Below are 113,334 nucleotides of genomic sequence, written 5' to 3'. Positions count from 1 at the left end.
GCCACAGAAACAGCGTGCCGAACAACAGTGAGACATAGAGTGTGCCATTGCCGACCAGCGCGAAGACCATTGCGAGGTAGGATGGAGCCTGCGCCGCTTGGACATGTGGCGGTGCACTTTGGTTGCGGCCGATGGGAAGCAGATCGGTATCGTGTTTCAACCCGGACGTTCGCGTCCATACCATAAACAGCGCAAGCACCAGTGCCAGCGGCACAAGAGAGACCCAGTAGAGTTTGAACAGGAGACAGAGCACAAAACCGCCGGTGGCCAAGGCCGTTAGCAGCGGCAGATAGCTTGGTTGGGGCAGGATAATGACCTGATCAGGCTTGCCGGTGGTCATATCTACGCCCAGCGATTCCATCCAGTTGTTTCGCGCCAAGCCGAGATAGCCGTCACCGGCGGCCAGCCGGGGGCCGAGCGTTTCCGGGTCCACCAGATCGGCGCGCTCGGAAATGTGCGGCAGGGAGGCAAAGGCATAAGACGGGGGAGGCGTGGGGGTTGCCCATTCGAGAGATGCAGCTTTCCACGGATTGCGGCGGAATGGCTTGCCGAACTTGATGTGCAGAACAACATCCAGCACGAACAGTGCGAAGCCCATGGTCAGCACAAAGCCTCCGACGGAGGACAGGAGGTTGAGCCAATCCCAACCGACGCCACCGGGATAAGTGGATACCCGCCGCGGCATGCCTTTCAGACCTGTGAGGTGCATAAGAGAGAACGTCATGTTGAAACCGATAAGCAGCAGCCAGAAGGCTGGCACCGACAGGCCGCGAACGCTCAAGCGTCCCGTCATGTGCGGCAGCCAGTAATAGGCCGCTGCCAGCATGGGAAACACGAAACCGCCCACCAGCACGTAATGCAGGTGCGCCACGACGAAATGCGTATCATGGGCCTGCCAGTCGAATGGAACCATGGCGAGCATAACCCCCGTCAGCCCGCCCATGACAAAAATCAGGAAAAAGCCGCTGAGGTACAGCATGGGAATATCCATGCGCGGGCGTCCCTTTGCGAGCGTCGCCAGCCATGCGAAGATCTGTACGGCCGTGGGAATGGCGACGAGCGCGCTGGCCGCCGAGAAAAACGCCAGTGCCAGATGTGGAATGCCAACTGCAAACATGTGGTGCACCCACAGTCCAAACGACAAGAACCCGACCGCAATGGCGGACACGACAATGCCGCGATAGCCAATCAGCCGGTGCCGCGCAAACACCGGTAAAACGGTGGAGATCGCCCCCGCTGCCGGAAGAAAGATGATGTAGACTTCCGGGTGACCGAACAGCCAGAACAGGTGCTGCCACAACAGCGAGTCCCCGCCGCGCGTTGGATCGAAGAAGGGCAGGTCGAAGGCGCGTTCCAGTTCCAGAAGGATGGAGCCAAGGATCATGGGCGGGAAGCCCAGCAGCATCATGGCCGCCACCACCAGCAAATACCAGGCAAAGATCGGCATTTTATCGAGCGACATGCCGGGCGCGCGCATTTTCAGGATCGAAACCAGCGTTTCCACCGCCGCCGACATGGCGGAAATCTCGACAAAGGTAATGCCCAGCAGCCAGACATCAGCATTGATGCCCGGCGTATGTGCCGATGACGACAATGGCGTATACATGAACCAGCCACTATCGGGCGCCACGCCCAAAAAGCAGCGCAATAATGAGGATGGAGCCGCCGAAAATGTAGCACCAGAAGCCGTAGGCGGTCAGGCGTGGAAACGCCATGTCGCGTGCGCCGAGCATTTTGGGCAGCAGGTAGATGGCGAAGCCTTCAAACATCGGAATGGCAAACAGAAACATCATCACCGTGCCATGCATGGTGAAAATCTGGTTGTAGACCGCCGGTCCCAGAAAGGCACTGTTGGGTGTCGCCAACTGAACCCGGATCAGCATCGACAACAGGCCTCCAATGGCGAAAAACACGAAAGCCGCGATGATGAAACGACGGCCGAGCACCGTATGGTTGACGGCGGATAGACAACCCCAGCCACCGGGCGTATCCCAGATGCGAGACAGTTGTTTATGCAGCGCGATGGGCGATGGTTTGGCGGGGGCGTCCGTCATTGCGTCCTGTCCATCTGGCGAAGTTCACTTTCATAGTCTTGCGGAGCATGGGCCTCTACGGTGAATTCCATGATCGTATGGCCTTCGCCGCAGAACTCGGCGCAGACACCACGATAAATGCCGGGACGGTCTGCTTGCAGGCGCACAATGTTTTCATGGCCGGGAATGGCATCAAGCTTGCCACCAAGGCGCGGCACCCAGAACGAATGAATGACATCCGCGCTGGTGATGACAATATCGACCGGCTCGCCGGATGGAATGTGAAGCCGGTCCATGGTCGGAGCGACGCCATCAACGGCGGGATACCGGAACGTCCAGTTCCATTGTGCCGCATGGGCCTCCACCCGCAAGGGCGCTTCGCGTTGCGGGGAGGCAATCAGGCGCTCACCCATAAACAGTGCAAAAATCACCAGCGCCGTCAGGATGACCGAGGGCATGACCAGTCCGCCGCCAAACACCAGCCAGCGGCTGGACAGGCGGCTGGCAAAACCTGGGGCGATGAAACAGAGTGCAAGAATGCCTGTCACCAGCGCAAACAGCGCAACCGACCCCCAGAACATGACATGGAACAGCGTGGCAATGGACCCAGCCGATGGTCCCGCAGGGTCCAGTGTCGAAAGCGGTCCGCCGCAACTCGACAATATCAACGGCAGCCCAATATAGAGCGAAACGCGAGTGATTGGCAGAGGAGTGCAGGCATGAACGAGACGCGCAACGAAGGAAATCCGGTGATCGAAACGGTCAAGGAAGAGTCCGTCGAATCCGCAATTGCGGTTGCGGGCCATCCCCTCCATGCCATGACCGTGCATTTCCCGATTGCGCTGGTCATCGCCACACTCGGCTGCGACATCTTCTACTGGTGGACCGGCGATCTCTTCTGGGTGCGGGTCAGCCTCTGGTCGTCCGGCTTTGCCTTTGCCAGCGGGGTTGTCGCGGGCCTGATCGGCACGGCGGAACTGCTCTTCGTTCAAGGCATCCGCATTCGCGTGGCAAGCTGGACCCATGCGGTTGCCGCCATGACACTGATTGCGATTGCCGGAGCCAATTGGGGCGTGCGCTTGCAGGACGAGGCGGCTGTGTTGCCCTACGGCCTGATGCTCTCGGTTCTGGCCAGCATCTTTACCGGGCTTGCCGGATGGCATGGGGGAAAGCTGGTGTTCGATCATGGCGTCGGGCTCATTGTTGGACCCGACGAGTGAACATCAGGAACTGTCCCTGGAACGAGCGATGGTGCTATCTCTTCCGCCAGACGACGCAAGCCTCCCGGCTCTGACAGCACGTGCGGCAGCAAGGATGCAAGATCAAGGTCCGGCTTCCACAGCACCACGCCGAGAATGGCTGTGATGATGACGCTGGTTGCTGCCGTTACGCCGACCCAGCGCCAGCGCGGATACTGCTCGCCATCGTCATATAGGCGAATGATCACCAGTCCGCTGAGAACGTGGACCACCACCAGCGCGCCGACAAAAACCAGCTTGACATGAAACCATTGCCCGAATGCGTCTCGCAGAAAGATTAAAGCGACACCGCTGCCAATGGCGATAAAGGCGGCTGGAGAAATGAGCGCTACGTAGCAAAAGCGGGTCAACTCCTGCAGACGATAGAGATCTTCCTTAACAACCGCCTTGTTGCGAATGATGTAGAGACCGGGCAGGGCCAGCAGCCCCGCGCTCCAGAGACAGATGGCAGCGATGTGAAGGGTTTTGATCCAGATCATTCGCGGTTGCCGACACCGGCAAGCGGCTCCTTGTCCGATAGCAGGCGAAACACGGTGATCAGCGCCGCCAGCAGGTAGGGTAGGGCGGCAGGCACCCACATCAGCAGGCCAGCCAGTTGCTGATCTTCCATGGCGGTCAGGCCATAGGCATCTGTGGTCAGGAAGTGTTCGATGAACATTGGACGCTCGGTGAAGGTCAGAAGTGCGCCAAGCATGCCCATCTGGATGACCGTTGCCAGCAGGCCAGCCAGTGCCAGACCCGGATTGACCGCCGCACAGAAGATGGCCCGCCATAAAAAGAATGCCGAAAGAAGCAGAGACAGTTCCATCACCCAGAACAGGGATGTGCTGGCCAGCGCCATGCTGTAGAAAACAGGGGCATGCCACATCCACACGATGATGGTGTGAACGAGGAAGAACAGCGGCAGCAGGTTGGCGCTGTTTTCGTCGGTCTCCCGGCGCAGCGCAACCGCCAGCAGTGGCGCGACAAAGCCGATCAGCACGACATGGTGCAAAACGCGAATGGAAAACAGCGCAGAACTCAACGCGCACAGCGGTGAAATCAGAAACAGTGCAAGCAGACCGTAAGCCACCCAGAACGCACTGTGTTGCGCTTGTGTGCCCCCACGCGACCGCATCAGATATAACGGGATGGCGAGAACGAACGCGCCCAGCAACACCGGATCAAGATTCCAGCTGGACCAAAGGGCATCAGGTGAAGGGGCTGCTCCGCAGTAGGGCGTATAAATCTGTTTCATGTTTGCCCCCTGCCATGCCGTGCGAGACGCGCCGCGTTTCGATTGGTCACAAGTCGCGAGAGCTAAAAAAGTTCCATCTTTCGAGAAGAGCCTTGATTAGCCGAGGATAGAACAGTGGAATTGTTTGACTAATGAATCATTTCCCGGCCATTTCGGGCTTGCACCTTCTGAATCTCAGGCGTTTAACGCGTTCGAGACATGGAGGAGAGCCACAAATGGCATCGGTAACGTCTTCGGGCAGCGATCAGGCAAACAAAACAGCATTTGCAATCATCGTCGCGGTGAGTTTCTGTCACCTTCTGAACGATATCATGCAGTCGCTTCTGACGGCCATCTATCCCGTTATCAAGGACAACTACCAGCTTGATTACACGCAGATCGGTATTTTGACCTTTACCTTTCAAGTCACCGCGTCTCTGTTGCAGCCCCTCATTGGGATTATCACCGACCGCTGGCCCATGCCGTACTCACTGCCCGTTGGAATGCTCAGCACCTGCACGGGGCTGATCACGCTGGCTTTTGCACATGATTTCTCCATGTTGCTGATTGGTGCGAGCCTTATCGGGCTTGGCTCGGCCATTTTCCATCCCGAGTCCTCGCGCGTTGCACGGCTGGCGTCGGGTGGGCGTCATGGTTTGGCGCAGTCCTTGTTTCAGGTTGGCGGAAATGCGGGATCGGCCATGGGGCCGCTGCTTGCCGCGTTTATCGTGCTGCCATACGGACAGGGCAGCGTTGCGTGGTTCTCGTTGGCAGCGCTGATCGGCTTTTTCGTGCTGATCCGCGTCGGCAAATGGTACTCGGAAAGCTACCGCAGTGCCATGCACCGCACGGCACCCAGCCGCGCACTGCCGCTGCCACGCCGGCAGGTGATCTGGGCGCTCTTGGTGCTGGTGCTGCTGACGACCACCAAAAACGTCTATATGGCGAGCTTTTCCAGCTACTTCACATTTTACACCATTGAACGGTTCGGCGTGAGCGTTCAAAACTCGCAATTGCTGCTGTTCCTGTTTCTGGGTGCATCCGCCGCTGGCGTGTTTCTCGGCGGGCCGATCGGGGACCGGTTCGGCACGCGGTTCGTCATCTGGTTTTCCATTCTGGGTGTCATTCCCTTCGCGCTGCTCCTGCCTTATGCCTCGCTTTTCTGGACCGCAGTGCTGACCGTCATCATCGGCCTGATCTTTTCCTCGGCATTCTCAAATATCGTGGTGTTTGCGCAGGAACTTGTGCCGGGTCGTGTGGGCATGATTGCAGGGGTGTTTTTCGGCTTCGCCTTCGGTGCGGGTGGCGTGGGTGCGGCCCTGCTTGGCGGGTATGTCGATCTCTACGGCATTGAATTTGTCTACAAGCTCTGCTCATATTTTCCGCTTCTGGGTGTGCTGACAATCTTTCTGCCGCGTCTGTCCGAGTCGAGAGGAGCAAAAAAAGCCGCATAGTGAGAACGGCCTGTTCATCGTTCTGCCCCTTCTGGCATGTGCCGAAAGCGCGATATGAAGGGGCAACACAAGATGGAGGTTTATATCATGCAACTCACGGGCATTCATCACCTGACGGCCATTACCGCCAGGCCAGCCGATAATCTCAACTTTTACACACAGACACTCGGTCTGCGACTGGTGAAGAAAACCGTCAATCAGGACGACACCAGCGCCTATCACCTGTTCTATGCCGATGGCAAAGCCAGCCCCGGCACGGATTTGACGTTCTTCGATTTTCCGGTGCAACGCGAACGGCGCGGCACCCACAGCGTAATCGCAACCGGGCTGCGGGTCGGCTCGCAAACCAGTCTGGAGTTTTGGAAGCGTCGTCTGGACGAGGCCAGGGTCAAGGCGGGTGATATTATCGAGATCGGCGGCGCGGCGTCTATCGAGTTCGAAGATTTTGAAGGCCAGCGCTTTCGGCTGGTGGCGGATGATACGAATGCCCCGTCACATCCCTGGGATCGCAGTCCGGTGGATGCTGTCCATCAGATCAAGGGCCTCGGGCCCATCGTGATGAGCGTGCCGGTCATCGACAATACGGAACTGGTACTGACGGAAATCATGAATATGACCAGGGTTCGTGACTACCCATCGCCAGATGGAATCGGACATGTTCATGTGTTTTCCATGGGCGAGGGCGGTCCCTCGGCGGAGCTGCATGTGGCCGTGCAGCCTACGCTGCCGGTCGCCCATCAGGGTGCGGGCGCTGTCCACCATGTCGCGTTTCGCGTGCCGGACAGCCGAGCGCTCACCGAGTGGACAAAGCGCGTGCGCGGCTTCCGTCTGCCATCCAGCGGGGAGGTGGAGCGCTATTATTTCCGCTCGCTCTACTTCCGTGAGCCGAATGGCGTTCTGTTTGAACTGGCGACCGATGGCCCTGGCTTTGCCGTGGACGAACCCTTGGAAACGCTGGGTGAAAGCCTGTCGCTTCCGCCATTTCTGGAAGACAAGCGGGCCTCCATCGAAGCCCGCCTGAAGCCTCTGGCTTAACGATCAAAGCCCACGCTCGTCCAGCCACGAGCGGCAAAGGCGAGCGTCTTCCAATATCAGATCATGTCCCACCGGCAGCATGTGGCTGGCGACGGATGCTCCGGCGCGTTCCAAATGCTCTATCAAGGGCGGCGCGTAGGGCCCGAATGGGTCTTGCGCGCCGTTCGTCACGAGAACCTGAACGCCTGTCAGGTTTACGGGATCAACGGCGTTCAGCACCTGCATGGGCCGCAGCAAAATAGCGTTGCGGATGGTGTCGGGACAGGATTCCAGCATGGCTCCGATCATATTGGCACCATTGGAAAAGCCCAGAAAAACGCAGGTTTCCGGCTCAATATCATAGCGTTTCATGGCTGCTTTCAAAAAACGGTCGAGCGCTTCTGCCTCTGCCCGGATATGGGCTTGATCGAACGTCACTGCGGTCTGGCGGCGAAACCAGCGGGCAAAGCCTTCGTCCAGACTGCGTCCGCGCATGGCAAGGGTGGCAGAACCGGGGGCGATATGTCGCATCAAGGGCAAAAGGCTGGTTTCATCACCTCCGGTGCCATGAAGCAGCACGAATGTCGTTGATGAGTCATAAGTTGAGCCATGGGTTGAGGCATGAAAGCTATGGATGAAATCAGCGTCGGTTGCAGACATGTTTACCTCCGGCTACAGAAGCCACGTAAAGACTCTGTTTACAATCCGTTCCATTTGAGGGTAACGGATGCCTATAATTTCCGCATTGGTTTGGACGGCGTACGCCACCACGAGAGATGAATGTCCCTAGTCAATCTGAAAGTCATCCGCAAGACGCCCTGCGAGCTCTGTCCTTTGCGGCCTCTGCCGCATTTCCGCGAATTTACCCCGGATGAGCTTGAGTTCGTCTCGCATTTCAAGAAAAGCGAAGTGTCGGTCGAGGCCGGGCAGATTATTCTGATGGAGGGGGCGCAGAGCGCGCACCTGTTCACGGTTCTGGCCGGTTGGGGGTTTCGCTATAAAATGCTGGAGGACGGACGCCGTCAGATTCTCAACTACGTTATGCCCGGCGATCTCATTGGCTTGCAGGGCAGCTTGACGGGCGAGATGCAGCATTCCATCGAGGCCCTGTCTCCGGTCACACTCTGCGTGTTCGAGAAGAAAGAGCTCTCGACACTCTATCGTGGCTACCCCGATCTTGCTTTCGATCTTACCTGGATTGCCGCGCGCGAGGAGCGGATGCTGGACGAAAACCTGCTGAGCATTGGCCGCCGCTCGGCATTGGAAAGAGCAGCCTATCTGTTGGCGATGCTGGCGCAGCGTGCCAGCGTGCTGGACCTGTTTCGGTCAGGCCGCTGCGTTATTCCCATCACGCAGCAGCATCTGGCCGATACGCTCGGCCTGTCCATTGTCCACACCAACAAGACTTTGCGCAAGCTCTCTGACAAAGGCATGATCCGCTGGGCAGAGCGATCCTGCGAAATCCTGGATCAGCGAGGGCTTGAGGATATTGCTGGATGGAAAGGTGTCGGCGAAGGCAAGAGGCCGTTCATTTAAGCCCGGTGTACCTACCGCAGACCAAGCCGCCCCAGCCACTCGGCGATGACGTGCTGACACATTTGCCAGAAGCCGAGCGGTGCGATTTCCACGTTATCATCGAAGCCGAAGACCACGCGGGCAGCATGTTCCATTCTCTCAATGTCGGTGATTGCCATCGTCGGTCCTCCCAAACCAAAACTCTCTCTTTGTATAAGCGATTTCGGTTTCTTTGACGAGATCAACAAGCGAGCCATCAAAAATATTCATGTCCCTCTTTCGGAAATCAAATGACGCACTAAGTTCGCGTCAGCTTATCGTACTACAGTAATGTGAAAACCATATTTCAAGCTGGCTATGTCTTATTTAAATGAAGCCAGCGGACGCGGAGGGTAAAAGGCCGTGTCGAACGATTCGTTTTCATGCATACCATTTTGAGTTCTCTGCAAGGTTTGATCGCGCCGATTATCGATGATCCTCTGCAGCCCTATTTAAAGTATCTGGCGTGAACCGTGTTCACGCGAAATGAACTGAGAGGACTGTTCTGCCTGTGACCGATTTGAGCACTTGCGATCGTGAGCCGATTCATATTCCCGGCCGTTTGCAAACCTTTGGCGTTCTGATTGCCGTTTCTCAGGACTGGATTGTCTCTTACGCATCCACCAATGTGGACCGGCTCATCGGCTTCTCGGCAGAGGATATCGTCGGTCATCCATTGACCAATTTCATCCAGTCCGATGTTATTCACACCATTCGCAACCGGCTGCAAAACCTGCGTGGTCGGGATGGGGTGGAGCGCTTGCGTGGCATTCACGTAACCGAAAACGCGCCAGCCTGCGATGTGTCGCTGCATATTTCCACCAGCAATGTCGTTCTGGAGTTCGAGGCCGCTGCCAAACAGGTGGAAACGGACGATATCCAGTCCGCTGTACGCTCTGCGATCAACCGCCTGTCGTCCACCAAGGGCTTGAGCCGACTGTGTTCGGACGCGGCGCGCTACATGCGCGCCATTACCGGGTTTGACCGGGTGATGATCTATCAATTCATGCAGGACGATAGCGGCGAAGTGATTGCCGAGGCAAAGACGTCGAGCTTAACGCCCTATCTGCACCTGCGTTACCCCGCCAGCGATATTCCGAAGCAGGCGCGGGCTTTGTATTTGCGCCAGAGCATCCGGTTGATTGCCGATGTCAACGACCCCTGCGTGCGGCTTTATCCTGAAAAAAATCCGGATGGACAGCCGCTGGACCTGTCGCAATCGGCGCTTCGGGCTGTGTCTCCCATCCATATCGAATATTTGAAGAATATGGGCGTCAGCGCCTCCATGTCGGTGTCCATCATCGTGCGGGGAAAGCTGTGGGGACTCATTGCCTGTCATCACACCCATCCGTTGACACTGAACCAGTCCAAGCGGGGGGCGGCGGAACTGTTCGGACAGATGTTCTCGTTGATCCTCGATAGCCAGCAGCGGGAGGAAGAGCAGGAGCACGACCGGACCGTGCAGGATCTGGCATCCAGCATGCCCAATGTCGTTGCCGCAGCGGAGTCGACCATTGACGCCATGCTGGAAATCAGCAGCGAATTCATGTCTGTCTTCAAGGGCGATGGCGTTGCCGTTTACTTTGACGGAAAATCCGCGACTGTGGGGATTACGCCCGGCGAGGCGCATATCGATGATCTCGTGCGGTTTCTCAATCGCACGGCGGCCAATCAGATCTACGCCACGTCCGACATCGGCTCGGTGTACGAACCGGGTCGTGCTTTCGCCGGTCTGGCCGCAGGCGTGCTGGCGCTACCGATTTCAAAATCTCCCCGTGACTTCATCCTGATTTTCCGTCGGGAACTTGCCCGCACCGTGTTGTGGGCAGGAAACCCGGACAAGCCGGTCTCATCGACGGCGGGTGTGCGCGTTTCCCCGCGCAAAAGCTTCGAAGCTTGGCGCGAGGTGGTCGAGGGTCAGTCCAGCCCGTGGACAGCGCTCGATATCCGCGCAGCTGCTCAGTTGCGCATCACCATCCTCGAAACCGTGTTGCGGTTGACGGACCAGGCGGTGAAAGAGCGCAAGAGCGCGCAGGAAAAGCAGGAAATCCTGATTGCCGAACTCAATCATCGGGTTCGCAATATTCTGGGACTGGTGCGGGGGCTGATTTCGCAGGGCCAGTCGCAACCCCAGTCACAACAGATGTCGACAGCCGATTATGTACAGGTTCTGGACAGTCGCATTCAGTCACTGGCCCGTGCGCACGACCAGATTACTCAGGTCAATTGGTCGGCAGCACCGTTTTCAGGAATTCTGGAAACCGAAGCCGAAAGCTATATGGGCGGCATTATCAGCCGCGTAACGGTCAGGGGCCCCGACCATCTGCTGGAACCGGCGGCCTTTTCCACCGTGGCGCTGGTGATCCACGAACTGGTTACGAATTCCGCCAAATACGGCGCTTTGTCCGTACCACAGGGCAGGGTAACGGTGACACTGTCTCGCAACGAGATGGATGACATGCTGTTTTGCTGGGAGGAGAGCGGCGGGCCGGTCGTGCACGCGCCCAATCGTCGCGGTTTTGGCTCAACGATTATTGAACGCTCAATCCCCTTTGATTTGCAGGGCGAGGCCAAGATTACCTACGCGCCGACCGGTCTGGTGGCGCATTTCAGAATTCCGGCGATCTACGCAACCGAGATATTGGGGCTTAACGCCCGAGAACAGGCGCTGATACACGTGAACACCATGTCCATTCCTTCGTCTATCCGCCGCGTTCTGGTGCTGGAGGACAATTTCATCATCGCGATGGAGGCAGAAGACATTTTGCTGGCGCTGGATGTGGACGAAGTGCTGATGGCTTCTTCCGTCAAGGAGGCGCGCTCCTTTGTCGACTCTATCGGTCTTGATGGTCACCGCGTGGATTTCGCCCTTCTGGATGTCAGTCTGGGTACGGAAACGAGCTTTGCATTTGCGCAGGATTTGCAGGCACGCGGCATTCCGTTTGGTTTTGCCAGCGGCTACGGCGAGTCGGCGGCATTTCCGGGGACGCTGGCAAGTGTGCCCCGTATCGCCAAACCGTTCGACAAGCAGTCGATCAGCCGCTTGCTTACAACCGCGACGGGGCAGTTATAACTTACTGTTTTGACGCGTAGTCCAGATGTGAAAGCGGTTGCGCTTACCGTTTATCGTATCTTAGGAATGTCTGCGATAAATGGATTGCGCCGCCGCACGGTCAGTATGCGCTATGGCTTTTTTCGCCATCAGAGAATACAGCTTTAGCCACTTGTTAAATCGGCTCACCCGATATAATGAGGAACCATATTAAATGGTGCCTTGTCTTGCTGGAAGCATCTATGAAGATTAATGGACTTATGAGCGGGCGATGGCTGATTGTTGGGCTGGCAGGTGCCTTACTGGTTGCCTGCAAGCCGGAGACGCCGGCCGCCAAGCCGGAAACATTGGTCAAAACGGAGATCGCACGCTTTGTGGAGCGCGACCAGACGGTGACGCTGACCGGTGAGATCGTCGCTCACACACAAACCAATCTTGCGTTTCGGGTTGGCGGACGTATCACCGAGCGGCTGGTGGATGTTGGCAGCCGCGTAAAGGCCGGGCAGCGCCTTGCCCGTCTTGACAGGCAGGAACAGGAAGCCGACGTCGAAGCTTCGCGAGCAACTGTACGGTCGGCGCAAGCACAGGTTCGCCAGTTGCAATCGGCGCTGGATCGCCAGAAAACGCTTCTGGGCCGAGGTTTTACCACAAGGCGCGACTTCGATCAGGCCGATACGGCACTGCGCACGGCTGAAGGCTCGCTGAACGCCGCGATTGCGCAACTGTCCACGGCTGAGGCATCCTTGTCCTATACGGATCTTGTGGCTGATGCCGATGGCGTTGTGACCGCGCGCACCGCCGAAGTCGGGCAGGTGGCGCAGGCGGGCCAGACCATGTTTACCGTCGCACTCGATGGTGAGCGGGACGCGGTCTTCGATCTCTACGAATCCTTGTTCTTCGAAAAATATCTCGATAAGCCCGTGACGATAGCATTGCTGGCTGACCCTGCGGTCACTGCGCAGGGCACCGTCAGCGAGATTTCACCAACCATGGACACGGCCAGTGGCACCGTGCGGGTGAAGGTGGCGATACGCCCGACGCCGGAGGCCATGACGCTCGGCTCTTCGGTGTCCGGCACCGCCTATTTCATGCCGCGCCGGGTGATCGTGTTGCCGTGGACAGCCCTTTCGGCCAACGACGGAACGCCTGCCGTTTGGGTGGTCGATCCTCAGTCCAAAGCGGTCTCGCTGAAATCCGTAACGATAGCGTCCTATGAAACCGGCAGCGTGCTCATCAGCGGTGGATTGGCTGGCGGCGAGACCGTGGTGACGGACGGCACAAAGTTTCTGCGTCCCAATCAGGTCGTGAGCGTCGCGGAACCGGATCCAGCATATGAAGGTGACAAGTCATGAGGGCTGGATATCGCTGGATTGTGTTGTCGCTTTGCGCAGCCGTGATGACAGGGGTGGTATCGTCTTGCAGCGGGCAAGAGGATGAAGCGCCGGAGCCGGTGCGTCCTGTCCTGTCGCAGGTGGTCAAACCCGTTCCGCTTGCCGGAAACAGTTTCGCCGGAACCGTCAACGCGCGTGTGCAGACCGATCTGGCCTTCCGGGTCGCCGGTCGACTGGTGGCACGAGATGTGGATGTGGGGGACCTCGTGAAAAAGGGTCAGTTGTTGGCAACGCTGGATGCTACGACGTTTGATCTGGCGATCCGCGCCTCCAGAGCCGATCTCAGCAGCGCCGAAGCCACGCTGACCAATGCAACCGCTGCCGAAGAGCGGATGAAGGCCTTGCTGCAGTCCAACACCACGGCACAGGCGACCGTGGAAAGTGCGGAGCAGACCCGTGAAGCCGCACAGGCGTCGCTGGCGCGCGCGCAGGCTTCCCTCAGGAAAGTCGAGGAGCAACTGTCCTATACGCAAATCCGCGCCGAATTCGACGGTGTCGTCACCGCAACGGGCGCAGAGGTTGGTCAGGTTGTTGCAGCGGGAACCACCATCGTCAGCGTCGCCAGACCGGATGAGCGGGATGCCGTGGTGGATGTGCCAAACGTGATCGGCGGTTTCCGTGGCGATGAACTGTTTGATGTCGCCTTGCAGATCAACCCCGCTATTCACGTCAACGGCAAGGTTCGTGAAATTGCGCCGACTGCGGATGAGAGCACTCGTACGCGGCGGATCAAGATTGCGCTGGACAACCCGCCCGATACGTTCCGCCTGGGAACGACCATTACCGCGACCCTGAAAACCGCCGTGCATGAGGCGATCATCGTGCCGCCTACGGCAGTTTTTGAGCGGGACCGGGCCAGTTTTGTCTGGGTGGTGGATGAGGCAGCCAACACCGTTTCCGCCGTTCCGGTTACGGTGGGCAGCACGGTCAATGGCGGTATCATTATCCGTGATGGATTGACGGCGGGACGCCGCGTGGTGACAGCCGGTGCCAACAGTTTGAAAGACGGGCAGCCTGTGAAAATCACAGGCGGAGACAGCATATGAAAAAGTTCAATCTCTCTGACTGGGCGCTCGATCACGCATCGCTCGTCTGGTACTTCATGATTGCGTTTACGCTGCTGGGGTTCACCTCCTATCTCAGCCTGGGACGCGAGGAAGACCCGTCTTTTACGATCAAAACGATGACGATTTCGGCGTCCTGGCCCGGTGCTTCGGTTGAGGAAACCACACGGCAGGTGACGGAGCGTATTGAGCGCAAACTCGAAGAACTGGATTCGCTGGATTATACCCGCAGCATGACGACGGCGGGACAGACGCTGATTTTCGTCAATCTGAAACCCACCACCAAGGGTCGCGACGTCGCGGGCATCTGGTTGAACGTCCGCAACATGATTGGCGATATCCGGGGAGAGTTTCCCTCCGGCGTCGTCGGACCGAGCTTCAATGACCGCTTCGGCGATGTATTCGGCAACATCTACGCTTTCACATCCGATGGCCTGACGCAGCGCCAGTTGCGCGACTATGTGGAGGATGCCCGCCGGCATATTCTGACCGTGCCGAATGTCGGCAAAGTTGACATCATCGGTGCGCAGAACGAGGTGATCTACCTCGAATTCTCCACACGCCAGATGGCGGCGCTGGGGATCAACCAGTCTCAGGTTATGAGCACGCTGCAGGCGCAGAATGCTATTACCCCTTCCGGCGTTATACAGGCCGGTGGCGAACGGGTAGCAATTCGCGTCAACGGGCAATTTGCTTCTGAAGACAGCCTGCGGGCCGTCAATCTACAGGTCAACAACCGTTTCTTCCGCCTGACCGATGTAGCCACCATCACGCGCGGCTACACGGACCCGCCATCAGCTCTGTTCCGTTATAATGGCGAAGCCGCCGTGGCGCTCGCCATCGGCATGAAGCAGGGTGCCAACCTTCTGGAGTTCGGTGCGGCAGTTGAAGATCGCATGAAGTCGATTGAGGAAGCGCTTCCGGTCGGTGTCGGTGTGCATCTTGTGTCGGACCAGCCGCTGGTGGTCGAGGAGGCGGTGTCGGGCTTCACCCGTGCCTTGTTCGAAGCGGTGATCATCGTTCTTGTGGTTAGTTTCATCAGCCTTGGGGTACGCGCCGGGCTGGTTGTGGCGCTCTCCATTCCGCTGACGCTCGCCATCACCTTCCTGTTCATGTCGTATTTCGGCATTTCCTTGCAGCGTATTTCGCTGGGTGCGCTCATTATCGCGCTTGGTCTGCTGGTCGATGACGCTATGATTGCCGTAGAAATGATGGTGGCACGGCTGGAAGTGGGCGATTCGCTGCGCAAGGCCGCGACCCATGTGTATACCTCCACGGCATTTCCCATGCTGACGGGCACACTGGTGACGGTGGTTGGTTTCGTGCCGATTGGTTTGAACAGCAGCAACGCAGGCGAGTTCACGTTCACCCTGTTCGTGGTCATTGCCGTGTCTCTGCTCGTGTCCTGGGTCGTGGCTGTGATTTTCGCGCCGCTGCTGGGTGTAACCATCCTGCCCAAGACCATGAAACAGCACCACGGTGGCAAGGGTCGTTTTGCCCGGCTGTTTGCGCGGGTGCTGGATATTTGCATGCGCTGGCGGTTTACCACCATTGCGTTGACCGTCGCGGCCTTTGCTCTGTCCGTCTTCGGCATGGGCCATGTGCAGCAGCAGTTCTTTCCCTCGTCGGATCGCACGGAAATCATCGTGGACTGGTCGCTGCCGCAGAATGCGTCGATTGCTGAAACCAACGCGCAGATTGCCAAGTTTGAGCAGGAAAAACTCGTTGGCAATGGCGATATCGAGCGGTGGTCGAGCTATATCGGTCAGGGCGCGCCCCGTTTCGTGCTGTCGTTTGACGTGCAGCCGCCATCGCCGTCGTTCGGGCAGACGATCATCGTGACCAAAAGTCTCGAGGTGCGCGATGCCGTGCGGGCCGACCTTCAGGCTTACTTGAAAAAGACACTGGTCGGCACTGATGCCTTCGTCAAGCTGATGGATATTGGCCCGCCGGTCGGTCGTCCCGTACAGTACCGCATCAGCGGTCCTGATATTCCAACGGTGCGCAAACATGCGTTGGAGTTCGGCGAAATGCTCGCCAAAAACCCGCATCTGGGTGATGTCGTCTATGACTGGAACGAACCCGCCCGCGTGATCAAGGTGGATGTACTGCAGGACAAGGCGCGCCAGCTCGGCATCACATCGCAGGATATTGCCTCCTCGCTGAATGGCATTGTTGGCGGTGAAACCATTACGCAGGTGCGTGACGATATCTACCTTGTGCCTGTCATGGCGCGCGCCAATGCAGCCGAGCGGGAATCCATTGAAACCCTGCGGACCCTGCAATTGCCGGGCAACAACGGCCGCGCCGTTCCGCTCGGTGCTGTGGCAAACTTCCGCTATGAAATGGAACAGCCAGTGGTTTGGCGTCGCTCGCGCCTGCCAACCGTGACCGTCAAAGCCGGTGTGATCGACACGACCCAACCGGCGACTGTCGCCGTGCAACTGACGCAAGAGGTCAAAACCTTCGCTGATGCGCTGCCAAATGGTTACTCGGTCGCTATCGGCGGTGCCGTCGAGGCCAGTGCCGAGAGTGAGGGACCGATTGCCGCCGTGGTGCCGCTCATGCTGTTCCTGATGGCCACCATTTTGATGGTGCAGTTGCAAAGTTTCTCGCGTCTGTTCCTGGTCTTCGCGGTGGCACCGCTGGCCCTGATCGGCGTGGTGGCGGCGCTGTTGCCGACCGGAACGCCGCTCGGTTTTGTGGCTATTCTCGGCGTGTTGGCTCTTATCGGAATCCTGATCCGCAACTCGGTGATTCTGGTGGTGCAAATCGAGGATTTGCGCAAGGCAGGCCTGCCGGCATGGGATGCGGTGCGGGAAGCCACGGAACATCGTATGCGACCCATTCTGCTGACAGCAGCGGCGGCAAGTCTTGCGCTGATCCCGATTGCGCGTGAAATCTTTTGGGGACCGATGGCCTATGCCATGATCGGTGGCATCATCGTCGGTACGGTGTTGACGCTGCTGTTTCTTCCCGCATTGTACGTGGCATGGTTCCGCATTCACCCGGCGGAGGTTGACCCGAAGACCGGCGAGGACAAGCCCGCCGATCCCGCTGATGCTATTCCGGTATAGTGGTTAAAGCAGAACAAGGGTCAATTCGGTTCGACTATCACTGAAATCGACTTTTGCGGTTCCTGTGTGGTCGAGGCTGATCCGGTCCCCCTCATTGAGATAGGCAACGGTCAATGCCGTTCCGCTGCCTTTTCGCCCGACGATACGGGACGTACCGTCGATCATCACACCGACGGTAAACGCGGAGGACGCCGTGGCTTCAACGCTGAGGCTGATCAGGTAAGGCCCCGAGGTTGGCACAAGCAGTTGCTTACCTTTGCCATTGACCACAACTGCGCCCAGGGCAAAGCCGCCCTGTGCAAACAGGGGATCGTCGAACCCGGTCTGCTGAACGCTAGCCGAGGTCAGCAGGTCGGACGCAGGGCGTACACGGGCAACCGGTCTGTTCGGGCTTAAAACCGCGCCATTCGGCATGACCGTAAGGGCGCTCGCCCAAGCGCTTCCGTCTGCGCTCACCTTGATCTCAAAACGATCGCCTGCCGTTACCCCCATCTCTGCGCGTCCCGACCATCCGGTCTGAAACAGAACCGATGCCGTATCGCCTGCGCCGTTCTTGTTGACCTTGATCTGGTGGCCTGCGCCAATATTGTTGAACAGGCTGGCGTCAGAACGCACCGTCAGGCGGTTGTAATCGTCTGCCTGAGCATTGATGCCCAGACTCGTGATGTCTTTCAGCGGGTCAAACGATGCCCACGTTTTTCCATCATGTATGCGCAGACTTTGATCTCTCAGAAACCATCCATGCCAGCCAGCTTGCGGGGTCAAAAAAATCCAGTCGCCATCCTGATAAAAGGCAAGCTTGCCCGCTTGCTGTGTCCATGCCTCCGCCGCCTGTTCTGTGATCGCAAAGCAATCACCGGCGACGGGATCGCCCGGCGGCGTGGCGACAACATCTTTGACAACCAGTTGAACAATGGCATCCAGCCGTTGCAGGCTCTCATTGTGGGTGATGTGTTTCTGGGCCTGCGATGGCATGATGTAAGGCAGGTTCAGGCGTTTGGTCTGTTCATTCAGCATGGCACACTCCGGTTTGGGAATGGGCCACTGTAAACCCGGTTGACTGAACGGGGATCAGCCGGAGTGATATTTACACGTTGGCGCCAAAGCATTTCCAGTGAAAACGGAGTCGTTCTCACGTCCGGATAATGCGACAAAATAAGAAGCTAGAGCACTTCCAGTGAAAACGGAGTCTGTTCCGATACACTTCTGGTGCGTCCCCGCGAGACGAAGGCTGGATTGGCAAAGTCGCTGTCATGCGTCTGGTTGACTTTGCCGTAAAGGAGAGGGCGGCCGTCCAGCGTCAGCGTCTCGCCACCCGCTGCCCGCAAAATGGCGTCGCCCGCTGCCGTGTCCCATTCCATCGTGCGGCTGAGCCGCGGGTAGATATCCGCCACCCCTTCGGCCAGAAGGCAGAATTTTAAGGAAGAACCAACGGAATCGACGTCTGAAATGGAGTTTTCGCGGATATAATCAATCGTCGCATCGCACCGGTGCGAGCGGCTTGCCAAGGCCTTGATCTGGCTGCCGTGAATACGGCAGCCAATCAGCACACGATCCTTAATCGTTGCGCTGTCGTCTACCCGAAACTTTTCAGCCTTACCCTGTGCAGCGCTGTAGCAGACCCCCAACGCGGGAGCGTACACCACACCCAGCACCGGATTACCTCTATCAATCAACGCAATGTTGACGGTAAAGTCTCTGTTATTGCTGATGAATTCGCGGGTTCCGTCCAGCGGGTCGACCAGAAAAAACCGGTTGCTCGAAATATCGCTCACGACGCCGGCTGCGGTTGCTTCCTCGGCGACAACGGGGATTGTGGGAAAATGCAGCTCCAATTGCTCCAGAATCATCCGCTCGGCCTGTTCATCGGCATCGGTAACCGGAGAGCGGTCAGACTTAAGAGAAACCGATGGTCCGGAACGATAGATGTCCAGAATGGCCTGTCCCGCCTCAATGGCAACCTTCTCCAAAATCTCCAGCATGGCGTCACCCTCAAAAACCTGAATGACCATAGCCCAAGTTACACCACTTCCCAACTCCTGTTCTTTTATTTCATAAAATGCTTAAAATGCGTGCGGATCGTGCTTCTAATTTGGATTTTTTGACAGAAAAAACGCCAGATTTCTAAAAAGCATCAAACTAATTGGTAACAGCGCACTTTTTGACTTCACATTTCAATTTAAATCACTAGGAATCGAACCCTCAATGAGCTCGAAAAGAGCCTAAGAAAAAGGCCGGGACTTTCAGTTTCCGCGCCAGGGGATGGCATATGGAGTACTTTATCCAGCAGCTCGTGAATGGGCTTACGCTAGGTTCTATCTATGGATTGATCGCCATTGGCTATACGATGGTTTACGGCATTATCGGCATGATCAACTTCGCCCATGGCGATATTTTTATGCTTGGCGGCTTCGCTGCTTTGATCGTCTATCTTCTTCTCACAACATTTTTTGTCGGCATTCCGGCAGCACTGGCACTTCTGCTGATGCTGATTGTTGCGATGCTGGTAACGGCGCTGTGGAACTGGCGCATCGAGCGGGTCGCGTACCGACCGCTGCGAGGCTCCTTCCGGCTGGCTCCGTTGATCACCGCAATCGGCATGTCCATCGTGCTGTCCAACTTCATTCAGGTCACGCAGGGTCCGCGCAACAAGCCAATCCCGCAGCTGGTTTCATCCGTGTATGAAGTGTTCGGCATTTCGATTTCGTTGAAGCAGATTATTATTGTGCTGGTAACGGCGGTGCTGTTGACCGTGTTCTGGTACATCGTCAACAAAACGGCGCTGGGCCGCGCGCAGCGCGCCACCGAGCAGGACCGCAAGATGGCGGCTCTTTTGGGCATTGACGTGGACCGCACCATCTCCATCACCTTCGTCATGGGTGCAGCGCTGGCTGCGGTGGCCGGTACCATGTACCTCATGTATTACGGGGTTGCCGTGTTTACCGATGGTTTCGTGCCGGGCGTCAAGGCGTTTACGGCGGCGGTTCTGGGCGGCATCGGGTCGCTTCCGGGTGCCGTTCTCGGTGGTATTCTCATCGGGCTGATCGAGTCCATCTGGTCGGCGTATTTCTCCATCGACTACAAGGACGTGGCGACCTTCTCCATTCTCGCGATCGTGCTGATCTTCAAGCCTTCGGGTATCCTTGGGCGTCCAGAAGTCGAGAAAGTGTAACTCATGGCCAATTTCTCCAACTCCGTGGATGCCGATGGCTCCGCCCGCATGGCGCGAGCATTGCGTGAGGCGTTCTTCGCCGGCCTGATTGCGCTTGGCATGTTTGCCCTGTTTGTCGGCCTCGAAAGCGGCCAGAACATTCGCAACGAACTGGTTCTGATCCCACATCCCAAGACACTGACAATTCTCATCCTGGCTGTCATGGCGGCCCGGTTCCTGATGGTTGCCTATGTCAGTCCGTATCTGGCCTCGCAAAAGGTCAGAAACGTCACGACCGGCGAAATGCCGACCACATCGGCAGCGCGGTTCTTCCGTTTGCCTGCGTTCATTATCGCGCTGGTGCTGGCGGTGGCGATGTACGTCTTTGCATCCCAGGCGGAGCAAAGCCTGTCGCCCACCGGGCTTGCCTATTTTGGCATGGTGCGCGGCCTCGCGGTCATCTACGCCATTGCCTGTTTCTTCTTTTACTTCCGCGTGTTCGTGGGTGATAACTTTGCCAAGCTCGCCATCGTGGCGCTTGTACTCTATCCGCCTGTCATCGTGTATTTCTTCGGCTTTCAGGGCTCGTTGAAGTGGATTGATAACTTCGGGATCCAGATCCTTATTTATGTGATGCTGGCATGGGGGCTGAACATCGTGGTGGGTTTGGCCGGGCTTCTGGACCTTGGCTACGTGGCCTTCTATGCGGTGGGGGCCTACTCCTATGCGCTGCTGTCGAGCTATTTTGGCTTGTCCTTCTGGGTTCTGTTGCCGCTGGCCGGTATTCTGGCTGCCTTTTGGGGTATGATCCTTGGTTTTCCTGTTCTGCGGTTGCGGGGCGATTATCTGGCCATCGTGACACTTGCCTTTGGTGAAATTATCCGCCTCGTGCTGATCAACTGGACAGCCGTCACCAAGGGTACGTTCGGTATTTCCGGCATTGCCAAGGCAACCTTGTTCGGCATCAAGTTCGATGCAACGAAGACCGGCTTTGCAGCCCTGATGGGTCTGCCGCCGTCATCGGCCTACTACAAAATTTTCCTGTTCTACATCATTCTGGCGCTTGCTCTTTTGACGGCCTTCGTGACCATTCGCCTGCGCCGTATGCCGATTGGCCGTGCTTGGGAGGCGCTGCGTGAAGACGAGATTGCCTGCCGGGCGCTCGGCATCAACACAGTGACGACCAAGCTTACAGCCTTTGCCATCGGCGCAATGTTCGGCGGCTTTGCCGGCTCGTTCTTCGCCGTGCGGCAAGGGTTTGTGTCACCGGAATCCTTCGTGTTCCTGGAATCGGCGGTCATCCTGGCCATCGTGGTACTGGGCGGCATGGGCTCGCTCACCGGTATTGCCATTGCGGCGGTGGTCATGGTGGGTGGCACGGAAATCCTGCGTGAACTGAGTTTCCTCAAGGTGATCTTCGGTCCGGACTTTACGCCGGAACTCTACCGCATGTTGCTGTTCGGCCTGGCGATGGTGGTCGTTATGGTGTGGAAGCCGCGCGGTTTTGTGGGTAGCCGTGAACCGACCGCGTTCCTCAACGAGCGCAAAGCGGTCTCCGGCAGCTTTACCAAAGAAGGTCACGGCTGATGACGGGGATAGAGACTGCAATGATTCAAGACCCGGTTCTGAAGGTCGAACATCTTTCCATGCGCTTCGGTGGCCTGATGGCCATCAACGATTTCTCGTTCGAGGCAGCGCGTGGCAACATCACGGCGTTGATTGGCCCGAATGGTGCGGGCAAGACCACGGTGTTCAACTGCATCACCGGCTTCTACAAGCCAACCATGGGCATGATTACACTGCGTCAGAAAGCCGGCCCGGAGTTTCTGCTGGAACGCATGCCGGACTTTGAAATCACCCGTGATGCCAAAGTTGCACGCACATTCCAAAACATCCGTTTGTTTTCAGGGCTGACGGTGCTCGAAAATCTGCTGGTTGCCCAGCACAATATGCTGATGAAGGCGTCCGGCTACACGGTGCTCGGCCTTCTCGGGTTCAGCGGCTACAAGAAGGCAGCCGCGGAATCTGTCGATATCGCCCGCCACTGGCTGGACCGCGCGAATTTGTTGAACCGCGCCGATGATCCGGCAGGTGATCTGCCCTATGGGGACCAGCGCCGTCTGGAAATTGCTCGGGCCATGTGCACGGGACCGGAGCTTTTGTGCCTGGATGAGCCAGCCGCTGGTCTCAACCCGCGCGAATCACTGGCGTTGAATGATCTGCTGCGGACGATTCGCACTGAATCAGGCACGTCTATTCTGCTGATAGAGCACGATATGTCGGTGGTGATGGAGATTTCCGATCATGTGGTGGTGCTGGAATACGGCCAGAAGATTTCCGATGGCACGCCGAACCACGTTCAGAACGACCCCAAGGTTATCGCTGCCTATCTCGGTGTGGAGGATGACGAAGTCGAAGAGGTAATCGCTGTTGTCGAAGGTCATGAAGGAGGAGCGCTCTGATGACTGAACCGCTTCTTCAGGTTAAATCCGTTGAAACCTATTATGGCAATATCCGCGCTCTGGGCGGGGTCGATATCGAGGTGCATTCCGGCGAAATCGTCTGCCTGATTGGTGCTAACGGCGCGGGCAAGTCCACGCTGATGATGACCATTTGCGGCAGTCCGCAGGCGCGCACCGGCTCGGTCCTGTTCGATGGTCAAGATATCACCCGCCTGCCAACCCATGAAATTGCCCGTCTGCGCATTGCGCAGTCGCCGGAAGGCCGTCGTATCTTCCCGCGCATGACGGTCTATGAAAACCTGCAAATGGGTGCGAGCCTCGACAAACTTCAGTATTTTGACGAGGATGTGGAAAAGATATTTACTCTTTTTCCCCGTTTGAAGGAGCGTCAGGCGCAGCGCGGCGGCACGCTGTCGGGCGGTGAGCAGCAGATGCTGTCCATCGGGCGCGCATTGATGGCGCGGCCCAAGCTGTTGCTGCTCGACGAGCCTTCGCTCGGTCTGGCACCGCTGATCGTCAAGCAGATTTTCGAGGCGATCAAGGTGTTGAACAAGGAGCAGGGGCTGACCGTGTTTCTGGTGGAGCAGAATGCGTTTGGCGCGCTGCGGCTGGCTGACCGGGGGTATGTCATGGTCAACGGCCATGTCACCATGAGCGGCAGCGGCAAGGAGCTGCTGGCCAATCCCGAAGTGCGCGCAGCCTACCTGGAGGGTGGCCGTCACTGACATGGTGGTTGTCATAGGGAATTACCTGGCGGTTATCCCGGACAAGACGGGTCGCGTGAAATTTCAACTGCTGCATAATGTCTGCTTCGGGCCGTGTCCGGCCCCAGACGTCCGCAGTACGGCAGGAGCATAAGATGCAGGGAATTCTTTACGAAGAAGCCTCGGTGCTACAGTTCTTTTTCATTACCTGCGTCATCGGCGGATGGACCGCGTGGCGTACGGGCAAAAGCGTGGCCGAAGGGTGGCAGTCCTACACGACGGTGGTGATTTACACCCTCCTTCTGGGCGCCGCGATCCGGTTCGTTCATTACGCGCTGTTTGGCGCCACCCTTTTGACGGCCCACTATTACCTGGTGGACACGATCATACTTTTGTTGTTCTCTACAGCCTCCTATCGCTTCTATCGCACGGGGCAGATGACGACAAAATACTACTGGCTCTATGAGAAGGCCTCGCCATTTTCATGGAAAGCCAAGTAAGTCACGGGAACCCAGCGGCAAGACTGGAACGTGCATGATGATTTTGGCGCGACACTGCGGCGGTCGCTCCAGACTGTGGAACTTAAACCTTGAAACTGGGAGTATATCATGAAGAAATCTCTTTTTTCCGCCGTTGCCATGTCGGCACTGGTCGCCTTTGGCGGTGCTGCCTGGGCTGACATTCTGGTGGGCGTTGGTGGACCTTTGACCGGCCCGAATGCCGCCTTTGGTGCGCAGATACAGCGCGGGACAGAGCAGGCAGCCGCTGATATCAATGCGGCTGGCGGCATCAACGGTGAAATGATCAAGATCGTGCTCGGCGACGACGTGTCAGATGCCAAGCAGGGCGTTTCGGTTGCCAACAAGTTCGCAGCCGACGGCGTAAAGTTCGTTGTGGGTCACTTCAACTCCGGTGTGTCGATCCCGGCATCCGAAGTTTATGCTGAAAACGGCATTCTCGAAGTCACACCGGCTGCGACAAACCCCGTTTTCACCGAGCGCGGCCTGTGGAACACCATTCGCGTCTGTGGTCGTGACGATCAGCAGGGCGCCGTTGCCGGTGCGTACATTGCTGAGAAGTTCAAGGATGCCAAAGTCGCCATCATTCACGATAAGACCCCCTATGGTCAGGGCCTTGCCGATGAAACCCGCAAGGCACTCGGCAATGCGGGAGTCAAGGAAGTCATTTACGAAGGTGTGAACACCGGTGACAAGGACTTTTCCGCACTCATTTCCAAAATGAAAGAAGCGGGCGTCACGTTGATCTATTGGGGTGGCCTGCACACGGAAGCTGGTCTTATTATTCGCCAGTCAGCAGAGCAGGGCCTGAAGGCACCGCTGTTTTCCGGTGACGGTATCGTTTCCAACGAACTGGCCTCCATTGCCGGCGATGCCGTTGCAGGCACGTACAACACGTTCGGCCCAGACCCGAGCCTGAAGCCTGAAAACAAGGAACTTGTCGACAAGTTCATCAAGGCTGGCTTCACACCTGAAGCGTATACACTGTACTCCTATGCTTCGCTGCAAATCATCGCGGACGCGGCCAAAGCGGCTGGTAGCAACGATCCACAGGCTGTTGCCGAAGCAATCAAGAGCAAGGGTCCGTTCAAGACCGTTCTGGGCGAGCTGTCCTTTGACGAAAAGGGCGACCGTACAGACGCTGGCTACGTTGTCTACCAGTGGGAAAAGGGCAGCGACGGCAAGTACACATACGTAGAACTGAAGTAAGCCGTCTCCATAAACTGCAAAGTGAAGCTCGGCCGCAAGGCCGGGCTTTTTTCTTGAAAACCTTTTATCAGGAGGCTTTGTGGACCCCGTAACAGCAAGGCCACAGCGCGCCCAAGGCGCAGCGCGGCTGAGTGTAAAGCCGCTCGGCATCACTCGACCGGTGACACGGATCAACCGTCTCTATCAGGATGGCTGCGCGAAAATCCGCTTCCCGGAAAGCTTTGACGGGACGATGGAGGCGGTGCTCATCAACAGTTCCGGTGGGCTAACGGGCGGCGACCGGATCGACTGGACGTTCGATGCGGCCCATCATACCCAGTTGACTCTCACCACGCAGGCCTGCGAAAAAATATACAAGGCGATGCAGGATGTTGCCCGTGTTGCCACACGACTGTCCGTGGCAAATGACGCTCGTCTTGACTGGCTGCCGCAGGAGACGATCCTGTTTGATCGGGCAGCCCTATCGCGCCAACTAGACGTTGAATTGACCGGCAATGCCGAATTTCTGGCTGCCGAAGCGGTATTGCTGGGACGAAAAGCCATGGGCGAATCAGTCTTAACCGGTTTGTTTCGCGATCGCTGGCGGATCCGGCGCGATGGACAGCTGATTCACGCTGAAAACCTGCTGCTTGCCGGTGATATTGCAGGCCAAATGGGCCACAACGCCAGTCTGAATGGTCATGCCGCTTTTGCCACGGTTTTATACACGGGCGCGGATTGTGAGGCGCTTTTGCCCGCCGCTCGCGCCCTTTTGGCCGCAACGAACGGCGGTATCAGCCATTGGAGTGTTGGCACCGGCCAAAAGCTTGTTGCACGGTTGGTAGCCTCAGACGGGTTCACTCTCAGAAAAATTCTGATTCCCTTACTTTCTCACTTGCGCAAAAACGCGCCAGTGCCAAAAGTATGGACATTGTAGAGACACCGGAGCAACAATGAACCTGACGCCGCGTGAAAAAGACAAGCTGTTGATCTCCATGGCTGCCATGGTAGCCCGGCGCCGATTGGAACGAGGCGTCAAGCTGAACCACCCGGAAGCCATTGCCTTGATCAGTGATTTCGTCGTGGAAGGTGCGCGCGACGGACGTGCGGTCTCAGATCTCATGGAAGCGGGCGCGCATGTCATCAGCCGTGATCAGGTCATGGAGGGAATTGCGGAGATGATTCACGATATTCAGGTAGAAGCGACGTTTCCGGATGGAACCAAGCTTGTCACCGTTCATCAACCCATACGCTGAGGGCCTGCGATGATACCGGGCGAAATACTGGCTAAAGACGGCGATATCGAACTGAACCTCGGCCTTGCGATTGTAACTATGGATGTGTCCAATACGGGTGACCGGCCCGTGCAGGTGGGCAGCCATTATCACTTTGCCGAAACGAATTCAGGTTTGTCCTTTGATCGGGACGCAGCACGCGGACTGCGGCTGAACATTCCGGCAGGCACGGCAGTCCGGTTTGAGCCGGGGCAGACGCGCACTGTCGCGCTGGTACCCTTTGGCGGTTTGCAGACCGTGTATGGTTTTCGTCAGAAGGTCATGGGTAAGCTATGATCGGTTGGTTGTGCCGTGCGGTGTTGATAGTCGGCGTTTGCTTTGGTTCTCCTGCGTTTGCTGAAGAAAAACTTCCCTGTACAGATAAAGTTACTACTTACGATATCAAAATGTGCTTGAAGGATGCGTTTGAGCAAGCTGATGCTGATCTCAATCGTGCTTATAAGGCGTTGAGGCAGGCGGCAGAAGAATGGGACGCGGTTGAAGAGGACGAGCAAATGAAAGGGGCCGTTAAAGCCTTGATCGCTGCGCAGCGCGCGTGGATTGTCTATCGCGATCAGAACTGCATTGTCGAAGGTTTCCGCGCACGAGGTGGCTCCCTGGAAAGTGTGTTTGTTACCCATTGCGAAATACGGCTGACGAAGGTCCGCACAAAAGAAATGATCGAGCGGGTGACCCTTCATTGAGTAACCGCAAGCGCCGCGTCATTGTCATTGCAGGCAACGGGTCCATGCCATCGGGTGCAGCAAATTTTATCGATGCCGCCGATTGTGTCATCCGGTTTAATGATTGCCGTTCCATGGGCGCGGGTGGCAGGCGCACGGATGTGGTTGCGGTCTGCAACACGGGCCGCCCGGCCTTGTCGATGCTGGGGCGCGCAGGCTGGTCCCGCAATCCCGGTGTTGTCGCAGCGCGTGAAATCTGGTGCGTTCGCCAGCCCGACATGTTTGAAGCCAAGCGCCCGGCAATTGCTGAAAACTACCCCGAACTTGAGGATTTCTGCGACGATTATACCGCAGGCTTTCGCGCATTTGCCACGGCCACGGGCCGAAAGCTGCGCGTGGTGAGCGACGCCGTACATGCCGCGACGGACCGCCATTTGAGCGCTCTCGCCGAGACGCCTTTTGTCAGCCCAAGCAGCGGCCTGATTGTCATCGCCGACACGGTTGCCCGCGCTGAGAAGACCGATGACGAAGTGGTCATCGCCGGGTTCGACCACATCGGCTGGCCGGGCCATCCGTTTGCGGCGGAGCGCCGCTTTACCGATCATCTGATTGCCGCGGGCAAGCTGCGCCGTCTGGATGCCGCACCTCGATTCAACCAACACCGGAAGGCTTAAACCCATGTCCTACCGCATGTCGCGCGCCGCCTATGCCAGTATGTTCGGCCCCACGGTGGGCGACCGTGTGCGGCTGGCCGATACGGAACTGTTCATCGAGGTGGAGAAGGATTTCACCACCTATGGCGAGGAAGTAAAATTCGGCGGCGGCAAGGTCATCCGCGATGGCATGGGCCAAAGTCAGGTAACCCGCGCCGATGGGGCCATGGACACGGTGATCACCAATGCGCTGATTGTCGATCACTGGGGCATCGTCAAGGCCGATATCGGTCTGAAAGACGGACGCATCGCTGCCATCGGCAAGGCCGGTAATCCTGATACGCAGAGCGGTGTGACCATCATCGTCGGTCCGGGCACGGAAATTATCGCAGGCGAAGGCAAGATCGTGACGGCAGGCGGCATGGACAGCCACATCCATTTCATCTGCCCGCAACAGATCGAAGAAGCGCTGATGAGCGGACTGACCACCATGCTTGGCGGCGGCACAGGCCCGGCCCATGGCACGCTGGCCACCACCTGTACGCCCGGTCCGTGGCACATTGCCCGCATGATCGAAGCCGCCGATGCCTTTCCGATGAACCTGGCCTTTGCGGGCAAGGGCAATGCTTCGCTGCCGGGTGCGCTGGTGGAAATGGTTCTGGGCGGCGCAACCTCGCTGAAACTCCACGAGGACTGGGGGACGACGCCGGGTGCCATTGATTGCTGCCTGTCGGTGGCCGATGAATACGATGTGCAGGTGATGATCCACACCGACACGCTGAACGAAAGCGGCTTTGTGGAGGATACGATAGCTGCGATTGCCGGGCGCACCATCCACGCCTTCCACACCGAGGGTGCGGGGGGTGGCCACGCGCCGGATATCATTCGCATCTGCGGCCAGCAGAACGTCATTCCGTCATCCACCAATCCCACGCGCCCCTATACGGTCAACACGCTGGCAGAGCATCTGGATATGCTGATGGTCTGCCATCATCTCAGCCCGTCGATCCCGGAGGATATTGCGTTTGCGGAAAGCCGCATTCGCCGCGAAACGATTGCGGCGGAGGATATTCTGCATGATATCGGCGCGTTTTCGATCATCTCGTCGGACAGTCAGGCGATGGGACGGGTGGGCGAGGTTGCCATTCGCACATGGCAGACCGCCGATAAAATGAAGCGCCAGCGCGGGCGGCACCCGCAGGAAACCGGTGAAAACGACAATTTCCGTGTCCGCCGGTATATCGCCAAATACACGATCAATCCGGCCATCGCGCAAGGGTTGAGCCATGAAATCGGCTCGCTCGAAGTCGGCAAGCGTGCCGATATTGTGATCTGGAATCCCGCCTTCTTCGGGGTCAAGCCGGACATGGTGCTTCTAGGCGGTTCCATTGCGGCGGCTCCTATGGGAGACCCAAATGCTTCCATTCCAACACCGCAGCCGGTTCACTACCGCCCCATGTTTGCGTCTTACGGCAAGGCGCGGACCAACTCGTCCGTTACCTTCGTCAGTCAGGCTTCGCTGGATGCAGGACTGGCAGCGCGCCTGGGCGTTGCCAAGCAGCTTGTCGCAGTCAAAAACACCCGTACGATCTCCAAGGCGTCCATGATTTTGAACAATGCGACACCGGATATTTCCGTTGACCCGGAAACCTACGAGGTCCGGGCCGATGGTGAATTGCTGACCTGCGAGCCCGCAACTGTGCTGCCGATGGCGCAGCGTTATTTCCTGTTTTGAGTTTGCTATGACAGAGCGTTGCACTGAAATCCTGAAGCCCGACGCGCCGCACTCCGCGCCCATAAACCAGGTGGTGTTGAGGCACGATCAAAGGCATCTGCGACGAAAGCTGCTGCATCTTATCAATGACGAGATGGTGATGGTGGACCTCAAAGAGCCTGTGATGCTTGCCCACGGTGATCTGCTATTGCTGGGCAATGGAGACTGCGTTGAGGTGGCGGCGGCTGAAGAGCAGCTTTACGAGATAACCCCACGGAACGCGCTGCATCTGATCGAACTGGCTTGGCATCTCGGCAATCGGCATCTGCCGGCCGAGATACAGGACAATCGAATTCTCATTCAGCGCGACCCGGTTATCCAGACCATGCTCGCAGGGCTTGGTGCTGGTGTGCGGGAGGTGACGGCGCGTTTTCAGCCAGTGCGCGGTGCCTATCATACACATGGTGGGCACGCGCATCATCATGGGTGATACGACCGCGCTCATTCGTTTGCTGACATGGTTGTCACCGGCCTTTCCGGTGGGAGCATTTGCCTATTCCGCTGGGTTGGAGCAGGCCGTGGCAGACCGGATTGTTACCGACCGGCAAAGCCTGTCGGAATGGTTGACCGTCGTGTTGGCGCACGGGGGCGGGTGGAACGATGCTGTGTTGCTCGCGGAAAGCCATGCGGCAGGCCATGACGGAGAGCGCTTGCGGGAGGCCAATGCCTTGGCGCTGGCCTTGCCAAGTTCGCGGGAGCGGTATCAGGAAACGGTGTTTCAAGGGCAGGCGTTTTTGTCCGCAGCGGCGCAGTGGCCGAGTGGGTCAATCGCAGCGCTCGACGGGGACGTGGCTTACCCGGTTGCCGTAGGGTCCGTTGCAGCCATGCATGATGTGGTCTTGGAGGATACGCTTGCGGCCTACCTTCATGCGCTGGTGTCGAATGCCGTGTCAGCAGGCATACGACTGAGCGTGATCGGCCAGACGGACGGACTGAGCGTTTTATCTACACTGGAAACACTCGTTCGCGATAGCGCGAACAGAGCGGCGCGGTCCACGCTGGATGATCTTGGTTCTTCCGCCATCGTCGCTGATATATGCAGCCTGAGGCATGAGATATTGCCGGTGCGGCTGTTTCGCTCATGAAGGAAAAGACGATGCAGAAACATGGACCGCTGCGGGTGGGCATTGGTGGGCCGGTCGGCTCCGGCAAAACCGCGCTGACGGAAAAGCTGTGCAAAGCCATGCGCGACCGTTACTCGGTCGCGGTCGTAACCAACGATATCTACACCACCGAAGACGCCGAAGCGCTCGTGCGGATGCAAGCGCTCTCGTCAGACCGCATTGTCGGCGTGGAAACCGGCGGCTGCCCGCATACGGCCATTCGCGAGGATGCCTCCATCAATCTCGCGGCCATTGCAGACCTTAGCAAACGCCTGCCGGATCTCGATGTCGTATTCATCGAGTCTGGGGGCGATAATCTGGCGGCGACCTTCTCACCCGATCTGGCTGACCTGACAATTTACGTGATTTCGGTCTGTCAGGGGGAAGAAATTCCGCGCAAGGGTGGCCCGGCCATTACCCGCTCCGATCTGCTGATCATCAACAAGATGGATCTTGCGCCTTATGTCGGTGCGGACCTTGGCGTCATGGAGCGCGACGCCACGCGGATGCGTGGTCAGGGTCCATTCGTATTTACCGATATGAAACGCGGGCAGGGGATTGAGCGTATCGTGGAGTACATCGCGCGCCATGGCGGGCTGGAGCCTGTGCGGTAAAAATAAAGACTGGCGGCCAGCAAGCTACTCCGAGCGGCTGAACTGGCGAAGGGCCTCGGTATCTTCGATGGCGATGTTGCGGCCCATAATGGATACGCCGTTCAGGCGAAGTTGCGAGAAGGCTCGGGACAATGCTTCCGGCGCAAGACCGAGCGTACCGGCCAACAGGCTTTTCTGATAGGGAAGCCGGAAGGTTGACGAGGGGCTGCCGGGTGGGCATCGGGCCAACAGGAAGCTGGCAACACGCTGAGGCGCGGTTTTCAGCCTGTCATCGGCAATGCAGTTTTGTGCCGCCTTTAAATGATGGGCGAGAATGCCACTGATTGCCTGCGCAATATCCGGGAATTTTGGCAGGAGTTCAAACACCATCGCTGTGTCGAAATGGGCAAGAACCGCTTTCTCCGCCACCTTGGCGTCGGCTGGATAGCAATTTTGCAGAAACATGCTGCATTCGCCAAACACATCACCCGCGCTGAAAATGCCAAGATCCGCCTCGCGCCCGTCGATATTGACCCGGTACAGACGCACAAGACCGGACAGAATACAGCAAAATGTGTCCGCCGTTGTGCCCTCGCGAAACACGATATCCTGTGTCTGATAGCCGCGTACTGTCATCGTGCGCATGACAGCGTCGCGAGCGGCGTCGCTCAACGGCGAGAGGAATGCGCACTGTAACAGGGCTTGATGTTGGGCACTGTCTAAATCAAGGGTCGTCTTCACAGCTCTGGCTCCCGCTCTCTGCGAGCTCTAGCATCGGATCGAAAGTCGGAATCGATTTTCGATAGCCTTGATGCGTAGAATCAAAGGGGTAGAGCGACCTTTGTGCGTCCGAATGGACGCACTTCGCTCTATGCCAAAGAGATAGGATGGATTGGCGCAGACCGTCTTGATCTGCGTCAATCGCCACCCAACAGGTTACTCCGCTGCAATTCCCGTATGCCGGTGCAGGTGCCCGCTGGTAGCGCCCGCTTCCAGAACGTTGAGACGTTCCTGCAAGCCGGTGATGGTGGCACTCTGTTCCGTGACCCGTTCTGTCAGCGCTGCGTTTTCCAGCACCTCCGCTTCCTCATCACGCGGCCCGACGAAGCGACTGAAAATACGGCCGAGAAGAATGGAAAGATCATCCATGATGAGGAAGAAAGACGGCACGACCACAAGGCTAAGCACCGTGGACACGATGATGCCACCAATCACGGCAACGGCCATGGGTGCCCGGAACGAACCGCCTTCACCAACACCCAGTGCGGATGGCAACATGCCGGCGGACATGGCGATGGAGGTCATGATAATGGGGCGAGCACGCTTCTGTCCCGCTTCAATCATGGCATGGGTGCGATCCAGACCGTGCCGCATCATTTCGATGGCGAAATCGACCAGCAGAATGGCGTTCTTGGTGACGATACCCATCAGCATGAGAATGCCGATCAGGACCGGCATGGACAGCGCATTGCCGGTGACGATCAGCCCGGCTGCCACGCCGCCGATCGCCAGCGGCAGCGAGAACAGAATGGTGAAGGGCTGGATGACGTCCTTGAACAGAAGAATAAGAACCGTCAGCACCAGAAGCAGGCCGAGGATCATGGCGTTCTTGAAGCCTTGGACCATTTCGCCCTGCACCTTGGCATCGCCGCTTTCGGCAAAGGTGACCGTTGCGGGCATGCTGGTTTCACCCGCAATCTTTCGGAACTGGTCGCTGGCAGTGTTGAGCGCGACGCCAGCCGGGAGGTCGGCACCGATGGAGACGACCCGGTTGCGGTCGTGACGTTTGATAGAGCTTGGGCCTTCCGAATAGTTGATGTCGGCAACAGTCGCCAAGGGCACCAGCGCGCCGGCAGCCGTCTGGATTTTCAGGTTGCGAAGTGCAGCCAGATCGGTTCGGAACCCGGTATTCAGCTGAACCCGGATAGGAATCTGCCGGTTGTCGAGCGATATCTTGGTCAGCGCTTCGTCGATATCGCCGATGGTTGCAACCCGGACCACTTCGGAGATCTGCGCGGTGGTGATGCCAAGGCGCGCCATGCGGTCATCAAGCGGCGTGATTTGCAGTTCCGGCCGGGGCAGGAAGCCCTCAGCGCTGACATTCGCCAGCAGCGGGTCGGCACGCAGCGCGGCTTCCAGCTTTGCGACCGTCTCGTTCAGGTCTTCCGGCGTGTTGGACAGAAGGTTGAACGACAGATCGCGCTCGCCCCGGTCGTTCAGTTTCATGATTCGCACGTCCGGCAGATCCCGCAGAGATGCAAAAATCTCCGCTTCGATTTGCGATTGCGGACGAACACGACCCTTGGGTGGCAGTTTCGGCATATAGTCGCCAATTAGCGGCAAACCACCCAAGCCCTTGTTGACCAGTCGGTTGACAAGTGAATGATCAAGCTTGTGCAGCATCACCGTTATCGAGGCGCGCCGAAGTTCCAGATCACCCTTGGGCGAAGCACCGCCGAGCGCGAATATGCCCTCGATACCATCGATATCCTTGATGCGATCCCGGATGGCGGTCAGGGTGCGGTCGGTATCATCCAAGGTCGAATCCGGTGGCAATTCCACCGAGAGGATCACGCGCGAGGCGTCTTCCGGCGGCAGGAAGCTGCCGGGAACCTGCATCAGAAAATAAACCGATCCACATAAAAAGGCGATGGCTGCCAGCAGCGTCGTGTAGCGCCAGCGCGTCGTGACATGAATAAGCTGGGTGTAGGCGCGCATAAGGCGGCCGCCTTCGCCCTCATGATCGGGCACGCTGTCGCTGGAGCGCATGAGGTAGGCCGCCATCAGCGGCGTGATCAACCGTGCGACAAGCAGGGAGAACAGCACGGACACGGCGACCGTCAGGCCAAACTGAATGAAGTACTGGCCGGGTATGCCGGGCATGAAGGACACAGGCACGAACACGGCGACAATCGTGAACGTAGTCGCAATGACCGCAAGGCCGATTTCGTCCGCCGCATCGATGGCTGCGCGGTAGGGTGATTTGCCCATGCGGATATGGCGGGCGATGTTTTCCACCTCCACAATCGCATCATCCACCAGAATCCCTGTCGCCAGCGTCAGCGCCAGAAAGCTGACCAGATTGAGCGAGAAGCCCAAAATATCCATGACCCAGAAGGTAGGGATGGCAGACAGTGGCAGGGCGACCGCTGAGATCAGCGTTGCGCGCCAGTTTCGCAGGAACAGGAACACGACGATGACCGCAAGCAAGCCGCCCTCAAGCAGGGTGTTCAGCGCGGCCTCATAATTGCCGTAGGTGAAATAGACGCCATCATCCACGAGATTGATAGCGACGTCGGGATGCTTTTCCCGCACGGTTTTCAGCGATTCTTCAACGCTTTCCGCCACGCTGACTTCGCTGGCTCCCTTGGAGCGGAACACCGCGAAGGTCACAACCGGTTCGCCATTGTACCGCGAAAAAGACCGCAAATCCTCATAGGTGTCGGTGACGGTTCCAAGCTCCGACAGGCGCACGAAGCGCCCGTTGCCGACCGAAATCGTCATATTGGAGAGCCGCTCCACCGAGCGGGCGTCGCCCAGGGTGCGGATAGCCTGTTCACTGCCACCCACCTGACCGCGCCCGGAGCCGATATCCGCATTGGCCGACCGCAACTGCCGGTTCACATCTGTTGCGGTAACACCGAACGCGTTGAGTCGGTCCTGATTGAGTTCGATCCGCACTTCGCGTTCCGCACCGCCGTAGCGGTCGATACGGCCAATGCCCGTCTGTCCCTGCAAGGCGCGTTTGACTGTGTCGTCAACGAACCATGACAGTTCCTCCAGGGTCATATCGGGCGAGGACACGGTGAAGGTCTGGATCGCCTGACCTTCGACATTGATCTTAGCAACAATCGGCTCTTCCACCGTTGCGGGGAGGGAGCCGCGAATGCGGTCAACCGCGTCCTTGACATCCTGCAGGGCTTGATTGGTTGGTACGTCAATGAAGAACAGAACGGACGTGGTCGAAAGGCCGTCGGTGACGGTGGACATGATCTCGTCGACGCCGGTCACGCTGGCAACTGCGTCCTCGATTTCCTTGGTAACCTGCGCTTCCAGCTCAGATGGAGATGCGCCGCTTTGCGCCACCGTTACGGCAATGATGGGAACATCGATATTGGGAAAGCGCGTGATTGGCAGCTTGTAGAAGGACTGTACCCCGACAAACAGCAACAGCACGAACGCCAGAATGGGTGCGATGGGGTTTCGGATGGACCAGGCGGAAAAGTTCATCGACGTGTCCGCTCCATCATTTCGGTGCTACGGGTTGTGCATCGACCGGATTAATCCGGTCGCCATCGCGCACATAGGCGCCCGCTTTGGCAACGACCTTTTCGCCCGCTTTCAACCCTGACGCGATCTCGATGAACTGTCCGTCCTGAATGCCGGTTGTAATGGTCGCGAATTTGACGACACCATCCTCGACGCGGCGCGTGATGGTTTTGGATCGTGCCGTGGTAATGGCAGTTAGCGGCAGCGCGAGGCCCTGTTTTTGCTGAACGATGATTTCCGCAGAGCCGTACATGCCAACCCGCGCATTATCCGGACTTTTGAATCGGATGTGGACGGTGCCGAGACGTGTTTGCGCGTCGATGGTTGGGGCAATCAGCCGGATATTGCCATCCAGTGTCGCCGTGCTGCCGGCAAGACGGATCAGAACCGGTTGATCAACCTTCAACTTCAAGATTTCAGCTTCCGGCACATCCGCCACCAGCTCCACAGCGCCATCCCGGATCAAGGCAAACAAGGGATCGCCCGCTCCCGTCGCAATGGCACCGACCTTGGCATTGCGGGCGGAAACAACGCCGCTGACAGGCGTTGTGACCGCTGTGCGGTTAACCCGCAAATCAATATCGGCAATTTGTGCCTGCACAACCTCGATATCAGCCTGCGCCACTTCTATGGACTGTTCGGCCGAAGTCACACGGGCAAGCGCCGCATCGGCGGCGGCGGCAGTTTGATCGGCCTGGGCGGTGGATAGAGAGCCAGAGGTCGCCAGGCGCTTGGAGCGGTCGCGAACGCGAACCGCTTCCTGAGCGTTAGCCTGCGCCTCTACCAATTGCGCGCGTATTTGCGCCAGGCCGGCGCGCGCCTTGGCCAGACTGGCGTTCAACTGGCTTTTTTGCAGGTTCAGCGTGTCAGGATTGAGCACGGCAAGGGTGCTTCCGGCTTCAACGCGGTCGCCCACGTCCGCATTGAGTGTCTGTACCGGTAAGCCTTCAACGAGGGGAGATACGAATACCTCTTCCACCGCGCGCACGGTGCCGGTCGCCAGTACGCGTTCGGTCAGCATCCGTTCCGTCGCGGTGGTGACAACGATGGACGGCAGGGACTGGCGCGCCGGGGGCGCTGCCTCCTCAGCGGCGTACACAACCGATGTTGAGCCCGAAAGGGCAAGCAACGGCAGTACAAAAAGCGCCAGAGCAAAAGATGCCGTCCGTATCATGTCGTATCCTTGACCGATTACGCATCGCAATACGCGCGTAACTTCTTTTCAACACTTTAAGAGTGTCATCAGACCAAACCCTTAAAATAGGACCTGTTCAAGGACAAAATGCGAAAAACGGGTTCCCCGCATAAAACTCCACCATAAACCTATATTCACAGTTAATGATATACAAGTGTTGGGGGCGATTTTTGGATAAAAACAGGGAATTCTTTGACTGAACCACTTCAAACATCGGAAAGTGTCTCGACAGGCGCTAATCCGAGACGATAACGGCTGTCTCGGCTACCGCGTGTAGCAGCACATCGCAACCGGCACCCGCCCATTCGCGGGTGATTGCCTCGGCCTCATTGTGCGACAGGCCATCCACACAGGGGCAAAACACCATAGCCGTCGGGGCTATTTGATTGATCCAGCACGCATCGTGTCCGGCACCCGAAACGATATCTCGATGACTGTAGCCCAGCCGTTCGGCGGCGTTGCGCACCGCGTTCACGCAGGTTTCGTCGAATAGGACCGGGTCGAAATGGCCTGTCACTTCAAGACTGTAACCAAGATTGAGGCTTTCGGCGATGCGCGGCGCTTCCTCCTCCAGCCGGTATTTCATAGCGTCGAGGATGTCTTTGTCAGGCGACCGTAAGTCGATTGTAAAGACGGCTTTACCGGGGATGACGTTGCGCGAGTTTGGAAACACCTCCACATGGCCAATCGCGCCCACGGCATCCGGCTGATGATTTATCGCTATGGCGTGAACGAGTTCCATGATGCGCGCCATGCCCAGTCCGGCATTGCGGCGTGCCAGCATCGGTGTTGTGCCGGTGTGGGAATCCTTGCCCGTCAGGGTGATTTGAAGCCACCACAGGCCCTGGCCTCTGGTGACGACGCCAATATCCCGGCCTTCGGCCTCCAGAATAGGGCCTTGCTCGATATGCAGTTCAAAAAACGCATGCATCTGGCGCGCGCCCACCGTCTCATCACCCTGCCAGCCGATGCGCTTCAACTCTTCGCCAAAGACTTTACCGGTTGCGTCGGTGCGGGCAAGTGCCCAATCCAGTTCATGCAGCCCGGCAAATACCCCGGACGCCAGCATGGCCGGGGCAAACCGGGCACCTTCCTCATTCGTCCAGTTGGTAACGACAATGGGATGCCTGGTCTGGATGCCGAGATCGTTCAACGAGCGCACGACTTCCAGCGCACCAAGGACACCCAGAACACCATCGTATTTTCCGCCTGTCGGCTGAGTGTCGAGGTGGGAGCCGACATAGACCGGCAGCGCGTCCGGGTCGGTTCCGGGCCGGGTGAAGAACATGGTGCCAAGCTGATCGACGCCCATGGTCATTCCTGCTTGTTCACACCATGATTGCAGCAAGCGACGACCCTCGCCATCTTCGTCCGTCAGGGTTTGGCGGTTGTTGCCACCGGCGAGGCCGGGGCCGATCCGGGCCATCTCCTCAAGGCTGTCCCAGAGCCGGTCGGCATTGATCCGCATGTTCTCGCCCGCTGCTGCCACGCTAATTTCCCTTGGATTTCATAAGGATAGGGTTTAAGTGTATAATCTGACTGACGATAAACACTAAGGTCTTCCCGCCCCGCACTCAAGTTGAAAAATAACGACATGCGACAAACCAGACACGGCAACACACATCAGCCTGTTCCACGCGGAGGGTTTTGACATGGCCTTGCCAAGAGCCGCCAGAACGCAGCGCCGCACACGCATCCAGCAGGAAAAAGAAGAGCAGATACTGGAAGCCGCCTTGCAGGTCTTTTCAGCCTTCGGTTTTCGCGGTGCGACGGTGGACCAGATTGCTGAACTGGCGGGTATGTCAAAGCCCAACCTGCTCTACTACTTTCGCACGAAGGAAGCGATGCATCGCGCCCTGATCGAGCGGGTGCTGGACACGTGGTTGGACCCTTTACGGGCACTCGACGCAGAGGGAAATCCCGTTTCCGAAATCCGCAGCTATATCCGGCGCAAACTGGAAATGTCACGGGACTTTCCACGCGAAAGCCGCCTGTTTGCCAATGAAATGCTGCACGGTGCGCCGCATGTGGAAGATGAACTCAAGGGCCCTTTGAAATCCTTGATGGACGAGAAGGCCGATGTCATCCGCGCCTGGATGCGGGCTGGCAAGATTTCCCGTTGTGATCCCTATCATCTGATTTTTTCCATCTGGGCGACAACCCAGCATTACGCAGATTTCGATGTGCAGGTGCGTGCCGTACTGGGTGACAATGCGGGAGAAGGGCGCTTCGAGGACGCAGCCCGGTTTCTGGAAGAACTTTACCTGAAAGGTCTTGGTATCGCGATCTGACGGGGAACCGCTCAGGCAATAAACCAGGCGAAACCATGAGCCATAAAGCCAACAGGCATGGCGTACACGCTATAACTGGCGAGTTTAGAATTGGTGCTCGCACGCCGTTCAATGCGGCTGGTCGGCGTCATATCGTGCATCCGATAACGATTCTCGAAATGGCCTCTGCTGTTGAGCGCGACAATCCTGTTGTCATTATGGTGGCGGCACAGCATGATGTGCGTTCCATTCGTTTTGATTTCCTTGTAGAAATCGATTTCGTCAGCCGCAAAGTCCCGGATCAGCACATGCTGTGGATCGCTGCCCCACAGGTCGACATCGAATATTCTGGCGAGGGAGGTTTCATTGATGACCAGCTTCGCACCAACCGGTGGAGACGTCGGTCCGTTATAGGTGCCTGCCGCATAGAGCGACCAGCGATCACGCTCTGTCCAGATTTCCTGTTTGAGTGCCGCAAACTCATCCGAACCGATTGCCAGATATGTGCGCACTGAACTCTCCAACCATTTTCACTTTTCTGGATATGTACATTCTAATATTCAGATATACAAGTTCGGTCGCTTTTTCTTGCGAAACGTCGCGAACTATCGATTATCTGCACGCACTGAATCGTTGAGGACACACAGAGCATGGCGAGGAAACCGGAAGTCGTAACGCGACTGGATGATGCGGCGAGGGCGGGCTGGCTGTATTATGTGGCCGGTCGTACGCAAGATGAAATTGCCGCTGCTATGGGTATTTCCCGTCAGTCCGCACAGCGTCTGGTGTCACTGGCCGTGGCTGAAAAACTGGTGAAGGTGCGGATCGATCACCCCATCGCGGCCTGTCTGGAACTCGGGAGCCGACTGAAGGACACGTTCGATTTGCGGCAGGTGGAAATCGTCCCGAGCGATCCGGTGTCCCCATCTTCCGTCGCGGGGCTTGCACCCGCTGCGGCAGCGGAGATCGAAAGGTGGCTGCGGCAGGTCGAGCCGATTGTCATGGGGATCGGAACAGGGCGAACGCTGAAAGCCTCGATTGATCTTCTGTCGTCGATCGACTGCCCGCAGCACCGGATCGTATCCTTGACCGGCAATATTTCGCCGGATGGGTCGGCAGCCTATTACAACGTTATTTTCAGCATGCAGGATACGATCAAGGCGCGCCATTTCCCCATGCCGCTGCCGGTGCTGGTATCCTCTGGCGAGGAGCGTGACCTGCTCCATGCCCAATCTCTGGTTCACACGGCCTTGACCCTTGGCAAGCAAGTCAATGTCGCCTTTGTCGGCGTCGGTGAACTGGGGCCGGATGCACCGCTCTGTCAGGACGGGTTTTTGGCGATCGACGAAATGGCGCGGCTGACAGATGCCGGGGCCGTGGGGGAAATCTGTGGCTGGATGTTCAACGAGGCTGGTGACCTGCTTGAAGGGCCAATCAACGAGCGCGTCGCCAGCATTCCGCTGCCCAACAGTCAGCAGGCGACAATCATCGGCATGGCACTGGGGCCGCGTAAATTCCGCGCGCTCCGTGCCGCCTTGACCGGTCGTATCCTGAACGGTTTGATCACCGACGAGGCAACGGCGCGCCTGCTGCTCGGCTGACACGCTCGAAATGGTGTTGATCAACAGGCAAACCAATTTTGTCGATTGACAAACACGCGCATTTAGTGAGTAATTGCCCATGCGAGAAGCAAATGCCCACTGTGCGAGGCGGTGGAGTTTGCCAAGCCATTTGCGCGGGCCGGGAGCCTGCCAATTCTTCTGGGAGGAAGATCATGACATTGAAAATTTTTATGCTGGGTACCTGCGCGGCAGCTTTGCTTTCAGGACTGGCACAAGCCGAAACGCTGACCATTGCTACGGTCAACAACGGCGACATGATCCGTATGCAGAAACTGACGGATGACTTCACAGCAAAGAATCCGGATATTCAGCTTGAGTGGGTTACGCTGGAAGAAAACATCCTGCGCCAGCGCGTCACCACCGACATCGCCACCAAGGGCGGCCAGTACGACGTGATGACGGTTGGCAGCTACGAAGTGCCAATCTGGGCCAAGCAGGGCTGGCTTCTGCCACTCGACAATCTCGGCGCTGATTATGACGCAGCCGATCTCGTGCCTGCCGTCAGCAGCGGTTTGAGCCAGGATGGCAAGCTGTATGCCGCGCCGTTCTACGCTGAAAGCTCGATGATCATGTACCGTAAGGACCTGTTTGAAAAAGCTGGTCTGACCATGCCCGAAGCGCCGAACTGGGATTTCATCGCGGATGCGGCACGCAAGATCACCGATAAATCCAACGAAGTCTACGGCATCTGCCTGCGGGGAAAAGCAGGCTGGGGTGAAAATATGGCCTTCCTGACGGCGACTGCCAACGCGTTTGGCGCTCGCTGGTTCGATGAGAAATGGCAGCCCCAGTTCGATCAGCCGGAATGGAAAAATGCCCTGTCATTCTACGTGAACCTGATGAAGGATGCCGGACCTCCGGGCGCATCCTCCAACGGCTTCAACGAGAATCTGGCACTGTTCCAGACCGGTAAATGCGGCATGTGGATTGATGCCACTGTTGCGGCCTCCTTCGTCACCAACCCGAAGGAATCCACGGTTCCCGACAAGGTCGGTTTTGCGCTGGCACCGGACGCGGGCCTCGGCAAGCGCGGCAACTGGCTGTGGTCGTGGAACCTCGCCATTCCGGCAGGCACCAAGAAAGCAGAAGCGGCTGAAAAGTTCGTAAGCTGGGCCACGAGCAAGGCCTATCTTGAACTGGTCGCCTCCAAGGAAGGCTGGGCAAATGTTCCTCCGGGCACGCGCACCTCGCTTTACAACAATGCCGAGTATCAGAAGGCAGCTCCCTTTGCCAAAATGACGCTCGACTCGATCAATGCTGCCGATCCGAAGAACCCAAGCACCAAGCCGGTTCCCTATGTAGGCGTACAGTTCGTGGCTATCCCGGAATTTCAGGGTCTTGGCACGGCGGTCGGTCAGCAGTTCTCGGCCGCTCTGGCTGGTCAAACAACGGTTGATCAGGCACTGGCCAGCGCACAGCAGTTGAGCGTGCGCGAAATGACCAAGGCTGGCTACATCAAGTAAGCTTTGCTCTTTGCCCTCTCTCCTCAAACGGGAGAGGGCCTTTTGTTTTCAATCAGAGCATTTCCAGTGAAAGTGGAATCACTTTCACGCCAGGACAATGCGACAAAACAAGATATCAGAGCATTTCCGGCGAACGTATGTTCGTCGCAAATACTCTAATTCGAAAGGTGGGCTGCGATGGCAACCTTGCATACCCGTGCGGCCGCGCGGCTGATGATGGCGCCGTCCGTTCTTCTGCTGCTGGCGTGGATGATCATCCCGCTGTCACTGACCATCTACTTCTCCTTCCTGCGCTACAATCTGTTGATGCCGGGCATGGAAGAGTGGGCAGGTTTTACCAATTACTCCTTCTTTCTGACCGATCCCGCCTTCTTTCAGGCTTTGTTCAACACGCTGGCCATTGTCGTCGGTGTACTCTGCATCACTGTATTTGGCGGCATCGCACTGGCGCTGCTTCTGGATCAGCCGATGTACGGGCAGGGCATTGTGCGTATTCTGGTGATTGCGCCCTTCCTGATCATGCCGACGGTTGCGGCACTGGTGTGGAAGAACATGTTCATGAACCCGGTCAACGGATTGTTTGCCTGGGTGGCAAAAGCGGTTGGCTTGCAGCCCTATGACTTTTTGTCCAATTCGCCGTTGCTGTCGATCATCGTTATCGTCGCGTGGCAGTGGCTGCCCTTCGCCACGCTCATTTTGCTCACCGCTCTTCAGTCGCTGGATGAAGACCAGAAGGAAGCAGCACAGATGGATGGGGCAAGTGCGTGGAGCCGGTTCATCTATATCACCCTGCCGCATCTTTCGCGGGCCATTACGGTGGTCATTCTCATCCAGACAATCTTCCTGCTTTCGGTCTTTGCTGAAATTCTGGTCACGACTAATGGCGGTCCGGGCACGCAGAGCACCAACATCACCTATCTCGTCTACGCGCAGGCCCTGTTGCAGTTCGATGTCGGTGGCGCATCGGCGGGCGGTATCGTCGCGGTTATTCTTGCCAACATCGTTGCCTTCTTCCTGATCAGGATGATTGGCAAGAATCTGGAGGCCTGAGATGGCACAGACTGTTTCCAAAGAGCGCAAGATTATCGTTACCGTCATTGCGTGGTCTATTGGCATTGCCCTGTTTTTCCCGATTTTCTGGACAATCCTGACCAGCTTTAAAACGGAGGCTGAGGCCATCGCCTCGCCACCATCGCTGTTCTTCTTCGACTGGACGACCGAGAACTACGCAGAAGTGCAGAGCCGCTCCAATTATTTCGGCCACTTCATGAACTCGGTTGTCATCTCGCTCGGTTCCACCTTGCTTGGGCTGCTGATTGCCATTCCCGCCGCCTGGGCCATGGCATTCTCACCAACACCGCGTACCAAGGATGTGTTGATGTGGATGCTCTCCACAAAGATGCTGCCGCCTGTTGGCGTGCTGGTGCCGATGTACTTGATCTTCCGCAGCGTCGGGCTTCTGGATACACGCATCGGGCTGGTTCTGGTGCTGACACTGATCAACCTGCCGATCATCGTCTGGATGCTCTACACCTACTTCAAGGAAATACCGGGTGAAATTCTGGAAGCCAGCCGCATGGATGGTGCGTCCTTGATGAAGGAAATCATCTACGTGCTGACACCGATGGCCGTGCCGGGGATTGCCTCTACTCTGCTCCTCAACATCATTCTGGCGTGGAACGAAGCGTTCTGGACATTGAACCTGACGGCCTCCAAGGCGGCCCCGCTTACCGCCTTCATCGCCTCCTATTCCAGCCCTGAAGGGTTGTTCTACGCCAAGCTGTCTGCCGCCTCGACCATGGCCATTGCGCCCATTCTCATTCTGGGCTGGTTCTCGCAAAAGCAGCTTGTTCGCGGTCTCACCTTTGGCGCTGTCAAGTAAAGGATATCATTATGGGTAGCATTACGCTCCAGAACGTCGCCAAGCACTTTGGTGAGCATGTCGTGATCCCGTCGCTGGATCTGGTAATCAATGACGGTGAATTCGTTGTATTCGTTGGCCCGTCGGGCTGCGGTAAGTCCACGCTGTTGCGCCTGATTGCAGGCCTTGAGGATGTGAGCGGCGGCCAGATTATTATCAACGGTCGCGATGCCACGGATCTGCCGCCCGCCAAGCGTGGCTTGTCGATGGTGTTTCAGTCCTACGCGCTCTACCCGCATATGAGTGTGCGCTCCAATATCGGCTTTCCGCTGAAGATGGCGGGCGAAGATAAAGCGGTGATTGACAAGAAGGTCACCGATGCGGCCTCGGTTCTGAACCTCACCGACTATCTGGATCGCAAGCCGCGCCAGCTTTCGGGTGGACAGCGCCAGCGTGTTGCCATTGGCCGGGCCATCGTGCGCCAGCCGGACGCCTTCCTGTTCGACGAGCCGCTGTCCAACCTCGATGCGGCGCTGCGTGTCAACATGCGTCTGGAAATCAGTGAGCTTCATCAGAAGCTGAAAACCACCATGGTCTATGTTACGCACGATCAGGTGGAAGCCATGACCATGGCCGACAAGATTGTTGTGCTGAACAAAGGCCGTGTGGAGCAGGTGGGTTCGCCCCTGGAACTGTACCACCACCCGGACAACATGTTTGTCGCGGGTTTTATCGGCTCACCCCGCATGAACTTTGCGACGGGCGACAAGGCGGCAGCCTACAACGCACGCACCATCGGTGTGCGGCCGGAGCATCTAACGCTTTCTACAACCGATGGCGCATGGCGGGGTACTGTGGGTGTTGCCGAACATCTGGGGTCCGATACGTTTTTGCATATCACGGTGGACGGCGTTGGGCTGGTGACCGCGCGTGCTGGCGGCGATGTGCCCTTGCGCCATGGTGATACGGTGTTTCTGACGCCGGAAGAGGGCCGGGTCCATCGATTTAACGAAACAGGAGCGAGCATTCGATGAACCGTCTTGAAGGCAAAAGCGCGCTGATCACCGGTGCCGCGCGCGGAATTGGACTGGCCTTCGCACAGGCCTATGTGCGCGAAGGCGCAACTGTTGCCATCGCCGATATCAATCTGGAACGGGCGCAGGCGGCGGCTGAAAGTATTGGCAATCAAGCCTATGCGGTGGAAATGGATGTAACCGATCAGGCATCCATAGATGCAGCCGTGGAAACGGCGATTTCGAAAACAGGCGGGCTGAATATTCTGGTCAACAACGCAGCCCTGTTCGATCTCGCACCCATCGCCGATATCACGCGGGACAGCTATGAGCGGCTGTTTGCGATCAATGTATCCGGCACGCTGTTTACCATGCAGGCGGTTGCCCGCCATATGATTGCACGCGGCAAGGGCGGCAAGATCATCAACATGGCCAGCCAGGCGGGACGCCGTGGCGAAGCGCTTGTGGCGGTGTATTGCGCCACCAAGGCCGCTGTCATCAGCCTGACGCAATCGGCAGGATTGAACCTGATCCAGCATGGCATCAACGTGAATGCCATTGCCCCGGGCGTGGTGGACGGCGAACACTGGGACGGCGTGGATGCGCTGTTTGCGAAATATGAAAATCGGCCCAAGGGCGAAAAGCAAGCGCTGGTCGGGAAGGAAGTCCCGTTTGGCCGCATGGCAACACCGGACGATCTGACCGGCATGGCGATTTTTCTCGCCTCTGCCGATAGCGACTACATCGTCTCGCAGACCTACAATGTCGATGGCGGCAACTGGATGAGCTGATAGCTCATACCCGTCGCGGAGGATACTATGACAATCGAACTTTCTCTGGCAACACTGGACGACATCAGCACCAAGGCGGCCATTCCGGCCTATGAACGTGCGAACTTGCGCGCCGGGATCGTGCATTTCGGCGTCGGCAACTTCCACCGCGCCCATCAGGCCGTGTATCTGGACGATCTGTTTGGCTTGGGCCACGATCATGATTGGGCGATCATTGGCGCGGGTGTTCTGCCGTCGGATGAAGCGATGCGGGAAAAGCTGGCGAGTCAGGACTATCTGACGACGGTGGTGGAGCAGGACAACAACCGCACGGCGGCGCGTGTGACCGCACCGATGATCGGCTATCTCAAGCCCGGCGAGACCCGCAGCATCATCAACCAGTTGACCGATCCGCATATCCGCATCGTCTCGCTGACAATTACCGAAGGCGGCTATTTCATTGATCCGGCGACAGGCGTGTTCAACCCGGCTCATCCCGCCATGGTTGCCGATGGGCAGAACCCGGGCGAACCCAAGACCGTCTTTGGCTTCATCGTTGCTGGTTTGAAGCAGCGCGCCTCGCTGAACATTCCGCCGTTTACCGTCATGTCATGCGACAATATTCCCGGCAACGGCCATGTGACGCAAGCTGCCGTGGTGGGCCTCGCCAGACTGTCGGACCCCGGCTTTGCAACGTGGATTGAAAACAACGTCGCGTTTCCAAACGGCATGGTGGACCGGATCACGCCGGCGACCGGCGCGCGTGAAATCGGCATCGTCGCAGACGAATTCGGCATTGCTGATCAATGGCCGGTGTTCTGCGAGGAGTTCAAGCAGTGGGTGCTCGAAGATAACTTCCCCCAGGGACGTCCCGCGCTCGAAGAGGTCGGCGTGACCTTCGTAGAGGACGTGGCCCCCTATGAACATATGAAGATCCGTATTCTGAACGGCGGCCATGCGGCGATTGCCTACCCCGCAGCGCTTCTCGATATCCACTTCGTGCATGAGGCAATGGAAGAGCCACTGATCCGTGACTTTCTCGCGAAGCTGGAGAAGGAAGAGATCATACCCATCATTCCGCCGGTGCCGAATACCGATCTGAACGACTATTTCACGCTGATCGAAACGCGCTTCTCCAACCCGAAAATCGGCGACACAATTCCGCGTCTCGCGCAGGATGGGTCCAACCGTCAGCCGAAGTTCATTCTGCCTTCGACGGCAGACCGGCTGGCCAAGGGGCTTGATATCACCGGTCTGGCGCTGGTGTCGGCGCTCTGGTGCCGCTACTTCGCGGGAACATCGGATTCCGGCAAAGCAATCGTGTTCAACGATGCCAATGCCGACCGGCTGCATGAAGCCGCGATGAAGGCGAAGGACGATCCCGCTGCGTTTCTGGCACTGGGTGATATTTTTGGTGACGTTGCGCGATCGGAAATCTTCCGGAAAAGTTTCAGCTATGCCTTAAAAACACTGTGGGAAAAGGGTACACGCCAAACCCTTACCCTCTATCTCGGCGGCCAGTTGGCCGCGTGAAAGCTGAACGATGAATGCTGACCTGATCATTTTCGATTGCGACGGCGTGCTTGTGGATAGCGAGCCGATCTCGTTCGATGTCTTGCTCCGCATTCTCACTGAGCACGGTGTGCACATCGAGCCCGACATCGCCTATGAGCGTTTTTTGGGCAAGAGCGTCAAAACCATGGGCGATGTGCTGAAGTCGGAGTATGGGCTTGCTATAGACGATGCTTTCCTCGACGGAATGCGCGCCTCTCTGTATGAGCGATTCCAGACGGAATTGCAGCCTATTCCAGGCATTGCAGAAACGCTGGATGGCCTGAACATCAAGCGCTGCGTTGCGTCCTCCAGCCAGCCGGAGCGTATCCGGCTGTCGCTGACGCTGACAGGGCTGATCGATAAACTCGATCCGCATATTTTCAGCGCAACGATGGTAGCAAACGGAAAACCGGCCCCGGACCTTTTCCTGCTGGCGGCAGACACCATGAATGTCGACCCACGAGACTGTGTGGTGATTGAGGATAGCCCGGCCGGCATACTTGCAGCCAAAGCGGCAAATATGCGCGTATTTGCGTTCGCTGGTGGCACACATGCCAACAACGAACGGCACAAGGCCATATTATCGGCCCTGAAGCCCGATCACCTGTTTGACGACATGCGAGATTTGCTCCATCTTGTTGGATGAGGATTAACGAAACAGGGTGTTGATGCGGGATCTGGTCGTTGCCGTCGATATCGGAACGGGAAGCGCACGCGCGGGCGTGTTCGATACACATGGCAGGCTTTTGGGACGGGCCGATCATGCCATTCTCATGAACCGTCCGCGTGAAAATTATGCGGAGCATGATTCCGAGGATATCTGGGCTGCCGTCTGCACTGCGGTTAAGGGCGCCTGTAGCGCGGCGGGTGTCACCGCACAGTCCATTGCGGCAATCGGTTTCGATGCGACGTGCTCCCTTGTGGTGCGCGATACCGAGGGCAAGCCGCTGTCCATATCGCTGAACGGCGATGCCCAATGGGACACAATTGTCTGGATGGACCATCGCGCGATCAGTCAAGCCGAGGCTTGCACGGCAACGCATCATCCGGTTCTGGAGCACTCCGGCAAAGCGATTTCCCCGGAAATGCAGATCCCCAAGCTGATGTGGCTGAAGCAGAAACTGCCGGAGCAATGGGCCAAAGCCGGAGCCATCTTCGATCTGGCAGACTTCATGACATGGCGGGCAGCCGGATCGCTGGCGCGCTCCCGCAGTACTTTGACAGCCAAATGGAATTACCTGTCGCACGCCGGTGGATGGCAGCCAGACTTTCTGGCCGCTGTCGATCTGTCGGACCTTCGCACCCGTGCTGGTCTGCCCGAAGACACCTTGCCGGTCGGGGCATCCGTTGGCAAACTATTGCCCGAGGCTGCGAACGCACTGGGGTTGGATACCGAGTGCGAGGTGGCAACCGGTCTGATCGATGCCTATGCCGGGGCTTTCGGCGCACTGGGGCGTTACGCTGGCAATGGCGATACGCTGGAACACCATCTGGCTTTGATTGCAGGCACGTCGAGTTGTATTGTCGCCTTTTCGAAAGACATGAAGCCCGGCTTCGGATTGTGGGGACCATATTTCGAAGCGTTGCTACCCGATCTTTGGCTGGTGGAAGGGGGCCAGTCTGCAACGGGTGCCCTGCTCGACCATATCGTGCGCATTCACAGCGCGGGCGGACCGCCGGACAAAGCGCTGCACAAGCGGATCATCGACCGTATCCAGGCCTTGCGGGCAGAAGAGGGCGATGCCTTTGCTCCGCGCCTGCATGTGTTGCCGGACTTTCACGGAAACCGTTCGCCGCTTGCCGACCCCAATGGCGTGGGCGTGATCAGCGGCCTGACGCTGGACTCATCATTCGATGCCTTGTGCCGTCTGTACTGGCGGACTTGTGTTGCCATTACTTTGGGTATCCGCCACATTCTGGCGATGATGACGGAGCGCGGTTACCATCTTGATACACTTCATGTTACCGGCGGGCATATCCACAATCCTCTGCTGATCGAGCTTTATGCCGATGTGACAGGCTGCCGGGTCATTATTCCAGACGAAGCGGATGCAGTTCTGCTGGGGACGGCAATGACCGCCAGTGTTGCGAGCGCGCTTTACCCGGACCTGAATACTGCGGGGTCTGCAATGGGCCCAAAGGGCAGGGAGCGTCTGCCGGATGCCGCACGAAAAACACTGTATGATGTTGATTTTGAAGCATTCCTGGCACTGTACCGTCATCGCTCGGAACTCGACGGTATTGTTAGTAAACCGGCGTTCAACAGTACGTTCGAAAAAAAGATAAATTCGCCGAATATTCGCGGAACCTTTTGAACGCTGTACTGTTTTGTGGATGTCCAGCTGACGGTCCGCATCGCCCCCAATGCGTGATCCCCAAAAGATCGCTGGACCCACCAATTCACTTCCCCCGGTGATTGGTCTCCAGCCAGTGTCTCCCCCGGACACTGGCTGTTTCTTTACCGGGTTTGGACTGGCTCTTAAGTTTAGATAATCTCGAATTCACGCGCTGGCAGAATGAGCTGGTATTGTGTCCCATCTGCTCCACAGGTGTATGTCGCGCTGCCATTGACGGCGACCGGAACGACTCGTTCCAGAACGATTTTCGCAAAATTGTTGTCATCTGCCTCAGACAACGAGGGCAATGGTGCGACGTCTTCGCTCCAGCGAATTTCAATAGCCCGCTGGCCGTTGAAGCTTGTTTCCCAACACGACAACGTCAAATTGGCATTGCCCTGCGCAATCGCACCGTGGGAAGCGGAGTTCACGATCAACTCATGCAGTGCCAGCCCGACATGCAAGGCCGCGTTGGGGGACAAATGCGCGTTGACGCCATCCAGTTGCACGGGAATTTTTGCATCGGGCCAATAGGGCAAAAACTGACGGCGGGCGAGGTCGAAAAAGAAAGCACCGCGCCAACTGGAATCGGTCACCAGATCCTGCGAGTTGGACAGCGACTGGATGCGTCCGCGAAACTTGATCAGAAACACATCCAGCGAGCGAGCCTGACGGGCCGTCTGCGTTGCGATGCCTTGGATGATCGCCAACAAATTTTTCGACCGGTGACTGAGTTCCCGCAACAGCGTCTTTAAAACCCGCTCGCGGGATCGGCTTTCGGATATATTGGAGATGATGGACAGGACTGCCTGTCCAGTCCCGATATCGACACGTTCCAGCATCATCCGAAAGGCATAAGGTTCGGGTTCTGCCGGAATTTCAATCAGCGTTTCCGCGGTTTCACCGGTCAGCAGCACCTTCGTTTTCAGCGCAATCAGCCTGACGGCATCCAGAGTGCTGAAAATGGCGTTGTCATCCGCACCGATTTGCGGCGGCTTACCAAAGGCAGGGGGAAAATTCTCGCTGTAGAGGGTCTCAAGCGAGGCGGACTGTAACAGAAGCCCTGTATCGGAATCACGCAGTGCACGCCCGATCAACGCCATGCGCAGCGGTGCTTTGATCTGGACAGGTGTTATCTGATCGTGACTGTCCAAGGCATGCATTCCCGATATGCTGTTTCAGAATGCCGCGATCAAACGGCCTGAACGGATGCCGGTGCACCCGTTCCATGATTCATGTCAGCAGAGCGCCATCACGCTGCAGCTTTCTCTGAGTCGTTGAAGAAGAGGGCCTGACTGATCAGCGCTTTGACCATGTCCGGATTGAACGGCTTCGTTACCAGAAATGTTGGTTCAGGGCGTTCGCCCGTCAGCAGTCGTTCCGGGAAAGCCGTAATGAAGATGACCGGAATAGAGCTTGTCTTCAGAATATCGTTGACCGCATCGATACCGGAACTGCCGTCAGCAAGCTGGATATCTGCCAGAACCATGCTTGGCTTGGTCTCGTTGAACAGACGAACAGCTTCGTCTCGCGTGCGTGCAATGCCGGTTACGTTGTGACCGAGGCTCATGACCATCTGCTCAATATCGATCGCGATCAGCGGCTCGTCTTCGATGATCATAATGTCGGTCGCCACCTGACGGGAGATTTCCTGCGAGGCCTGTTCCAGAACCCGTGCCATTTCACTGGACTCAAGCCCGAGCACCTCTGCGGCTTCATCGGGGCGGAAGCCTTCAACAGACACGAGGAGAAATGCCTGGCGGGCGAGGGGAGAGACGGACGCCAGATTGACCGACGCGCGCTGCTCCCACGCAAATGGAGACAAAGGCTCGGGGATAGCCACGGCGGATGTACCGAAAAGTTGTGTATACAGCTTGAAAAGCGCGACACGATCATTTTCAGCTTTTGGGAAGATCGAGATATCGGAAATAATAGCTTCAAGAACGGCAGCGACGTAAGCATCGCCGGAGGTTTGCGTCCCCGTCAATGCGCGCGAATACCGGCGCAGATACGGAAGGTAGGGCGCAATCCGGGTGGACAGTGACATAGTGTGTTATCTCCCTCAAAGGGCTCAAATGAAAGCCTCAGCAGGGGATTAACGCGATTACAATAAAAAAGGTTCCATAGAAGGAACCAAATTTTTCCTCGCGCATTTAGTTGAAAATCAACTTTCGAAAGTGATCCGCATCCACATGAGCTATGACACTGGGACGCAGCGTGCTGACGCCAATGCTTCAAGTGCAGATGATACGAACGCGCAAATCGCCAGTAAGTTGCGCGCGCTCTATCTGTCTGTGCAGGAAGAGGCCATTCCCGACCGGTTTCTTGACCTTCTGGAAAAACTCGATGCCGCAGAGCGTCAATCCAGCGACTGTTCCCAGGAGTAAACGGCGTAATGACCACCACCCCGGACACTACCGCCAGCTTCAAGCGCGAAATGCTCTCGGCCCTGCCAAGTCTTCGCGCATTTGCCATGTCGCTGATTGGTCGTCATGACCGTGCGGATGATCTGGTGCAGGATACCATCATGAAGGCATGGGCCAAACAGGACCACTTCGAGATGGGCACCAATATGAAGGCTTGGCTGTTCACCATTCTGCGCAATGAACTCTACAGCCAGATGCGCAAGCGCGGGCGTGAGGTTCAGGATAGCGACGGTTTCTTCACCGAGTCGCTGGCGCAACACCCGTCGCAGTATGGCTCGCTCGATTTGCAGGATTTTCGCAAAGCGCTGGAATCGCTGCCGTCGGACCAACGCGAAGCCATCATTTTGGTAGGAGCTTCCGGCTTCTCCTACGAGGAGGCTGCGGAGATTTGCGGCTGTGCTCTCGGCACAATCAAAAGCCGCGTCAACCGCGCGCGGCAACGATTGCAGGATATCCTGAAAATCAACGGCGAGGGAGATTACGGCCCGGATGCAACTTCCGCGCCTTTGACATCCCGCGCTTTCGTCTCCTAAAACCTATAAATTCTGATTGGCAATAGCTCGAATATATTTATGGCACACTATTCTGGTCGGGACCTCTTTCATTGTTATATTTGACCTTGAGGTCCCCCAGAGTTTCCATTAGATGAATCTAAAGGGAGGTTTGGCGATTATGCTGCATCGCCGCCGGAGTTGAATGACATGACGAATACCGTTGGCACGCTACCAACTCCGATACTCGATATTCTGAACTCGCCGGAGCGACTGGCGACGGTTGAAGAAATCTCAGCAGCGGTACCGGGACCGGACGCCGACTTTCTCCCTCTTGTCCAGATTGCCGCGAGCACCTTCCGGTGTCCAATTGCAATCGTTTCGCTGCTTGGCCCGCAAACCCAGATGTTTCAGGCGCGTGTCGGTGCAACGCAGACAACGGCGCCGACGGCGGATTCGTTCTGCGTCCACGCTTTGGCGCAGGCTCCCTCAACCTCGCTCGTTGTGCCCGATGCCGCTGCCGATGAACGGTTCTCGACAAAACCGCATGTCGCCCAGCAGCCTTTCGTGCGCTTTTACGCGGGCGTGCCAATCATGGTGGCCGGCCATCCAGTCGGTACCATCTGCGTCATGGATGTAGAGCCACGGGACGCTGCGACGGATGTCGAGCTTGCGCAGCTCGCCAGCCTTGCGACCTTGGCAGGCTCACTGTTTTCCATGAAGGACGAGGCCAGAAACCGGGCCATCAAAGCGGCATCGCTGTCACGCGAGGAGCGTCGGCACGCTATGGCTCTGGAAGCGGCCAATGTCGGCAGCTGGTTATGGGACATCAACAGCGGCATGGTATCCGGTAATGACGCGATGATGCGAATGCTGGGCCTGCCACAGAATGGCGCTACGAGCGCGCGGCAGGTGTTTGCGGCGATCCACGCCGATGACCGCACCCTTGCGCTGGATCGTCTGCGTGAAGCGATGAAACTGGACGAGGAGTATGACTCCGTGTTCCGAAGTGCATCCACAGGGCGGTGGCTGATGGGGCGCGGTCGTGTGCATGAGCGAGACAAGAACGGTGCAGCCTCCGTATTTCTCGGTGTCAACATCGATGTGACCGAGGCGCAGAGTTCCAACCAGCGAACCCGCTTGCTGTTGAGAGAACTGAACCATCGCGTCAAGAACACCTTGGCAATGTTGCAGTCACTCGCACGTCAGACCTTGCGCACGACGAGCGATCCCAAAGAATTCATGACGGCGTTTGCAGGCCGTCTTCAAGCTATTTCCGAGGCCCATGGACTGTTATCGGACCATGAGTGGGGCACCATTCGCCTGAATGCGCTTCTGAGCAAGCAACTCGGTCCCAGTGTTACGGACTATCCCAGACAGATCGAAATCCACAAGGACGAAATTGAACTCGGTCCTGATCAGGCTGTCGGCCTTGGTCTCGTTCTGCATGAGTTGGCTACCAACGCCACAAAGTTCGGTTCGCTGTCCGTGCCGGATGGCAAGGTCGTCATCGTTGCGCGTTCCGTTCAGGAAGACGGAAAACCTGTTCTTCATATGACGTGGACGGAAGTCGGTGGTCCTGAAATTGCGACCCGCCCGGAACGGCGCGGATTTGGGTCAATCCTGATTGAGCGCAGTCTTGACAAGATTTTGGGAAGCCGCGTGACAGTCGAGTTTCTTCCCGCAGGCGTAACAGCCATTATAAAAATGCCGCTGACCTACAGCATGTAGGCAGCGGCATATAACCGTGAATGTTGAAGCCGTTATTTCTTCCGTGGAGCCAGTGCGCCGATCAGGGAAGATAGGCCGAACGCGATTCCTGTAGCGATAATTGGGTTGCGGTAGAAGATCGCATTGCTCGCAGCCAAGGCCACGCTTGCACGGTTTTGTGCAATGCGGCGACGTTCCAGCGCGAGTTTACGATCCTTTGCTTTTAGCCCCATCATGACAAGCAGAATGAGCACTGCAACCACGAAGAAGGCAAATGCTATGCTGGCGGTGGCGGTAACCGGTGAATACATTTCGCTCAACCATATGGTGAGGGCTATCATCCCATAAATGAATGCTGCGAACAGCAAAAGGCCGGCAACGCTGTAAAGAATGGCATTTCGCTTATATCGCGAAACGGTTTCTCCCACGTTCGAAGCGGCATAAGTGGTAAAAAGTGCCCCAAGAGCCCCCATGCTTTTCTCCATTCACCCAACGGGCCAGACGCGTGTCGTCTTTGTTTTCGCAAGATGTGCCACACAGAGCGGCACATCTTGCGCATCACGCCTTAGCGGCGCAGCAATGCAGCGATGACCAGACCCACGGCGGCAGCAGCGCCCAGCGTCGCCAGCGGGTGCTCGCGAACGGTATGACGAACCTGACGTTCGGTATCGGAATAGCGCGAACGCAGATCCGACAGAATATCCTCGCTGTTGGCCCAAAGGTCATGCAAGCCGGATTCTGCCTGATTGCGAACGCTTTTCGCTCTCGACTGAACTTCGCTGGATGCATCGGAGCCGCGTGCGGACAAGGCCTTCGCCAGTTTGGAAATATCGCCGCGCAGCTGGCTGATCTGGTGCTCGACGGAGCTATCGATCAAACCGTTGCGCTTCGCCTTCTTTTCAAGCTGCGAGAAAAATCCTGTCGCCATAATGCTACTCCTTAAATGTGCGAGGCCGGTTGTAACGGCGTATCAGAACGCCCGGCAGACATTTCGGCTGGACAGGCGCGGTTCACTTTTCAAACGCGCCAGGGAACCTATTGTTCCATATCCATTTTCTAAAACGCGGCAGTATGGGGCAGCACGAATGGAGTGTTGTGAGCAGGCGTGGTGTTGACACGCATCTGACAGCCGAACACCGTTTGCAGTGTGTCATCGGTGAGAGCATCGCGCGGGTTGCCGGCGGCAGCGACCTGCCCGTCTTTCATCATGATCATATGTTCGGCGAACATGGCCGTCAGGTTGAGATCATGCATGACAGCAATCACCCCACCACCGCGTTCGCAGTAGCGGCGACCGAGCGCCATGATGGCCAGTTGATGCCGGATATCAAGGCTGGACACCGGCTCATCCAGCAGCAGGTAGCACGGTTCGCCATCCACGACTGGATCCCATATCTGGCAGAGGACACGGGCAAGCTGCACCCGTTGCTGTTCGCCGCCCGACAGTTCCTGATAGAAACGACCCGCAAACCCCTCCAGATCCACGGCTTGCAGGGCGTCTGTTACAATCCGCTGGTTTGTGACGTGGCTGTTGTGGGGATGGACGGTCAAGCCCATCTGGACGATTTCGCGCACGGTGAAGGGGAAGGCGATAACGCTGGCCTGCGGCAAGACGGCCCGCTTGATCGACAATTGCCAGGGTTTCAACTCTGATATCGCGTGTCCGTTGATGGTGAGATGGCCCTGAAACGGAAGTTCGCCCGCCAGTGCTTTCAACGTGGTGGTCTTGCCGGAGCCATTCGGCCCGGCAATGGCTGTAAACTCACCCGGTCTGGCGCGCAGCGATACATCCCGTACAATCGGTTTGCCAGACAGCCAAACCGTCAGGTTGGTGGCTTCAATCATCCTACAAACCCATCTGCATACGGCCGCGCAACAAAATCCACAGGAAGAAGGGCGCGCCGACAACGGCTGTCAGAATCCCGATGGGCAGTTCCGCCGGTGCTACGATGGTGCGGGCAAACATATCGGCAAAAAGCAGCATCACACCGCCCAGAAGTGCAGAGGCTGGAAGCAGATACCGGTGGTCCGGCCCAATAATCAGCCGCAGAATATGAGGCACGACAATTCCGACAAAGCCAATGCCGCCGCTGACCGCAACGGAAGCGCCCGTTGCGGCGGCCACCGTGACGATGCCAATGGCTTTCAATCTTTGCACCGGTACGCCCATGTGGAAGGCCGCAGCCTCGCCAAGGGTGATGGCATTCAGCCCGCGCGCCAGAAACGGCACGGCCAGAAGGGCCGCAAGCATGATTGGCCCGGCAGCCAAAATCTTGGTCCAGGTTGCGCCCGCCAACGAGCCGAGACCCCAGAATGTGAGATCGCGCAACTGCTTGTCATCGGCCTTGAACACCAGAATGCCCGTTACGGCTCCGGCCAACGCACCGAGCGCAATACCGGCGAGCAGCATCGTGGCAATTGAGGTCTGCCCGTTGCGGGTTGCGATACGATAGAGAAGGAGTGTGGTGATCAAACCGCCAACGAAGGATGCAACCGGCAGGGTATAAATGCCGAAGATCGCAAACAGGGGACCGAACACCTGAGTGCCAAGCACGATCATGGTGACGGCACCGAGACTGGCACCGGAGGACACGCCAACCAGCCCGGGATCAGCCAGCGGATTGCGAAACAGGCCCTGCATCACCGCGCCGGAAACCGCCAAAGATGCCCCGATCAAAAGACCCATGACAGCGCGCGGCAGCCGAATATCGTAAATGATGATCGAATCGCGGGCCGACAGTGTGGTGTCAGTCGCAAATCCCAACACCTCAAGGCCCAACACGTTCCAGATTGAGGCGTCCGACGCCCCCGTCATGACGGAAAAACCAAAGGTCACCAAGGTCAGAACAGCCAGCACGCCAATGACAATACGGGCCAGTGGAGCGCGATCGCCACGGCGCCAGTCCGACAGCAGCGCTTTCAGACCGGGTGGTACGGATGCTTTCGCCACCAGCGATGTGTCACTCAGCGCCATCGCCGGTCTTCTTGTAGATTGCCGCATTCAATTCCCGTATGGCAGACGCTGTCCGCGGCCCGAAGCCGAGCAGATGCAGCCCATCCATGCGAATGACGGCCTTGCTCTCAGCCGCTGGCGTGAGGCTGATGGCAGGGTGCGTCCATAAGGTTTCGTTGGACGCGCCATGGTCTCCGCCCCGGTCCATCATCAGGATGACGTCCGGCTTTGCCCCGATAATGGCTTCATCGGTCAGCGCCTTGTAACCGGGATATCCATCCGTGGCATTGACTGCGCCTGCCAGACCAATGATCGCATCGGCGGCCGTTCCCGTGCCGGACGCCATGATTTTACCGGCCTGCGTGCTTAGAATGAACAGAACGCGCTTGCGTTCGCCCTGAGGTCGCGAACTGGCTTCGCTCAGGGCTGCATCAAGGTCGGACCTGACGGTGGACGCCAGCGCTTGCGCCTTGTCCGGCACGTTCAGGAATGCGCCAACCGTTGAAATCTTATCGACAATGCCATCGCGTGTGTAGACCTCGGGCACGGTCTGGTAGGGAACATTGGCGCTCTTCAGCACAGCCAGCGCCTCCGGCGGACCGCTGCCCTCCACCGCCAGAATGGCACTCGGGTTGAGCCCCATCACGCCCTCCGGCGACAGAGCGCGCATATAGCCGACATCGGGAAGCGCCATGGCTGCGGCGGGATACATGCTGGTTGAATCGCGTCCGATCAACCGCTTTTCCTCACCCAATGCGTAGATGATTTCCGTGACCGCGCCGCCGATCGAAATCAGACGGGAGGTGTCGGCAGGTTGCGTCTGTGCCGTCACGGATGTCGCTCCGGCGACCGATAGCAACACCATCAGCGAAGCCAGACCACGTAGACGGAACAGCGATACCAGCCGGAAAATGCTCAACGTCATGTCCTAATCCTCAAGCCGCGACGATGCTGTTAAACCGGTTCAGGCTTTCCACGATACCGCGCCATGCATCCTGCTCCTGATTGCCTTCATGGCGCTTGCCAAAGAACTGGATGATCATCTCTCCCTTGGCATCGTAGATTTCGACCGAGGTCACATGGCCATCCTTGGTGGGTTTGCGCACTGCCCAGGTCTCGGCGATGTGGTCCATCCGCAGGTGCAGGTGGAAGTCGTCATCCATCACATTCAGCCAGGGACCCATGGCCTTGATGGTTTGCACTGGCCCGGAATGGATCTGGATCACACCGGGGTTGCCGACAAAGCACATGATGGGCAGGCCTTGCGCAGCGCTGGCGTTGAGCATTGCCTCTGCCGCCTGATTATCAAGCTGCCAGGCATAATCTTCGCCAACGCGCCGCACGGCTTCCTGACGATTAACCTTGAGCTTCTTCAACATGCCGAAAAACTCGTGCGTATCGGTCATCCGGCTCCAATTGTCGCGCAGCGCCGCCACGTCGGTTTCTGAAATCTCTTCGATTTTGGCGGGACGGGTGGTCGGAACGAAAATCTGCGACTGATCCTCCAGAGCCAGATCGTCGGTGATGCGCACGAAGGCATCCACATTGGAATGGGCGCGCAGATGCACCTTGTGAACGGCCATGCCCTCGCAATCGAAAAACTGAAAGCTGCGGCGCACCGTGTCACCATCTGTCTTGGTAACGGCAAAACCATGGGCCCAGGCAGTGGGAAACACGCGCAAATCAATTGCTCCACCAAGGACCAGTGTCGCAAACTTGCCCGGGGTCACGTTGTCATAGACTCCATCCTTTTCATGCACGGCGCTCTCGTTTCGCGTCAGCGCCAGCACGGAGCCCAGTTCCGCCGCCCGGCTCAGAAAGGTATTGGCGTTTCCGTCGATCCGGGTGGCGGTCAGCCCGCATTCGGCTGCGACGAGGGCTGCCTCGCTGATGCCAAGCTGGGCAGCCAGATCGCGTTCGCGCAACGAGGGGTTTGCGCTGCGAAAGCTGCGGATTTCGTGAGGAGAGGGAGAAGCTGCAGCCATCATAACACCTATTTGTTCAGAATTAACTTGCCCTGACGGGTGATTTTCAACCGATAAGTCGTGTCTTCATGCACAATGACGATCTCGGCTTTTCCCTTGAAAAGCTCAGCGCTGCTGACAGTCGGAAGGGTTTCGCTGTGGTCGCGACCTGCCGCAGAGGTGCCGTCAAATTTCCCGTTGTGAAACGTCAAAGCATAAAGTCCGGTCTTGTTGGTGGTAAAAAAGCCGATATATTAGCACTATAATGTGCGCTAACTGCCCTACCTATCTTGACTTGTTTACTCACGTTTCTTTAATGACGCAACAGCGTATTTTGGTTCTGCGGGCTGGTGAAAACAGTCTGTATATGATGCAAATATAATGTCAGGGTGGCCCGCAAAGGGGCGCAGACTGGCACTCTCGGGATAGGCAGGAATGATGTACAAACGTATTGCAGCTCTGGCAGTCGCTTCACTGATGACCTCTCTCGCGGTGGCGCAGGATGCGCAAGCGCCGCAGGAATTGATGATCGAGCTCAACACACTGGCATCCACCGAGCAGGGCTGCGGCATGACGTTTCTCATCCAGAATTCGCTGCCACAGTCCATCGATACGATTTCGCTTCAACTGGTGATGTTCAACGCCAAGGGGCAGGTGGAAAAGACCATTGGCCTACCGTTCCGCGATCTGCCCACCGGAAAGGACAAGGTGCGCCAGTTCAATCTGCCGGGTTTGAAATGTGAGACCATCAAGGGCATGCTGATCAACGATATCACGGCCTGCGAAGGCAATGGCGTGGACAAGGCGATCTGCACCAAAGCGCTCAAAACCCGCTCCAAAACCGATGTGACCTTGCAGGGCTGAGAAAGCTCAGCGCTCTCCCCTCGTGTCGACCACCGTGCGTGGCGATGCGTGACCAGACGTGAATGTGGACTGCACCATGAACAATGTTTTCAAATGGACCGGGGCGCTCCTGTTCTCGCTGGGCCTTCACGGGGGCGCGTTTTTGATCTTGCCAGAGAGCAAGCCGCAGCCGCCGATGACGGAAGGCGGCATTCCCATTGAAATGACCAGCCTTGGCGGCATGATTGATACCTTAGAGGCAGGCGACGACGTGCAGGAGATTGAGCCGGATCAGGTTCAGGAGGTGGTCGAAGAGGTTGCGCAAGAGACGCTGCCGGACGTTGCCCAGCCGCAGCCCCTTCTGCCTCCACTGGACGCGCCAGTGGTGGAGCAGGCAGAGGTTGCCGCCGCTGCCGAGCAGCCGGAGATCGTTGAGCCAGAAAAGGTTGAGGAAGAGCCTCAGCCGGAGCCGCCGCCGGTTGTCAAACCCAAGCCCAAGCCTGAACCCAAAAAAGAAAAACCGCGTAAAAAGCCCGTTGAGGTCAAACGTCGGGGTGATAAGGGCGATAGCAAGGTGAGCGAAAAGCTCGGCACCGCTGATGGTGTTGAGGGCGCACCCCCGTCTGCCAGTGGTGGCAATCAGGCCGGAAATGCCAGGGTCAAGGGCGATGGCAATATCACGAACTTTCAAGGCAAAATCCGTCGTAAAATCGACCGGGCGAAACGGTATCCCACTGCTGCCAGACGTGATCGTCTCCGGGGCATAGCCTCCGTCGCGTTTACTGTGTCGTCAAGCGGCGCTCCTACCAATATTCGCCTGGCGAGAAGTTCCGGTTCACCTATTCTCGATCAGGAAGCACTAGCCACTGTGCGTCGTGCCGGGCCGTTTGCATCCCCGCAAGAGGTGGGGCGCGAATCCTACCCCTTCGTCGTGCCGCTGGACTTCACCCTACCGCGTTAACAATCATCCACAGGGTTCGGCCTGTTGGTGAAAATTGAAATATGATAATTTTTGTCATGTTTATACTTTACAGTTGTGCTCATGTTTATTAGGGTCCGGTCAATCAACCGCCATGCAAGGGTTCGCGTGGCCTTTTCGGAACGGAGATATCATGCGCGACAAGCATCGCCACAAGCAGAAGTCCTCTCGTGCTTTGCCGGAGCCTATGGCGGATGTGGAAGCTGACGCTTCCAGGCAAAGCCTCGAAGGACGCAGCTTTTTGTACGTCGGCGGTCGGGATTGTCAGGTCGCCCATTTGCGCCAGATCGTCAGTTCCTACGGGGCTGAACTCATTCATCATGATGGTGGTCTGCGCGAAGCCGTATCGCGGATTGACCGCGTTCTGCCATCGGTCGACTGTGTATTCTGCCCCATCGACTGTATTAGCCACGATGCGTGTCTTCGCGTGAAGTCCGGTTGTAAGAAGTGGGGTAAGGCGTTCGTGCCGTTGAGAAACGGTAGCAAGTCCAGTTTTGAACGCGCACTGCAAACACTGCAATCGGAAGCTGACGCCTGATGGATCATGCCATCGCGGATGGCACACTCGGGCAGGAGCGTTGGGCCTGCCGCATTTTGCAAGCAGGTCACAATGAGCAACGAACAGACTGACTTTGTATCACCCAATCATGCCACACCGCTGACGCCGGATACGGTTGAGCAGCTCTGGTGCCGCGCACGCATGCTGGATGAAAATCCGCATGTTCTGGAATTTCCCGTTTGGAAAGTGCGCAAGGTCGCTGAAAAACCGGCCGTTGGGCTTGCGCCATGCTTTCAGAACAATATCCTGCCCTTCAAGCCGCGCCCGTACCGCCGCAAGCGGTAAAGCGCACTCCGGGAGGCCGGTGGTCGTGCGGACGTGGCCAACCATAAGCCAAGGGAAGGGTATCCATGTTTCACGCCATGAACCGGTTCAAGATTGCCATTGGGTCTGAAGAGACTTTTGAAAACATCTGGAAAAATCGCGAATCAAGCCTTACGGAGATGCCCGGATTTTTAGAGTTTCGGTTGCTGCGCGGCGATACCAATGTTGAGCAGGGGTTTACCACGTTCGTGTCCAGCTCCCGCTGGGCGCAAAGACAGAACTTCATCGACTGGACAAAATCGGAAAATTTCCGCGCCGCCCATCGCAGCGCCGGTGACAACCGCTCCATCTACATGGGTCCACCTCAGTTTGAAGGCTATACCGACGTCGAGGGCGTTTGAGCTTTTCGATCCACGATTTCTGCCGGTCGCAAGACTCGCAGAGCCATGCCACTGGATACGGCTAGGTTTCCAGTGGGAGTCCTTTCACTGGAAATGCTTCAGACGCGCCGTTTCCGAAGGAATGCACCGACCGCAACGGCTGCCCAGCCTGCCATCATCAGCACGCCGCCGGTTGGCGCGGCCATGGGGAACAGGCCGTGGCCAGCAAAGTGGCGGCTGACCAGATCGAGTGAAAACAGCAGCGTGCCGAGACTGAGCAGAGCGGCTGCAACCACACTGGCCGCAAAGCGGGGCCGGGCGGCATACAGAGCAATCAGCGCCGGTGCATGAGCCATGCACATGGCCGATGCGCCGCCAAGAAGGCGGGGGTCGGCTCCGTGGGCAGCAGCGGCAGCCATGGCGACGCCCGCGATCCCCATCAGGCCAGCCATCACCAAAATGGCTGAACCGGCTAAATCGTCTGGGTCACGCATCCACTAATCCTCCCGATTTTGCATATGGTGGGCCAGTCGCGTCACCGGTTCCAGTATAATTGCACGCAGCTTCGCACTGGAAACGATGTCATCCAGCGCTCTCTGAAAACACAGCAGCCATTCATCTCGCTCCGCCGCACCAATCGGCGCGACAAAATGGCGCCGGCGCAACATGGGGTGGCCATGCTTTTCGACGTAAACCGGCGGTCCGCCAAGCCATCCCGTCAGGTAGTCGTAGAATTTCGCCTCGCTGCCGGACAGGTCGGCGGGATGGAGAGCACGGCAACGCGCGGCTTCAGGCAGAGTGTCCATAAGCTGATAGAAGCGGGACACCAATGCCTTTACCGTCGGGTCGCCGCCAACGGCATCATACAGACTGATTGTTTCTTGTTCTGCCATTCAATTCATTGCTTGATTAATCGAAAGGGGCGTAGGTAGCTCCTCATAGCCTGGAATACCTTGGCGTATACGGTTGGAAAAATCCAGCGCCTGATCTGCGGCAAGGGCGCGCGGGCCGATGCGCCCGGCGGCTTTCAGATCGCTGACTGAATACCCCTCCATCAACCCGCCAACGCGCGCAATATAGTCAGGCAGATACCCTGACAACAACAGCCGAAAGTCCATCGGCAGGCCGGGAATGATGCGGGCAACCATGTGATAAACAATCGTGGTGCAATTGGCCGTGACGGTGTTGTAAAATTCCGGCTGATCAATCAGGGCGTTCGCCTCTTCAACATAGGCCTGAAACAGCGAGCGCATGGCCGCCGGGGGCATGTTGATGCGATAAAGATAGACATCTTCTTTGCGCACATTGGTGCGCAGACGCACGATATCGCGCTCGTCGGCAGCCACCACGCTGTTTTCGAACTGTTTAAAGAACCCGCCGATTTCGGAAAAGCTCTCGTGCTTTTCCTTGCGAATTTCCACCGAGAAGGTAACGAATTCACCGGTGCTGAAACCGAACGACACCAGCGTATGGGCTATTGCCTCTGAGCCCCAATAGGACAGCAGCATATCGACGGAAGACAGTTTTGACAGGTCATACTGCCGCGTTTCCCAGCGCGGGTGAAATTCGGTTTCCGTGACCCAATCGAAATTGCGCACATTGTACAGCGTCGCCGTATCGCCTTGAACAACCCCACGTGTCATTTCACTCAATTCCGGTGCCCAAATCCGGTCATTGCGAGGGAGAATGGTGTGCCACCACGCGAGAAGGGCGGCAAAGCACACGGCATACATGAGCAGTGCGAGCCACACGCGCCCCTGCCAGCCAAAATAGGCGCACCCAAGCGCAATCACCAGCCACAGCGCAACAAGGAGATAGCGCACCGGTTCGCTACCCGGCCCTTGGTAGAACAAGGCAAAGGCACCCCAAACCACAGAGCCGATAACGACCAGCCCGACAAGGACAGAACCAATCCATAGCATCGTTCTGGCAAACAACCCGCGCCTTTGTTCCATTACTGTCCCGTTGCTGACCCGACTGTATTGCCGACCGAACGGCCCAATCTCTGAATCTGTTCCCCGTAATTGTTGCGCGTGTTGGGATCAAAAACAGCAATCGGTGTGCTGACGGCAACACTGGCGGCACTGCCGACGGTTTGCGCAGTGCCAAGCGCGACAGCCCCGACGCGCTCGCCCAGCCCGATATCGGAATCGGTAATTGTCTGGCCGGCAATCAGGCGATTGCCCAACAGTTTTACCACATCCGGGCTCTCGGCAAATTTCCCGTGGTTCAGGCTGTCGCCGCTTTTCAGCGCTGTCAGGTCCAGCACCGTAATGCCTGCCTTTTCGAGACGCGTGCGGTAGGGTTCAACTGTCGGATCAATCTGACCCAGTCGATCCACATTGCCTGAAATGCGGCGCGAAAGATTAAGTGCCCGGTCATCACGCGACACGAAAATCGTAAATTTTGGCGGATGAGCACCCATGGCGGCCCACTGCTTGCCGAAAACATCGACGTCCAGATCGGGGGAGGCAAGAATGACGCTGGTGATCTTCGGTGCAACGCGTCCGTCGCGAATTGCCATCTGGCGCAAAGCTTCAACGGCCAGCCACGTTCCCATGGAGTGCGCCATAATGGTGATTTCGCCGACCTGTGGGTTTTGCGCGGCGCGGCGCAGGAGGTCTTCCAGAGCATCGCGCGAATAGTTCGTGCTTTCCTTGTCGTAATTGTACCCGAAGACGCTGGCACGAGACGGCCAAGTAAAGATGACCGGAGCAACATCTGCTTTGGAATCGTGAACGATCTGCGCATACCGATAGACAGCGTCTTCATAACGATTGTTGAAACCGTGCACGAAGATCAGCATACGTTTGTTTTTAGGCATGTGTTTGCCCAGCCATTCCGTCGGCCCGGTCTTGTTGGGCAATTCCCGCACATTGACTGTGGTAAAGTCGCGCTGGGGATCGGCGGGCAAACGTTTCGGCCACTGGACCTGTCCCACACTCCGGTTCTTTTCCGGCGGGATCGAGACGGTGATTTCTGTCAACGACAGATCATCGGCACGCTCACCCGTGAACAATATGCCCGCCTGCTGCGTGGGTGCGCGGGTGGTTGCCACCAGCATATCCACCTCGGTCGTGTTTGCGGTGCGTTTGCCAGAGGGCAGGAGAACGCCAATCGGCCGGCTGGCGCAACTCGTAACGGCAAAAGATAAAGCGAGGGAAAGGGTGAGGGTACGCAGTGCGCCCCACGATACCATCTGCCAGCTTAATCCCATGGAACCCTCTTCAAGATAACTCAAGCGCCCGATGGCCGCGTTTGCGAAGCTATCTACCAGAGGTTTTCAAAAGTTAATACATCTTAATAGGCAGCCTAGTAGAACTGACGAACGATGTTTCCAAGGTTGTGGAATTGGAATGGCGCACCCGACAGGATTCGAACCTGTGACCTTTGGAATCGGAATCCAACACTCTATCCAGCTGAGCTACGGGTGCGCATCACAGACAAGGGCGCCTGTGTGGATATACCGGTTCATAGCGTAGGACGGAGATGGCTTCAATGGGCAAAATGAGAACCGCGTGGAATATTCGCGGGTCTTAATCCAGCGATAACACCCGTGCGTAAGGGTAATAGCAATGGAGGTTGGGATGCAGTCTTTTTCATCGGGTTTCACCGCGCTCGTCATCGGTTCAACCGGCGGCATAGGTGCGGAATTGGTGTCGGTGCTTCGCGGAACGCCTGATTGTGCCGAGGTCATCGGGTTATCGCGTCGTACGAGTCCTGCGCTGGAGCTGACGGATGAGACGTCGATACATGCGGCAATGGAAGCTGTGAAAGAACGCTACGGCCAGGTTGATCTGATCATCGATGCCACTGGAGCACTGGACATTGAGGGGCATGGGCCAGAAAAGACGATCCGGGCAATCGATCCGGTTGTGATGGCGCGCCAGTTCGCCGTCAATGCAATCGGACCAGCGCTGTTGTTCAAGCATTTTTCAACGTTGTCGCCGAGGGATCGAAAAAGCGTGTTCGCAACCTTATCCGCCCGCGTCGGCTCTATTGGAGATAACCGGCTGGGCGGGTGGATTTCCTATCGGGCTTCCAAGGCCGCGTTGAACCAGATTGTTCGCACCTCGGCGATTGAAATTGCCCGCACCCGTCCACATTCGGTCGTGGTTGCCATGCATCCGGGTACGGTCGATACGGCACTCGGTGCCGGGCGAAACGGCAACCACCAGCTCTTCAGCCCCGCAGAAGCGGCCGAGAAGATCGTGTCGGTGATCGATCGGCTGACGCCTGCTGAAACCGGGGGGTTCTTTGCCTATGATGGCGCAGCCATCGAGTGGTGAGACGCACCAGAGCGCGTCACACGTCGATGATTGCTGTGTTAAACGTTGGCCATGGCACCGGGGCCGGGAATGGCCTTTTCCGGCACCTTGCCCAGAATGATCATGCCAAGCACTTCGTCCTTGGTAACATCCTGTGTGCGGGCGTGGCCGACGACCCGGCCATTTTTCATGACCGTAACGCGATCCGCCAGATCGAACACGTCATGAATGTCATGGCTGATGAGGAAAATGCCAATTCCTTCTTTCTTCAGCTGCTTGATCAGTTCACCGACTTGCGCCGTTTCCTGCGGGCCAAGGGCAGCGGTCGGCTCGTCCATGATCAGGATACGAGCATCGAACAGGATGGCCCGGGCAATGGCAACCGATTGGCGTTGTCCGCCGGATAGCGCCTTCACCGGTTCCTTGAAACGCTGGAAATTGGGGTTCAGGCGACCCATGACCTCGCGGGTCTTGTGCTCCATCGCCACATCGTCCAGCGTACCCCAAGGGGTGCGCAATTCACGGCCAAGATAGAGGTTGGCCGCAGCGTCAACATTATCGGCAACGGCCAATGTCTGGTAGATCGTCTCTATGCCGTAGGTCTTGGCATCACGAGGGTTGTTGATGACAGCGGCCTCGCCGTTGATCAAAATATCCCCGCTATCGCGACGGTATGCGCCGGACAGGATTTTGATCAGGGTGGATTTGCCGGCGCCATTGTGACCGAGAACGGCAACAACCTCGCCCGGATACAGATCAACGGATGCATTATCGACTGCGTGAATGCCGCCAAAGGAGATGGAAATATTGTTCATTTCCACCAGCGGAGTGCGTGATTCAGTCATATCTCATCTCCTCTTAGCGGGCGCGCGCGCGGTAAACGGTGTCGAGCCATACGGCCACCACCAGCACCACACCCACCACGATGCGCTGCAAAGGCGAATCGATGCCGACCAAAACCATGCCGGATTGGAGCGACTGCATGACCAGCGCGCCCAGCATGGCACCGGCAATGGTGCCCATGCCGCCGCCAAGCGATGTGCCGCCAATCACGGCTGCGGCAATGGTGTAGAGCTCATCAAGTTCGCCCTGCGCATTGGTGGCTGCGTTGAGACGCGCCGTGGAAATGGCCGCTGCAACGGCGCAGAGCGCGCCCATCAATGCAAAGATTTTGACCGTGACCCAGCGCGTTTTGATCCCGGCGAGCTCCGCGGCTTCCTGATTGCCGCCGATCGCAAAAACGTAACGGCCAAAGCGCAGGCGCGTGGAAATAAAGGTCATGATGATGCCGATAACGATGGCAATGAGTACCGGCACGGCAATGCCATGGGCGATAAACAACCCGCCATCCGGCCACGCGATGCCATTTGCATCGGCGTAGCGCCGGGCAATGGCTGTCGGCCACGGGTAGGAATTCACCACCGCGACGGCGCCTAGCACCAGAACGCACCCGAGAGCGGACAGAAAATATTCCGCCCACATGGGCCGTTGCGGAAAGCCGAAGCGCTGTCTCTGGCGGCGGGAGTTGATGATGGTGCCCACGATGGCAATGCAGGCGATGATGCCGACAATCCAGCTTGCTGTTGCGCCGATTGATCCTTCCGTGCCGCCTCCCATCAGGCGGTAGGTCGGGTCCATGGGCGCAACGGTGCGCCCGCTGGTGATGAACCAAGCGCCACCGCGCCACACCAGCAGTCCGCCAAGCGTAACGATGAAAGAGGGCACTTTTAGAAACGCGATGATAGCGCCGTGAAGAGCACCAATGGCGGTGCCGACCAGCAGACCGACCAGCAGAGCGATGATCCAGATGGCGGGATGGTTGAAGCCAATGAGCTTTGGCAGAATTTCCGCCTGCGTTACGGCCATAACCATGCCGACAAAGCCGAGAATGGAGCCCACCGACAAATCGATATTGCGCGTGACGATGACGAGGACCATGCCCGTCGCCATCACCGACACGGATGCGGTTTGAACTGACAGGTTCCACAGGTTGCGCGGCGTCAGAAACAGCCCGTCAGACAGGATTTCAAAGCCAACCCAGATGATGAGCAAGGCTCCGACCATGCCAAGCAGACGGGTATCGATTTCCGTTGCACGAAAAAACCGCGTCACGGCATTGGCCTGTGGCCGCGCAGTGAGCGGTGTTGAAGGTGTATGTGTTAATTCGGCCATTGCCTTGGCGTGCTCCCACGGTTCATTTGCCGGGGCGCAGCTCATGCAGTCATCCGCCCGGTAAAATCATGTGTCTGTGCTGCCGCCATGTCGGCGGGCAGAGAGGGGGAACGCCGCCGCGCGAGCGACGGCGTCTCGAGCATAATCCAACCGGAGTGAAACGAAGATCGATAAGATTATGCTTACAAATAACCAGTTAGAGCGCAGATGTGATTTAATCACATTAAACAGCGCTCCAACGAGCGTTTAAATGAACGCTTAGTTGCAGACTGGAACCGAGCCAGCCTTGACGCCCTGGCAAACCGTATCCTTGGAAATCCAGCCGGAATCGATGATGACGTTCAGGTTATCCTTGGTGATGGCGACTGGGGTGAGGAAAACAGACTTCATATCCACGCCCTTTGGGCCGTCCTTGAAGTCCGTTACACCAGGAACGTCGGCCATGGTCTTGCCACCTGCCAGCAGAAGGGCGATCTCTGTCGCGCGCTTGCCAAGCTCACGGCTGTCCTTCCAGACCGAAACGGTCTGCGTACCCAAGGCAATGCGGTTCAGCGCGGCATGGTCGGCATCCTGACCGGAAACCGGAACGGAACCGGCCAAACCTTGCGCGCTGAGGGCTGCAATAGCGCCCCCGGCTGTGCCGTCATTGGCGGCCACCACAGCGTCAACCTTGTTGTCATTGGCTGTCAGAAACTGCTCCATGTTCTTCTGGGCATTTTCCGGCTTCCAGCCATCGGTGTAGGCTTCGCCGACATTCTTGATCGTGCCGGAATCAATGCCTTCCTTCAGCACTTCCTGTGCACCCGCAAACAGGAAGTCGGCGTTCGGATCGGTCGAGGAACCCTTGATGAAGACGTAATTGCCTTCCGGCTTGACCTTGTAGACTTCGCGCGCCTGAATGCGGCCCACTTCCTTGTTGTCGAACGTAATGTAGAACGCGCCGGGATGCTCGATCAGACGGTCGTAACCAACAACCGGAATTCCTTCGTCTGCGGCCTTCTGAATGGCAGGGCCGATAGCGTCATTGTCCTGCGCCAGCACGATCAGCGCATTGGCACCTTGTGAAATCAGGGATTCCACATCGGTCAGCTGTTTGGCGGCAGACGACTGCGCATCGGCAGAAATGTATTTCGCACCGGCAGCTTCCAGTGCTTTCTTGATGGCGGCCTCATCGGTTTTCCAACGCTCTTCCTGGAAGTTCGACCAGGACACGCCCACAACCAAATCTGCTGCCACAGCCGCAGATTGCACCGTCAAAAAGATGGCAGCGCCTGCCATCAGTCTCAAAACTGATTTCATAGTGTTCTCCCACATGGTCACCGGTTGATGTGCGAACCTCCCGCAACACGCAAACCGATCTTGAAAACCATCTCCAACATCCTGCCGGTCTTTTTTCTCGACAGTCGAGAAAATAAATGTCAGAGAAATGAAAGGCTGTCAACACAGGCAAATGGGCTTTAAACAGTGAGTAGACGCGGTTTATGCGTGTGATGAAATCCAGTACGGAAATGGTGCGCCAGCAAAACAGTGGTCTGGTGCTATCAGCGCTGCGCCGCTTCGGGGCACTGTCGCACACGGATATGGCAGACCATACGCACCTGTCCTCTGCTACCGTATCTGCCATCACCACCGAGCTGGACCGGGCAGGCATTATCGAGAGAATGGAGCAGCAGGCCGCAACCGGGCGCGGGCGGCCCCGCGTGCTGTTTCGTCCAAGCCGGGGTTGTGGCTATCTGATCCTGGTCCGCATTTCATCGGATGTCGTACAGTACTCGCTGGTGGATTACGCCGGTACCCTGATGGATCGCTTTGACGAGGCACGCGGCGCGTCGGCAACGGACGTGACGGTCTTTTCGCGTGGAATGCTGGAGGCGCTGGATCGGTTGATTGGGCGATCGTCCATCAGCCGCGATGCCGTTCTTGCCATCTCCATCAGCAGCAAGGGTCTTGTGGATACGGCCTACCAGCGGCTGGTCTGGTCCCCGGTATTTGGGGATCAGGAGATCGATTTTCAGTGGTTGCTGCGGGACTGGTCGGCCCGCATTATCCTCAACAATGAAACCCGTTTGACAGCGCAAGCCGTCGCGCGATGTCTTGAAAAGAAACAGGACCTCAAGCAGTCGCTGGCGGTGTTATCGCTCGGCCATAGTATTGGGCTCGGTATCGTCCAGCGCAGTAGCGTTGGTGCGCTGGAGGTCACGGCACCCAATTTCGGCCATATGCTGCATGTGGCTAATGGTGGCCTGTGCCGCTGCGGAGCCAGAGGATGTATTGAGGCAAGCACCGGGTTTTACGGCATTTTGCGCACCGCTTTCGAGGTGCCGGCCGATACGATACCGGCGAAATTCGTGCCGCTGGCGGAAATGGACCGTATCGCGATGAGCGCCAGACAGGGCAAGCGCATGGCGACCTATGCGTTTCGGCAGGCAGGGTTGGCCTTGGGGCAGGGGATATCGCGGGTGCTCAGCCTGCATGAGACGATGCCGGTGGTGCTGACGGGGCCTGGAACACGGTACTATGATCTGTTGCAGGCGGGTATGGTGGAAGGGCTTGCCCAATCCCAACCGGTGCGGCGCGAGGGCATGCCCGATATTTCGCTGATGGACGATGAGGCGGGGCTGGTGTTCGAGGGGCACAAGCAGCGTGCGTTCGATGATGTCGATCAGGATATTTTAACGTTGCGTCCGTCCGCTTCGGCTGCGATGAAGGCGGGGTAGAGCATATCCGGTGAACACGGGTTCACTGGATATGCTCTAATCTCTTGTTTGTCGCATTGTCCGGTCGTAGAAGCGACTCCGCTTTTACTCGAAATGCTTCAGTGGAAATGCGCGCAAGGAAACACCGATGAAACTGATTGACCCGAACCACCCCTTCTATCGGCCGCTGTGGGTCCGTTTGCTGGTCGTTGGTGTCTGCGCCGCATGGACGGCAGTAGAGTTTTACAACGCTCAGCCTGTGTGGGGTATGATTTTTCTGGCCATGACAGCCTATGCCGGTGCCAACCTGCTGCTGTTCTTCAAACCGACGCCAGAGCCCGTTGCCAAGCCGGATACCACGGATACCGAGGCGTGACAGTCCATTGAAGCGTGTTCGGCGAGCGCTTACCGCCCGCTGGTTTCCTTGTCCTTTTTCGCTTGATCGCGATGCCACTTGATGGCGTAGAACATGCCTATTCCCAACACGAGAATCTTCAACGGAAAAAAGACTATAGGAAACCAATCGACCCAGTCGCCCATCATTGACCCATTCCTTTCAGAAACTGCAGGGATGTAGTCTCACATACAATAAACCGGCATAGGTGACATGTGCGTATTGTCGCAGGGGCTGCGAACCGCCTCCGCACACGTCTTCACACAGGAAAACGCGTCCGGGCCTCGCTCAAGGCGCGATCAATCAGCATATTGGCAACCATCATGCGGCGCGTTGCGTTGTCGCGATAATCCGAATGGACGCGATCGGGATGATTAATCCGGGCAAACGCTCGACGCTTGAGACCGAGAGACTGTGGCGTATCGTGAAAGCCGATTGCGAGTTCTGCGGCAATTTCCCGGGGGTCCAGTTGCGTTAGATGCGCGGGCATGACCGGCGGGGCAGCAGGCTCGATACTGTCCTCACAACAGGCGCGATAGGCAGACTGGATATGAGCGCGAGCAGTGTTAAGCGTATGCGCAGCGCCAAGCGTATGGGCGGCGAAGACCGATTGCAAGCCTCGGACACGCGGAGACTGTGGGGCTGCGCTGCGGGCTTCGGCCTGCGTTCTCAAACGTTCCAGAACCGACTGAAATGCCGATTGACCAAACATGAATGGTTGCCTCGCCGCATCGCTCGCGCATGTCCAGTTAAAGCGATGACACTTCTTGTCTGGATAATGTGCTTTTCGCAACTGTAGCGGGAACTGGTTTCCGGAATCTTAAAGCATTTCCAGTGAAAACGGGGTCGTTTTCACGTCCGGACAATGCGGCAAACAAGGATTGAGACGTGTTCTCAATCAGGATTGCGACTGGCTTTGGCTCTGGCTCTGGCCTTGGTTCTCCACCGTCAACGTCACAAGCAGCGTTTCCGTGGCAACACCCGTCACCATGCCGGACACCGGTGCGGCATCGCGGTAATCAAGACCGGTGGCAATGCGCACATAGCGGTCATCCGGGCAGATATCGTTTGCGGCATCAAAGCCCACCCAGCCAAGGCCGGGCATGTGCACCTCCGCCCAGGCGTGGCTGGCCGTCTGTTCGTTTTCCCCGTCAATCATGAGATAACCGGAGACGTAGCGGGCCGACAGGCCAAGCGCCCGTGCCGCCGCAATCATGATATGGGCATGGTCCTGACAGACGCCGGTCTGCTGGGCGAGGGCTTCTTCGGCTGTAGTTGTAGCACCGGTTTCACCGGCCACAAAAGCAACTTGCCGGTGCACCGTTTCCATCAAGCCGTGCATGCGGGACAGATCGTTGTCTCCGGTGACGGAACCGGCCAACGCTGTAATCAAAGGCCCGGCCTCGGTCAGCGGTGTCGTTCGACGGTAAAGCCACAGCGGTGTGAACGACTGATGCGGACCGAAAATGCCGGCATTGTCGCTGGTTTCAACCTCGCCCTCGGCCACGATGCGGATCGATTGGCGCTCCGTGGTGGTGGATACCAGTTCCACATGGTTGTCGAAATGGTCGTTATAGCGCACCTCCAGAGCCGCGCCGTCCACCGTTGTGTTCCAGTTGATAACCTTCTGCCCCGGCCCGGTTTGCGGCGATAGCCGCAACCGTTGCAGGGAATAGCCAACGGGCGCGTCATAATGGTATTCGCTCACATGGCGGATTTTCAGTCGCATGGTGGCTTACCCCTGATAAAATCGGTAGCCATCGGAAATTTCCTGACCCAGTCTGTTGTTCTGGGCAATGAAATCCTCGATGTACTCGTGCAGCCCATATTCCATGATGTCGCCGATACCACGATTGCGCAGAGAGGCGTGCGTGCGTTCCGCCGTGTCATGCGCCGCATGCCGCTCGCCATATTGCTGGGCAAGATAGCCGAGATTGCTGACGGCCTTCTCATAACAATAGGCCAGAGAGCGCGGCATCCGTCCGTTCAAGATCAGGAAATCGGCAATATTGGAGGCATTGTATTCGCCATCATACACCCAGCCATAGGAGCGGTGTGCGGAGACCGATCTCAGGATTGATTCCCACTGCATATTGTCCAGTGATGAGCCAACCTGTGCAGCAGCAGGCAGCAGCACGTAATATTTCACATCCAGAATACGGGCAGTGTTGTCAGCACGCTCGATAAAGGTGCCGATGCGGCTGAAATTGTAGATGTCGTCACGCAGCATCGTGCCGTGGAAGGCACCGCGAATGAGGCCCGTTCGCCGCTTGATCGCGTCGATAATCTCCGGCATATCCGCCGAGTGCGCTTTACGCACCAGTAGCCGCTTGAGGTCGATCCAGCATTCATTGGTTGCTTCCCACGTTTCGCGGGTCAGCGCGGTGCGCACCATGCGGGCATTGTGCCGCCCGGACTCAATGCAGGAGAGAACACTGGAGGGGTTGCTGGTGTCGCGCAGCAGAAAGTCGATGGCGTTTGCGCTCGTCAGCGTAGCGTGAACATCGCCATAGTTCAGCCGAACGCCCGCGCTTTGCAGCACACCGTCCCAGTCCTCATCGGCAAAGTTGGTGCGGGTCAATGCCACGCGCAGTCCGGCATCAATCAGCCGGGCAATGTTTTCGGCCCGCTCAATATAGCGGAACATCCAGTATAGTCCGTTTGCTGTGCGCCCAAGCATGGTCAGTCCTCCAGGACCCAGGTGTCTTTTGTCCCGCCGCCCTGGCTGGAATTAACGACCAGCGAGCCTTCCTTCAGTGCCACGCGGGTCAGCCCGCCGGGGATGATCTGCACCTTGTCGGACACAAGCACATAGGGGCGCAGGTCCACATGGCGCGGCGCAATGCCCTTGTCGACCATGATCGGCACCGTGGAGAGCGATAGCGTGGGCTGGGCAATGTAGTTGCTGGGGCGGGCTTTCAGCTTGTCGGCAAAATCCGCACACTCCTGCTTCGTGGCGGTGGGGCCGACCAACATGCCGTAACCGCCTGAGCCATGGACCTCCTTGATCACCAGTTCCTCGATATGTTCCAGCACATATTTCAAGCTATCGGCTTCAGAGCAGCGCCATGTCGGCACATTTTCCAGAAGCGGCTTGCGGCCCGTATAGAACTCGACAATTTCCGGCATATAGGAATAGACGGCCTTATCGTCCGCAATGCCGGTGCCGGGAGCATTGGCAATGGTGATGTTCCCGGCGCGGTAGACATCCATGATGCCCGGAACACCAAGCGTCGATTCCGGCTTGAAGGTGAGGGGGTCAAGGTAGTCGTCATCGACACGGCGATAGAGCACATCGATGGTTTGGTATCCGCGCGTGGTACGCATGGCGACGCGGCCATCGATGACGCGAAGATCGGATCCCTCCACCAGTTCCACGCCCATCTGGTCGGCGAGAAACGCATGTTCGTAGAACGCCGAATTGTAGATGCCGGGGGTGAGGATCGCCACGCGCGGCTTGCCGCGACAGCCCTTGGGCGCCAGCGATGCCAGGCTCTTGCGCAGCAGATTGGGGTAGTTTTCAACCGGGCGGATCTTGTTGATGTGAAAAAGCTCGGGAAACATCTGCATCATCGTTTCCCGGTTTTCCAGCATGTAGCTGACACCGGAGGGGGTGCGGGCATTGTCTTCCAGCACGTAGAATTCGTCTTCGCCGGTGCGCACGATATCGGTGCCGACGATATGCGTATAGACGCCGCCCGGCGGACGAAAACCGATCATCTCGGGCAGAAAAGCCACATTGTTTTCAATGATCTCGCGGGGAATGCGGCCCGCCTTGATGATTTCCTGTCTGTGGTAAATGTCATCCAGAAAGGCATTAAGGGCAATCACGCGCTGCTCGATGCCCTGTGCCAGACGCCGCCATTCGCGGCCAGAAATAATGCGGGGGATCAGATCAAAAGGAATGAGCTTTTCGGAGGAATCTTCGTGGCCGTAGACGGCAAAGGTAATACCGGTTTTGCGAAAAATAGTTTCGGCCTCTGTCGTCTTGGCAATCAGGCAGGCCGGGTCCTGTTGTGCGTACCAGTCATGGTAGGTCTGGTACGGTAATCTCGGGGTTCCCCCCGTCTGCATCATTTCGTCAAATGGCAATTCTGTTGTCCCCTTTTTTGGTATTTGAGACCAACAATTATTGCAATGCAAGAGCGTTGCAGCAGCCGAGGCGAAGAATTTTTTGATGCACAACCGGAACTTTTAAAAATCCGTTGGTTGAAATGAAAAACGGCGGGCTCTTGGCCCGCCGTTTGAAGAAAAGCAAATGTTAGACAGCGGCCTTACGGCGGGCCAGACCCTGGCCACCCGGCTTGGCCGCGTTGTTGGCTGCATCGCGGGCAATTTGTGGGCGGTCACGCCATTCCACGGGCTTGGCGGCTGTCGCGGCACCGGCAGCGCGGGGCGCACGGCCTTTGCCACCATTGCCGCGCTTGGCCATGGCTGTTTCATGCGCAGCCTGTGCTGCTGGGCCCTGACCCTTGCGGTGCGGCTTTTTGGCCGGACGCAAATCGCCGAGCAATTCATCACCGGCAAAGCTCGAAGGCGCCGGTGCTGCGGCACGCGGCTCACGACGCTGCTGACCCTGACCCGGACGACCTTGACCCTGACGTTGTCCACCATTGCCCGCCGGGCGACCACCGCCACGGTTGCCATTGGTGCGACCCTTGGACGGGCGAGCCTGATCGGCAGGAACGTCGCCGCCAGCCACTTCGATGGAGATGTTCATCAACCGCTCGATGTCGCGCAGAAGACGGATTTCATCCGGTGCGCAATAGGCAATGGCGATACCATCGCGGCCCGCGCGCGCTGTGCGGCCAATGCGGTGCACGTAGGCATCCGGTACTTCCGGCAGGTCATAGTTATAGACATGCGTTACGCCGGGAATGTCGATGCCGCGGGCGGCAACATCGGTTGCGACGAGAACGCGCACTTCACCGGTTTTGAAGGACTGGAGCGCACGCTCACGCTGTGCCTGGCTCTTGTTGCCGTGAATGGACGCGGCCTTGAAGCCGACGCTGTCCAGATGCTTCATCAGCTTTTCAGCGCCATGCTTGGTGCGCGAAAACACCATCGCGAGGCCGGTTGGGTTGGCCGTCAGGGAGTTCTTCAAGAGATCGGTCTTCTGGCTGCCACCGGTGACAAAGTGAACATACTGCTCCACCTTATCGGCGGCCTTGCCGGGCGGTGTTACTTCCACCTTCTTTGGATCGGTCAGGTACTCGGAAGCAAGATCCGCGATCTGCTTTGGCATGGTGGCCGAAAACAGCAGGGTCTGACGGTTCTTCGGCACCAGCTTGGAAATCTTGCGCAGATCGTGGATGAAGCCCAAATCCAGCATCTGGTCGGCTTCGTCCAGAACGAGGTATCGCGCCTGTGTCAGCGACACGGCCTTGCGAGCGATGAGGTCGAGCAGACGGCCCGGCGTCGCCACCAGAATATCCACGCCACGGTCCAGCTGCTGGGCCTGCTTGTTGATGGACGCGCCGCCAACGACAAGGCCGATCTTGATCGGGGTCTTCTTGACGAAGCTTTTCAGGTTTGCCGCAATCTGGTTCACCAGCTCGCGGGTGGGCGCCAGAATAAGGGCGCGAATGTTGCGCGGATCGGGACGCTTGCCGTCCGCCATCAGCTTTTCAATCATCGGCAGGCCGAAAGCGGCTGTCTTGCCGGTGCCGGTCTGGGCCAGACCAATCATGTCATGGCCAGCCATGACGAGCGGAATGGCTTCGCTCTGGATAGGGGTGGGCTTTTCATAGCCAAGGCCAGTCAACGTTTCCAATACGTGGGCGGAGAGGCCAAGCTCTGTAAAAGTGGTCAAATCAGTATGCCTTTCGGGGCGCAAAACGAACAGGCCGGAACAGCACCATGCGGTTCCGGTTTCGCTTCGCGTCAAGAACCCCGCGTGATTTGGGAACTTGTGGGTTGGATCAAGCTGTCAGCGCACGCCTCCGCCAGATGGCGAAAGTGCAGTTTGCGCTAGCCTTCGGTACGGAGAGTATATCCGCAGGGCTCGCTCACGCGGCGGCCGGAAGGTTGACGCTGGGCCTCATGTCGGTGTTTTGCGCCGCAAAGTCAAGGAAATAGTTATGCTGATTTGCGCCCGCACAGCATTTCCCGCTTGTGAGCAAAGCCGCGCCGCCTCTCCACTGCAAAGCCCGCAGCTTGCAAATTGCGCCGCACAAAGCCCGCCGCCGCGTAGGTGGCAAAGGTGCCGCCCGGCCGCGTCTTTTCAAACACAGCCTGCATCAGGTCGAGCGACCACATGTCCGGGTTTCGCGCGGGCGCAAAGCCATCGAGATACCACGCATCGAAGGTCAGGCCGCAGGCGGGCACAGCGTCGAGTGCTGCCGCGCAGATCACGGTCAACCGTGTCTGTGCATCCAGCGTCAGTTCGATTTTGCCTTGCGGCACGGCGGGCCAAAGCGAAACCAGGTGTTTGCGCTCGCTCTCTATCTCCGGCCATGGGGCAAGTGCCCGTTCTATCTCGTCTGCCTGCATGGGATACAGCTCGAATGAGACGAAATGCAGCGCTCCGTTGGAGCGTGTGGCCTTCCATTGGCGGTAGGTTTCACAAAAGTTCAGGCCTGTGCCAAATCCAAGCTCGCCGATGGTGAACTGTGACTTGTCCTGCCAGCACTCAAGAATCGAATTGCCCTCAAGAAACACGTGGTCGCATTCCTTTCGCCCGTCAGCGTTACAATAAAAGTGGTCGCCAAAGCGGGGGGAATAGGGCATATCGCCCTCATGCCATTCTAATGTGCTGTTTTCAGGACTCTCTGCGCTCATGACCAAAGCCGATACAAATTCTGCCGTCTTTGGTCAATTGCAACAGGACCTGTTGATCGTCGGCGGTGGCATCATGGGCCTGTGGGCGGCCTATTATGCGGCCCAGGCGGGACTGAAAACCTTGCTCGTCGAGCGGGGAACCATAGGCTCTAGCACCAGCGGCGGCTTGCTGGGTGCGCTGATGCCCCATGCGCTCGACCGCTGGAACGACAAGAAACAGTTTCAGTTCGACGCGCTCATGTCGCTGGAAGGTGAAATCCGGCAAGTGGAAGCCATCAGCGGTTTGCAAGCCGGATATCGCCGCTCCGGCAGGCTGGTGCCACTGGCAAAGCCGCATCTGCGGGCGATTGCCGATGAGCAGATGGGCAGCGCGTCCACCCACTGGACGACCTATTTTTCGGGCCACAGGCCCGGCCATTATTCGTGGCAAACACGCGATACGCCGTTTGCGCCGGACTGGCCTGTAGCATCCGCCTGCCTGCACGGGTGCACCTTCGATACGCTTTCTGCGCGGGTGTCTCCCCGCCAGTTGATTGCGGTGTTGCGCGCTGTGCTGGAGCAGAGCCCGCTCGTGACGCTACGGGAGCATGCGGAGCTTGAAACGCTAAACCCTGCCGAGGGTAAGGCGGTTCTGGCGGGTGGCGACGCGGTCCACTTCGGCCATTCTATCCTTGCCGCCGGAGTCCGGGCGTTTCCACTGCTGGACGCCATGCAGCCGGGTTTGAAGCCGTCCGGTACAGCGGTTAAGGGCCAAGCGGCGCTCTTGCAGGCCAATATTGACCCGAACTGGCCCATTCTGTTTGATCGCGGTCTGTACATCGTACCCCATGAAAACGGCAGTGTCGCCATTGGAAGCACCAGCGAGGTCGAGTTTGCCGATCCCGGTTCAACTGACGGCAAGCTGGATGACCTTCTGGATGAAGCTTGCGCTCTATCGCCGCTTTTGCGTGGCGCACCTGTTATCGAGCGGTGGGCCGGGCTTCGCCCCAAGGCCATCGGGCGTGATCCCATGGTCGGGCACCATCCAGAATTTCCAAGGCTGTCGCTTTTGACCGGGGGATTCAAGGTCAGTTTCGGATTGGCGCATCGGCTGGCGCAAAGCGTTGTCGAAAGCCTGACAGGCACCTCTGCAATCTCCTTGCCAGACGCATTCCGGGTGGAAGCGCATCTGGACAAAATGCGCGGGTAGAGAGCATTAATTGCTCATTGACATCAAACGATTTTTTGGTTTTTTTACCCTCGACTTTCTTCGATCTGGTGATACCGTCCGTTCAAAAAAACGGGGACTGAAAAGAGGAAAATCGAATATATGTATCCGCGTGATATGATCGGCTACGGCCGCAGACCGCCCGATGCCAAGTGGCCCGATGGTGCCAGAATTGCCGTACAGTTCGTGGTGAACTATGAAGAGGGCGGCGAAAATAATATTCTCCACGGCGACGCCGCGTCGGAGGCTTTCCTGTCGGAAATCGTTGGTGCTGCACCGTGGGCGGGCCAGCGCCATATGAATATGGAATCCATTTATGAATATGGGTCACGCGCCGGTTTCTGGCGCTTGTGGCGCCTGTTCACCAAGGCCAATCTGCCGGTAACGGTCTATGGCGTTGCAACGGCGCTTGCCCGTAACCCGGAGGTGGTGGCCGCCATGAAGGAGGCGGACTGGGAAATTGCCTCCCATGGCCTAAAATGGATCGACTATCGCGATTACAGCTATGAGGCTGAAAAGGCCCATATGGAGGAAGCCATCGCCCTGCACGAGGCGGTGACGGGCGAGAAGCCTCTGGGTTGGTACACAGGCCGCTCGTCGGTTCATTCGCACCAGTTGGTGGTGGACAATGGCGGTTTTCTCTACTCGTCGGACGCCTACGCCGATGATCTGCCCTACTGGATTGCCGGTCAGGCACCGCAGACCCCCCATCTGATTATTCCCTACACGCTGGATGCCAACGATATGCGCTTTGCCACGCCGCAAGGGTTCAATGCGGGCGAACAGTTTTTCCAGTATTTGAAGGACAGTTTCGATGTCCTCTACGCAGAAGGGTCGGAGGGACAGCCGAAGATGATGTCTATCGGCCTGCATTGTCGCTTGGTTGGGCGTCCGGGACGTTCAGCTTCACTTCAAAGATTCATTGATTACATCCTCGGCCATGACAAGGTCTGGGTGCCGCGCCGCGTTGATATTGCCCGCCACTGGCACCTGCATCACAAGCCGGAAAGCGCAGCATAATGATTGACAGGACAGCTTTTGTAGACCGCTTCGGCGGTGTGTTCGAGCATTCGCCATGGGTAGCAGAACGGGCGCTGGACGCGGGGCTTGCAAAACCACTCACAGTGCAGTCCCTCCATGCCGCCATGGTGGAAGCGTTCCGGGCGGCCGATTATGCCGAGAAGCTTCAGGTGTTGCGCGCTCACCCCGATCTTGCCGGACGACTGGCCATTGCAGGAGAACTGACGGCCAGTTCGAAAGCCGAACAGGCCTCCGCCGGACTGGATCGCTTGAGTGTTGCGGAACACACGCGGTTTCTGGCGTTGAATGCGCTCTATATCCAGCGTTTCGGGTTTCCCTTCATTATCGCCGTGCGCGGTCTGGACAAGAACGATATCATTTCGGCGTTTGAAAGCCGCATCGGCAGCACGCCGGAACAGGAGTTTGCCACGGCCTGTGCCGAGGTAGAGAAAATTGCGCGTTTGCGCCTCGATTCACTGCTGCCGGGAGAAACCTATGACAGCCACTGACACGACGCTTGATGCCGGTGCACTGCCGGACTTTACCAAAGGAACCGTTAACCTTGCATCGGCGCGGCTGGGTGCACGGGGCCTGTCAGCCACCGATGAGTTCTTCGCGCCGCTGGAGCGGATGCTGGAGGATGCGCCCGCACGGTTTTTGCCGGATGTTTACGATGACAACGGCAAGTGGATGGACGGCTGGGAAAGCCGCCGCAAGCGCGTGGAAGGCCATGACGTCGCGGTTATACGGCTTGCCATGCCCGGCCGTATTTTCGGCTTTGATGTCGATACCAGCTTTTTTACGGGCAACTACCCGCCCCATTGCCGCATAGAGGCTGCCTTCATTGCGGACTGGGAGCCGCTGGATGACACGCAATGGGTGGAGGTGCTGGCAAAATCACCGCTGGGGCCTTCGGCGCATCATTACTTTGCCGCGTCGGGCGAGGGCATCTGGACCCATATTCGGCTGCATATCTTCCCGGATGGCGGCGTGGCGCGCTTGCGCGTTTTCGGCGCTGCGTTTTTTGATTGGGACAAGGTCGGACCAACCGAAGAGGTTGATCTTGCCTATATTTACAACGGCGCAAAATCGCTCGCCTGGTCGGATGCGCATTATGGCCATCCAGACCAGATGCTGGGACCGGGCCGGGGGATCAATATGGGCGATGGCTGGGAGACCGCGCGCCGTCGCGGCCCTGGGCATGATTGGGCCATCATCAAACTCGGGGCACCCGGCATTATTTCCCGCGTTGTGGTGGATACCGCCCATTTCAAAGGCAATTATCCCGATAGTTGCGCGCTGTTCGGTGCGTATCTACCCGACCATTCGGACAGTTTCGCAGACGCCGAACTGGCGGCATCGGTGCAATGGACGCCGATTCTGGCGCGTCAGAAGCTGCAAATGGATCACATCCACGAGTTCTCCGGCGAGACGCTCCAGTTGGACGGGCCCGTCACGCATGTGCGCTTCGCCATGCATCCTGATGGTGGTGTCAGCCGGTTGCGCCTGTTCGGGCATAAGGCATGATCAAGCTCGGCATCCGTCCGTTGACGGCTAAAGCGTTCGCCCCGTTCGGCACGGTGGTAGAGGCCGACCCGGCGACGGTGCGCATGATCAATGGCGGCACGACAACGCGGTTCCATGGACTGGCGACGGCGGATGTGGTGGGCGAGGGTGCTAATGTCATCCTCAACCTGTTTCGCGGGCAGCCGCGAACCTTTCCTTATGACGTGACGATGATGGAGCGCCATCCGCTCGGCAGTCAGAGTTTTCACCCCTTGAGCAATCGCCCATGGCTGGTGGTGGTGGCTGCTGACGATGATGGCCGACCGGCAGAGCCGCAGGTGTTTCTGGCATGTGGTTCGCAAGGCATCAACTACGCCCGTAATGTCTGGCACCATCCACTGATGACGCTGGATGAGGTGAGCGATTTTCTTGTAATGGACCGTGATGGCCCCGGCCAAAATCTCGAAGAGTTTTTCTACGAGCAAGCTTATGTAATCGAGGAGCCGAGGCATTGAGCGGAAAACTGACAACCCATGTGCTGGATACGGCGACGGGACGACCGGCGGTGAACCTGCGCATCGACCTGTCTCGACTGACCAGCGAAAGACGTGAGTTGCTGAAATCGGTTCGGACCAATGCCGACGGTCGTGTCGATTATCCGTTGTTGCAGGATGACGAGTTTCGGATCGGACAGTATGAGTTGGTTTTTTACGCCGGCGATTACCTGCGCAAAACCGGGTCTTATTTGCCCGAGCCTGCATTTCTGGATGTCATTCCGCTGCGGTTTGGCATCGCGGACGAAGCGGCGCATTACCACGTGCCGCTGCTGCTCTCCCCTTATGGATACTCCACGTATCGGGGGAGTTGATCAACGCATACTAATGTTGTACAATAAATTGTACAAGTAGAGAGGTGTGCGATGCAGACGATTATGTTTTCTCAGGCAAGAAACGAGCTGTCCGGTTTGCTCGATCAGGTATCGCGTGATCATGTGGCCGTCGAAATCGTGCGTCGTGATAAGCCATCCGCTATTGTGATGGATAAGTCAGAATATGAAGGTATGATGGAGACAATCCATCTTTTGTCATCTCCGGTCAATGCCGCTCGTCTTTTGAATGCTATTGCTGAAGTTAAAGCTGGCAATTTTGAAGTGCATGATCTGATTGAAGAATAATGTTGATCGTCTGGCACCCTACCGCTTGGGCCGATTATTTGTACTGGCAGCAGAATGACAAAAAAATGCTGTTTAGAATCAACGACCTTATTAAGGATACGATGCGGCACCCTTTCGATGGTATCGGTAAGCCGGAGCCTTTAAGAGGCAACCTCAAAGGACAATGGTCGCGGCGGATAACACAGGAGCATCGTCTCACTTATCTGGTCAAGACAGCCCAAGGGGACCAAACTCTGGTTATTTTGCAGTGCCGGTTTCACTACTGACCTTCACCGCATTGCCCGCCACATAGGTCTGCGCCACCGCCCGATCATCACCCATCGTCTGCAACAGGAAAAGTTCTTCGGCCAGCGTCTGCACGACTTCCGCTTTCAGCGCCATGGCCGGAGTGGCCGCCATGTTGAGCACGACGAGGTCGGCGTCGGTGCCCACGTCGAGAGTGCCAATATGGTTTTCAAGGCTTAGCGCGCGCGCGTTGCCGAGTGTCATATGGTAAAAACTGTCGAAGGGGTTCAAGCGTTCGCCCTGCAATTGCAGAACCTTATAGGCCTCATCCAGCGTGCGCAGCATGGAATAGCTTGTGCCGCCGCCAATATCGGTGGCAACGGACACACGCACGGGTTTTTGGCGGCGCTCCAGATGTTTGAGCGCGAACAGGCCGCTGCCGAGAAACAGGTTTGATGTCGGGCAGAAAACCGCAACCGAACCGCTTTCACTCAACGCGTCCGCCTCGCGGTCGCTCAGGTGAATGCAGTGACCAAACAGGCTCTTGGGCCCAAGCAGACCGTAATGGGCGTAGATATCGGTATAGTCTTTGGCGTGCGGGTACAGTGCCAACGTCGTGCGGATTTCGTCGTGATTCTCGGACAAATGGGTCTGGATATGCAGATCGGGATGCTCGCGCGCCAAGGTCTGCGCCATCTCCAACTGCTCCGGTGAGGAGGTGATGGCAAAGCGGGGCGTGATGGCCACATGATTGCGGCCCTTGCCATGCCAGTCGGCAATCACTTGTTTTGTATCGTCGTAGCCATCCTGCGGCGTGTCGCGCAGCGCCTCGGGCGCATTGCGATCCATCATCACCTTGCCTGCCACCATGCGCATATTGCGCTTGAGGCTTTCGGCAAAGAACGCATCCGCAGAGGTCTTATGGACCGAGCAATAGGCGCTGGCTGTCGTTGTGCCATGGCGGGTCAGTTCGTCAAAGAAATGACCGGCAAAACGGGTGGCATGGTCAGCATCGGCAAAGCGCTGCTCCTCCAGAAAGGTGTAATCATGCAGCCATTCCAGCAGATTGGCTGCGTAGGAGCCAACCACCTGCATCTGCGGAAAATGAATGTGGGTGTCGATGAAGCCGGGCAGGATCAGGTGCGGGCGATGGTCGATTTCGATGGTGCCAACGGGTGCCTGCGCCTTGACGGTCTCAAAATCGCCTGTCGCGATGATCTTGCCGTCTCCCATCAGCAGTCCGCCGTCGCTCTCGTAACGGTAGCTCGTGCTATCGGTCATGCTGTGCGGGGCATGGTTGAAGGTCAGAAGGCGTCCGCGCAGCAGGGTGGTGGTCATCGTGTCTCGTTTTCCGCCACGGCACTTTCATACCAGGCTGTCAGAAGTTTTCGTTCCTCCGGCGTGATCTCCGTCACATTGCCGGGCGGCATCGCATGGCTGCGACCGGCCTGTATGTAAATCTCTCGTGCATGGGCGGCAATGCCCTCGTCGGTTTCCAGCACAACGTTTTTCGGTGCGGCGCGAATACCCTCCCATGCGGGCTCCGCCGCGTGGCACATAGAGCAGCGTGACATGACCGTATCCCGTGCGGCTTCAAAGTGTGCATTTTGCGCAAATTTCTGGAAAACCGGCGCGACTCTGGCCTGTTCGCCGGACAGGATTTTTGGCACGGTCGATAGCCAGATGATCAGCATGAAGAGGATGATGGTTGCAGGCCATGTCCATGTCGGGCGGCCTTTGCGGGCGTGCGTCGTGTTGAACCAGTGGCGAATGGTAACACCCATGAGGAACACGAGCGCTGCAATCAGCCAGTTATACTGCGTGCCGAAGGCGAGCGGATAGTGGTTGGACAGCATCAGGAAGATGACGGGCAATGTCAGATAGTTGTTGTGCAACGAGCGCTGCTTGGCCTGCTTGCCCAAAGCGGGGTTGGGAGTTTTGCCCGCAATCAGGTCCGCCACCACAATTTTCTGGTTGGGAATGATGATGAGAAACACATTGGCCGACATGATAGTGGCGGTAAATGCACCAAGATGAATGAAGGCGGCCCGACCGGTAAACAGGTGCGTATAGCCCCAGGCCATAGCTACGAGCACGCAATAGAGCACCAGCATGAGCGCTGTATCGTGTCTGCCGATGGGGGATTTGCACAGCGTATCGTAGATTAGCCAGCCAGCGGCAAGGGACGCGATGGAGATGGCAATCGCCTGCCATTGCGAAACATCCAGCACATGCCGGTCAATGAGGAAAAGATCAGCCCCGGCGTAATACACGATGGCAAGCATGGCAAAGCCCGAGAGCCATGTGGCGTACGATTCCCATTTGAACCACGTCAGATGCTCCGGCATGGTCGCCGGTGCCACCATGTATTTTTGAATGTGGTAGAAGCCTCCGCCATGAACCTGCCATTCCTCGCCACTGGCACCGGGCGGCAGATGCTCGCGCTTCACCAGACCCAGATCCAGCGCGATGAAGTAGAAGGACGAACCGATCCATGCAATGGCGGTGATCACATGCAGCCAGCGGGCAGCAAAGGCCAACCATTCCCATGCAATGGCAAATTCATACATGCGGCACGTCCTTCAAAAGCACTGTTATCAATTCGGCGGCGGTCAGCGCGGCAATCACTTCCGGGCGCTTGTCGTGCACAGCGGTGCCGCCTACGGGCAGGGTGAGGCGGGCAAGATGGTCGGAATTGCCGCCCTCGCGCACGAACCAGTTGGAAAACGTCGCTCGCTTGGTGCGTGATCCGATCATGCCGACAAAGGCCAGATCGTCGCGAGTCAACGCTTCCGCAGCAATCAGGAAGTCCTGTGCGTGATCATGCGTAAGAATGACGATGGCGGAGCCGGATGGAATGTCGCGTACCTGCGCTTCCGGCATGGCAACCACCTGCGTGGTGGTGTCAGGGCCAAGGCCATCAAGTGCGCTCGCGCGGCTCTCCACCACGGTGACCTGCACCGGCAGGAGTTTCAACGCATCACACAGCGCATGGGAGACGTGACCGCCACCAAACAGCCAGATCTGCGGCGCATCGGCTTCCCGCCGTGCCAATCGGTCCAGAAGCTCTGCGCGGGCCGCAGGTGTCGCATGGGTAAAGGACAGCACCACCCGCCCGCCGCAGCATTGGCCGATCTCTGGCCCAAGCGGAATATCCAACCGGCTGTCACCCCCGGTGCCGGCCAGCAGGTTACGGGCATTTTCCACCGCCAAAAACTCCATATGGCCGCCGCCAATCGTGCCACAACTCTGCGTGGGGCTGACAAGCATCACCGCGCCTTCCTCTCGCGGGGTGGAGCCGCGCGCGGTTTCAACGGTGACAATGATTAGGTCCTGTTCACGAGACAGAAATGCTTTCAGGCGGCGCAGCGATGCCGTCATGCGTGCGCTCTCAGCCGTTCCACGGCCATGAGAATGCGCTCCGGCGTGGCAGGCGTATCCAGGCGCGGGCAGTGGCGGTAATCGGCGACGCTGGCAACAGCCATGGACAAGGCTTCCAGTACCGAGATTGGCAGCATGAACGGCGGCTCGCCCACAGCCTTGGAACGGCCGATGGTTGGCTCCTTGTTTTGCGACCACTCCGCCAGCTTCACATTGAAAATTTTTGGCCGGTCGGATGCGACGGGAATTTTATAGGTGGAGGGGGCGTGCGTGCGCAGCCGTCCCTTGGCATCCCACCACAGCTCTTCGGTCGTCAGCCACCCCATGCCCTGCACGAAAGCGCCTTCCACCTGACCAATATCGATGGCCGGGTTGAGTGAGTGGCCAACATCATGAAGAATATCGGTGCGCTCCACCATATACTCCCCGGTCAGCGTATCGATAGACACTTCCGAAACCGCGGCACCGTAAGAGAAGTAATAGAATGGTGTGCCCTGACCGGCGGCGCGGTCCCAATGGATTTTGGGTGTTTTGTAGAAGCCAGCCGCCGAGAGTTGCACCCGCGCCAGATAGGCAGCCTTGATGAAGGCGTCAAAGGGTATCAGCTCATCCCCCACCTTCACATGGTGGGCGATGAACTGCACGGTGTCGGCTGCAACGCTCCAGCGCTCAACGGCAAAAGCCACCAGCCGCTCCTTGATCTGGCGTGCGGCGTCGCACGCCGCCATGCCATTCAGGTCAGACCCGGACGAAGCGGCGGTGGCCGATGTATTGGGCACCTTGCCCGTGGTGGTCGCGGTAATCTTGATGCGGTCAATATCGATCTGGAAGGCTTCCGCCAGAACCTGGGCGATCTTGATGTTCAAGCCTTGACCCATTTCGGTGCCGCCATGGTTCAGGTGCACCGAGCCATCCTGATAGATATGCACCAGCGCGCCTGCCTGATTGTACCAGGTGGCGGTGAAGGAGATGCCGAACTTGACCGGCGTCAACGCTATGCCCTTTCGGATCACAGAGCTGGAAGCGTTGAAAGCGAGAATAGCCGCGCGACGGGCCTGATAGTCGGAGGTTTCCTCCAGTTCCGCCACCAGTTTGCCGATAATATTGTCTTCGACGCGCTGGTGGTACGGCGTGAGGTCACGCTTGGAACCGGCCTCTCCGTAGAAGTTGGCTTTGCGGATGTCCAGCGGATCGCGGCCCAGAGCGTAGGCGATTTCCTCGATCATCCGCTCCGCACCCACCATGCCCTGCGGTCCGCCAAAGCCGCGAAACGCGGTGTTGGAGACCGTATTGGTTTTCAGCGGCTGGGAGGTAAGCCGCACATGGGGATAAAAATAGGCGTTATCGGCATGAAACAGGGCACGGTCGGTCACCGGGCCGGAAAGATCGGACGAGTAGCCGCAGCGCGCCGCGTAATTGGCGATAACCGCATGAATGCGCCCGTCGTCGTCAAACCCCACATCATAATCCACCAGAAAATCATGACGCTTGCCGGTGGCGGTCATGTCCTCGTCCCGGTCCGGGCGAAACTTGACGGCGCGGTTGAGTTTCTTGGCGGCGACGGCTGCCAGAGCGGCAAACTGGTTGCTCTGCGTTTCCTTGCCGCCAAAGCCGCCGCCCATGCGCCGCACCTGCACCGTTACCGCATTGGACGCAACGCCCAGCACATGGGAGACCATATGCTGCACCTCGCTCGGATGCTGCGTGGAGGACCAGACGGTGACATCGTCATCCTCGCCGGGAATGGCCATGGCAATATGGCCTTCCAGATAGAAATGGTCCTGTCCGCCGATACGCATCTGGCCGCGCAAGCGACGGGGCGCATCGGCCAAGGCATCGTCAGGCTGTCCCCGTTTCAGCGTCAGCGGCGGCGTCACCAGCGTGCCCCCGGCGTCAATAGCCTGTTGCGCATCTGTAATATGGGGCAGGTCGCGGTACGTGATGCGGGCAAGGCGGGCGGCACGCCGCGCGATATCGCGTGTCTCAGCGATGACGGCAAAGGCCGGCTGGCCGTGAAATTGGACCACGCCATCCGCCAGCACCGGCTCATCATCCATATGGCTGGGGCTGATATCGTTGGAGTAGGGCATGTCGCGCGCCGTCAGCACGCAGACGACGCCGGGGGCGGCGCGGACCGCCGACAGGTCCATCTCGATGATTTCCGCGTGTGCGCGGTCGGTCATGCCGAGCGCGCCGTGCAGGGTGCCTGCCGGCTCCGGCATATCATCGATATAATCGGCGCTGCCGGTGACATGTTTATGCGCGGAATCGTGGCGCACCGAGTGGTGCATGGGGCCATTGATAACGCGGCGCTGGTCGAAGGTTGATTTATCCATGGGCAACCTCGGCAAAACGGCGCAGTTGAACATCATGCCCGAGCGATTCCAGATAAAACCGCGTCAACAGATTGCGGGCGGTGAGAAGCCTGTACTCGGCTGACGCGCGCCAGTCGCTGAGTGGCTGATAATCCTCTGCAAAAGCATTGAGCGCAGCGTTGATCGTGTCTTGCGTCCACCGCTGGCCAATCAACGCCGCTTCCACGCTGGGCGCGCGTTTGGGTGTCGCGGCCATGCCCCCGAAGGCAATGCGGATACTGGTGACAATATTATCCCGCAGCACGAGATGGAACGCGCCGCACAGGGCGGAAATATCCTCGTCCCGCCGCTTGGAAATCTTGTACACCGCAAAGCGGGCGTCCGGCTCCAGAACAGGCACGAAAATGCTTTCGACAAATTCGTTTTTGGCCCGGTCCTGTTTGCCGTAGTCGATGAAGAAGTCCTCCAGTAGCATCGTGCGGCGACCATGTGCACTGCGCAGGGTTATACTGGCACCGAGCGCGATCAGCGCTGGCGGCGTATCGCCGATGGGGGAACCGTTGGCGATGTTGCCGCCAATCGTGCCCATACTGCGCACCTGCTCGCCGCCCAGCCGGTTCAATAGATTGCGCAGAGCGGGATAGCCTTGGCTCAGGGTTTCGAAGGCAGTTGCATAGGTCACGCCAGCGCCGAGTGTGATGCCGTCCTCGCTGTGCGAGATCCTCTGCAATTCGGAGAGATTGTTGATAAACACCAGCGGGTTCAGCGCCCGCATCTGTTTGGTGACCCATAGCCCGACATCGGTGGAGCCCGCCACCACGGTGGCTTCAGGGTGCTCATCCAATATCGTTGCAAGATCATCCACGGTGCCCGGCACCATAAGACAGTGGTCCGGCCTGCCGATGCGGATCGTCTCACGTTGATCCAGCGCTGTCAGCCGGTTGGTAATATCGGTTCGCAGGCTGAGCAGAGGATCAAACAGCGCGTCGGGCCGCGATGCCGCAATGGCTTCCGCCGCGCGGATGATGGGCTCATAGCCGGTGCACCGACAGAGATTGCCTTGCAAGGCCCGCTCGATTTCGGCCCGGCCGGGCGCCTCGTTCGACAGCCACAGGCCATAGAGCGACATGATGAAGCCCGGTGTGCAGAAGCCACATTGTGAACCGTGATAGTCCACCATGGCCTGTTGGACCGGGTGCAGCGTACCCTCACGCGGGCTCAGATGCTCCACGGTCACCACATGGGTGGCCTGCAGCGAGCCGACAAAGCGAATGCAGGCATTGACGGTTTCATAGCGCAACTGTCCATTATGAAGCCTGCCGATCAGCACCGTACAGGCGCCGCAATCGCCTTCGGCGCAGCCCTCCTTCGTGCCCGTCAGGCGACGCTCCAGCCGCAGATAGTCGAGCAGTGTCGCTGTCGGCGACAGCGCCTCAATCACCACATCGGCATCGTTCAGAATAAAGCGAAGAGCAGCTTTGGTGTCGGTCATCGTGGCTCATGTTCCCCGCGCTTTTGCGCTTTTTGTTGACGGTAGGTTACGCCTGTGCGTGGCATCGTCAAGAGAGGAAACAGTCTGTTGCCAAACTCGCTCTGTCTTTCAGGAGCTTTGCCACCTAAATGTGAGAGCGATCAAACCCGTGAGAATAACGATGGAACTGGGACTGTATACCTTCGCCGATGTCGATCCGAATGCACCTCAGCGGGGTGCGGAGGGCAAGCGTCGGCTGGATGATCTTCTGGAAGAAATCACGCTGGCCGATGAAGTCGGGCTGGACGTTTTTGGGCTGGGGGAGCACCATCGGCCGGATTATGCGGCCTCTGCGCCCGCTGTCATCCTGGCAGCCGCTGCCGTCAAGACCAAACGCATCCGCCTGACGAGCGCGGTCACGGTGCTGAGTTCCGACGATCCGGTGCGCGTCTTTCAGCAGTTCGCAACGATCGATCTTCTGTCCAACGGGCGGGCGGAGATCATGGCGGGGCGCGGCTCCTTCATCGAATCCTTTCCGCTGTTCGGCTACGAGCTGGATGATTACGATGTGCTTTACGCTGAAAAGCTCGATCTGCTGCTGGCCCTGCGCGACTCGGAAGTCGTCACGTGGTCCGGTGCGACGCGCGCACCCATCCATGCGCGCGGTGTCTATCCACAGCCCTTGCAGGAAAAGCTGCCGATCTGGGTTGCCGTTGGCGGCACGCCGCAGTCGGTGGCGCGTGCAGGCGCTTTGGGCCTGCCCATGGGCCTTGCCATTATCGGCGGCGAACCGCACCGGTTTGCACCGCTCTTCAACCTGTATCGACAAGCGGCTGAGCGGGCCGGTCAGGACGCAGCCCAGTTGAAAACATCCATCAACGTCCACGGCTTTATTGCTGATACGGACGCGGTGGCGGCGGACCAGTTCTACTCGCCACAGGCAGAGGTGATGAACCGAATTGGCCGCGAACGCGGCTGGGGACCGACCAACCGCGCCCATTTCGATCAATCTCGTGGACCAACGGGCGCATTGTTTGTGGGAGATCCGGAGACGGTGGCGCGCAAGATCGTGGCGCACCACCAGATTTTCCGCAATGACCGGTTCCTGCTGCAAATGGCAATTGGCCCCATGCCGCATGAACAGATTATGCGCGGCATTGAGCTGTACGGAACGAAGGTCGCACCTCTGGTGCGGCAGATGCTCAAGGAACTCGGAGATGAGCATCTCTATTAAATATCTGTAATATAAGTCTTTTCGTTTGTGGCGTACAAGGTTTTGCCATAGTTTCGGCCAACCCTTGATTTTTAGGGTTACTGCCGCAAACGAAAGACCATCCCTTGTTCGTATCCTTCTTTCCCAAGCCGAAAATGTTCTTTATCAGCGCCATAGTCTGGAGCCTTCTGGCCATCCTGCTGTGGTACGCGGGCGGTTCCGCATTTGGCGCGTATTTTGGATTGCCGCCGCTGGCGGAGGGGCAGCAGCCGCCCATCGGCGTATCGTTGTTCTGGTCCACGCCCTTCCTTTGGTTCTATATCTACTATGCGGTGGCGGTCGCGCTGTTTGCGGCATTCTGGTTTTGGTACGCGCCGCACCGTTGGCAAATGTGGTCCGTTCTTGGGTCGGCGCTGATTATATTTGCGACCTATTTCTCGGTGCAGGTCAGCGTTGCCGTCAACGCATGGTATGGCCCGTTTTACGATCTGATCCAGCAGGCCCTGGCCCGTACCGCGCCTGTTACCGCAAGCCAGCTGTATCTGGGTGCGCTGGATTTTGCCGGTATCGCCTTTGTCGCAGTCACCGTGGGCGTGCTGACGTCATTTTTCGTCAGCCATTATATCTTCCGCTGGCGTACAGCCATGAACGAGTACTACATGACGTATTGGCCGAAACTTCGTCATATCGAAGGTGCCTCACAGCGTGTGCAGGAAGATACGATGCGGTTTTCCACCACGGTGGAAGGGCTTGGTGTCAGCCTCGTACGCGCTGTCATGACGTTGATTGCGTTTTTGCCGGTGCTGTTTACTTTTTCCCAAACCGTCACCGAACTACCTCTGGTGGGTGAAATTCCGCACGCGCTGGTCTGGGCGGCTGTCGGCTGGGCGGTGTTTGGTACAGCATTTCTGGCTCTTGTCGGCATCAAGCTTCCGGGGCTGGAATTTCGCAATCAGCGCGTGGAGGCAGCCTATCGAAAAGAGCTGGTATATGGGGAAGATGACGCAAGCCGCGCCGATCCGATGACCATTGCGCAGCTTTTCGATGATGTTCGCCGCAATTACTTTCGGCTTTATTTCAACTACCTCTACTTCAACGTTGCCCGCATCTTCTATCTGCAGGCCGACAATCTGTTTGGTACGCTGGTGCTGATCCCGTCGATTGTTGCCGGCAAGATTACGCTTGGGCTGATGAACCAGATACTGAACGTGTTTGAACAAGTTCGCGGGTCTTTCCAATACCTCGTGAACTCGTGGTCAACGATTGTGGAATTGCTCTCCATCTACAAGCGTCTGCGCGCTTTCGAGGCTGCAATTGATAATGAACCGCTGCCGGAAATCGACCAGCGCTACATGGCGCGCGGCGGCGAAGAAATCTGATTAGAACCTAGAAGGGGCCTGCCGTCTGGCGGGCCTCCGGCAGTTGCAGAGCCTGCGCATGGCTGACGCAGGCGACATCCGGCTTGCCGCAGACTTCTGTCAAAAACCGGTCCAGTGCCCGCCAGTAGGCGCCGCCGTTCATCTCCACAAAGTGAAAGCCGAGCTGTAGCGGAATGCGCTTGCCTGTATACTGTTCATTGAAGGCATCTCGATAGGCTTTGAGCGTTCGTTCCTCGAACATCCCACTGTCCTTGCGGTTCTCCACGCCCATGGAGTGGCGCACGAACAGATTATAATCCATGCCGATCACCCGGCGTCCAGATGGTCCCTCCGGGATCAAGGGCAGGGCAAAGCGCACCAGACCATTCTGAAGTTCCGGCACGGCTGGGCCTTTGGACACCAGACTGGCATCATAGCTAAACCCGAAGCGTTTCAGCGCGGGCACCAGACCCGCGCTCTGCGACAGATAGGGCACGCGAAACCCCTTTATGTCGTTCTGTGCAAAATCCTGCCAGCCCTGCGGCTCCTCGGCTGCCAGCCCATTGTTCTTCCACCCGTCCCGCAGGGCAGCGCGGAAGCTGGAAAACTCTCGGACCCACTCGGCTTCCGTCCAATCCTTGCCATCGAAATGGCCGCAGGCATGGCTGCCGATATCATGGCCTGCCGTGTGCGCCTTCCAGATGTTGCGCAGGCGTGTCTGCACCTCGTCAGCAGTCTGGCCAAAGCCGACATTGGATTTTCCGGCTTTATGTCCGGGTGCCTGATAGGCATTGCCGCCGGTTTCCCGGGTCATCAAAAATGTGCAGGACAGAAAGTAGGTAAAATGCGCCCCCGTGCGGGCCGCCATGTCGAGGCTTTTGTCCCACAGCCGGTTGTCATGCGCGCCATCGAAGGACACCACGACAAGCTGTTTGCGCGCATCAGCTGCGGGGGAAACATTTTCTGCAGCAGCGGCGGGAAAAGCGAGACCAAGAAGGGGAAGGCAAACGAGAAGACGGGACATAAACTGACAAGCAACCTGATAACGTACAAAGCATAAACCGGCCGGAGCGAAACGAGGATCGACAAGTTTATGATTCAAAAGATGACTGAGCGCGATGCGTGACGCCCGATTGCGGCAAACCTTTGGTCATCCACCCATTTTTACTGTATGGGTGGGCACCAATTCCACTGTCACAACGGATAAATCATGGCTCTTCTTCTTCTCGGTATCCTCCTGTTTCTGGGCGCGCATCTCGCCCGTGTCATCAAACCCGATCTGCGGGAGACGGTTATCGCCCGTTATGGCAAAGCGGCGTGGGGCGCTGGCCATGGTATTCTCAGCCTCGTGGGATTGGTTCTTCTCTGTCTTGGCTTTGTGCAGGCGCGCGATGCAGGTGGTGCTATTCTCTATACGCCACCGGCCTTTTTCTCGCACATCACGCTGCTGCTCATGGTGTTTGCGTCAGTCTGTCTTGCCGCCGGGTTTTTCCCGGCTGGACGCATCAAGGTGGCGCTCAAGTTTCCGTTTCTGGTTGCGGTCAAGATCTGGGCGCTGTCGCACCTGCTGGCCAATGGCGAAAGCTATTCGGTTGTGCTGTTTGTTGCGTTTCTGGCCTGGGCCGTCATTGTGCGCATCTCGGCCAAAAAGCGGCTGCAACGCGGTGAGGCAACGCTGCCTGTGTTCGTATCGGCCAAATACGATGTGTACGCGATTGTTCTGGGACTGGTATTCTACGGCCTGATGGTCTGGCGGCTGCATGAATGGCTGATTGGCGTTTCACCGCTGACAATGGGGTAGGGGAGAAATTTCCCCTTACAAGACGCCAAAAAAAGGGTAGAAGCCGAAACTTAATCAATGACGACAACCGGAAACGCGCATGGCCAATCAGGACGACAGCTTTATTCGTGAAGTGAACGAAGAAATCCGCTCCGAGCAGATGCAGGCGGTGTGGAAGCGCTTCGGTCGCCTGTTCATCGCGCTTGCCATTCTGGTGGTCATCGCGACTGCCGGTAAGGTTGCCTATGATTACTGGCGGGAGCGCACGGCATCCCAGTCCGGCGATCAGTTTCTGGCCGCGCTGACACTCGCCAAGGATGGTAAGAATGATGAAGCCTTGGCTGCCCTTTCCGCACTGGAAAAGGACGGCTCCGGTGCCTATCCAGTGCTGGCGCGGATGCGCGCTGCCACCTTGCAGGCACAAAAGGGCGATACGGCTGCGGCCATTGCCGCGTTTGACGCCATCGGCAAGGACAACAGTATTGCCCCAGCCCTCCGTGATGCGGCCCGCGTGCGCGGTGGTTATCTCATGATCGATACTGCCAGCTATGATCAGGTGGTTGCCGCCATGTCCGGCCTGACGGATGGCGCGCAGGCGCTGCGCCATTCTGCCCGTGAAGTGCTGGGTCTCTCCGCCTACAAGGCAGGGGACACGGCTAAGGCAAAGGAATGGTTCGACCAGATTGCTGCCGATAAGCAGGCACAACCCAATATTGCAAATCGCGCGCGGATCATGCTTGATCTGATCGCATCCGGCGCCAAATCTTAAAAAAACGCGCCCGTTAGGATAAGAGTATGAGTTTCACCGTCGCCATTGTCGGGCGTCCGAATGTTGGCAAGTCCACGCTGTTCAACCGTCTGGTTGGCAAAAAGCTGGCGCTGGTTGACGATACGCCGGGCGTGACCCGCGACCGCAGGCCTGGCGAAGCGCGCCTGATGGATCTGCGCTTCACCATCATTGACACGGCGGGTCTGGAGCAATCGGCGCCGGATACGCTGCAAGGCCGCATGTGGGCGCAAACGGAAGCCGCACTGGATGAGGCCGATCTGACGCTGTTCGTGGTGGACGCTAAAAACGGCCTGACACCTGCCGACAAGACGCTTGGCGAAATGCTGCGCCGACGCAACAAGCCGGTTGTGCTGGTTGCCAACAAATCGGAAGCGCGTGGCTCGGATGGCGGGTTCTATGATGCTTTCACGCTGGGTCTGGGTGAGCCATGCCCGATTTCTGCCGAGCATGGGCAGGGCATGATCGATCTGCGGGACGCAATTGTCGAAGCCATTGGCGAGGACAAGGCGTTTCCACCCAAGGCCGACGAGCCTGAGGTGAATGTAGACATTCGCCGCGCAGACAAAAACGGGATTGGCGAAGACGACATTGACGAAGACGATGAGGAAGAGCCCACCTACGACGATACCAAGCCTCTTCGCGTGGCAATTGTCGGGCGTCCGAATGCCGGTAAATCCACTCTGATCAACCGCTTTCTGGGCGAAGACCGCCTGTTGACCGGACCAGAGGCGGGCATCACCCGCGACTCCATTTCGGTGGAGTGGGACTGGCGTGGCCGCATCATCAAAATGTTTGACACTGCCGGAATGCGCCGCAAAGCGCGGGTGCAGGAAAAGCTGGAAAAGCTGTCGGTTGCCGATGCGCTGCGCGCCATTCGCTTTGCGGAAACCGTGGTGATCGTGTTTGACGCGACCATTCCGTTTGAAAAGCAGGATTTGCAGATCGTCGATCTGGTACTGCGCGAAGGCCGCGCTGCTGTGCTGGCGTTCAACAAATGGGACCTGATCGCAGACCAGCAGGCGCTTCTGGCCGAACTGCGCGAGAAGACTGACCGACTGCTGCCGCAAGCACGCGGCATTCGCGCCGTGCCGATTTCCGGCCAGACGGGGCGCGGGCTCGACAAGCTGATGCAGTCGATCATCGATACGGACCGCACGTGGAACCGCCGCATTTCAACGGCGAAGCTGAACCGCTGGCTGGAATCCCAGCAGGTGCAGCATCCGCCACCGGCCGTTTCAGGCCGTCGCCTGAAGCTGAAATATATGACGCAGGTCAAGGCGCGTCCACCGGGTTTCATGATTTCCTGCACAAGACCGGATGCTTTGCCGGAATCCTACATCCGCTTTTTGACGAACGGATTGCGCAGTGATTTCGACCTGCCGGGCGTGCCGATCCGTATTTCCCTGAAAGCGTCGGTCAATCCGTTCGAGCCGAAGAAGAAGCGCAAGATATATTGATTTTCTGGCCCTGCTACGACTTAACGTCATGTCGCAGCAGGGCGATTTCTCAGAGTCAATTGAATCGGTTAGTCGGATTCCTTCAAGCTTGTTATAGCCCGAGCTTTTCTATCGCGACCAATGCTCCGTGGTGGCCGATAACCGCTGCGGCAATGCGGGCAGCATAGGCGGCTGCTTCGGGTGCATTTTGATGCTGAATGTAATGGGCCAGAAATGCCCCATTGAAACTGTCGCCCGCACTGGTCGTATCGACGATCGCGGCATCCATAACGGCGGGTACGAAACGACGGTCACCATCAAAATCGAGCGTGACACCAGCCGCACCGTTTTTCACCACGATATCGCGCACCCCGAGGGTACGATAGCGGGTGACCGTTGCTTCGATATCGGCATCGCCGAAATGCGTCGTCTCATCGTCAAAGCTTGGCAGAACCATGCTGGCGGCTTGGGCGCCCCGGCTGATGGTGTCGCGCATCGTTTGCGGATCAGCCCAGAGGCGGGGGCGGATGTTGGGATCGAAAGCCACGAGCTTGCCGGAGGTCTTGGCGCGGGCTGCGAGTGCCAGCAGGGTATCGACACCCTCAGGGGAGAGAATGGCGAGCGTGACCCCGGAGAAGAGAACAACATCCGCCGCATCCATCGCTTGCCTCAGCGCATCCGCGTCATCGGCAAGCGTACGTGCCGCCGAATGGCTGCGCCAGTAGGAAAAGCTGCGCTCACCCCGGTCCAGATGGATCATGTAGAGGCCAACGGTGCGGTCAGCATTACGGCGAATGAAGCGGGTGTCGACACCGGTCTCAGCCATAAAAGCCAGCATGTCGTCGGAGACGCGATCTTGACCCACAACACTGGCATAGGCTGCTGTCCAGTCTGGAGGCAGACAGGCGCGGGCGTAATAGGCGGTGTTGAATGTGTCACCCGCATAGCCCTTGTGCAGAAGCCCGCCGTCGGCCTGCTTCAGCTCCACCATGCATTCACCGATTGTCAGCAGTGTTCCGCCCATTTGATCCTCCCCCGTTCAAGGAAATTTGCATAAAGCTGTGTGGGTTTGATGGCAAGTCTCGCGCTGAGGCTTGTCAAAGAAGAGCGAATGCATCCACATCCACCATACCCTTGTCCGAAATTTTTAAATGCGGAATGACTGGCAGGGGCAGGAACGCCAGTTGCAGGAACGGCTCTTCGAGTGTGGAACCGAGCGCAAAAGCGGCGGCGCGTAAATCCTTTAACGTATCGCGAACATGCTCGAAGGGCTCAAGGCTCATCAGGCCCGCCACAGGCAGCGATATTTCTGCCGTAACACGTCCCTCATCCACCACAACGAAACCACCGTTGATGTCGCTCAGGCGGTTGGCAGCAATCGCCATGTCTTGCGGACTGACACCCACGACGCAGATATTATGGCTATCATGGCCAACGGTCGAGGCGATGGCGCCGCGCTTCAGACCAAAACCCTGTACGAAGCCATTGGCATGGTTGCCGTTGATGCCATGGCGCTCGATTACCGCGACCTTGATGATATCGCGGTCAAGATCGACCTGAGGTACGCCGCTGTGAGAAGCCAAGGAAAAATGACGATGCTCGGTGATGATTTTGCCGGGCAGGACCCCGATGACCGATGTTTCGCCATCCGTCGCACCCGCCAGAAAATGCGTCGCCGATACGCGTGCTGCTTTCACGCTGTCCAGCCCCACCGGGTTTACCGGCGTGCGGGTTGCAAACAAATTATCGGTCACGCGCCTGCCGGCGGAAAGCACGGTTTCCACACGGCAGCCTTCCAGCGAATCGACAATGGCGATATCGGCACGCCAGCCCGGCGCTATCAGGCCCCGGTCTCGCAAACCAAATGCCCGTGCGCCGGAAATGGAGGCTGCGCGATAGATCGCCAGCGGCTCGACCCCGGCAGCGATGGCCGTGCGGATCATATAGTCGAGATGCCCGTGCTCGGCGATATCCAGCGGATTGCGATCATCGGTGCAGAGCGCCAGAAAGGGCGACAGCCGCTCCGTAATAATGGGAATCAGTGCATTCAAATCCTTGGAGACGGAACCTTCGCGCACTAGAATGTGCATCCCTTTGCGGATTTTCTCGAGCGCCTCGTCGGCGGTCGTGCATTCATGATCGGTACGAATGCCCGCAGCCAGATAGCCATTCAGGTCTGCCCCTCGCAACAACGGCGCATGGCCATCGATATGGCCCCCCTGAAACGCCTCCAGTTTTGCCATACAGCCCGGGTCCTTGTGAATGACGCCCGGAAAATTCATGAATTCCGCAAGGCCGATAACCTTGGGGTGATCGCGGAACGGCAACAGTTTTTCAACCGGCAGCGCCGCACCTGCGGTTTCCAGATGCGTGGCCGGTACGCAGCTCGAAAGCTGCACCCGCACATCCATGATGGTGTGAAGCGATGACTCCAGAAAATAGCGAATGCCAGTTTCGCCCAGCACATTGGCAATTTCATGCGGATCGCAAATCGCAGTGGTGATGCCGTGTGGAAGCACGCATCGGTCGAACTCGTGCGGGGTAACGAGCGAGGATTCGATATGAAGATGCGTATCGATAAAGCCCGGCACGGCGATGCGCCCGCTGATATCGATGGTTTCCACGCCTTCATACTGACCGCAGGTGCCCACAATTGTGTCGCCGCAGAGCGCAATATCGCCCTCCACGAGTTCCCCGGTTACAAGATCGAAGAAACGCCCGCCGGTCAGCACGAGATCAGCGGGCGTGCGGCCCACGCCCTGATCTATTCTGTCTTCAAGTCTGCTCATGATCACGCAATGTCACGCAGGATTTCGCCGATGCCGCCGATCAGTTCATCGATCTGCTCGGTTGTAATGATCAGCGGCGGGGATAGGGCGATGGTATCGCCGGTGGTGCGGATGAGGAGGCCACGCTCATAGGCTTTCAGAAAGGCGGAGAAGGCGCGTTTGGTCGGCTCTCCGGCGATGGGCGCAAGCTCTATGGCGCCGATCAGCCCGATGTTTCTGATATCGATGACATTGGGTGCATCGGCAAGACCATGCAGCGCATTTTCCCAGTAGGGGGCGAGTTCAGCGGCACGCTCGAACAGACGCTCGTCGCGGTAGGTATCCAGCGTGGCAACAGCGGCGGCTGACGCAATCGGGTTGCCGGAATAGGTGTAGCCGTGGAAAAACTCGATCATGTGCTCCGGCCCGTTCATGAACGCATCGTGGATTTCCGAGGTTACGAACACGGCCCCCATGGGAATAACGCCGTTGGTCAGACCCTTGGCCGTGACCATGATATCGGGTGTGACTCCGTAATACTGCGCTGCAAACGGCGTGCCCATGCGTCCATAGCCGGTGATGACTTCGTCGAAAATCAGCAGAATGCCGTGCTTTGTGCAGATATCGCGCAGCTTCTGAAGATAACCCTTTGGCGGAACCAGCACGCCGGTTGAACCTGCCACAGGCTCCACGATTACGGCGGCGATGGTGGAGGCATCGTGAAGGGTGATAATGCGGTTCAGTTCGTCCGCCAGATCGCCGCCATGTTGCGGCTCGCCCTTGGAGAAAGCGTTGCGCTCGGGCAGATGGGTGTGGGGCATATGGTCCACACCGGAGAGCAGCGTGCCAAACATCTTGCGGTTGGACACGATGCCGCCGACCGAGATGCCACCGAAATTAACGCCGTGATAGCCCCGCTCACGCCCAATCAACCGGGAGCGTGATCCATCGCCCTTGGCGCGGTGGTAGGCGAGCGCGACCTTCAACGCGGTATCGACCGATTCGGAACCGGAATTGGTGTAGAGAACATGGTTCAGCCCATCAGGGGCAATGTCCACCAGACGGTTTGCCAGTTCGAATGCCTTGGGGTGGCCGAGCTGGAAAGCGGGCGCGTAATCCAGTTCCCCGGCCTGCTCGGCAATAGCCTGCGTGATCAGCGGGCGGCAGTGGCCCGCATTCACGCACCAGAGACCGGCGGTGCCATCCAGCACAGAGCGCCCGTCGCTGGTGGTGTAGTGCATGTTTTTGGCACCCACGAACAGGCGGGGCTCTTTCTTGAACTGCCGGTTGGCCGTAAACGGCATCCAGAAGGCACTAAGATCGTTTGGTATGGCATTGAGACGGTTGGACATAGTTCATCCTTGGCGGCGGTGATCGAATTGAACGCGCAAGCCCTTAGGAAACCGATCGGCCCTTAGGAAACCTATTGGATTGCCCCGCGTTTTGCGGCAGGGTAACAGTGCGCCGGGGTGCGTCAAGCCCGTGGGTGAATCTATTGGATAGAACGGTTGTTTGACACCATAAAAGGGCGGAATCAGACAGTGCGAATTTGCGCGGAAAAGGCCACGAGTTGATGACTCTTTTTAAAATCTGTGCTGTTGCAGCGCTGTGCTTGCTCGGTACATCCGCCGCTTTTGCGCAAGGAAGCACCACAATCGACAAGCTTTCCAAATCCTCCACCACCTTCTGGTCGACCGACAATGTCACTCTGTCAAAAAAGAGTGGCAGGCTGTGTGCAACTGTTCCAGCCGGAACCGTCAATCCATGGGATGCGATCATCGGCAGCCCCAACATCACGCTGGAGCAGGGCAAAAGCTATCACCTGTCGGCAACCGTGTTTGGCGAGCCGGGAGGGCCGGTGCGTGCGCTCGTCCAGCGCGCCAGCGCGCCCTATCCGGCACAGGTGGATTTCAACATGCCTGTTGGCACCGAGGGCAAGGCGTTTTCCAGCGTATTTACGGCAACCGAAAGCAGTCCCGCGCAGCTCGTGTTTCAGCTGGGCGGCCAGCCAAGTGAGCGCCACATCTGTTTTGAAAAGATTGCTATGGCCGAAGCGACCGGCGACGAGGTGGCTTCCATCAATGAAAATCCGGTTCGCGTCAATCAACTCGGCTATTTTATCGACGGACCGAAGCGGGCGACCATCGTTTCCAGCTCACAGACGCCGCTGGCCTATACGCTGCTGGACCGGGATGGCCGCAAGCGCGGCGAGGGGATGACCCAGCCTCTGGGGCTGGATGAATCCGCAGGGCTGGAAACACACATTGCAGATTTTTCGCCGTTCCGTCTGGCGGGCACCGGCTACAAGCTGGAAGTGGAGGGGCAACAGAGTTTCCCGTTTTCCATCGGCGGCATCGCCTATGATGCGCTGACCAATGATGCACTCTCGTGGTTCTACCTCGCCCGCAGCGGCACGGAGATCAGGGCAGATATCGCAGGCACAGCCTATGCACGGCCTGCCGGGCACGTCGGCATCGCGCCCAATCTCGGCGATACGGATGTGGGGTGCCTGGAAGGACCTGTTGCAAAGACCCTCTATGATGACTGGTCCTGCACCTATCGTCTTGATGTATCCGGCGGCTGGTATGACGCGGGCGATCAGGGCAAATATGTCGTCAACGGTGCCATCGCGGTCTCGCAACTGCTGGCGAGTTTCGAGCGGGCCAAGACGTTCTCCGAAGGCGCATCGTCCCTGTTGCTCAGCGGTGTGGCGCGGGTGCCCGAGCGCGGAAACGGCGTGCCGGACGTGCTGAACGAAGCGCGGTGGGAGCTGGAATTTCTGCTGAAAATGATGGTGCCGGATGGCCAGCCTCTTGCCGGCATGGTGCATCACAAGGTCCATGATACCAAGTGGACGGGAACGCCGATGCTGCCGCATCTTGACCCGGAAACGCGCGCTCTGCACCGCCCGTCAACCGCCGCCACGCTGGACATGGCGGCTGCCGCTGCGCAAGGAGCGCGGCTTTACGGTGCCTATGACAAGAAGTTTGCCGACACGCTGCTGGATGCCGCCGAAAAGGCCTGGGCAGCAGCGCAGAAAAACCCTGTGCTGCTTGCGCCGAAATCGGATGGTATGCAAGGCGGCGGTGATTATGATGATGACGACATCTCCGATGAAACCTATTGGGCCGCAGCCGAACTTTATATCACCACGGGCAAGGACATCTACCTGAAGGCCCTCAACGCATCGCCGTGGTGGGGCAAGGGTGTGTTTGCGGCGTCCGGTGCTTTCGATTGGCGCAGTGTCGCGGGCTATGCGCGTATTGAACTGGCGCTTTATGCCAAGAAGCTGGCGGATGACGATCTGGCCATGGTGCAGGGTTCTGTGACCTCGGCAGCCAAGGATTTTCTGGCGCACCAGAAGCGCGAACCGTTCGGCCACATCTACCGCCCCGGTGAAGGGCTCTACAATTGGGGTTCCAACCAGTTGGTGCTGCAGAATATGGTGGTGCTGTCGGCGGCGTTCGACCTGACCGGAGACCGCGCCTTTCTGGATGGCGTGCGCGAAAGCATGGATTACCTGCTGGGCCGCAATGCCATGAACCTGTCCTATATCACCGGTTACGGGGCGCAATATGCGCACAACCAGTATAGCCGGTGGTTTGCACACTCCATTGATACCAGTCTACCACCGCCACCGCCGGGATCGCTGGCCGGTGGGCCAAACTCGACGCTGGTGGACGATGTCGGGCGTGCCGATTTGCAGGGCTGCGCGCCGCAGCGCTGCTATGTGGACAAGCTCATGTCTTTCGGCACGAACGAAATTGCCATCAACTGGAATGCGCCTCTGGTCTACGTTGCTTCGTTTCTGGCAGACGCGAAGTAGGCAATAAAAAACCCGCGAAAGCGGGCAGAAGCAGACATTCTTGATAGGCGTAAAGGCAGTGCGTTTGATCGCACTGCCTTTAATACCGTCAACTGCGACAGTGAGATGCCTTAGGCATTGTGGCGCATTTCCTCAGGTGCAGCAGCTTCTGCATTTTCGCCGTAGATGTTGGTCAACGTATCCAGAACTTTCAGAACAGCGTCCGATGTGCTGGAGTAGTAGATCGTCTGTGCATCACGGCGCGTATTGACCAGGTTCTGCGCGCGCAGCTTGGACAGGTGCTGCGACAAAGCGGACTGGCTGAGGCCAACCTGATTTGCCAATGCGCCTACGGCCATTTCTTCCTTGACCAGAGAGCGCAGGATCAGCAGACGCTTGGGGTTTGCCATAGCCGACAGAAAGCTGGCTGCACGCTCTGCACTTTTATGAGTTTTGCTTGAAATAGTTTGCATGTTGTTCCACTCCTCGTTCGTTAAAATCCATTCGGTATGCAAGATCTCTCGGATGTGCCGCCGCGGCCAAAATGAGAATTTCCTACATATTAGGATGCTAATGATTAGGCTTGGATGATGAAACTGCAACTACCCACTGCTAGAATTGGGGGTAGGCAACTACCTTAATTATACATTTTTTTTAAAACAAAGCGTAAATGGACACTTTCTGTCAGAGGCGCGTCATATTCTACACGCAAAAGCGAATCGCCCGATGACAGGTCAAGGCCAGACGCATCCAGCCCACAGATGCGCCAGTTGCCCTCGCTGGTTTTGCCGAATTTTGCAGCATAAACAGTCGCTGCCTCAGGATGATCGTTTGCCATATGCGCGATAGCATCGTCTTCCATCCCCGCCAAGGCATCGATAGCGGATGAATCGATCAGGAGATCGCGTCCCTCCAGCACATAGGCCTTGCCGAAGCCGCCATTGAAGCTGGCCGAATCAGGCACCAGCCGGAAAAATGCGAAATCGGGAAAATCCACATAGAGTTGCGCCTTGGGATGGCGGCGCAGAAACCGGCTGCGAATGCGGCTGTGACGCGCATCGTCGCGGCTGACCCGTTCGGCCTTGCATTGCACCGTCAGGCGCGGGTGGGCGAGGGGGTCGCCCTTGCCGGGTTCTCCCGCCATGACGGAGCAGCGTGGGTCTGCCATCAGGCTGGCGAAGTGCTGCGACAGGCCGGATATCAGAATAACGATACTTCCGTCCACGTCCATGCCCGTCAATGCGCGACTGACGGCAGGGAACCCGGTGGCGGCATCAAGGGTGGCCAGCGGCAGACTGCGCGCGCTGCGCAACAGAACGCGCGCCTGTCGGCGCACATCCTCTGTTGTATCTTGCAGCAGCTTCGGTTTTTCCGCCATGGCTCAAAGTCTTGTGTCAGCGTCGTCGGTGTCGTGTCAGGCTCTCTACAACGCTTTGTGCGCCAATGGTACCGATGATCATGCCGTTTTCCACCACGCCGATATGGCCGGGCTGGCGCGCCATGGCATCAAGGATATCCACCAGCGGCGTTTGCGGCGCAGCGGTTGCGGTTACGCCGACTTCGTGCGCCGCCACGCCTTGCAGCATGACATCGGCTGCCGTCAGCATGGTGATCGGATTGAGGTTCTGAACGAAATCGGCGACATAGGCATTGGCCGGATTGCGTACGATTTCCTGCGGCGTGCCACACTGGATGATGCGGCCCGCTTCCATGATGGCGATGCGGTTGCCAATGCGAAACGCCTCATCCAGATCATGGCTGACGAACAGGATGGTTTTGTTCAGTCGTCCCTGAAACTCCAGAAGCTCATCCTGCAACCGTGTGCGGATCAGTGGATCGAGTGCGGAGAACGGCTCGTCCATCAGCAGAATTGGCGCGCCGGTAGCAAAGGCCCGCGCCAGACCAACGCGCTGCTGCATACCGCCCGACAACTCGGCCACCTTCCGATCAGCCCATTTTGACAGGTTGACGAGTTCCAACTGTTCAGCCACGCGCTTTTTGCGCTTGGCGTCCGGCACACCGGCCAGTTCCAGCCCGAAGCCGACATTGTCGGCCACGCTGCGCCAGGGCAGCAGCGCAAACTGCTGGAACACCATGGAGACGGTGTTCATGCGAAACTCGCGCAGGCTTTTCGCCGACGTGCTGTAGGGGTTCAGCGGCCCCTGCGGCGTGGCTACATTGACCTCGCCACGCACGACCGGTGCCAAGCCGTTGACAGCGCGCAGCAGCGTCGATTTGCCGGAACCGGACAGACCCATCAGCACCAGAATTTCGCCTTCCTGCACGGTCAGGCTTGCGCCTGCCACGCCCAGCACATGGCCGGTGGCCGCACCAATCTCGTCGCGGGTCTTGCCCGCATCCACCATGGCCAGTGCTGGCTTGGGGTTCTTGCCGAAAATAATATCCACATCGCGGAACGTGATCGCGGTCATTGGCCCTCTCCTTCACCCGCAGGGCGGAACAGCCGATCCAGAATGATGGCGAGAATGACGATGCACAGGCCCGCTTCAAACCCCTTGGCAACATTGACGGAGTTGAGTGCGCGCAGCACCGGAACACCCAGGCCGTTGGCCCCTACAAGTGCCGCGATGACAACCATGGACAAGGAGAGCATGATAGTCTGCGTCAGCCCGGCCATGATCTGCGGCATGGCGAACGGCAGCTCGATCTTGCGCAGCACCTGACCGGGGGTGGCGCCGAAGGACACGGCCGCTTCCACCAGCGAGGGCGGAGTGGAGATAATGCCAAGCCGCGTCAGCCGGATCGGTGCCGGAATCGCAAAAATGACGGTTGCAATCAACCCCGGCACCATGCCGAGACCGAAGAGGATGAGTGCCGGAATGAGATAGACGAAGGTTGGGATCGTCTGCATCAGATCCAGCACCGGCCGCATGATGGCGTAGACCCATGCCCGCCGCGCCGCTGCAATGCCGAGCGGTACGCCGACCGCCATGCTGACGGCGCTGGCTGCCAGAACGAGCGCAAGCGTCTCGGTCGTTTCCTTCCAGTAGCCTTGATTGATGATCAGCAGCAGGCCGAAGGCGGTAAACAGCGTGATGCCGACGGAGCGGCGAAACCACGCGGTGAGCACGGTTACAACCGCAACGATGATCAACGGGTGCGGGGTCTGCAAGACATAGAGTAGGGCATTGACGACCGATTGCAGCACGGACGCGATGGAATCGAAGAAAGCAGCGAAATCGCTGGTCAGCCAATCGACAAAGGTTTTAGCCCATGCACCGATGGGAATGCGAGCCTGAGTGAGCCATTGAGTAAGCCATTGCACGGGCAAATATCCTGATCAGAAGGGACAGGGAAGCCGCCACTGCCCGGCGGGCGGCTTGCCGCGCCGGGGTGTGGAACGGGCAGGGCGACCGGTTGTATTTACAGCCCCAGCGCTGCCTTGACGGCGGGCAGACCTTCCTTGCCGTCGCGTGTGGTCACGCCTTGCAGCCACGGCTCAATGGTTGCCGGGTTGGCCTTCAGCCATTCGGTTGCTGCTGCTTCCGGGTCCTGACCATCGTTCAGGATCTTGCCCATCATCTCGTTTTCCATCGGCAGTGTGAACTTCAGATTTTTGAGAAACGCGCCGACATTGGGGCATTCCTGCGTATAGCCAGCGCGCACATTGGTATAAACGGTCGCGCCACCGAAGTTCGGGCCAAACACATCATCACCGCCCGACAGGTAGGTCATCTTATAGTTGGCATTCATGGGGTGGGGTTCCCAGCCAAGGAAGACAACAGGCTTATCGGCTTTGTCGGAGCGCGAGACCTGCGACAGCATGCCCTGCTCAGAGGACTCCACCACGTCAAAGCCCTGCATGCCCATCTTGCCTGATGCAATCATGTCGATGATCAAACGGTTGCCGTCATTGCCTGGCTCAATGCCGTAAATCTTGCCGTCCAGTTCGCTCTTGTGCTTGCCGATATCGTTGAAATCCTTGATGCCGAGCTTGGCACCGGCTTCGTTGGTGGCAAGCGTGTATTTCGCCCCTTCTAGATTGACGCCGAGGCTTTCCACCGACTTGTCGGCAATGAAGGGCTCGATATTGGCCTTCTGGGTGGGCATCCAGTTGCCGAGGAAGACGTCGATGTCCTTATTCTTCAACGAGGTGAACGTGACCGCGACGGACAGAACCTTCACATCCGGCGTGTAGCCGAGCGCCTTGAGAACGACGCCAGTAGTTGCAGTGGTTGCGGTAATATCTGTCCAGCCCACATCGGAGAACCGGACGGTGGCACAGCTTTCCGGCTCTGCCGCATGGCCAGCCTGTGCGGTAATGGCCAGAAGCGAGACAGCGGCAAGTGCCATTTTCAGCGTTGATGTTGTCGACATGTATTCTGTTCCCCTTTGTGGTTTCTATCCATGGAGTGTATGGGCGTTTCAAATCACCACGATAACGTCAACGACAGCAAATGTCGCAAACTTCGATAAAGTTGGGTCTCATCATTTTCTGTGGCTATCTTTTGCGTGCCTCTGGTTTTTGCCGGTGCGGCTCTGCAAGACAGGCGGCACAATACAGCAGAGGACGATATGGCCAAACTCTATTTCAGCTACGCATCCATGAATGCGGGAAAATCCACCCTGCTGCTGCAAGCCTCCTACAATTATCAGGAGCGCGGCATGCGCACGGTGATCCTGATTGCCGCCTTCGATGATCGGGCAGGCAGAGGGCGCATTGCCTCGCGTATCGGGCTGGAGGCGGACGCTGTACCGTTTGAGCCGGACGAGGATCTGTTCGCCCGAATTTCCGCCATGGTCAGTGAAGGGCCGCTCGCCTGTATTTTTGTGGATGAAGCGCAGTTCTTGACCGAGAATCAGGTCTGGCAACTTGCCCGCGTGGCGGACCGGTTGAAAATTCCCGTTATGGCTTACGGTCTGCGCACCGATTTTCAGGGCAAGCTGTTTCAAGGGTCTGCGGCCCTTCTGGCGATTGCCGATGAACTGCGTGAAGTGCGCACCATCTGCCATTGCGGACGAAAGGCGACCATGGTTGCGAGGCTTGATGAAGCGGGCGACATTATCCGCCATGGCGCGCAGGTGGAAGTCGGGGGCAATGAGAAGTACGTGTCGTATTGCCGACGCCATTGGGAGGATAAGATGAACGGTGCCGATTTCACATAGAGCATATTCCGACCGGAGCGAAGCGAGGATCGATAAGATTATGCTTGAAGACTATGAAGCTGGAGCGCCGTTCTGATTCAATCGGAACGAAAAGCGCTCCAAGCGCAAATCACCCCTTGCGTTTCATGAGGTTAGGCCCATTTTGGTTAAAGTAAAAAACGGGGAGTTTTACGGCATGGCGACACTTCAGCAGTTTGACAGCGAGATTGAAAAGACCCGCACGGTCGTCAACGACATGCGTGGCAAGCTGGAACAGTCCGGCAAGGTTCTGGACCAGTTTGCCAAGGCCGATACGCAGATTGGCGATGCCAATTTCGACATCGAAAACGCCCGTATTCAGGACGTGTTGAAGCAGCAGAAGGTGATGGAGGCCAATATTGCCGATCTCATCATCGGGCTGGAAGATGCGACCAATGTGTTCGGCTCCGAATTCGAGAGCATGAAGACCTATTCCGGTTACGAAAAGTTCGTTGGCATTTTTTCCAAGCAGAAGGCCCAGCGCCTGCGTACAGACCGCGTGCGCAACATGTCGCTGGCGGGCAATCTACAGGAATTGCTGGCGAAATCCGATACGATTGTCGGCCTGTTGCGGGAGCAGAAAGCCATTTTGGACCAGCGCTACAAGCAGTCCGAACACAGCCTGATGGCCGTGATCGAGCGGCGCAAGGGCACGATGACCGCGCTGACGGACACGCAGACGCGCATCAACGAGCTGAACCCGCAACTGCTGGATATTGAAAACCGTATTGCCGCCTCCACCGATCAGTTGACTCGGGCGCAGCTTGAGGGCGAGCGATCCCAGCTTGCCACGGAGTATAACGAGCGTCAGGCCAAGGAGCAGGAACTGCTGGCCGAAAGCCAGACACTGGAACGCTACACGTCTATGTTCCAGACCTTTGTCGATTCTCTCAACAACCAGATCGCCGCACAAAACACGCTGATCAACAAGCTGACCATCGATACCGAGCAGCGCATCGTGCTCTACAAGGCGCTGGAAGACTCGTTGAAGACGGCAGCGCAGCAGGACGTGGCGCACAAGATCAACACGCTTGGCAGTCAGGTGGACACGGCGGCAGAGGAAACCATGGCCGGAATCGGCTCTGCCGCCCAGCGCCATATCGGTGATCTCCTGGAAATGCACGAGAAGAACATGGTGGCCACACAGGATATTCAGCGGCGCAAGCAATTGGCTGATGATGCGTTTGCCCGCCGGTTCAAGGCGGTTATCGAAAAGCACCAGACATCCAACTACGTCAAGCAGTAGGTCGGCATTTTGGAAAATACGTCGGCCTTTCACAATGCTGCCGTTGCGCAGTATTTTTCCAGTGTACGGGCGGCCTTTAACGGCCTGCAAGTCTACCTCGCCAGTGAGCCGAACGGTCTTCTCGGCGAGGTGCTGACCCCGTATCTGGAACGGTTGAAGGCGTCTCTGTCGTGCTGGCAAAACCGCATCGGGTTTGTCGACCAGTTTCGCATCTCACGGGCGGAAAGCGGCTTGCCTGTGTTTCAAAATGTGCTGGAGCTGGAAAATGACCGGGGCACGGCGGAGGAACGGCTGGCGGCGCTGCCGGATGCGCCGAGCCTTCGCATTGACATGGTCGATTACATCCTGCGGGTGCGGGAGTTTCCCACGGCCCTGCAGGCGCGCATGGCCGAGCGCCTGTATCTGGAGCAGATCGGCAAGGGAGATATTTTCTCGCCGATTGTTCTGCCTGAAACCATCCGCGTCAGCGTCAATCCGCAAACCAAGCGACCGTCCTGCGTGGTCCATTGGGGTGCGTTTGATGGCACCCAAACGCTACCAATGGTCTACATCGCCACAGTGGAAGATTCCTCGGAAAATCTTGGCCATATGCTGGTAACAGCGGGTGGCGGTTTGAACCCGGATGTGCGCATTCCGCTGCCTGTGGGTGGTCTGCTGAACCCGCAACTGGCCGGGGCCTTCGATGAGTTCGTCACGCGCAACAGTTCGTATTCGCTGACGCCGGTAACGGTCGCGACCAATATGGACCGGGATTTTCCCGAACTGCACCCCAAGCAGGTGCGTCGTGTGGTGCTGGGGCCGTTCTATTGTGCCGGGATTACCGAAAACAACCGCCGCATCAACGACATTTTGTCCAAGGTCCGCAAAAGCGAGAATGCGTGGTTGCTGACATGGACGGTTCAAGAGGTGTTTTCCAAGGCCGAGCGTGCGCCCGTGCGGGGCTTCTTCAACTCCACTCCCGGTGCTGAAGAATTTCACATTGAAACCGGTGATCTGGAAGCGGTGCGCATGGGCGTCAGTTCCTACGAGAAACATGCACTGGTGCCGCATGATGCCTATCAGGCGCTTTATGCCTCCGGCGATGCGGCGTCCGTCTTCGGCGATTACAAGGTGCATGTTATTTCCGGCAATCAGGTTATCAGCGAGGTTTGACCATGACGCTCAATGCAGGCCTGACCACGCTGCGAGAAGACGACATTGCCCGGCATCTGACTGTGGCGCAAAGCCTTGTGACACGCGTGGTCTTGCTGGAAAAGGACGAGAGCAGCAACGGCACGGCCATAGCCGGTACGGGCCGTCGCTTCGTTTCCCCTGTTTCCACCACAGGTGCGCGGCGCACGCGAGATGTGGAACTGATCAAGACCATTCAAGGGGCTTCCACCAGCGATCCGTTGCTGTCGCCCGCGCAACACAGCGTTGCCTACCGCACACGGCGCGGCTTGCAGGTAGCCCTGGCGGTGAGCGATGTGTTTGCCCGCCAGACGGCGCTGGAAGCCTTGCAGGCAAAGAATGCAACTTCCCCTTTGGCCGGTGAAGCTGCAACCGAGTACAGGGCGCTGTTGTCGTCCTCCGCCTATGTGGCGGCTTTTACGTTTGCCGCCTATCTGGCCGCCACGCTAAGCGGCGAGGACGCAAGCGACGAGAGCAAGGAGACGGATTTCAACTTCGATACGCCGCAGGACGCTTTGAAATCCGCCATTTCGGGACTGGACCGGGCCTTGGCGAACGCAGCCGATGATACCGTGCTCATCCAGCGCACACGGGCGTTTGCCCGTGACACCATTGAAGCTTTGCTGGCCCGCAAGGGACGTTTCACTAGCCTTGCGACGTTTGACAATGTCCATATTCGGCTGGATCAGGATGATTTCACGCTGGACGGGTTCGACGCCGCACCATCGCGCAAATCCAAACCGCTTGCCATGACCTTCAAAAAACCGGAGGAAATTGTCGGCAATCACATCGCCAAGTATCAGGCGCTCAAACTCGCTAAAATGCTGATGGCCTATGATTTCGACCGCCAGATGAACCCCTTCGTGGAGCTTGGCGGCTTTCTCTTCACCTTCATCGGCGATGGCATGCCCGGTACGGGCAAAACCATGCTGATCCAGATGACTGCTGGCCTGCTCAACGATTACTGCGCGATTGCGGGCTATGAATTTCACTATGAGAATTTCGGCGTCGATCAGATTTCTTCCTATCAGGGTAAATCCGGGCAGAACTGCAAGGCCTTCGTCAACACTATCATGAACCCGCGTGTCATCGGTTTCGGCACGATTGACGATGTGGATCAGGTTGCGGCCAAACGCTCCGATGATCGGGCCTCATCCGGTCAGCACGAGGTAACCGCCGTGTTGATGGAGAGCTTTGCCGGAGCCTCCACGGTGGTGCGCGGCAACTGCGCCTTCGGCATGTTTTCGAACTATCCTGAAAATGTGGATGACGCCCTGCGTCAGCGCGCCGGTGCCCGCTGGCTGGTGGACGGTCCGCAGAGCGAGGATGATTACATCGATATTTTCTCGGTGTTGATCGGCAAGCGCCATCAGATACCGCTTGGCGATCATGCGCTTCTGGCCAATCAGGAAATCCGCAAAGCTGTTACCCAGTCCTATGCGGCGCACGAGCGCCCGCAGGAGGAGGGGCTTTTGAAAGTCTGGGAGCGTTTCGGTGCCGATCACGGCAGAATAGAAACGCTTGCGGATATCGGAGCCTATCTCCACCGCATTCGCGAGGTGGAACCACGGTTTACCGGCCGCGCCATCAAGAACATTACTGATGCGATCAAGATGCGGGCCATGGATGTGGATCTGCCGGATGAATGGTTTGCCACGCCGGAGGTCTTCCTGCACAAAAGCTATGACGACAAGAAAGCCATGATTGAAGCGCTGCGCGGTCCGATCACCATTGAGATGGTGCTGCAGGAAATCAACCGATACGCCGACAGCGAGTTCCGCTATTCCGACAAATCCGATGCGGCGGCGATTGACGATATTTTGCGGCGCGAACGCCAGCGGGAAAAGGCGCTGGTGCAAATGGAGGCTATGAAGC

Annotated in this window: 113 protein-coding genes and 1 tRNA gene (2 of these 114 running past the window's edge); 62 read left to right on the top strand and 52 right to left on the bottom strand. The window is 57.8% G+C overall.

The annotated features are described in order from the left end of the window. The 3 genes in view from IFT84_RS19120 to coxB are tightly spaced (at most 10 nt apart) and all read right to left on the bottom strand, a layout consistent with a single transcriptional unit that may run on beyond the window. A protein-coding gene (locus IFT84_RS19120; protein ID WP_342212893.1) for a cbb3-type cytochrome c oxidase subunit I crosses the window boundary here: on the bottom strand, positions 1-1,606 show its 5' portion. The gene continues 476 nt to the left of window position 1, outside the view; only the first 1,606 of its 2,082 coding nucleotides appear in the window; it begins with the start codon at positions 1,604-1,606; the stop codon falls past the left edge of the window. Positions 1,607-1,616: 10 nt separating this feature from the next. Continuing rightward, positions 1,617-2,054, bottom strand: a complete 438-nt coding sequence (locus IFT84_RS21720; protein ID WP_342212892.1) for a cbb3-type cytochrome c oxidase subunit I — start codon at positions 2,052-2,054, stop codon at positions 1,617-1,619. After that, entirely contained in the window at positions 2,051-2,701 is a 651-nt protein-coding gene (coxB, locus tag IFT84_RS19115) for a cytochrome c oxidase subunit II (protein WP_244651293.1), read from the bottom strand. Before coxB ends, IFT84_RS21720 begins: the two co-directional genes overlap by 4 nt. A 51-nt stretch (positions 2,702-2,752) precedes the next feature. Between coxB and IFT84_RS19110 the strand changes: the two genes are divergently transcribed. After that, positions 2,753-3,253 (top strand): DUF2231 domain-containing protein, encoded by a 501-nt coding sequence (locus IFT84_RS19110; protein ID WP_192122203.1) that lies wholly within the window; start codon positions 2,753-2,755, stop codon positions 3,251-3,253. Here the strand turns inward: IFT84_RS19110 and IFT84_RS19105 are convergent. Then, positions 3,217-3,771, bottom strand: a complete 555-nt coding sequence (locus IFT84_RS19105; RefSeq protein ID WP_192122202.1) for a CopD family protein — start codon at positions 3,769-3,771, stop codon at positions 3,217-3,219. The genes IFT84_RS19110 and IFT84_RS19105 overlap by 37 nt on opposite strands. Continuing rightward, positions 3,768-4,529: a cytochrome c oxidase assembly protein gene (locus IFT84_RS19100; RefSeq protein ID WP_192122201.1), complete on the bottom strand. Its 762-nt coding sequence runs from the start codon at positions 4,527-4,529 to the stop codon at positions 3,768-3,770. Before IFT84_RS19100 ends, IFT84_RS19105 begins: the two co-directional genes overlap by 4 nt. 215 nt (positions 4,530-4,744) lie before the next feature. On the opposite strand from IFT84_RS19100, the gene IFT84_RS19095 reads away from it, so the two are divergent. Both IFT84_RS19095 and IFT84_RS19090 read left to right on the top strand, forming a co-directional pair. Next, positions 4,745-5,962: an MFS transporter gene (locus IFT84_RS19095; protein WP_192122200.1), complete on the top strand. Its 1,218-nt coding sequence runs from the start codon at positions 4,745-4,747 to the stop codon at positions 5,960-5,962. A gap of 87 nt (positions 5,963-6,049) precedes the next feature. Next, positions 6,050-6,997, top strand: coding sequence for a ring-cleaving dioxygenase (locus tag IFT84_RS19090; RefSeq protein WP_192122199.1), 948 nt, complete (start codon positions 6,050-6,052; stop codon positions 6,995-6,997). Positions 6,998-7,000: 3 nt separating this feature from the next. On the opposite strand, the gene IFT84_RS19085 is transcribed toward IFT84_RS19090, so the two are convergent. After that, positions 7,001-7,636, bottom strand: a complete 636-nt coding sequence (locus IFT84_RS19085; protein ID WP_192122198.1) for an alpha/beta hydrolase — start codon at positions 7,634-7,636, stop codon at positions 7,001-7,003. A 120-nt stretch (positions 7,637-7,756) separates the two neighbouring features. Here IFT84_RS19085 and IFT84_RS19080 point away from each other — a divergent pair, with 120 nt between their 5' ends. Next, entirely contained in the window at positions 7,757-8,512 is a 756-nt protein-coding gene (locus IFT84_RS19080) for a Crp/Fnr family transcriptional regulator (protein ID WP_192122197.1), read from the top strand. Between the two features lie 11 nt (positions 8,513-8,523). Here IFT84_RS19080 and IFT84_RS19075 read toward each other — a convergent pair whose 3' ends face one another. Next, positions 8,524-8,670 (bottom strand): hypothetical protein, encoded by a 147-nt coding sequence (locus IFT84_RS19075; RefSeq protein ID WP_192122196.1) that lies wholly within the window; start codon positions 8,668-8,670, stop codon positions 8,524-8,526. A gap of 371 nt (positions 8,671-9,041) precedes the next feature. Between IFT84_RS19075 and IFT84_RS19070 the strand changes: the two genes are divergently transcribed. The 4 genes from IFT84_RS19070 (at position 9,042) to IFT84_RS19055 (ending at position 17,114) form a co-directional block, all read left to right on the top strand. Beyond that, on the top strand, positions 9,042-11,603 hold the full coding sequence (locus IFT84_RS19070; RefSeq protein ID WP_342212891.1) for an HWE histidine kinase domain-containing protein: 2,562 nt from the start codon (positions 9,042-9,044) through the stop codon (positions 11,601-11,603). Between the two features lie 221 nt (positions 11,604-11,824). Beyond that, positions 11,825-12,934: an efflux RND transporter periplasmic adaptor subunit gene (locus tag IFT84_RS19065; protein WP_192122195.1), complete on the top strand. Its 1,110-nt coding sequence runs from the start codon at positions 11,825-11,827 to the stop codon at positions 12,932-12,934. Then, positions 12,931-14,019 (top strand): efflux RND transporter periplasmic adaptor subunit, encoded by a 1,089-nt coding sequence (locus tag IFT84_RS19060; protein ID WP_244651292.1) that lies wholly within the window; start codon positions 12,931-12,933, stop codon positions 14,017-14,019. Before IFT84_RS19065 ends, IFT84_RS19060 begins: the two co-directional genes overlap by 4 nt. After that, complete coding sequence (locus IFT84_RS19055; RefSeq protein ID WP_192122194.1) at positions 14,016-17,114, top strand: efflux RND transporter permease subunit; 3,099 nt, start codon at positions 14,016-14,018, stop codon at positions 17,112-17,114. Before IFT84_RS19060 ends, IFT84_RS19055 begins: the two co-directional genes overlap by 4 nt. A gap of 3 nt (positions 17,115-17,117) precedes the next feature. Here IFT84_RS19055 and IFT84_RS19050 read toward each other — a convergent pair whose 3' ends face one another. Both IFT84_RS19050 and cysQ read right to left on the bottom strand, forming a co-directional pair. After that, positions 17,118-18,131, bottom strand: coding sequence for a DUF2793 domain-containing protein (locus IFT84_RS19050; protein WP_192122193.1), 1,014 nt, complete (start codon positions 18,129-18,131; stop codon positions 17,118-17,120). A 146-nt stretch (positions 18,132-18,277) separates the two neighbouring features. Continuing rightward, entirely contained in the window at positions 18,278-19,096 is an 819-nt protein-coding gene (cysQ, locus tag IFT84_RS19045; RefSeq protein WP_192122192.1) for a 3'(2'),5'-bisphosphate nucleotidase CysQ, read from the bottom strand. 287 nt (positions 19,097-19,383) lie between these two features. On the opposite strand from cysQ, the gene IFT84_RS19040 reads away from it, so the two are divergent. From IFT84_RS19040 to ureG, 15 genes are all read left to right on the top strand, one after another. Continuing rightward, entirely contained in the window at positions 19,384-20,286 is a 903-nt protein-coding gene (locus tag IFT84_RS19040) for a branched-chain amino acid ABC transporter permease (protein ID WP_192122191.1), read from the top strand. Positions 20,287-20,289: 3 nt separating this feature from the next. Continuing rightward, positions 20,290-21,852 carry a high-affinity branched-chain amino acid ABC transporter permease LivM gene (gene livM, locus IFT84_RS19035; protein WP_192122190.1) on the top strand — a complete coding sequence of 521 codons (1,563 nt, stop codon included), beginning with the start codon at positions 20,290-20,292 and terminating at the stop codon, positions 21,850-21,852. After that, positions 21,852-22,727, top strand: a complete 876-nt coding sequence (locus tag IFT84_RS19030) for an ABC transporter ATP-binding protein (protein ID WP_192122189.1) — start codon at positions 21,852-21,854, stop codon at positions 22,725-22,727. Before livM ends, IFT84_RS19030 begins: the two co-directional genes overlap by 1 nt. Next, positions 22,727-23,452 (top strand): ABC transporter ATP-binding protein, encoded by a 726-nt coding sequence (locus IFT84_RS19025; RefSeq protein WP_192122188.1) that lies wholly within the window; start codon positions 22,727-22,729, stop codon positions 23,450-23,452. Before IFT84_RS19030 ends, IFT84_RS19025 begins: the two co-directional genes overlap by 1 nt. A 134-nt stretch (positions 23,453-23,586) precedes the next feature. Then, entirely contained in the window at positions 23,587-23,931 is a 345-nt protein-coding gene (locus IFT84_RS19020; RefSeq protein WP_192122187.1) for a DUF6867 family protein, read from the top strand. 108 nt (positions 23,932-24,039) lie between these two features. Continuing rightward, the gene (locus IFT84_RS19015; RefSeq protein WP_192122186.1) at positions 24,040-25,158 is read left to right on the top strand and encodes a branched-chain amino acid ABC transporter substrate-binding protein; all 1,119 of its coding nucleotides are present in this window, start codon (positions 24,040-24,042) and stop codon (positions 25,156-25,158) included. Positions 25,159-25,237: 79 nt separating this feature from the next. Further along, the gene (locus IFT84_RS19010) at positions 25,238-26,074 is read left to right on the top strand and encodes an urease accessory protein UreD (RefSeq protein ID WP_446737625.1); all 837 of its coding nucleotides are present in this window, start codon (positions 25,238-25,240) and stop codon (positions 26,072-26,074) included. A gap of 16 nt (positions 26,075-26,090) precedes the next feature. Then, positions 26,091-26,393, top strand: coding sequence for an urease subunit gamma (locus IFT84_RS19005; RefSeq protein WP_192122185.1), 303 nt, complete (start codon positions 26,091-26,093; stop codon positions 26,391-26,393). A 9-nt stretch (positions 26,394-26,402) separates the two neighbouring features. Beyond that, positions 26,403-26,708, top strand: a complete 306-nt coding sequence (locus tag IFT84_RS19000) for an urease subunit beta (RefSeq protein WP_192122184.1) — start codon at positions 26,403-26,405, stop codon at positions 26,706-26,708. Beyond that, the gene (locus tag IFT84_RS18995; RefSeq protein ID WP_192122183.1) at positions 26,705-27,115 is read left to right on the top strand and encodes a lysozyme inhibitor LprI family protein; all 411 of its coding nucleotides are present in this window, start codon (positions 26,705-26,707) and stop codon (positions 27,113-27,115) included. Before IFT84_RS19000 ends, IFT84_RS18995 begins: the two co-directional genes overlap by 4 nt. Before the next feature lie 44 nt (positions 27,116-27,159). Further along, on the top strand, positions 27,160-27,768 hold the full coding sequence (locus tag IFT84_RS18990) for a Urease operon accessory protein (protein ID WP_192122263.1): 609 nt from the start codon (positions 27,160-27,162) through the stop codon (positions 27,766-27,768). Between the two features lie 4 nt (positions 27,769-27,772). Further along, positions 27,773-29,482 carry an urease subunit alpha gene (gene ureC / locus IFT84_RS18985; protein WP_192122182.1) on the top strand — a complete coding sequence of 570 codons (1,710 nt, stop codon included), beginning with the start codon at positions 27,773-27,775 and terminating at the stop codon, positions 29,480-29,482. Positions 29,483-29,489: 7 nt separating this feature from the next. Next, complete coding sequence (ureE, locus tag IFT84_RS18980; protein WP_192122181.1) at positions 29,490-29,951, top strand: urease accessory protein UreE; 462 nt, start codon at positions 29,490-29,492, stop codon at positions 29,949-29,951. Continuing rightward, positions 29,923-30,606, top strand: a complete 684-nt coding sequence (locus IFT84_RS18975; protein ID WP_446737624.1) for an urease accessory protein UreF — start codon at positions 29,923-29,925, stop codon at positions 30,604-30,606. The genes ureE and IFT84_RS18975 overlap by 29 nt, the downstream gene beginning before the upstream one ends. Positions 30,607-30,617: 11 nt before the next feature. After that, positions 30,618-31,238, top strand: coding sequence for an urease accessory protein UreG (gene ureG, locus IFT84_RS18970; protein ID WP_244651290.1), 621 nt, complete (start codon positions 30,618-30,620; stop codon positions 31,236-31,238). Positions 31,239-31,262: 24 nt separating this feature from the next. On the opposite strand, the gene IFT84_RS18965 is transcribed toward ureG, so the two are convergent. The 4 genes from IFT84_RS18965 to IFT84_RS18950 all read right to left on the bottom strand — a co-directional run bounded on the left by IFT84_RS18965 (position 31,263) and on the right by IFT84_RS18950 (position 38,149). Then, positions 31,263-31,958: a cyclic nucleotide-binding domain-containing protein gene (locus tag IFT84_RS18965; RefSeq protein WP_192122178.1), complete on the bottom strand. Its 696-nt coding sequence runs from the start codon at positions 31,956-31,958 to the stop codon at positions 31,263-31,265. A 195-nt stretch (positions 31,959-32,153) separates the two neighbouring features. Beyond that, positions 32,154-35,447, bottom strand: coding sequence for an efflux RND transporter permease subunit (locus IFT84_RS18960; RefSeq protein WP_192122177.1), 3,294 nt, complete (start codon positions 35,445-35,447; stop codon positions 32,154-32,156). 16 nt (positions 35,448-35,463) lie between these two features. Then, entirely contained in the window at positions 35,464-36,636 is a 1,173-nt protein-coding gene (locus IFT84_RS18955; RefSeq protein WP_446737626.1) for an efflux RND transporter periplasmic adaptor subunit, read from the bottom strand. Positions 36,637-36,916: 280 nt separating this feature from the next. Further along, entirely contained in the window at positions 36,917-38,149 is a 1,233-nt protein-coding gene (locus tag IFT84_RS18950; RefSeq protein ID WP_197975610.1) for a Zn-dependent hydrolase, read from the bottom strand. 184 nt (positions 38,150-38,333) lie between these two features. On the opposite strand from IFT84_RS18950, the gene IFT84_RS18945 reads away from it, so the two are divergent. Continuing rightward, positions 38,334-38,972: a TetR family transcriptional regulator C-terminal domain-containing protein gene (locus IFT84_RS18945; RefSeq protein ID WP_192122174.1), complete on the top strand. Its 639-nt coding sequence runs from the start codon at positions 38,334-38,336 to the stop codon at positions 38,970-38,972. Between the two features lie 11 nt (positions 38,973-38,983). On the opposite strand, the gene IFT84_RS18940 is transcribed toward IFT84_RS18945, so the two are convergent. Beyond that, the gene (locus IFT84_RS18940) at positions 38,984-39,463 is read right to left on the bottom strand and encodes a hypothetical protein (protein ID WP_192122173.1); all 480 of its coding nucleotides are present in this window, start codon (positions 39,461-39,463) and stop codon (positions 38,984-38,986) included. 138 nt (positions 39,464-39,601) lie between these two features. Here IFT84_RS18940 and IFT84_RS18935 point away from each other — a divergent pair, with 138 nt between their 5' ends. From IFT84_RS18935 to IFT84_RS18895, 9 genes are all read left to right on the top strand, one after another. Beyond that, a complete protein-coding gene (locus tag IFT84_RS18935; RefSeq protein ID WP_192122172.1) occupies positions 39,602-40,552 on the top strand; it encodes a sugar-binding transcriptional regulator in 951 nt (316 codons plus the stop codon). A 173-nt stretch (positions 40,553-40,725) separates the two neighbouring features. Continuing rightward, positions 40,726-42,036 carry an ABC transporter substrate-binding protein gene (locus tag IFT84_RS18930; RefSeq protein WP_192122171.1) on the top strand — a complete coding sequence of 437 codons (1,311 nt, stop codon included), beginning with the start codon at positions 40,726-40,728 and terminating at the stop codon, positions 42,034-42,036. A 177-nt stretch (positions 42,037-42,213) separates the two neighbouring features. Then, positions 42,214-43,086: a carbohydrate ABC transporter permease gene (locus tag IFT84_RS18925; RefSeq protein ID WP_192122170.1), complete on the top strand. Its 873-nt coding sequence runs from the start codon at positions 42,214-42,216 to the stop codon at positions 43,084-43,086. A gap of 1 nt (position 43,087) precedes the next feature. Then, positions 43,088-43,918: a carbohydrate ABC transporter permease gene (locus IFT84_RS18920; RefSeq protein WP_192122169.1), complete on the top strand. Its 831-nt coding sequence runs from the start codon at positions 43,088-43,090 to the stop codon at positions 43,916-43,918. Between the two features lie 11 nt (positions 43,919-43,929). Then, positions 43,930-44,931, top strand: a complete 1,002-nt coding sequence (locus tag IFT84_RS18915) for an ABC transporter ATP-binding protein (RefSeq protein ID WP_192122168.1) — start codon at positions 43,930-43,932, stop codon at positions 44,929-44,931. Further along, complete coding sequence (locus IFT84_RS18910; RefSeq protein ID WP_192122167.1) at positions 44,928-45,701, top strand: L-iditol 2-dehydrogenase; 774 nt, start codon at positions 44,928-44,930, stop codon at positions 45,699-45,701. The genes IFT84_RS18915 and IFT84_RS18910 overlap by 4 nt, the downstream gene beginning before the upstream one ends. A 27-nt stretch (positions 45,702-45,728) precedes the next feature. Beyond that, a complete protein-coding gene (locus tag IFT84_RS18905) occupies positions 45,729-47,213 on the top strand; it encodes a mannitol dehydrogenase family protein (protein ID WP_192122166.1) in 1,485 nt (494 codons plus the stop codon). A gap of 10 nt (positions 47,214-47,223) precedes the next feature. Beyond that, on the top strand, positions 47,224-47,880 hold the full coding sequence (locus IFT84_RS18900; protein ID WP_192122165.1) for an HAD family hydrolase: 657 nt from the start codon (positions 47,224-47,226) through the stop codon (positions 47,878-47,880). A gap of 22 nt (positions 47,881-47,902) precedes the next feature. Next, a complete protein-coding gene (locus IFT84_RS18895; RefSeq protein ID WP_192122164.1) occupies positions 47,903-49,549 on the top strand; it encodes an FGGY-family carbohydrate kinase in 1,647 nt (548 codons plus the stop codon). A gap of 170 nt (positions 49,550-49,719) precedes the next feature. On the opposite strand, the gene IFT84_RS18890 is transcribed toward IFT84_RS18895, so the two are convergent. Both IFT84_RS18890 and IFT84_RS18885 read right to left on the bottom strand, forming a co-directional pair. Further along, positions 49,720-50,673: a sensor histidine kinase gene (locus IFT84_RS18890; RefSeq protein ID WP_192122262.1), complete on the bottom strand. Its 954-nt coding sequence runs from the start codon at positions 50,671-50,673 to the stop codon at positions 49,720-49,722. Positions 50,674-50,822: 149 nt separating this feature from the next. Then, a complete protein-coding gene (locus IFT84_RS18885; RefSeq protein ID WP_192122163.1) occupies positions 50,823-51,617 on the bottom strand; it encodes a response regulator in 795 nt (264 codons plus the stop codon). 145 nt (positions 51,618-51,762) lie between these two features. Here IFT84_RS18885 and IFT84_RS18880 point away from each other — a divergent pair, with 145 nt between their 5' ends. From IFT84_RS18880 to IFT84_RS18870, 3 genes are all read left to right on the top strand, one after another. Next, complete coding sequence (locus tag IFT84_RS18880; protein WP_192122162.1) at positions 51,763-51,957, top strand: NepR family anti-sigma factor; 195 nt, start codon at positions 51,763-51,765, stop codon at positions 51,955-51,957. An 8-nt stretch (positions 51,958-51,965) separates the two neighbouring features. Next, positions 51,966-52,529 (top strand): RNA polymerase sigma factor, encoded by a 564-nt coding sequence (locus IFT84_RS18875; RefSeq protein WP_192122161.1) that lies wholly within the window; start codon positions 51,966-51,968, stop codon positions 52,527-52,529. A gap of 168 nt (positions 52,530-52,697) precedes the next feature. Further along, positions 52,698-54,218 (top strand): sensor histidine kinase, encoded by a 1,521-nt coding sequence (locus IFT84_RS18870; protein WP_192122160.1) that lies wholly within the window; start codon positions 52,698-52,700, stop codon positions 54,216-54,218. A 32-nt stretch (positions 54,219-54,250) separates the two neighbouring features. Here IFT84_RS18870 and IFT84_RS18865 read toward each other — a convergent pair whose 3' ends face one another. The 7 genes from IFT84_RS18865 to hemP form a co-directional block, all read right to left on the bottom strand. Then, positions 54,251-54,670 carry a phage holin family protein gene (locus tag IFT84_RS18865; RefSeq protein ID WP_192122159.1) on the bottom strand — a complete coding sequence of 140 codons (420 nt, stop codon included), beginning with the start codon at positions 54,668-54,670 and terminating at the stop codon, positions 54,251-54,253. Between the two features lie 92 nt (positions 54,671-54,762). Then, the gene (locus tag IFT84_RS18860; RefSeq protein WP_192122158.1) at positions 54,763-55,125 is read right to left on the bottom strand and encodes a DUF883 family protein; all 363 of its coding nucleotides are present in this window, start codon (positions 55,123-55,125) and stop codon (positions 54,763-54,765) included. A 128-nt stretch (positions 55,126-55,253) separates the two neighbouring features. Beyond that, positions 55,254-56,042 carry a heme ABC transporter ATP-binding protein gene (locus IFT84_RS18855; protein ID WP_192122157.1) on the bottom strand — a complete coding sequence of 263 codons (789 nt, stop codon included), beginning with the start codon at positions 56,040-56,042 and terminating at the stop codon, positions 55,254-55,256. A gap of 1 nt (position 56,043) precedes the next feature. Next, complete coding sequence (locus tag IFT84_RS18850; protein ID WP_244651285.1) at positions 56,044-57,171, bottom strand: FecCD family ABC transporter permease; 1,128 nt, start codon at positions 57,169-57,171, stop codon at positions 56,044-56,046. Then, complete coding sequence (locus IFT84_RS18845; RefSeq protein WP_244651298.1) at positions 57,158-58,015, bottom strand: heme/hemin ABC transporter substrate-binding protein; 858 nt, start codon at positions 58,013-58,015, stop codon at positions 57,158-57,160. The genes IFT84_RS18850 and IFT84_RS18845 overlap by 14 nt, the downstream gene beginning before the upstream one ends. 70 nt (positions 58,016-58,085) lie before the next feature. Continuing rightward, entirely contained in the window at positions 58,086-59,138 is a 1,053-nt protein-coding gene (locus IFT84_RS18840) for a hemin-degrading factor (protein WP_192122154.1), read from the bottom strand. Between the two features lie 5 nt (positions 59,139-59,143). After that, positions 59,144-59,326 carry a hemin uptake protein HemP gene (gene hemP, locus IFT84_RS18835; RefSeq protein WP_192122153.1) on the bottom strand — a complete coding sequence of 61 codons (183 nt, stop codon included), beginning with the start codon at positions 59,324-59,326 and terminating at the stop codon, positions 59,144-59,146. Positions 59,327-59,549: 223 nt separating this feature from the next. Between hemP and IFT84_RS18830 the strand changes: the two genes are divergently transcribed. The 5 genes from IFT84_RS18830 (at position 59,550) to IFT84_RS18810 (ending at position 62,160) form a co-directional block, all read left to right on the top strand. Next, positions 59,550-59,978, top strand: coding sequence for a hypothetical protein (locus IFT84_RS18830; RefSeq protein WP_192122152.1), 429 nt, complete (start codon positions 59,550-59,552; stop codon positions 59,976-59,978). Positions 59,979-60,054: 76 nt separating this feature from the next. Then, on the top strand, positions 60,055-60,918 hold the full coding sequence (locus IFT84_RS18825) for an energy transducer TonB family protein (RefSeq protein ID WP_192122151.1): 864 nt from the start codon (positions 60,055-60,057) through the stop codon (positions 60,916-60,918). 205 nt (positions 60,919-61,123) lie between these two features. Next, on the top strand, positions 61,124-61,474 hold the full coding sequence (locus tag IFT84_RS18820; RefSeq protein ID WP_244651297.1) for a DUF2325 domain-containing protein: 351 nt from the start codon (positions 61,124-61,126) through the stop codon (positions 61,472-61,474). 72 nt (positions 61,475-61,546) lie between these two features. Next, entirely contained in the window at positions 61,547-61,780 is a 234-nt protein-coding gene (locus tag IFT84_RS18815; RefSeq protein WP_192122149.1) for a hypothetical protein, read from the top strand. Between the two features lie 65 nt (positions 61,781-61,845). Next, positions 61,846-62,160 carry an antibiotic biosynthesis monooxygenase family protein gene (locus IFT84_RS18810; RefSeq protein WP_192122148.1) on the top strand — a complete coding sequence of 105 codons (315 nt, stop codon included), beginning with the start codon at positions 61,846-61,848 and terminating at the stop codon, positions 62,158-62,160. Positions 62,161-62,258: 98 nt separating this feature from the next. On the opposite strand, the gene IFT84_RS18805 is transcribed toward IFT84_RS18810, so the two are convergent. From IFT84_RS18805 to IFT84_RS18785, 5 genes are all read right to left on the bottom strand, one after another. Beyond that, a complete protein-coding gene (locus IFT84_RS18805) occupies positions 62,259-62,633 on the bottom strand; it encodes a DUF423 domain-containing protein (protein ID WP_192122147.1) in 375 nt (124 codons plus the stop codon). Between the two features lie 3 nt (positions 62,634-62,636). After that, entirely contained in the window at positions 62,637-63,032 is a 396-nt protein-coding gene (locus IFT84_RS18800; RefSeq protein ID WP_192122146.1) for a group II truncated hemoglobin, read from the bottom strand. After that, positions 63,033-64,094: a lipoprotein N-acyltransferase Lnb domain-containing protein gene (locus IFT84_RS18795; protein ID WP_244651284.1), complete on the bottom strand. Its 1,062-nt coding sequence runs from the start codon at positions 64,092-64,094 to the stop codon at positions 63,033-63,035. Further along, positions 64,094-65,356 (bottom strand): alpha/beta hydrolase, encoded by a 1,263-nt coding sequence (locus tag IFT84_RS18790; protein WP_446737623.1) that lies wholly within the window; start codon positions 65,354-65,356, stop codon positions 64,094-64,096. The genes IFT84_RS18795 and IFT84_RS18790 overlap by 1 nt, the downstream gene beginning before the upstream one ends. Before the next feature lie 140 nt (positions 65,357-65,496). Further along, positions 65,497-65,573, bottom strand: a tRNA-Arg gene (locus IFT84_RS18785). Between the two features lie 153 nt (positions 65,574-65,726). On the opposite strand from IFT84_RS18785, the gene IFT84_RS18780 reads away from it, so the two are divergent. Then, entirely contained in the window at positions 65,727-66,428 is a 702-nt protein-coding gene (locus IFT84_RS18780; protein WP_192122145.1) for an SDR family NAD(P)-dependent oxidoreductase, read from the top strand. A gap of 38 nt (positions 66,429-66,466) precedes the next feature. On the opposite strand, the gene IFT84_RS18775 is transcribed toward IFT84_RS18780, so the two are convergent. From IFT84_RS18775 to xylF, 3 genes are all read right to left on the bottom strand, one after another. Next, positions 66,467-67,252 carry an ATP-binding cassette domain-containing protein gene (locus IFT84_RS18775; RefSeq protein ID WP_192122144.1) on the bottom strand — a complete coding sequence of 262 codons (786 nt, stop codon included), beginning with the start codon at positions 67,250-67,252 and terminating at the stop codon, positions 66,467-66,469. Positions 67,253-67,265: 13 nt separating this feature from the next. After that, entirely contained in the window at positions 67,266-68,579 is a 1,314-nt protein-coding gene (locus tag IFT84_RS18770; protein WP_192122259.1) for a sugar ABC transporter permease, read from the bottom strand. Positions 68,580-68,837: 258 nt separating this feature from the next. After that, positions 68,838-69,878, bottom strand: coding sequence for a D-xylose ABC transporter substrate-binding protein (gene xylF, locus IFT84_RS18765; RefSeq protein ID WP_192122143.1), 1,041 nt, complete (start codon positions 69,876-69,878; stop codon positions 68,838-68,840). Positions 69,879-70,060: 182 nt separating this feature from the next. Here xylF and IFT84_RS18760 point away from each other — a divergent pair, with 182 nt between their 5' ends. Next, positions 70,061-71,296, top strand: coding sequence for an ROK family transcriptional regulator (locus IFT84_RS18760; protein WP_192122142.1), 1,236 nt, complete (start codon positions 70,061-70,063; stop codon positions 71,294-71,296). A gap of 127 nt (positions 71,297-71,423) precedes the next feature. Continuing rightward, complete coding sequence (locus IFT84_RS18755; protein WP_192122141.1) at positions 71,424-71,651, top strand: hypothetical protein; 228 nt, start codon at positions 71,424-71,426, stop codon at positions 71,649-71,651. Positions 71,652-71,680: 29 nt separating this feature from the next. Here the strand turns inward: IFT84_RS18755 and IFT84_RS18750 are convergent, their stop codons facing one another. From IFT84_RS18750 to mnmD, 7 genes are all read right to left on the bottom strand, one after another. Next, on the bottom strand, positions 71,681-71,818 hold the full coding sequence (locus IFT84_RS18750; protein ID WP_192122272.1) for a hypothetical protein: 138 nt from the start codon (positions 71,816-71,818) through the stop codon (positions 71,681-71,683). Between the two features lie 110 nt (positions 71,819-71,928). Further along, positions 71,929-72,381 (bottom strand): hypothetical protein, encoded by a 453-nt coding sequence (locus IFT84_RS18745; RefSeq protein ID WP_192122140.1) that lies wholly within the window; start codon positions 72,379-72,381, stop codon positions 71,929-71,931. A 186-nt stretch (positions 72,382-72,567) separates the two neighbouring features. Then, positions 72,568-73,398, bottom strand: coding sequence for a transglutaminase family protein (locus IFT84_RS18740; protein ID WP_192122139.1), 831 nt, complete (start codon positions 73,396-73,398; stop codon positions 72,568-72,570). Between the two features lie 6 nt (positions 73,399-73,404). Beyond that, positions 73,405-74,349 (bottom strand): alpha-E domain-containing protein, encoded by a 945-nt coding sequence (locus IFT84_RS18735; protein ID WP_192122138.1) that lies wholly within the window; start codon positions 74,347-74,349, stop codon positions 73,405-73,407. A gap of 2 nt (positions 74,350-74,351) precedes the next feature. After that, positions 74,352-75,746, bottom strand: a complete 1,395-nt coding sequence (locus IFT84_RS18730; RefSeq protein WP_192122258.1) for a circularly permuted type 2 ATP-grasp protein — start codon at positions 75,744-75,746, stop codon at positions 74,352-74,354. 184 nt (positions 75,747-75,930) lie between these two features. Beyond that, positions 75,931-77,481, bottom strand: a complete 1,551-nt coding sequence (locus IFT84_RS18725) for a DEAD/DEAH box helicase (protein ID WP_192122137.1) — start codon at positions 77,479-77,481, stop codon at positions 75,931-75,933. A 266-nt stretch (positions 77,482-77,747) separates the two neighbouring features. After that, positions 77,748-78,449, bottom strand: a complete 702-nt coding sequence (gene mnmD / locus IFT84_RS18720) for a tRNA (5-methylaminomethyl-2-thiouridine)(34)-methyltransferase MnmD (protein ID WP_192122136.1) — start codon at positions 78,447-78,449, stop codon at positions 77,748-77,750. Between mnmD and IFT84_RS18715 the strand changes: the two genes are divergently transcribed. The 8 genes from IFT84_RS18715 to IFT84_RS18680 all read left to right on the top strand — a co-directional run bounded on the left by IFT84_RS18715 (position 78,448) and on the right by IFT84_RS18680 (position 83,622). Beyond that, positions 78,448-79,638 carry an NAD(P)/FAD-dependent oxidoreductase gene (locus IFT84_RS18715; protein WP_192122135.1) on the top strand — a complete coding sequence of 397 codons (1,191 nt, stop codon included), beginning with the start codon at positions 78,448-78,450 and terminating at the stop codon, positions 79,636-79,638. The genes mnmD and IFT84_RS18715 overlap by 2 nt on opposite strands. A gap of 120 nt (positions 79,639-79,758) precedes the next feature. Further along, a complete protein-coding gene (gene puuE, locus IFT84_RS18710; protein ID WP_192122134.1) occupies positions 79,759-80,676 on the top strand; it encodes an allantoinase PuuE in 918 nt (305 codons plus the stop codon). Beyond that, on the top strand, positions 80,676-81,185 hold the full coding sequence (gene uraD / locus IFT84_RS18705) for a 2-oxo-4-hydroxy-4-carboxy-5-ureidoimidazoline decarboxylase (RefSeq protein ID WP_192122133.1): 510 nt from the start codon (positions 80,676-80,678) through the stop codon (positions 81,183-81,185). The genes puuE and uraD overlap by 1 nt, the downstream gene beginning before the upstream one ends. Further along, on the top strand, positions 81,172-82,203 hold the full coding sequence (gene alc / locus IFT84_RS18700) for an allantoicase (RefSeq protein ID WP_192122132.1): 1,032 nt from the start codon (positions 81,172-81,174) through the stop codon (positions 82,201-82,203). The genes uraD and alc overlap by 14 nt, the downstream gene beginning before the upstream one ends. After that, on the top strand, positions 82,200-82,697 hold the full coding sequence (locus IFT84_RS18695) for an ureidoglycolate lyase (protein ID WP_192122131.1): 498 nt from the start codon (positions 82,200-82,202) through the stop codon (positions 82,695-82,697). Before alc ends, IFT84_RS18695 begins: the two co-directional genes overlap by 4 nt. Then, the gene (uraH, locus tag IFT84_RS18690; protein WP_192122130.1) at positions 82,694-83,050 is read left to right on the top strand and encodes a hydroxyisourate hydrolase; all 357 of its coding nucleotides are present in this window, start codon (positions 82,694-82,696) and stop codon (positions 83,048-83,050) included. Before IFT84_RS18695 ends, uraH begins: the two co-directional genes overlap by 4 nt. Positions 83,051-83,101: 51 nt before the next feature. After that, entirely contained in the window at positions 83,102-83,356 is a 255-nt protein-coding gene (locus IFT84_RS18685; protein ID WP_192122129.1) for a type II toxin-antitoxin system Phd/YefM family antitoxin, read from the top strand. Further along, positions 83,356-83,622, top strand: a complete 267-nt coding sequence (locus IFT84_RS18680) for a Txe/YoeB family addiction module toxin (RefSeq protein WP_192122128.1) — start codon at positions 83,356-83,358, stop codon at positions 83,620-83,622. Before IFT84_RS18685 ends, IFT84_RS18680 begins: the two co-directional genes overlap by 1 nt. Here IFT84_RS18680 and guaD read toward each other — a convergent pair. The 5 genes from guaD to xdhA are packed head-to-tail and all read right to left on the bottom strand — an operon-like array spanning position 83,594 to position 90,769. Then, on the bottom strand, positions 83,594-84,919 hold the full coding sequence (gene guaD / locus IFT84_RS18675) for a guanine deaminase (protein WP_192122127.1): 1,326 nt from the start codon (positions 84,917-84,919) through the stop codon (positions 83,594-83,596). The two genes, IFT84_RS18680 and guaD, sit on opposite strands and share 29 nt — an antisense overlap. After that, entirely contained in the window at positions 84,916-86,151 is a 1,236-nt protein-coding gene (locus IFT84_RS18670; RefSeq protein WP_192122126.1) for a urate hydroxylase PuuD, read from the bottom strand. Before IFT84_RS18670 ends, guaD begins: the two co-directional genes overlap by 4 nt. Next, the gene (gene xdhC, locus IFT84_RS18665) at positions 86,144-86,950 is read right to left on the bottom strand and encodes a xanthine dehydrogenase accessory protein XdhC (protein ID WP_192122257.1); all 807 of its coding nucleotides are present in this window, start codon (positions 86,948-86,950) and stop codon (positions 86,144-86,146) included. The genes IFT84_RS18670 and xdhC overlap by 8 nt, the downstream gene beginning before the upstream one ends. A gap of 8 nt (positions 86,951-86,958) precedes the next feature. Further along, positions 86,959-89,298 carry a xanthine dehydrogenase molybdopterin binding subunit gene (gene xdhB, locus IFT84_RS18660; RefSeq protein ID WP_192122125.1) on the bottom strand — a complete coding sequence of 780 codons (2,340 nt, stop codon included), beginning with the start codon at positions 89,296-89,298 and terminating at the stop codon, positions 86,959-86,961. Beyond that, entirely contained in the window at positions 89,291-90,769 is a 1,479-nt protein-coding gene (xdhA, locus tag IFT84_RS18655; protein ID WP_192122124.1) for a xanthine dehydrogenase small subunit, read from the bottom strand. The genes xdhB and xdhA overlap by 8 nt, the downstream gene beginning before the upstream one ends. Before the next feature lie 160 nt (positions 90,770-90,929). On the opposite strand from xdhA, the gene IFT84_RS18650 reads away from it, so the two are divergent. Further along, positions 90,930-91,982, top strand: coding sequence for an LLM class flavin-dependent oxidoreductase (locus IFT84_RS18650; RefSeq protein WP_192122123.1), 1,053 nt, complete (start codon positions 90,930-90,932; stop codon positions 91,980-91,982). A gap of 104 nt (positions 91,983-92,086) precedes the next feature. After that, on the top strand, positions 92,087-93,340 hold the full coding sequence (bacA, locus tag IFT84_RS18645) for a bacteroid development protein BacA (protein WP_192122122.1): 1,254 nt from the start codon (positions 92,087-92,089) through the stop codon (positions 93,338-93,340). 7 nt (positions 93,341-93,347) lie between these two features. On the opposite strand, the gene IFT84_RS18640 is transcribed toward bacA, so the two are convergent. Further along, positions 93,348-94,343 (bottom strand): polysaccharide deacetylase, encoded by a 996-nt coding sequence (locus tag IFT84_RS18640; protein ID WP_244651283.1) that lies wholly within the window; start codon positions 94,341-94,343, stop codon positions 93,348-93,350. A 186-nt stretch (positions 94,344-94,529) separates the two neighbouring features. Between IFT84_RS18640 and IFT84_RS18635 the strand changes: the two genes are divergently transcribed. The 3 genes from IFT84_RS18635 to der all read left to right on the top strand — a co-directional run bounded on the left by IFT84_RS18635 (position 94,530) and on the right by der (position 97,346). Further along, complete coding sequence (locus IFT84_RS18635; RefSeq protein WP_192122121.1) at positions 94,530-95,120, top strand: NnrU family protein; 591 nt, start codon at positions 94,530-94,532, stop codon at positions 95,118-95,120. A 79-nt stretch (positions 95,121-95,199) separates the two neighbouring features. After that, entirely contained in the window at positions 95,200-95,868 is a 669-nt protein-coding gene (locus IFT84_RS18630) for a tetratricopeptide repeat protein (RefSeq protein WP_192122120.1), read from the top strand. Positions 95,869-95,894: 26 nt separating this feature from the next. After that, the gene (gene der / locus IFT84_RS18625; RefSeq protein ID WP_192122119.1) at positions 95,895-97,346 is read left to right on the top strand and encodes a ribosome biogenesis GTPase Der; all 1,452 of its coding nucleotides are present in this window, start codon (positions 95,895-95,897) and stop codon (positions 97,344-97,346) included. A 91-nt stretch (positions 97,347-97,437) separates the two neighbouring features. Here der and IFT84_RS18620 read toward each other — a convergent pair whose 3' ends face one another. The 3 genes from IFT84_RS18620 to IFT84_RS18610 form a co-directional block, all read right to left on the bottom strand. Further along, on the bottom strand, positions 97,438-98,349 hold the full coding sequence (locus tag IFT84_RS18620) for a sugar kinase (protein ID WP_192122118.1): 912 nt from the start codon (positions 98,347-98,349) through the stop codon (positions 97,438-97,440). A gap of 73 nt (positions 98,350-98,422) precedes the next feature. Beyond that, positions 98,423-100,114: an adenine deaminase gene (gene ade / locus IFT84_RS18615; RefSeq protein ID WP_192122117.1), complete on the bottom strand. Its 1,692-nt coding sequence runs from the start codon at positions 100,112-100,114 to the stop codon at positions 98,423-98,425. A gap of 2 nt (positions 100,115-100,116) precedes the next feature. Next, entirely contained in the window at positions 100,117-101,445 is a 1,329-nt protein-coding gene (locus IFT84_RS18610) for an aspartate aminotransferase family protein (protein ID WP_192122116.1), read from the bottom strand. Positions 101,446-101,666: 221 nt separating this feature from the next. On the opposite strand from IFT84_RS18610, the gene IFT84_RS18605 reads away from it, so the two are divergent. Continuing rightward, positions 101,667-103,919 carry a glycoside hydrolase family 9 protein gene (locus tag IFT84_RS18605; RefSeq protein ID WP_192122115.1) on the top strand — a complete coding sequence of 751 codons (2,253 nt, stop codon included), beginning with the start codon at positions 101,667-101,669 and terminating at the stop codon, positions 103,917-103,919. 110 nt (positions 103,920-104,029) lie between these two features. Here the strand turns inward: IFT84_RS18605 and IFT84_RS18600 are convergent, their stop codons facing one another. The 5 genes from IFT84_RS18600 to IFT84_RS18580 form a co-directional block, all read right to left on the bottom strand. Next, on the bottom strand, positions 104,030-104,371 hold the full coding sequence (locus tag IFT84_RS18600; protein WP_192122114.1) for an ArsR/SmtB family transcription factor: 342 nt from the start codon (positions 104,369-104,371) through the stop codon (positions 104,030-104,032). Positions 104,372-104,535: 164 nt separating this feature from the next. After that, a complete protein-coding gene (locus IFT84_RS18595; protein ID WP_192122113.1) occupies positions 104,536-105,276 on the bottom strand; it encodes a HugZ family pyridoxamine 5'-phosphate oxidase in 741 nt (246 codons plus the stop codon). A 16-nt stretch (positions 105,277-105,292) separates the two neighbouring features. Beyond that, complete coding sequence (gene choV / locus IFT84_RS18590) at positions 105,293-106,330, bottom strand: choline ABC transporter ATP-binding protein (RefSeq protein ID WP_192122112.1); 1,038 nt, start codon at positions 106,328-106,330, stop codon at positions 105,293-105,295. After that, positions 106,327-107,184 (bottom strand): choline ABC transporter permease subunit, encoded by an 858-nt coding sequence (gene choW, locus IFT84_RS18585; RefSeq protein WP_192122111.1) that lies wholly within the window; start codon positions 107,182-107,184, stop codon positions 106,327-106,329. The genes choV and choW overlap by 4 nt, the downstream gene beginning before the upstream one ends. A gap of 98 nt (positions 107,185-107,282) precedes the next feature. Next, positions 107,283-108,236: a choline ABC transporter substrate-binding protein gene (locus IFT84_RS18580; protein WP_192122110.1), complete on the bottom strand. Its 954-nt coding sequence runs from the start codon at positions 108,234-108,236 to the stop codon at positions 107,283-107,285. A gap of 198 nt (positions 108,237-108,434) precedes the next feature. Between IFT84_RS18580 and IFT84_RS18575 the strand changes: the two genes are divergently transcribed. The 4 genes from IFT84_RS18575 to IFT84_RS18560 form a co-directional block, all read left to right on the top strand. After that, positions 108,435-109,025 (top strand): thymidine kinase, encoded by a 591-nt coding sequence (locus IFT84_RS18575; RefSeq protein ID WP_192122255.1) that lies wholly within the window; start codon positions 108,435-108,437, stop codon positions 109,023-109,025. A 175-nt stretch (positions 109,026-109,200) separates the two neighbouring features. Then, positions 109,201-110,289 carry a hypothetical protein gene (locus IFT84_RS18570; protein WP_192122109.1) on the top strand — a complete coding sequence of 363 codons (1,089 nt, stop codon included), beginning with the start codon at positions 109,201-109,203 and terminating at the stop codon, positions 110,287-110,289. A 9-nt stretch (positions 110,290-110,298) separates the two neighbouring features. After that, positions 110,299-111,441 carry a hypothetical protein gene (locus IFT84_RS18565; RefSeq protein WP_192122108.1) on the top strand — a complete coding sequence of 381 codons (1,143 nt, stop codon included), beginning with the start codon at positions 110,299-110,301 and terminating at the stop codon, positions 111,439-111,441. A gap of 2 nt (positions 111,442-111,443) precedes the next feature. Then, on the top strand, positions 111,444-113,334 hold the 5' portion of the coding sequence (locus IFT84_RS18560) for an AAA family ATPase (RefSeq protein ID WP_192122107.1). It continues 23 nt past the right edge of the window; only the first 1,891 of its 1,914 coding nucleotides appear in the window; its start codon is at positions 111,444-111,446; the stop codon falls past the right edge of the window.

Origin of the sequence: Rhizobium sp. CFBP 8762 (genome assembly GCF_014841565.1) — a bacterium.
Classification (GTDB): Bacteria; Pseudomonadota; Alphaproteobacteria; order Rhizobiales; family Rhizobiaceae; genus CFBP-8762.
Note: the sequence above shows the minus strand (reverse complement) of the source record. Positions and strands in the feature narration are given on the sequence as shown.

Coding starts and splice junctions, on each gene's coding strand:
- IFT84_RS18575 (WP_192122255.1), top strand. CDS start 108,435: ATGGCCAAACTCTATTTCAGCTACGCATCCATGAATGCGGGAAAATCC.
- IFT84_RS18580 (WP_192122110.1), bottom strand. CDS start 108,236: ATGTCGACAACATCAACGCTGAAAATGGCACTTGCCGCTGTCTCGCTT.
- IFT84_RS19000 (WP_192122184.1), top strand. CDS start 26,403: ATGATACCGGGCGAAATACTGGCTAAAGACGGCGATATCGAACTGAAC.
- IFT84_RS18930 (WP_192122171.1), top strand. CDS start 40,726: ATGACATTGAAAATTTTTATGCTGGGTACCTGCGCGGCAGCTTTGCTT.
- IFT84_RS18635 (WP_192122121.1), top strand. CDS start 94,530: ATGGCTCTTCTTCTTCTCGGTATCCTCCTGTTTCTGGGCGCGCATCTC.
- IFT84_RS18890 (WP_192122262.1), bottom strand. CDS start 50,673: ATGGCGTTGATCGGGCGTGCACTGCGTGATTCCGATACAGGGCTTCTG.
- IFT84_RS19100 (WP_192122201.1), bottom strand. CDS start 4,529: ATGAAACAGATTTATACGCCCTACTGCGGAGCAGCCCCTTCACCTGAT.
- IFT84_RS19085 (WP_192122198.1), bottom strand. CDS start 7,636: ATGTCTGCAACCGACGCTGATTTCATCCATAGCTTTCATGCCTCAACC.
- IFT84_RS18860 (WP_192122158.1), bottom strand. CDS start 55,125: ATGGCGACAGGATTTTTCTCGCAGCTTGAAAAGAAGGCGAAGCGCAAC.
- ureC (WP_192122182.1), top strand. CDS start 27,773: ATGTCCTACCGCATGTCGCGCGCCGCCTATGCCAGTATGTTCGGCCCC.
- IFT84_RS18920 (WP_192122169.1), top strand. CDS start 43,088: ATGGCACAGACTGTTTCCAAAGAGCGCAAGATTATCGTTACCGTCATT.
- IFT84_RS18600 (WP_192122114.1), bottom strand. CDS start 104,371: ATGCAAACTATTTCAAGCAAAACTCATAAAAGTGCAGAGCGTGCAGCC.
- IFT84_RS19055 (WP_192122194.1), top strand. CDS start 14,016: ATGAAAAAGTTCAATCTCTCTGACTGGGCGCTCGATCACGCATCGCTC.
- IFT84_RS18840 (WP_192122154.1), bottom strand. CDS start 59,138: ATGATGGCTGCAGCTTCTCCCTCTCCTCACGAAATCCGCAGCTTTCGC.
- IFT84_RS18780 (WP_192122145.1), top strand. CDS start 65,727: ATGCAGTCTTTTTCATCGGGTTTCACCGCGCTCGTCATCGGTTCAACC.
- IFT84_RS18910 (WP_192122167.1), top strand. CDS start 44,928: ATGAACCGTCTTGAAGGCAAAAGCGCGCTGATCACCGGTGCCGCGCGC.
- IFT84_RS18855 (WP_192122157.1), bottom strand. CDS start 56,042: ATGATTGAAGCCACCAACCTGACGGTTTGGCTGTCTGGCAAACCGATT.
- IFT84_RS18975 (WP_446737624.1), top strand. CDS start 29,923: ATGGTGGGCACGCGCATCATCATGGGTGATACGACCGCGCTCATTCGT.
- IFT84_RS18695 (WP_192122131.1), top strand. CDS start 82,200: ATGATCAAGCTCGGCATCCGTCCGTTGACGGCTAAAGCGTTCGCCCCG.
- ureE (WP_192122181.1), top strand. CDS start 29,490: ATGACAGAGCGTTGCACTGAAATCCTGAAGCCCGACGCGCCGCACTCC.
- IFT84_RS18570 (WP_192122109.1), top strand. CDS start 109,201: ATGGCGACACTTCAGCAGTTTGACAGCGAGATTGAAAAGACCCGCACG.
- IFT84_RS18885 (WP_192122163.1), bottom strand. CDS start 51,617: ATGTCACTGTCCACCCGGATTGCGCCCTACCTTCCGTATCTGCGCCGG.
- IFT84_RS18685 (WP_192122129.1), top strand. CDS start 83,102: ATGCAGACGATTATGTTTTCTCAGGCAAGAAACGAGCTGTCCGGTTTG.
- IFT84_RS18915 (WP_192122168.1), top strand. CDS start 43,930: ATGGGTAGCATTACGCTCCAGAACGTCGCCAAGCACTTTGGTGAGCAT.
- IFT84_RS18960 (WP_192122177.1), bottom strand. CDS start 35,447: ATGAACTTTTCCGCCTGGTCCATCCGAAACCCCATCGCACCCATTCTG.
- IFT84_RS18990 (WP_192122263.1), top strand. CDS start 27,160: ATGCCATCGGGTGCAGCAAATTTTATCGATGCCGCCGATTGTGTCATC.
- IFT84_RS18730 (WP_192122258.1), bottom strand. CDS start 75,746: ATGATGCAGACGGGGGGAACCCCGAGATTACCGTACCAGACCTACCAT.
- IFT84_RS18770 (WP_192122259.1), bottom strand. CDS start 68,579: ATGGCCGAATTAACACATACACCTTCAACACCGCTCACTGCGCGGCCA.
- IFT84_RS18870 (WP_192122160.1), top strand. CDS start 52,698: ATGACGAATACCGTTGGCACGCTACCAACTCCGATACTCGATATTCTG.
- IFT84_RS18760 (WP_192122142.1), top strand. CDS start 70,061: ATGCGTGTGATGAAATCCAGTACGGAAATGGTGCGCCAGCAAAACAGT.
- IFT84_RS18895 (WP_192122164.1), top strand. CDS start 47,903: ATGCGGGATCTGGTCGTTGCCGTCGATATCGGAACGGGAAGCGCACGC.
- IFT84_RS18755 (WP_192122141.1), top strand. CDS start 71,424: ATGAAACTGATTGACCCGAACCACCCCTTCTATCGGCCGCTGTGGGTC.
- IFT84_RS19025 (WP_192122188.1), top strand. CDS start 22,727: ATGACTGAACCGCTTCTTCAGGTTAAATCCGTTGAAACCTATTATGGC.
- IFT84_RS21720 (WP_342212892.1), bottom strand. CDS start 2,054: ATGACGGACGCCCCCGCCAAACCATCGCCCATCGCGCTGCATAAACAA.
- guaD (WP_192122127.1), bottom strand. CDS start 84,919: ATGACCACCACCCTGCTGCGCGGACGCCTTCTGACCTTCAACCATGCC.
- choV (WP_192122112.1), bottom strand. CDS start 106,330: ATGACCGCGATCACGTTCCGCGATGTGGATATTATTTTCGGCAAGAAC.
- IFT84_RS18640 (WP_244651283.1), bottom strand. CDS start 94,343: ATGTCCCGTCTTCTCGTTTGCCTTCCCCTTCTTGGTCTCGCTTTTCCC.
- IFT84_RS18740 (WP_192122139.1), bottom strand. CDS start 73,398: ATGCGACTGAAAATCCGCCATGTGAGCGAATACCATTATGACGCGCCC.
- ureG (WP_244651290.1), top strand. CDS start 30,618: ATGCAGAAACATGGACCGCTGCGGGTGGGCATTGGTGGGCCGGTCGGC.
- IFT84_RS19065 (WP_192122195.1), top strand. CDS start 11,825: ATGAAGATTAATGGACTTATGAGCGGGCGATGGCTGATTGTTGGGCTG.
- IFT84_RS18735 (WP_192122138.1), bottom strand. CDS start 74,349: ATGCTTGGGCGCACAGCAAACGGACTATACTGGATGTTCCGCTATATT.
- IFT84_RS18670 (WP_192122126.1), bottom strand. CDS start 86,151: ATGTATGAATTTGCCATTGCATGGGAATGGTTGGCCTTTGCTGCCCGC.
- cysQ (WP_192122192.1), bottom strand. CDS start 19,096: ATGCTGGAGATTTTGGAGAAGGTTGCCATTGAGGCGGGACAGGCCATT.
- puuE (WP_192122134.1), top strand. CDS start 79,759: ATGTATCCGCGTGATATGATCGGCTACGGCCGCAGACCGCCCGATGCC.
- IFT84_RS18795 (WP_244651284.1), bottom strand. CDS start 64,094: ATGGAACAAAGGCGCGGGTTGTTTGCCAGAACGATGCTATGGATTGGT.
- IFT84_RS19080 (WP_192122197.1), top strand. CDS start 7,757: ATGTCCCTAGTCAATCTGAAAGTCATCCGCAAGACGCCCTGCGAGCTC.
- IFT84_RS19060 (WP_244651292.1), top strand. CDS start 12,931: ATGAGGGCTGGATATCGCTGGATTGTGTTGTCGCTTTGCGCAGCCGTG.
- IFT84_RS18805 (WP_192122147.1), bottom strand. CDS start 62,633: ATGCGTGACCCAGACGATTTAGCCGGTTCAGCCATTTTGGTGATGGCT.
- IFT84_RS18820 (WP_244651297.1), top strand. CDS start 61,124: ATGGCGGATGTGGAAGCTGACGCTTCCAGGCAAAGCCTCGAAGGACGC.
- IFT84_RS18715 (WP_192122135.1), top strand. CDS start 78,448: ATGACCAAAGCCGATACAAATTCTGCCGTCTTTGGTCAATTGCAACAG.
- IFT84_RS19075 (WP_192122196.1), bottom strand. CDS start 8,670: ATGGCAATCACCGACATTGAGAGAATGGAACATGCTGCCCGCGTGGTC.
- IFT84_RS18845 (WP_244651298.1), bottom strand. CDS start 58,015: ATGGTGTTGCTATCGGTCGCCGGAGCGACATCCGTGACGGCACAGACG.
- mnmD (WP_192122136.1), bottom strand. CDS start 78,449: ATGAGCGCAGAGAGTCCTGAAAACAGCACATTAGAATGGCATGAGGGC.
- ade (WP_192122117.1), bottom strand. CDS start 100,114: ATGAGCAGACTTGAAGACAGAATAGATCAGGGCGTGGGCCGCACGCCC.
- IFT84_RS18750 (WP_192122272.1), bottom strand. CDS start 71,818: ATGATGGGCGACTGGGTCGATTGGTTTCCTATAGTCTTTTTTCCGTTG.
- xdhA (WP_192122124.1), bottom strand. CDS start 90,769: ATGACCGACACCAAAGCTGCTCTTCGCTTTATTCTGAACGATGCCGAT.
- IFT84_RS19020 (WP_192122187.1), top strand. CDS start 23,587: ATGCAGGGAATTCTTTACGAAGAAGCCTCGGTGCTACAGTTCTTTTTC.
- IFT84_RS18790 (WP_446737623.1), bottom strand. CDS start 65,356: ATGGGATTAAGCTGGCAGATGGTATCGTGGGGCGCACTGCGTACCCTC.
- IFT84_RS18945 (WP_192122174.1), top strand. CDS start 38,334: ATGGCCTTGCCAAGAGCCGCCAGAACGCAGCGCCGCACACGCATCCAG.
- IFT84_RS18605 (WP_192122115.1), top strand. CDS start 101,667: ATGACTCTTTTTAAAATCTGTGCTGTTGCAGCGCTGTGCTTGCTCGGT.
- IFT84_RS18880 (WP_192122162.1), top strand. CDS start 51,763: ATGAGCTATGACACTGGGACGCAGCGTGCTGACGCCAATGCTTCAAGT.
- IFT84_RS19030 (WP_192122189.1), top strand. CDS start 21,852: ATGACGGGGATAGAGACTGCAATGATTCAAGACCCGGTTCTGAAGGTC.
- IFT84_RS18935 (WP_192122172.1), top strand. CDS start 39,602: ATGGCGAGGAAACCGGAAGTCGTAACGCGACTGGATGATGCGGCGAGG.
- IFT84_RS19050 (WP_192122193.1), bottom strand. CDS start 18,131: ATGCTGAATGAACAGACCAAACGCCTGAACCTGCCTTACATCATGCCA.
- IFT84_RS18800 (WP_192122146.1), bottom strand. CDS start 63,032: ATGGCAGAACAAGAAACAATCAGTCTGTATGATGCCGTTGGCGGCGAC.
- IFT84_RS18950 (WP_197975610.1), bottom strand. CDS start 38,149: ATGCGGATCAATGCCGACCGGCTCTGGGACAGCCTTGAGGAGATGGCC.
- IFT84_RS19005 (WP_192122185.1), top strand. CDS start 26,091: ATGAACCTGACGCCGCGTGAAAAAGACAAGCTGTTGATCTCCATGGCT.
- IFT84_RS18810 (WP_192122148.1), top strand. CDS start 61,846: ATGTTTCACGCCATGAACCGGTTCAAGATTGCCATTGGGTCTGAAGAG.
- der (WP_192122119.1), top strand. CDS start 95,895: ATGAGTTTCACCGTCGCCATTGTCGGGCGTCCGAATGTTGGCAAGTCC.
- IFT84_RS18865 (WP_192122159.1), bottom strand. CDS start 54,670: ATGGGGGCTCTTGGGGCACTTTTTACCACTTATGCCGCTTCGAACGTG.
- IFT84_RS18650 (WP_192122123.1), top strand. CDS start 90,930: ATGGAACTGGGACTGTATACCTTCGCCGATGTCGATCCGAATGCACCT.
- IFT84_RS18995 (WP_192122183.1), top strand. CDS start 26,705: ATGATCGGTTGGTTGTGCCGTGCGGTGTTGATAGTCGGCGTTTGCTTT.
- xylF (WP_192122143.1), bottom strand. CDS start 69,878: ATGAAATCAGTTTTGAGACTGATGGCAGGCGCTGCCATCTTTTTGACG.
- IFT84_RS19110 (WP_192122203.1), top strand. CDS start 2,753: ATGAACGAGACGCGCAACGAAGGAAATCCGGTGATCGAAACGGTCAAG.
- IFT84_RS19040 (WP_192122191.1), top strand. CDS start 19,384: ATGGAGTACTTTATCCAGCAGCTCGTGAATGGGCTTACGCTAGGTTCT.
- IFT84_RS18825 (WP_192122151.1), top strand. CDS start 60,055: ATGAACAATGTTTTCAAATGGACCGGGGCGCTCCTGTTCTCGCTGGGC.
- IFT84_RS18815 (WP_192122149.1), top strand. CDS start 61,547: ATGAGCAACGAACAGACTGACTTTGTATCACCCAATCATGCCACACCG.
- IFT84_RS18925 (WP_192122170.1), top strand. CDS start 42,214: ATGGCAACCTTGCATACCCGTGCGGCCGCGCGGCTGATGATGGCGCCG.
- livM (WP_192122190.1), top strand. CDS start 20,290: ATGGCCAATTTCTCCAACTCCGTGGATGCCGATGGCTCCGCCCGCATG.
- uraD (WP_192122133.1), top strand. CDS start 80,676: ATGATTGACAGGACAGCTTTTGTAGACCGCTTCGGCGGTGTGTTCGAG.
- IFT84_RS19090 (WP_192122199.1), top strand. CDS start 6,050: ATGCAACTCACGGGCATTCATCACCTGACGGCCATTACCGCCAGGCCA.
- IFT84_RS18905 (WP_192122166.1), top strand. CDS start 45,729: ATGACAATCGAACTTTCTCTGGCAACACTGGACGACATCAGCACCAAG.
- IFT84_RS18775 (WP_192122144.1), bottom strand. CDS start 67,252: ATGACTGAATCACGCACTCCGCTGGTGGAAATGAACAATATTTCCATC.
- IFT84_RS18900 (WP_192122165.1), top strand. CDS start 47,224: ATGAATGCTGACCTGATCATTTTCGATTGCGACGGCGTGCTTGTGGAT.
- IFT84_RS18630 (WP_192122120.1), top strand. CDS start 95,200: ATGGCCAATCAGGACGACAGCTTTATTCGTGAAGTGAACGAAGAAATC.
- IFT84_RS18745 (WP_192122140.1), bottom strand. CDS start 72,381: ATGTTTGGTCAATCGGCATTTCAGTCGGTTCTGGAACGTTTGAGAACG.
- IFT84_RS18875 (WP_192122161.1), top strand. CDS start 51,966: ATGACCACCACCCCGGACACTACCGCCAGCTTCAAGCGCGAAATGCTC.
- xdhB (WP_192122125.1), bottom strand. CDS start 89,298: ATGGATAAATCAACCTTCGACCAGCGCCGCGTTATCAATGGCCCCATG.
- IFT84_RS19015 (WP_192122186.1), top strand. CDS start 24,040: ATGAAGAAATCTCTTTTTTCCGCCGTTGCCATGTCGGCACTGGTCGCC.
- IFT84_RS18620 (WP_192122118.1), bottom strand. CDS start 98,349: ATGGGCGGAACACTGCTGACAATCGGTGAATGCATGGTGGAGCTGAAG.
- alc (WP_192122132.1), top strand. CDS start 81,172: ATGACAGCCACTGACACGACGCTTGATGCCGGTGCACTGCCGGACTTT.
- IFT84_RS18595 (WP_192122113.1), bottom strand. CDS start 105,276: ATGGCGGAAAAACCGAAGCTGCTGCAAGATACAACAGAGGATGTGCGC.
- IFT84_RS18830 (WP_192122152.1), top strand. CDS start 59,550: ATGATGTACAAACGTATTGCAGCTCTGGCAGTCGCTTCACTGATGACC.
- IFT84_RS18680 (WP_192122128.1), top strand. CDS start 83,356: ATGTTGATCGTCTGGCACCCTACCGCTTGGGCCGATTATTTGTACTGG.
- IFT84_RS18850 (WP_244651285.1), bottom strand. CDS start 57,171: ATGGCGCTGAGTGACACATCGCTGGTGGCGAAAGCATCCGTACCACCC.
- IFT84_RS18610 (WP_192122116.1), bottom strand. CDS start 101,445: ATGTCCAACCGTCTCAATGCCATACCAAACGATCTTAGTGCCTTCTGG.
- IFT84_RS19095 (WP_192122200.1), top strand. CDS start 4,745: ATGGCATCGGTAACGTCTTCGGGCAGCGATCAGGCAAACAAAACAGCA.
- IFT84_RS19105 (WP_192122202.1), bottom strand. CDS start 3,771: ATGATCTGGATCAAAACCCTTCACATCGCTGCCATCTGTCTCTGGAGC.